A 115,343-nucleotide genomic window follows, 5' to 3' on the forward strand; every position below is an offset into this window, starting at 1 on the left:
GGCGCTGCCCCGCCGCTCGCCGTCGCGCCCGGGCGCCGGCCCCGACGCCCTCGCCGCCCCCGGGCTCGGCGACGCCCTGTCCGCCTCGCTGCGCGAGACCGCGGCCGAGGCCGGGCTGCTCGTCCCGCCGGTCATCGCGCCCGACGTCGTCGAACCGGCTGGGGAGGGTCCCGGAAAGGGGCGGGGGAAGGGCTCGGCGAAGTCCGGCCGCGGGTCGCGGCTGCCCTCGCGTCGCGGCCGCACCAAGGCCGCGCCGGCCGACGCCCCCGTCGAGACCGCTTCCGTCGAGTCGAGCCCTGCCGCTCCGGTGGCCGTGCCGACCGGGCTGGACCCCGTGCCCGGCAGCGACTCCGCCCCCGTCCTGCCCGACCTGGCGGAGCTCGCCGGTGAGGCGTTCACGCCGGTCGCGACCGGTGACGGCGGCGCCCTCATGCCGCGCCGCACCCCGTCGGTGCCGCGCAGCTCGGCTGCGGCGCAGGACATCCTGCCGCGGCAGGGCCGCAAGCCCCGCCACGTCCGGGACTCCCCGACCCCCGAGCGCACGTCGGCCGAGGCGTTCTGGACCGCGCGCCACCGCCCGACCGCCACGGAGGCGCTGCGCAACGACGGCCGCCCGGCGGAACCGTTCCTGCCGCCGGTCGACCGGACTCCGCTCCGCCCCACCGCTGATGCCCCGGCCGCCGACGTCCCCACCGCCGAGGTGCCCGTCACCGCGATCCCGGTCGAGGCCTCCTCCGCCGTCGACGGTTCCGCCGCCGAGGGTTCCGCCGTCGAGGTTCCCGCGACGGACGCGCCGAGCCTCTTCGGGCGGTTCGCGCCGGCCCCCGCCCCCGTCGAGGCTCCGGCCCCGGTCGAGGTGGAAGGCCCCGCCTCCTCCCCGTTCGCCCCGTCCCCCTTCGCCTCGGCGTTCCCGCTCGCGCCGCCGGTGGAGGTCCCCTTCGAGGTGACCGACGCGCCCGAGGAGCCGTTCCCCGCGGCCGCGACGGCCGACCCGTTCGCCCCTGCCGAGCCCGAGGCCGCCGAGACCGCCACCGACGACACCCCCGACGAGGAGCCCGCCGACCTCGCGCCCGCCGGGACGGCCCTCGTCGAGGCGGTGCCCGCGGAGGACGACGCCCCCGAACCCGCCTTCAGCCCCGAGCGGGGGAGCGGGCTCCGGCCCCTCGTCCGCCGCGAGGCGGCGACGACGCTGCCCGCCCCGGCGCCGGTCCGGCAGACCGCCGCGTCGCGCCAGCGCCGGGCTCCCGCCGACGTCCGCTCGATGCTCTCGGGGTTCCAGGCCGGGGTGTCGCGGGGCCGCACCGGCCCCGCGACGGCCGAGGAGGAGCCGGCCCAGCACGAACCGGCCCAGCACGAACCGGCTCAGCACGAGCCGGCCGGAGCCCGGCACGGCGGCACCGACGGTGCCGATGACTGACCCCGCCCGCCGCAGGAGTTCCCGGCCTGCCCCCGCCGCCACCCGCCCCAGGAGAGGACCTTCCCAGTGACCGCGCTGAGCACCGAGGCCGCCGACTTCAGCTGGCTGCTCGACAACTTCGTCCGCTCCACGGCGGGCGTCCAGCACACGGTCGTCGTCTCCGCCGACGGCCTCCTCATGGCGATGTCCGACCGCCTGGACCGCGAGTCCGGGGACCAGCTGTCGGCGATCGTGTCGGGCGTCTCCAGCCTGGCCCGCGGCGCCGCCAACCAGCTGCGCGCCGGCGACGTCCGCCAGGCCATCATCGAGATGGACGACTCGTTCTTCTTCCTCGTCAACATCTCCGACGGTTCCGTCCTCGCCGTCTCCGCCGAGGCGGGCTGCGACGTCGGCCTCATCGGCTACGAGATGGCGATGCTGGTGCAGCGCTGCGAGGCCGTCCTGACCCCGCAGCTCGTGTCGGAGATGCGGGCGGCGCTGCCCACCTCGGCGCCGGCCGGGGCGCGGTGGTGACTGCCGTGACCCTCCCCGGCACCGCCGGACCCGCCGCGGGCGGCCGGGCCGCCGACCCCGCCGACAGTCACCACGACGGTCACCGCGAGGTCGACCTCGACGGCGACCGCGTCGGTTCCTCCGTGCGCCCCTACACGCTGACGGGCGGCCGGACCCGGCCGACGTCGGCGGACCTGCCCTTCGAGGCGCTCGTCGAGGCGCTCGCGGACCCGGACGTCTCCCATACCCCGGAACGCCGCCGGATCCTCGAGCTGGCCCGCAGCCAGTACCTCTCGATCGCGGAGCTCTCGGCGCACCTGCACCTGCCCGTGGCGGTCGTGCGCGTCGTCGTCGGCGACCTCGCCGAGGCGGGCCTCGTCCGCGTCCACGGCGTGCGCCCGGCCACCGCGGCCGCCGAACCCGCGTCCACCATCAGCGTCCTGGAGAGTGTTCTGCATGGCATCTTCTCGCTCTGAGGCGAACGGTTCCGCGACGGCGGTCGGCTCCGGCCTGACCGTCACGCCGCAGGCCGTCGCCCCCACCGTCGTGAAGATCGTCGTCGCCGGCGGGTTCGCCGTCGGCAAGACGACGTTCATCGGGTCGATCTCCGACATCGAGCCGCTGCGCACCGAGGCGGCCATGACCGAGCACTCGGTCGGCGTCGACGACGCCGGGCTGAACTCCTCGCGCAAGACGTCGACGACCGTGGCCATGGACTTCGGGCGGATCGCGCTGCCCGGCAACCTGTGGCTGTACCTGTTCGGGACCCCCGGCCAGGACCGGTTCCTGTTCATGTGGGACGACCTCGTCAAGGGCGCGATCGGCGCCGTCGTGCTCGTCGACACCGACCGGCTCGACCAGTGCTTCCCCGCCGTCGACTACTTCGAGTCCCGCGGCATCCCGTTCGTCGTGGCCGTGAACTGCTTCGACGGGATCGCCCAGCACGACCTCGACGCCGTCCGCGACGCGCTCGCCGTCCCCGCGCACGTGCCGCTGATCTACACCGACGCGCGCAGCCGGGCCGCCACCAAGCACGGCCTCATCACGCTCGTGCAGACCGCGCTGGCCCGGCTCAACGCCGGCGGCTGAGCGCACCGCCCACGCCGAGGCCGGTTCCCCTCCCGGGGAGCCGGCCTCGCGGCGTTTCAGGTCCGAGGAGGCGGTGCCGATGGAGCCACTGAGCAGTCAGACCCCCTGAACGCCTGAAGAGATCCGGAGCGGCCCACATGGACGACATGGACGAGATCGTCCAGGAGTTCCTCGTCGAGAGCTACGAGAACCTGGACCAGCTCGACTCGGACCTCGTGGCGCTCGAGCAGCAGCCCGAGTCCCGCGAGCTGCTCTCCAGCGTGTTCCGGACCATCCACACGATCAAGGGCACCAGCGGGTTCCTGGCCTTCGGCCGCCTCGAGGCCGTCGCCCACGTCGGCGAGAACCTCCTGGCCCGCCTGCGCGACGGCCAGATGGTCATGACGCTCAGCACGACCGACGTCCTGCTGCGCATGGTGGACACCGTCCGCGCCCTGCTGAACCGCATCGAGGAGACCGGCGTCGAGGGCGACGTCGAGGTCGACCTCGTCGTCACCGCGATCCGCGCCGTCCTCGACGGCGAGGAGCCCGTCCTGCCGCCCGCCGACGGTGCCGGCAGCACCGCCGACGACGTCGCCCCCGCCGCCGCTGTCGCCGCGCCGGCCCCCGTGGTCGCCGAGCCCGAGCCCGTCGTCGAGGTCGTGCCCGAGCCCGTCGCCGAGGTCGTCCCCGAGCCCGTCGCCGTCGTCCCCGCCGCCCCCGCCGAGCAGGCCCCCGCGGCCCCCGAGACGGCCCGCGCGCAGGCCGGTTCCGCCGCCGAGTCCACCATCCGCGTCGACGTGGAGCTCCTGGAGTCCCTCGTCCGCCAGGCCGGCGAGCTGGTCCTGGCCCGCAACCAGATCCTGCAGCGCGCCAGCGCCCTGCGCGACGAGGACCTCACCCGCGCCTGTCACCGCCTGAACCTCGTCGCGAGCGAGATGCAGGAGGGCGTCATGCGCACCCGCATGCAGCCCATCGACCACCTGTGGTCCAAGCTCCCCCGCGTCGTGCGCGACCTCTCCAGCCAGCTCGGCCGCAAGATCAAGCTGGAGATGGAGGGCGGCGACACCGAGCTCGACCGCACGCTGCTGGAGGCGGTCAAGGACCCGCTGACCCACATCGTCCGCAACGCCGTCGACCACGGCATCGAGCCGCCGGACGTCCGCCTCGCCGCGGGCAAGCCCGAGGTCGGGACCCTGAAGATGCGGGCCGCCCACGAGGGCGGTCAGGTCCTCGTCGAGGTCCGCGACGACGGCAAGGGCATCGACCCGGCCGTCATCGGCGCGAAGGCCGTCCAGAAGGGTCTGCTCACGCAGGCCAAGCTGGACACCCTCACCACCAACGACATCCTGCAGTTCCTGTTCATGCCGGGGTTCTCGACCGCGGCGAAGGTCACCAACGTCTCCGGCCGCGGGGTCGGCATGGACGTCGTGAAGACGAACATCGAGCGCATCGGCGGTTCCGTCGACGTCGAGTCGACCCCCGGCGCGGGCACGATCTGGCGCCTGCGGATCCCGCTGACGCTGGCCATCGTCCCGGCGCTGACCGTCGAGTGCGCCGGCCAGCGCTACGCGATGCCCCAGGTGAACCTGCTGGAGCTCGTCAGCCTCGACACGGGCCGCATGGCCAACGCGATCGAGGACGTCGGCGGCGCGAAGGTCTACCGCCTGCGCGGGGTCCTGCTGCCGCTGATCCGCCTCGAGGAGGCGCTGGAGCTCAAGCGCCCCGCCGACGCGGAACTGCCCACCAACCTCGTCATCGCGGTGCTGGAGTGCGACGGCCGCCGGTTCGGCCTCGTCGTCGACCGCGTCCTGGACACCGAGGAGATCGTCGTCAAGCCGCTCTCCGGTGCGCTGAAGGCGATCGGCAGCTACGCCGGCGCCACCATCCTCGGCGACGGGCGGGTCTCCCTCATCCTCGACGTGCAGTCCCTGGCCCGGCGCACCATGCGCGCCGACGGCCTCGACCACATCGCCGGCCAGCAGGTCGCCGCGGCCTCCACGGTCGCCGACGGCCAGCGCCTGCTCGTGGTCGGGCTCGGCGACAACCGCCGGGTCGCGATCCCCCTCGACGTCGTCACCCGCCTCGAGGAGTTCAAGACCGACTCCATCGAGCGCGTCGGGCGCCGCGAGGTCGTCCGCTACCGCGGCGAGATCCTGCCGCTGGTCCGCCTGTCCCACCACCTCGGCGGGTCCTCCCGCGGCGCGAGGGGCGCGGCGGAGCTCGACGCGGTCCCCGGTGTCGTCTACTCGGCCCGCGGCCGCAGCGTCGCGATCGTCGTCGACGAGATCATCGACATCGTCTCCGGGCAGGACGCGCACAGCGACATCGACGACGCGGGCCTGATCGGTTCCGCGGTCATCCGCGACCGCGTCACGGAGCTGCTGGACGTGCGCGCCGCGATCCTGGCCGCCGACCCGAACTTCTTCACCGAGCAGGCTCAGAAGGAGCTTGCCGCAGCATCCAGTCGCCTGGGGGTCTGACGTGTCCACGCAGTACGCCACCTTCCACCTCGCCGGGCACCTGTTCGGTGTCGAGGTCCGGCGCGTGCAGGAGGTGCTCACCGAGCAGCCCCGCACCCCCGCCCCGCTCGCCCCGCCCGCCATCGGCGGTCTCATCAACCTCCGCGGCCAGGTCGTCACCGCCCTGGACCTGCGCCGCCGCCTGTGGCTGCCGGACCGCGAGGAGGGCCAGGTCGCGATGAACGTCGTCGTCCGGGCCGCCGACGAGGTCTGGAGCCTGCTCGTCGACTCGATCGGTGGCGTCATCGAGGCCGCCGACGCGAGCTTCGAGCCGCCGCCGGACACGCTGTCGGGCCCGATCCGCGAGCTCATCCGCGGCGCCTACAAGCTGGACGACGCGCTCCTGCTCGTCCTGGACGTCGACCGCGTCCTCGAGCTCGAGGCCACCCCGGCCTGACGTCGGGTCACGGAACGCGCACAGGCCCTCGGCCGTCCCCTCGGGGGGGACGGCCGGGGGCCTGCGTCGTCCGCGGGAGGCTCCCGGTCAGTGCGGGCGCTGGTAGAGGACGAGGTCGTCCTCGCGCAGCCGCGGCAGCTCCAGGCGCGGCACGTCGGGGAGCAGGGCGGGCGGCGCCGCGGTCGCACCCGGGAGGGCCTCCTCGCGGAGGGGGCGGTGCTGCACCTCGTCGCGTGCGACGGCCGGCGCCTCGATCGGCTCGGCGGGCTCGGCGGAGACCGGGGCCCCCGCCGCGGGCTCGCGCTCCGCGTCCTCCGCGGGCGTGGGTAGGGGCGGGGGCGGCCGGAGCAGGACGACGGTCGCGGCCGCCGCGAGCGCCACGGCGAGCACGGCCACCCCGAAGTGCGGCGCGAGCGTCAGGTAGTCCGACACCGAGCTGGAGGCGGTGAGGCCCGACTCGTCGTCGGGCACGTCGCGGGCCGTGTAGGCCAGGGTTCCCAGGACCAGGCCGAGCCCGACCAGCGTGGTGACGGCGCCCACCCCCACGGCCAGCCACCGGGCCGCGCGCGGGGGCACCAGGAAGCCCGGCCGACGCGCCACGACGAGCGCGGCCACGACCGCCAGGCCCAGGGCCGAGGCGAGCGTTCCCGTCTCGGGGGCCACGAAGAACTGCAGCGACTCCCACCGCTGCGTGAGCGTCACCGGCTCGATGCCCCCGTTGCCGTAGTAGTAGTCCAGCTCGCCCCCGAGGACGCGGCGGGCGACGTCGCCCGAGAGCACGACGGGCAGTGCGGTCGCCCCGACGAGGGCCCACGCCAGGCCGCCCTGGACCCGCCCGCGTCCGTCGTCCTCCGGCTGCTCGTCCACCCCCGCACGCTAGCCGCGTCGGGGGTCCGCCGGGGGGTGTCCGGCGTTCCGATCACCGCCGCCGCTCCACGTCAGCTGGTCCGTTTCACCGCGGCCGCCGGTAGCGGGCGAGCTCGTCGGCGCCGGGACGCGGGAGGGCGTCCGCGGAGAGCGGCCCGGCGGCCGGCACCCCGGGCCCGGGATCCCGCTCGGCGCGGTCCTCGGGTGCGCGGTCCTCGGGTGCGCGGTCCTCGGGGGCTGAGTCGTCCGCGGCGGGGACCGCCGCCGCGGCCGACGGGGCGTCCGGCTCCACCGGGACGGGGCGCGGGGCCGCGTCCCGGCGCAGCAGCACGACGGTCGCCAGCACGCCGACCGCCAGGACGAAGAGGGCGACGCCCGTGGTCGGGGCCGCGGCGGGCACGTCCGCCGTGCCGGGGGCGAAGGCGGTGGCGCGGTCCGTCCGCGGGTCGGCCGGCTTCGTCAGGTACACGACCGTGAGGACGAGGAACGCCGCGGCGGTGAGGGCCGTGAGCGCGGCCAGGGCCGCGGCGGCCCGGCGGGCCAGGGCGACCGGCACGAGGAACGCGGGCCGCCCCGCGACGGTGAGCGCCGCGAGCGTGCCCACGCCGACGGCCGCGCAGCCCAGGGGCGCCGACGGCGGCGCCGTGACCAGCATCGAGGCGAAGCGCCCCGCGAACGTCGTGGTCACCGGCAGCCCGAGGAAGAACTCCAGGCCGTTGAAGACCCCGTGCGTCAGGACCCGCCGCGCCGTGTCGATCCAGAGGCCCAGCGGCGCCGCCGTCGCGAGGACGAGCACCCAGGCCCCCCACGGGCCGGTGGTCCGGTCCTCCCCGGCGACCTCGCCGTGATCCACGCCGTCGCCGGTCACCCCGTCGTCGTCCCCGGGGCCGCGGGTCACGGCTGCGGCCGCCGGTACAGCGCGTAGTCGTCGCCGTCCGGCCGCGGCAGGGCCGCACCGATCGGCCGCAGCACCGCGTCCTGCGGGGCGGGCTCCGGCAGGGCGGGCTCTGGCGGGGCGGCGGAGGCCTGCGCGGGCGCGCTCGCCGGCGCCGCGACCACCGGGGCCGCCTCCGCGGCCGGCGGGACCACGTCCTGCGGGCTCGCGACCGGCCCGGGCACCGCGCGGGGCCGGCGCAGCAGCGCGACGGCGGCGGCCACCGAGAGCACCACCGTCAGCGCGACCTCCGCGAGCTGCGGGGCGAACTGCACGAAGGCGGGGTACTGGTTCACGAAGGCGACCGTGGCGGGGGTCGAGGCGGGCGGCCGGGCGACGTAGTAGACGACGGCGGCCGCGAAGCCGAGGCCGGCCACTGTGACCGCCGCCCCCACGGCCGCGGCGACGGCGCGCGGCCACCGCCCCGGCTCCCGCCCGCTCAGGTGCAGGGCCGCCACGACGAGCACGCCGACGGTGGAGGCGACCAGCGCCGAGCCGACGGGCACCTCGGAGATGAGCCACTGGAAGCGCTGCCGCAGCCCCGCCGACGGCGAGGGGTACCCGCCGTAGGTCGCGGTGTAGACGCGGTCCAGGGCCCCGGTCATCACGCGCCGCGCCGTCTCCACGGCGGCGGCGACGGGGACCGCGGCGGCCACGGCCAGCACCCACGCGACGACGGATCCCCGCTCGGGGGCCACGGCCTCGTCGCCGTCCTGATCGTCCTGCACGTCCACGTCCCGACGGTAGGCCCGTCCCGCCCGGCGCGCTGCCCGTTGCCGCACGCGGTCCCCCGGGTGCCGCGGCGCGGGGGTGACGGGGCCGTCCGGGGACGCTCCGTCACCCGGATGGAGCAACCCGTTCGCGGTCCGTCCCTGCAACCGCGTGAGTCGTGAGGCCGAACGCGTGAGACGACCTCGCCGGGCCCGACCCCCGGTGTCAGGGTGGGGCTCTCGCCGCCCGACCGGGGGGCCGGGGTCCAGGAGGCGCGTCAGCATGCACTACTCGCTCGTGAGCTCACCCGTGCTGGGCTTCGACCTGGTGCGCCTGCCGGCGGGGGAGTCCGCCGCCGACGTCCTCATCCGCGCCCTGCAGGCGGGTCCCTCCGAGCTGGACGTCCTCGCCTCCCGCCACGACGACGACGCCCGCACCGCGGCCTGGGAGGTCGTGCACGCCGCGGTCGCCGCGGTCCGCCCGATCGGCGACGTGCTCTCCGACGTCGCGAACGGCCTGCTCGAGCGCGAGCACGGCGACCCCGAGGTGGCCGACCGCCTGGAGGCCGGCGTGGTCCGCGTCCTGCAGGCCAGCACGGTCGCCGACGCCGACGCCCTCGTCCGCCTCGTGCACCACGACGTCCTGGACTGGACGTGGACCGTGCCCGTCGAGGGCGGCCCCGGCCTGCGCACCGCGGCGGCCGCACGCGCCGCCGACGTCCTCGCCGACGCGGCCGTGTCCGCCTACCTGGGCGACCGGCTGCCCGACGCGGTCCGGCGCGCGCTCGCCGGGCCCTACCTCTCCGCCTGCCGCGAGCTCGCCGGGCGGGCGGCGCCGGAGCACGAGGACCTCCCCGCGGGCGTGGCCGCCGTCCTCGACCGCCTCGCGTGCCTGGACGGCACCGACCGCGCGTGCCTGCGCGCGGTGGCCGAGGGCGACCGCGCCGTCGGCGGCGAGTGGGCCGGGGCGGTCCACGAGGCGTCCTGGGCCGTGCACCTGTCCGGGCGCACCCGCACCGCGGCCGTCGCCCAGCTCCTCGCCGTGCGCGCGTTCCGCGCCGGCGGCCTCGACGCCTCCGACGGCGCCTCGGGCCTCTGGAACCTCGTGAGCGGGGTCGTGCACGCCGAGGTCGTCGCCGACCTGCTGCCCGGCGAGGCCCGCGACGTCCTCGTCCGCCCGTGGGACGCGGCCTTCCCCCGCTGACCCTCCCGCGCTGACCCTCGGCGCGGTGCCCGGCTGACCCCACCCTGCTGACCCGCACCACCGGTCCCGCCCGGCGGCCCGCGGACCGCCTCGCCTACCGTGGCGGGGTGCAGTCGCCGGCCCGGGGTGCGGTGCGCCTCGTCCGCGCCGCGGCCGTGGCCACCGTCGTCGTCGCGCTCGCCTCCACCGCGCACGTCGCGGGCGGCGGGGTCCTGCCCGGCCCCCTGCTGCTGAGCGCCGTGCTCGTCGTCACCGCCTGCGCCGCCGTGCTGCTCACCGGCCGGCGCCTGTCGCCCGCCGCGCTGCTCGTCGCCCTCGGCGCCGGCCAGGCCGGGGTCCACGCCGCCCTCACCGCCTTCGCGGTCGAGACCGTGCCCGTCGTGGGCGCCGCCCACCACGCCGAGTGGACGCCCGTCGCGCTCCAGACCTCGCCCGGCACCGCGTCCGCGGCCCTCCCCTCAGCGATCATGCTCGCCACCCACGTGGTGGCCACCGTGCTCGCGGCCGGCGTGCTGGCCTGCGCCGAGCGCGGCGTCTGGACCTGGTGGGCGTGGCTGCAGCCGCTGCACCTGCCCGTCCCCGCCGCCCTGCACCTTTTGCTGGGTGAGCCCACCCGCGCGCCCGCCCCGGTGGCGCCCGTCCTGCGTCGCCCGCGCCCCGTCCTGCTGCGGCGCTCGCCGCGGCGCGGCCCGCCCGGGGGCCGCGCCCCCGCTCCTCCCGCCCCGCTGCCCCGGGTCCGGGCCCTCGCCGCCTAGGCGCACGGGCCGGGCCGGGGTGGGGCGGTTCCCCGAACCCCGCGGCCCCGCCGCCCCCGGAAGGAACCCCTGTGCTCAGCTCGACCCTGCCCAGCTCCACCCTGCCCTCCTCCGTCCTGCCCACCCGGTCCCCGTCCCCCCGGCGCCGCGCCGCGCGCGTCCTCGCGGCCACCGCGACCGGCGGGCTGCTCCTCGTCGGGGCCGCCCTGCCCGCCTCGGCGCACGTGCACGCCGTCCCCGACACCACGGCCGCCGGCGGCTACAGCGTCGTGACGGTGCGGGTGCCCAACGAGTCCGACACGGCTTCCACGGTGCGGCTCGTCCTCACGCTGCCGCAGGACACGCCCTTCTCCTTCGTGGCGGTCAAGCCCGTCCCGGGGTGGGCGGCCCAGGTGACCGAGGACCCGCTGCCCACCCCGGTCACGACGGACGGGGCGACCGTGACCCGGGCGCCGCACACCGTCACGTGGACCGCGGACCCGGGCGGTGGCATCGCCCCCGGGCAGTTCCAGGAGTTCGACCTGGACCTCGGCCCGCTGCCCGCCGCGGGCACCCGGGTGCTGCTGCCGACCGTGCAGACCTACTCCGACGGCGAGGTGTCCTCCTGGACGGAGCCCTCGGCCCCGGGCGAGGCCGAGCCCGAGAGCCCCGCGCCGGAGTTCGAGACCACCGCGGCCGTCGCCGACGACGACGCCTCGCCCGTCGCGGCGACGACCGGCACGACCACGGCGGGCGCCACCACGACGGGCTCCACGGAGGGCCCCGACGTCCTCGCGCGCGTCCTCGGCGGGGCCGGTCTCGCGCTCGGCGTCCTCGCCCTGGCGCTCGCGGTGCGCGGCCGCACCCGCCGCGGCTGACCCCGCGACCCCCGCGGTCACCCCTCCGGGCGGTGGCCGCGGGGGTCGTGCGCGCCCGTGCCGGGGCTGCGGCGCAGCGGCTCCCGGCGCGCCGGGTTCAGGGACGGCGCCCCGGAGCCGATGGAAGGGGAGCCACCCGCCCGGGCGGCACGCCCCGCGGCGCGGACGCCGCGGCAGGAAGGCCAGGTGGCTCGTGCGGCAGCGCATCAGAGTTCTGGTCGTCGACGACTCCGTGGTCGTCCGGCGGCTCGTCACGGACGTGTTGGCGTCCGACCCCGCACTGGAGGTCGTCGGCACCGCGCAGAACGGCAAGATCGCGCTGGGCAAGCTCGAGCAGCTGAAGCCGGACGTCGTCACCCTCGACATCGAGATGCCCGTCATGGACGGCCTCGAGACCCTCCGGGAGATCCGCCGGATCGACCGGCGCCTGCCGATCGTCATGTTCTCCACGCTCACCGAGCGCGGTGCGACCGCGACCCTCGACGCCCTGTCCTCCGGCGCGTCCGACTACGTGACCAAGCCCGCCAACGTGGGCAGCGTCGCCGAGTCGATGGAGTCCGTCCGCCAGCAGCTCATCCCCAAGATCAAGGCGCTCGTCCCCGACTTCGTCGAGCCGCTCACGGTGGCCGCCCCGGTCGCCGCGGCCCCGTCCGCGCCCATCGCGGTGCGCAGCCGCGCCGCCGCGGCCGCGACGCCCCGCGCGCTCGTCATCGGCTCCTCGACGGGTGGCCCCGAGGCCCTCTCGAGCGTGCTGTCCAAGCTCCCCGCGACCCTCGGCGTCCCGGTCCTGGTCACCCAGCACATGCCGCCGGTGTTCACCCGCCTCTACGCCCAGCGCCTCGACAAGGTCAGCGCGCTGCGCGTCGTCGAGGCCACCGACGGCGAGGCCGTCGTGGCCGGCACCGTCTACGTCGCCCCCGGCGACTACCACATGGAGGTCGTGCGCCGCGGGGCCCAGCTCGTCACGCGGCTGCACCAGGGACCGCCCGAGAACTTCTGCCGCCCCGCCGTCGACGTGATGATCCGCTCCGCGGTCGCCGCGTTCGGCGGGGAGCTGCTCGCGGTCGTCCTGACCGGCATGGGTTCCGACGGCAAGCTCGGCTGCAAGGCCGTCGCCGCCGCCGGGGGCCAGGTCCTCGTCCAGGACGAGGCCACCTCGGTCGTCTGGGGCATGCCCGGCGCGGTGGCCCGCGAGGGCGTCGCCGACGAGGTCCTCCCGCTCGGCTCCCTGCCCGACGCCATCCAGCGCCGGCTGGGGTCCGCGGGCCGGCCTCCCGCCGCGCGCCCCGCCGCCGCTACCCGCCCGGCGGCGGCGGTCCCGCCCCGCCTCCCCGCCGCCTCACCTCCCCGCCCCGCGACGGCGGCACCCGCTGGTTCGAGCCCCCGGACAGCGGCCCTGCCGCCCCGCACCACCACAGCTCCGTCCGCCCCGTCGACGCGCCCGTCGACGTTCCGACCGACCGTCCCCCCGGTCAAGACCCCCCCAGGCAGGTGGTGACATGGCCCTGACCGCCACAGCGTTCGAGTGGGTCTGCACGCTCGTCCGCCGCGAGAGCGCGATCGTCCTCGAAGCAGGCAAGGAGTACCTCGTCGAGTCGCGGCTCGTGCCGCTGGCCCGCGCGGCCGGTGCGGCCGACGTCTCGGCCTACGTCGACGGCGTGCGGATCCGCCCGGACCGCAAGGCGCAGACTGCCATCGTCGAGGCCCTCACGACGAACGAGACCTCGTGGTTCCGCGACGGCGCGCCGTTCACGGCGTTCTCCACCGCGGTCGTCCCCGCCCTCAAGCAGGCCCGCGCCTCGACGCGGTCCATCCGCGTCTGGTCCGCGGCCTGCTCGACCGGGCAGGAACCCTTCAGCCTGGGGATGCTGCTGGCCGACTCCCTCCTCTCGGAGGGCTGGCGCGCCGACATCATCGCCACGGACCTGTCGACCGAGGTCCTCGACAAGGCCAGGGCGGGGCGCTTCTCGCAGCTGGAGATGAACCGCGGGCTGCCGGCGCCCCTGCTGGTGCGCCACTTCACGCGGGTCGGGACGCAGTGGCAGGTGAACGACGCCATCCGCAAGCTCGTGCAGTTCCAGCAGCTGAACCTCACGAGCTCCTTCGCCGGGCTCGGGCAGTTCGACGTGGTGTTCCTGCGCAACGTCCTCATCTACTTCGACCTCGAGACCAAGCGCAGCATCCTGGCCAAGGTCCGCAAGGCACTACGACCCGGGGGATACCTGTTCCTCGGGGGTGCAGAAACCACGCTCGGTGTCGATGAAGGTTGGGACCGGGAACTGATCGGACGGGTCTCCGTCCACCGACCCAAGAACGGAGGTCAGGCATGAGGGCACTGGTCGTCGACGACTCCCGCGCCATGCGGAAGATCATCGCGGGCGCGCTGCGCAAGCTGGGGTACGAGACGGTGGAAGCGGCCGACGGTGCCCTGGCACTGGCCGCCCTGCAGGAAGGGCCGCTGCCCGACCTCGCGACCGTCGACTGGAACATGCCGGTGATGGACGGGCTCACGTTCGTCACCCAGGTGCGCGCCAACCGCGAGTACCGGGCCATGACCATGATGATGGTGACCACCGAGGCCGAGCACGGGCAGATCGTCCGGGCCCTGGCCGCGGGGGCGCACGAGTACCTCATCAAGCCCTTCACCCCGGAGGCGCTCGAGGAGAAGCTCGCGCTGCTGGGCCTGCTGCCGGAGGTGGCGGGCGCGTGACCCAGTCCACCGAGACAGCTCCCCTGGAACCCGACGCGGTCGAGGACGAGGCCCTGTCGCAGATCGTCGACGCGATGTGGTCCTCCTACTTCGGCCACGTCGAGCCGATGCTGCCGGCCTTCGAGCCGCACGACATCGAGGGCCCGGTGCTCTGCGCCAGCGTCGGGATCTCCGGCGCCCGCCCCGGCCTCGTCAGCGTCGTCGTCGAGAAGGCCGGCGCGGCCCCGCTCGCCGGCGCCCTCCTGCAGGAGGACGAGGGGCTCACCGACGAGGACGTCTACGACGCCCTCGGCGAGATCGCCAACATCGTCGGCGGCAACGTCAAGGCGCTCGTGCCGGACGCGGGGGCGCTGGGTCTGCCCGGCATCGTCGCGGCCCAGCCGCTGCCGTCCTCGGCGGCGCGCCAGGCGGCACGCCTGGACGCGAACTGGCAGGGTCACTGGCTGACCTTCGTCGTCTGGCTCGCCGCGCCCGCACAGGCCGTCGCAGGCCACGTCAAGCACACTTCAACGGACACCGGACAGGAGGACTGAGAGATGAAGGCCCTGGTGGTCGACGACAGCCGCGTGATGCGGCAGATCGTCATCCGCACGCTGCGGCAGGCCGGCTACGACTGGGTGGACGTGGTCCAGGCGGAGAACGGCAAGGAGGGCTTCGACGCCGTCGCGTCCGAGCAGCCCGACCTGGTCCTGTCCGACTGGAACATGCCCGAGGCGACCGGCATCGAGATGCTGCACAACCTCCGCGCCTCCGGTCAGGACGTGCCCTTCGGGTTCGTCACCTCGGAGGGTTCCGAGGAGATGCGCGAGAAGGCCGCCGCGGCCGGTGCGCTCTTCCTCATCGCCAAGCCGTTCACGCCCGAGGCGTTCGCCGAGGCGCTCAAGCCGGTGCTGGGGTGATGCGGCGATGACCACCGAGACGACCGTGATCAGCCCGCTGCCGTCGAACCTGGCGATCCGCAACCTGCTCGAGGACCTCCTCGGCCGCGACGTCGAGGTCACCCCGGGGAAGCCCTGCTCCGTGGGCGGCGCGCCGGGTGCGGCCGTGGCCCTCTACGTCGACGACCACCTGCGCTCCGCCGCGGTCGTGGTCTTCGACTTCGCGCTCGCCGCGCACGCCGGTGCCGCCATCGGCCTGCTGCCCCCCGGGGCCAGCGAGGCCGCGCTGGAGGACGGCGAGCTGCCGACGAACCTGCACGAGAACGCCGCCGAGGTGCTGAACATCCTGGCCTCGCTGTTCAACGTGCCCGGCGCTCCGCACCTGAAGCTGCACGCCGCCTACGCCCCCGGCGAGGTGCTGCGCAGCGACGTCACCGAGATGGCCACCCGCACGGGCAGCCGCCTCGACCTGTCGGTGAAGATCGCCCGCTACGGCAGCGGGGCGCTCAGCATCGTCACGTTCTGAGCCGTCCGACCGCGCTCAGCAGGGCCCCCTCCCTCCGGAGGGGGCCCTGTCGCGTGGCAGGGAGGGGATCTCCTGCGTGTCCGCCGGTGCGGCGCCCCAGCACGGTGAGGCGGCGGGCCGGCCGAGCAGGTAGCCCTGGCCGCAGGCGACGCCGAGGTCGCGCAGCACCGACAGCTCGTCGGGGCGCTCGATGCCCTCCGCGACGACGGTCGAGCCGAGCTCCGAGGCGAACCCCACGAGGGCGCGGGTGACGGCGCGCCGGGCCGGGTCGGCGTCGATGCCGCGCACGAAGGCGATGTCCAGCTTCACGATGTCGGGCGCCAGGTGCAGGACGTGCTGCAGGCTCGCGAACCCCGCCCCCGCGTCGTCGACGGCCAGGCGCACACCCTGCCGCCGCAGGGCCTCGGTGCCGGTGGCCAGGGCCGCGTAGTCCTCCACCGGGTCGTGCTCGGTGACCTCCACGACCAGGCGCCCGGGGTCCGAGGCGAGCAGCAGGCTGCTGAACCAGGGGTCCAGCAGCAGCTGCGACGACGCGTTCAGGCTGAGGTAGACGCCCGCCGGCACGGCGGGCAGCAGCCGCAGCGCCGAGACGACCGCGGCCCGCTCCATGGCCGGGCCGACGCCGGCGGAGCGCGCGTCGGTGAAGACCTGCTCGGGCCGCTGCGGCTGCCCGTCCTCGGTGGTGAACCGGCTGAGCGCCTCGGCGCCGACGACCGCCCCGCTGGCCAGGTCGACGATGGGCTGCAGCACCGTGAGGCGCCCGGCGCCCGCCACGAGCGCGTCCAGGGACGCCAGCCGCAGCTCGTGCTCGGCCCGGCGCAGCTCGCGGTGGTGCAGGACGCCCGCGACGAGCGCGGCGACCACGTTGAGGGCCTCCAGCTGGCGGGCCGACGGGCCGTCGCCGGCGGGCAGCCCCAGGAGGCGGCCGTGCGGTTCACCGTCGGGCCGAACCACCTCGGCCCCGGGCACCCGGTCGAGGTCGGCGCTCGCGAGCAGGTCCCCGGTGGCCTCGGGGGGCAGGGTGCTCGACACCTCGTCCACCACGGCCCTACCGTCGGGGGAGCCGGTGCGCACGAGCACCGCCACGGGGGTGCCGAAGACGTCGCGGGCCAGGTCCAGCAGCTGCGCGACCGCGTCGGCGTCGCCGTCCAGCAAGGTGCCTCCCGCGGGGTGGACGCGTCACCCCGGCGTGGGTGCCGGTGCGACCACGGTCCCCCGCGCGGGGCGGGGTGGCCGTGTGACCTGTCGCCCGACCATGGCAGATGCCGCAGCGGTGGGCAATCCACGCCGTGGCGCGTCCGCTCAGCGCGGGCGGCGGCCCCCGCCGGAACCGTGCCGGCGCATGCGCACGACGGCCACCATGGCCTCGGCGATGATCGCCTGCGACATCTTCGACGTGCCGTGGGTGCGCTCGGTGAAGAGGATCGGCACCTCCCGCACGACGGCCCCGCGCTCGATGGCGGCCAGGGTCGTCTGGATCTGGAAGGCGTACCCGGCGGCGGTCAGGGCGTCGAGGTCGAGCGAGGCCAGCAGCGTCGCCCGCCACGCCTTGAAGCCGCCGGTCAGGTCGGCGACGGGCGCCCGCAGGAGCATCCGCGCGTACGTGTTGGCGCCGCGCGAGAGGGCCTTGCGGTACCAGGGCCAGGCGTCGTCGAGGGCGCCGCCGGGGACGTAGCGCGCGCCCAGGACGAGGTCCGCACCGCCCTGCAGCGCAGCGAGCATGGGCTCCAGCGCCGTGACGGGGTGCGAGCCGTCGGCGTCCATCTGCACGACGACGTCGTAGTCGCCCGACGCGACCGCCGCGGCGAAGCCGGCGCGGTAGGCGGCGCCGAGGCCGTCCTTGGTGGCGCGGGTGAGCAGCCGGACCCGGCCCTCGGGGTGGCGCTGCGCGACCTCGCGCACGACGTCGCCCGTGCCGTCGGGGGAGGAGTCGTCGACGACCAGGGCGTCCGGCGCCACCGGTGAGGCGAGCACCCGCTCGAGCATGCCGGCGATGTTCTCGGCCTCGTTGTAGGTCGGCAGGACGACGACGGTGCGGAGGGCGTTGGCCACAGGAGTCACTCTTGCTGCTCGGGGGTCACCGGTGCACCGGCGGTCGGTCGCGGCACGCTACCCCAACGGGCTGTGCCGCAGCGCCCGCGGACGCCGCAGGGGCCGTCCCACGACGTGGGACGGCCCCTGCGGACGGGAGTGCCGGGCGGTGCGGAGCTCAGCGGCCGAGCTCGGCGCGCAGCGGGCACGTGAACGGGTTGCGGGCCGCCAGCCCGACCTTGTTCAGGTCGGCGATGATGTGGCGGTACGCGCCGAAGAACGTGGTCTGCGTGTACGGGATCTGGTGCTCCGCGCAGAACGCCGCGACGATCGGCTGCACCTTGCGCAGGTTCGGCCGGGGCATGCTCGGGAACAGGTGGTGCTCGATCTGGAAGTTGAGCCCGCCCATGACCAGGTCGATGCCGAACCCGCCGGAGATGTTGCGGGACATGGCGACCTGACGGTTGAGGAAGTTCGCCTTCACGCCCTTGGGCACGATCGGCATCCCCATGTGGTTGGGGGCGAACGCGCCACCCATCGAGACGCCGAACACGGCCAGGTGCACGCCCACGAAGGCGGCGGTGACGGCGGGGCTCGTGAAGGTCAGCAGGAACCCGACGTACAGCGTCCAGTGCACGGCCATCATCGCGAGGTCCACGAAGCGGCGCTTGGGGGCCTTGCGGCCGAGCAGGGTGCGGAAGCTGTCGACGTGCAGGTTGGCGCCGGCGAGCAGCAGCAGCGGCGGGAAGAACCAGCCCTGGCGGCGGGTGAGGAAGGCGTGCAGGCCGCGACGGCCCTCGGCCGCCTCGGTGTGGAAGGACACGACGTCGCTCTCGATGTCGGTGTCGATGCCCTTCTGGTTGGGCGCCTGGTGGTGCTTGTTGTGCTTGCCCATCCACCAGCCGTAGCTGAGGCCCGCGACGAGGCAGGCGAAGACGCGCCCGGTCCACTCGTTGGCGCGGTGCGACGCCCAGATCTGGCGGTGCGCGCCGTCGTGGCCCAGGAAGGCGCCCTGCGTCATGACGAGGGCCAGGGCCCCGGCGAGCAGGAGCGTCCACCAGCTGTTCCCGAGGAGCACGACGCCCGTGACGATGCCCGCCAGCGCCAGCAGCGTGGTGCTGATGCGCACGGCGTAGAAGCCGCGGCGGCGCTGCATGAGGCCCGTCTCCTGGACCAGCGCGACGAGGTCCTTGTACCCGGCGACGGCGCGGTCGCGGGGGCGCGGCGGGACCGCGTCGCGGGGGACGGCGGGGTCGGACGTCAGCGTGGTCACGGTTCGTCTCCTGGTTGAACGATCGTGGCGGGGGAGGCCACCTGGCGGGTGCCGTCATCGGCTGACCCGGGGGCCTCCCTCAGGCTCGCACGCGGACCGCAGGGGGCACATGAGACCGCGGTACGGCCCGGCCGGCGGCCGGCGTACCTCCGGGGTCCGGGTCAGGCGCTCGCGCCCAGGAGGTTCTCGGCCAGGACGAGGGCGGCCACGAGGAGGACGAGGACGGCGAAGGCGCGGCGCAGCCGGGCCTCGGGCACGCGCGCGGCCAGCCGGGCCGCGACCAGCGAGCCCGCCACGGCGGCGGCCGTGAAGGCGACCGTCACGCCCGCGTCGACCTCCGCGTCGCCCGCGTGCGCCGCGAGCCCGGCCGCGGAGTTCAGCGCCACGACGACCAGGGAGGTCGCGACCGCGGTGGGGGCCGGCAGCCCGAGCAGGAGGACCAGGACGGGGACGACGAGGAAGCCGCCGCCGACGCCGAACAGCCCCGTGAGCAGCCCGACGCCGAGGCCCGCGGGCACGGCGCGCGGCAGCGTCCGCCGCCAGTCGAGGCTGCCGTCGGCGCGCACGCACGACGCCGTCCCGGCCCGCGCCGGGGTCAGCATCCGCACGCCCGCCACGACCATGACCGCGGCGAAGCCGACGAGCACCACCGAGGGGGCGAGCACCCGGTTCAGCGCCGCGCCCGCGAACGCCGGGGCGACGCCGGCCGCGGCCAGCAGCGCCGCGAGCCGCCACTGCACGAGCCGCCGGCGGGGCAGCACCGCGGTCACCGAGGAGGTGCCGACGACGAGCAGGGAGGTCAGCACCGCCGAGGCGAGGGGGACGTCGGCGCCGTAGACCAGGGCGGGGACGGCGAGCACCGAGCCTCCGCCGCCGAGCAGGCCCAGGACCAGGCCGATGCCGAGACCGAGCACCACGACGACGGCCACGGGCCCAGTCTGCCGGGAGGCGTGCGCGCCCCGACCGCGCCGGGGTGAGCGGCACCCGGCGCGGAGGACGGGTCGCTATGGTCGTCGGGTCACCCGCGGGTGGCCGGGAGGGCTGTCTGAGCGGCCAAAAGAGGCGGTCTTGAAAACCGCTAGGGCGGTAATCATCCCGTCCTCGGGGGTTCGAATCCCTCGCCCTCCGCCTCGTCCCCCGACCGGGCTCAGGGGTTCGCGCAGGCCGTGAGGCCGAGGGCCCGCAGCGCCATGCCGAGCTCGACGTCGCGCACCGTCCCCGCGCGGGCGGCGGCGGAGTGGGCGCCCCAGCCGCCCACGGCGACGGTGTGCACCTCGAGGTCGATCGACGCGGCGCGGGCGTCCAGCGCGGCGAGGAGGTCGTCGACGGCGGGCCGGGTGTGCGGAGGCACCTCGAGCAGGCGCACCTCCGCGGCGAGCTCCCGCAGCGCGTGCGCGTAGCCGGTCCAGAAGGGCACCTGGACGATCGGGCCGACGTCGCCCTGCGGCACGACCGCGTAGGGCTGCAGCAGGGCGTCGCAGCGCGTCGCGACGCCCCGCAGGCCCTGCGCCCCGGCGGTCGCGGGCGGGTCCTGCGGGGAGGCCGTGGCGGGGGCGAGCCCCAGCGCGGCACCGGCGACGACGAGGAGCAGCGCGCCGAGAGCCAGGTGTTCGCGGGCCCGTCGTCGGCCGGGCGGAGTGCGGCGGCCGAGGACGGCGACGCCGGCGCACAGGACGCCGAGGGTCACGAGGACGACCGCCGAGACCTCCACGTGACCCCCTGGCCTCGTCGTCGGACGGGACGAGTCGGTGGCCGAGCGGTCCCGGGGCCGGTCGGCGGGTACCGCGGGCGCTCGCGGAGCGCAGCGGCGGGGCAGCGCGGGAGGCGCTGTCGGCGGGCCGGAACCAGCCCCCGGCGGGGGAGGGAACGCTACCGCCGCGTCCCGTCCCGCGCCCCCCGGAACCGAGCCTGCGGAACCGTGCTCGCGGAACCGTGCTTGCGGGAGGGCGGGTCAGAGCAGCGCGCGCACGCCGTCGAGGTAGTCGGTGAGGACGCCGGGCTGCGCGTGCAGGACGACGCGGCGGCCGCCGTCCTGCCGGACGAGCGCCGCGGTGTCGACGCCCACGCCGTAGAGCATGAGGCCCACGGCCATCGGCTCGGGGATGAGGTCACCCGGGGCGAGGTGGAGCGCGTCAGCGCGGTCGCGGTCGCTCAGGTCGAACCACCAGTGGTCGAGCGCGTCGCGCTCCACGGCGGCGGCGACGGCGGCGTGCCGGCCTCCGGTCGGCCTCGTCAGAGGTGCGGGCATGTATCGCTCCTCGGTGTCACTCTCAGTTGTGAATGATGCACCCATTGTGCCTCGATCACGCCCGCTGTGGCACATCGCGGCGCCGGCCGGGCAGCGTGTCGCCGCACGACCCGCCGGGACGGGCAGATCGCCCACCTCCCGCCGCCGTCGCTGGACGACCCAGGACGCGGTCCAGGTGGCCGCTGGCGAAGGTCCCGGCCGGGTCCACGGCCTCCCGCACGCGCTGCGCGTCGGCGAAGCGCGGGTACAGGGGAGCCAGGTCCCGCGCCGTGCGGGTGTGCAGCTTGCCCCAGTGCGGTCGGCCCTGCGCGGCGACGAGGACCTCCTCGACACCCGTCAGGTAGTCCACGAAGGGCGCGCCCGCGACCTGCTGGACCGAGAGCCAGGCCGTCGCCCGGCCGTGGCCGGGGGACAGCCACGCGTCCTCGGGCGCGGACACGCGGGCCTCCAGCGGGAACGGCAGCCGCCAGCCGCGGAGGTCGATGAGCCGCCGCACCTCGCGCAGGACCTCGGGCAGGTCGGCGCGCGGCAGCGCGTACTCCATCTCCCGGAAGCGCACCCGGCGCCGCGAGGTGAACACGCCGTGCGAGAGGTCGGTGTAGCGGCGCCGGGACACCGCCCGGGTCGAGAGCCGGTTGATGGTGGGGACGAGGCCCGGCAGCAGCGTCCCGGCCGCGCAGGTCGCCGCGAAGAGCCCGTTGGCGACGACCTCGTCGTCCAGGAGGGCGCGCCAGCGGGGCAGCGGCTCGGCGCCGGCGCTCAGCGGGCGGCGGGTGTTCTCCTTCACCATCGCCGCGCCGGTGTGCGGGAACCAGTAGAACTCGACGTGGTCGGTCGCGGTCATCCGCTGCTCGAAGCCGTCCAGCACGGCGTCCAGCGGCTCGAGGTGCTCGTCGGCGGCCAGCAGGAAGGCCGGCGGGCAGTGCAGCAGGACCTCGGTGACGACCCCGTAGGCCCCGAGCCCGACCAGCGCCGCCGCGAACAGCTCGGGGCGCTCCCGCGGCGAGCACGTCGCGACCGAGCCGTCGGCCAGCACCATCCGCAGCGCCCGCACCCCGCCGGCGAGCGACGGGTGGGCGGCGCCCGTGCCGTGGGTCCCGGTCGCGAGCGCCCCGGCCAGCGTCTGGCGGTCGATGTCCCCGAGGTTGGCCACCGCGAGGCCGTGCCGCAGCAGCGCTGCGGACAGGGCGTCCAGGCGGGTGCCGGCCCCGACGGCGACGAGACCGCGCGCGAGGTCGACCGGGCGCACGGCGTCCAGGTGCGTCAGGCGCAGGCAGACGTCGTCGCCCGCGGCCACGGGGCTGCCCGAGTGCCCGGAGCCCAGCGGCCGGACCGTGCGCCCGGTGGCCGCCGCGCGGGCGACGACCGCCGCGACCTCCGCCTCGTCGCGGGGGACCGCCACCGTCGCGGGAGCCGCCTCGACGGTCCGGCTCCAGTTCCGCCAGCGGGTTCCCGTCACCTCTCCAGTGTGAGTGACGAGGCGGCTGCAGCCGGTGACCCGGGGTCGGGCCACCCGGTCGGCCCAGGCCGGGAGCAGCCCCGTCCCGTCCTACGATGGGCCTCCCAGCAGCAGCAGATCGCAGGAGGTGCGCCGTGGCCGTCGTCGGCCCAGAACTGCCTCCCCAGCGGCGGGCGCGCGCGGTCCGGGCCTTCCGCGCCCTGCCCGCGGAGGACCGTCGCGAGGTCCTCGGCCTCGCCCGCCAGGGCCGCCGGCACCCCGACGAGCGCGTCGCGGCGGTGGCCTGGTGGTACGCGGCCGCGGTGCTGCAGCCCCGCTGGTACAACCGGGTCCCGGTGGTCGTCGCGCCGCTGCTCGCCCTCGCCCTCGTCGTCGTGGCCTTCGCCCTCGACGCCTGGCCGCTCGCGCTGCTGGGCCTCGTGGTCCTGTTCGCGGGCGCCGCCCTCGCTTGGCAGCGCGCCGCGACCGTGCCGGTGCTGCGCCTCATGCGTCCCGTCGACGCCGCTGACTGACCTGAGCGGGTCGCGGACCCTGCAGTCGGGGCCCCGACGTGCCGATCGAACGTCATGGACCCGGCGGTGACGGCTCGCCACGCGCGCCTCCCGCGCGTCCCGGCGCTGCCGGTGCGCGTTGCCGTGCTCCTCGCGGCCCTCCTCGCCACCTGGTGCGCCGCGCAGCTCGCGGCGGGCGACCCGGTCCTGGCGAGCGCGGTCGTGGGCGGCGCCGAGGCCGTCGTCCCGCTGGTCGCGGGTGTGACCATGCTGCGGGCGCGGACCCGCGCGGGCACCCCGCGGTGGATGCGGGCGGTGTGGGCGCTCATGGGCGCGGCCTGCCTCTGGTGGTCCGCCGGGCAGACCGTCTACGCGGCCGGCGACGCCTTCGGCCTGCTGCCGGAGACCGTCCCCGGGCCCTACGACGTCGGGTTCCTGCTCTACACGGCCCTCTCGCTCACCGCCGCCACCCTCTACGCGGGGCGGACCTCGCGGCGCTTCCTCAGCCTGCGCGCGCTGCTGGACGGGATGCTGCTCGCGGGCAGCCTGTTCTCCGTCGTCTGGGTCGCCTGGCTCGCCCACACCACCTCCGACCGGGGCGACTCGCTGGTCGCGCTGCTCCTGCCGCTGGCCTACCCCGTGGGCGACGTCGTCGTCGTGAGCGTCCTGGCGCTGACGATGCTGCGCACCGGGGTCCGGCGCGCGGCCCTGCTGCTGCTGCTCGCCAACGCCGTCATGGCCGTGGCGGACTCGACGTACCTCGTGGGCGTCGCCCAGGACGTCTTCGCGACCGGCGGCATCAGCGACTACCTGTGGATGCTGGCCTTCGGGCTGGGGACGCTCGCCGCGATGGAACCGGTCGGCCGCGCCTTCCCCGTGCTGGAGGCGACCCGCGCCGACGCGGCCGTCGCCCTGCCGTACCTGACCCTGCTGCCGGCCGCCGCCGCCGGCATCGTCCGCCTGTGGTCCACCCCCGACCGCGTCGCGCTCCTGACGCTCGGGGGTCTCGTCGCGCTCGCCCTGGCCCGGCAGTTCGTCGTGCTGCGCGACAACCGGACGCTGCTCGGCGTCAACGAGGCCCAGCGCGAGCAGCTGACGCGGATGGCGCACACCGACCTGCTGACGGGCCTGGCCAACCGCCGGCTGTTCACCGAGCAGCTGACCGCCGCGGCCGCCACGGCCCAGCGGCAGCGGACCTCCCTGACCGTCGCCTTCGTCGACCTCGACCGGTTCAAGGTCGTCAACGACACCCTCGGCCACGCGGCCGGCGACGAGCTCCTGCGCTCGGTCGCCGAGCGCCTCGTGGCCTGCGTGCGCGCCGGCGACTGCGCCTCGCGCTGGGGCGGGGACGAGTTCGCGTTCCTCGTCACCGACCCCGGGGTCGAGGCCGGCGCCGTCGTCGAGCGGCTGCGCGCCGCCATCGCGGCGCCGTTCTCCCTCGGCGGGACCGTGGTCAACGCCTCCGCGAGCATCGGCGCCGTCAGCGAGGTGCCCCTGCCGGGGCGCCCCGTCGAGCAGGTCGTCGACGCCCTGCTGGCCGCGGCCGACGCGGAGATGTACGTGGTCAAGCGCGCGGCGCCCGCCCCGGCGCGCGCCGCGGACGCGCTCGCGCTGGACGGCGTCGACCGCACCTGAGCCCCGGGCGCGCGGGCGGGCGGCGGCGGTGGGCTGCGAGGGTGGCCCGATGAGCGCCGATGACCTGTCGCCCGCCGTCCTGTCGCCTTCCTCCGTGCTGGCCGCCGCCGCGGCGGTCGCCGCCGAGGACGAGGAGCGCGCCGGGGTGGCGATGTTCCTCGCCGTCGGCCCGGTGCAGGCTGCCGCTGAGCAGGCGGGCGGCGCGTCGGCCGACGACGCCCGGCTCGGGGCGGAGGTCGCGGCCGTCTGGGAGGTGCTGGCGGCCGCCGACCCGGAGGTGACCGCGCAGGACGCCCTGGCCGTGCTCGCCGACCTGCGGCTGCGGCCCTCGCCCGCACCCGTCCCCGCCGTCGCCCCCGCCCGCCTCGCCGCGTGGCGCCCCGCGGGCACCGCCGTCCCCCCGCGGGCCGAGCGCGACGCCGAGGCCGTCGCGGTCGCCGACGCGCTGGCCGGCGGCCGGCTGCTGCGGGTGGTCAACTTCCACGACACCCCCGTCTCGCGGCGGGCGGAGCTCGCGGCCGAGTTCGCCTGGTACGCCGAGCGGTTCGACCCGGTGAGCGCCGCGGACGTCCACGCGTTCCTGGACACCGGCCGGTGGGGCAGCGACCGGCCTGGTCTCGTCCCCGCGTTCTACGACGGGTTCGCGAGCGCCGCGCGGGTCGCGGTGCCGCTGTGCGAGGAGTTCGGGTTCACGGGCTGGTTCTACCCGCCGACGGAGTTCCTCGACGTCCCGGCGGACGGGCAGCGCGCCTTCGCCGAGCGCCACGACTACGGCGTCCTGGACGCCGATCCCGGCGGGCGGCTGGCGATGACCTGGGACGAGCTGGCCGACCTCGCCACCCGCCACGAGGTGTGCGGGCACACGGCGACGCACGCACCCTCGGCGGCCGTCGCGTCGGCCGCCGAGGTCGAGCGGGAGGTCCTCGCACCGCTGGCCCGCCTGCGCGAGGTCACGGGCCGGACCCCGGCGAGCTGGGCCTGGCTGGGCGGCACCCCGCACGATCCGGCCCGGCCGGGGGACCGGGCCGTGGCCGGGGCGGGCGTCCGGCTCGTCACGTCGAACGCGGCGCTGCAGCGGCTCGGGTGAGGGCGCTCACTTGAGGCCGCTGCGCGCGATCCCCGCCACGAACTGCCGCTGGGCGACGGCGAAGAGGACCAGCACCGGCAGGATCGACACGAGCGCGCCGGCCATGAGGGCCGGGTAGTCCGTCGTGTACTGCCCCTGCAGGAACGACAGGCCGACGGGCAGCGTGTAGAGCGCCGGGTCGCGCAGCGCCACCAGCGGCCAGGCGAACTCGTTCCAGCGGTACATGAACGTCATGACGACGAGGACCGCGACCAGGGGCCGCGACAGCGGCAGCACGACCGACCACAGCGTCCGCAGCTGCCCGGCCCCGTCGAGCTGCGCGGCCTCGAGGAGCTCGTCGGGCATCGACAGGAAGTACTGCCGGGCCAGGAACACCCCGAAGGCCTCCGCCGAGCGCGGGATGATCACGGCCCAGTAGGAGTTCAGCCAGCCGAGCTGCGCGACCAGGTCGAACTGCGGGACGAGCAGCACCTGGATCGGGATCATCAGCGTCGCGATGATGAGGAAGAACACCACCGAGCGGCCCGGGAACCGGTGCTTGGCCAGGACGTAGCCCGCGAGGACGTCGACGACGACGGTGATGACGACGGCCACGACCGCGATGGCCGCGGAGTTCGCCGTCCACTGCAGCACGGGGAAGTCGACGAGCGCCCGGTGGAACCCGCCGCCGTCCAGCGTCGTCGGGACGAGGCCGACGTCGCCCGCGGCGAGGTCCTCGCGCGGCGACAGGGCCGTGACGACCATCCAGTACAGCGGGAACACCCAGACGAGGGCGAGGACCGCGACGAGGACGAACCGGCGGCCGCGGCTGCGGCGCCGCCGCCGCTCGGGGACCGTCGCCGCCGGGGCGGGCGCGCCCGACGTGCGGGGCCGGGTACCGGTGGTGCTCACGCGTCCTCCTCCGACTCGCGCTGCATCCGCCACCACAGGACGGTGCTGACGAGGACCACGACGAACACGACGACGCCGATCGCGGAGCCGTAGCCCTCGCGGCGGGCGCTGAACCCCTGCCCGTAGGCGTAGGTCACGAGGAGCTCGGTGCCGCCCGCGGGCCCGCCGCCCGTCATGACCCAGACGATGTCGAACACCTGGAACGTCTCGATCACCATGAGGACCGTGACGAAGAACGTCGTCGGCCGCATGAGGGGCCAGAGGACGAAGCGCAGCCGCTGCCAGGGACTGGTGCCGTCGAGCTCCGCGGCCTCGAGGACGTCGCCGTCGACGCCCTGCAGCGCACTGAGGTAGAGCACGACGACGAGCCCGGTCCGCGCCCACAGCAGGACCAGGACGACGGAGACGGCCGCGGCGGGGGCGCTGGACTGCCACGCGGGCGCCGGCAGGCCGAGGCCCGTGAGCGCCCGGTCGACGATGCCCACGTTCTCGTCGAAGATCCAGCGGCCCGTCATCGCGACGACGACGCCGGAGATGACGTACGGCGCGAGGAACAGCGCCCGGAACAGGCCGCGGCCGGGGAGGCGGTCGCGGAGCAGCAGGGCCAGCCCGAGGCCGATCCCGACGCTGACGGGGACGGACACGACGGCCAGCAGGACCGTGTTGAGCGCGGCCTTCCAGAACACGCCGTCGGAGAGCAGGGTGCGGTAGTTCCCCAGCCCGACGAACGTCGCCTGCCCGATGCCCGAGGAGTTCGTCAGCGAGATCCGGACGGCCCCGACGAGCGGGTAGAGGACGAACACCCCGAACAGCACGAGGGCGGGGGCGAGCATGACGTAGGAGGTGACCCACCGCCGCACGTCGGGGGCCCGGCGCCGCACCGGGGGCCGGGGCGCGGTCGCGACGGCGCTCACCGCGTGAGGACGGACTGCACGGCGTCGGTGATCTGCGCCAGCGCCGCGGCGTCCTCGGCGCTGCCGAGAAACACCTCGTCGAGGCGGTCGCGCAGCTGGGCGTTGACCGCGCTGAACGCGGGCACGACGACCTGGTCGACGAGCTGCTCGCGGATCGTCGTCGCCTGCTGGACGTACAGCGGCAGCAGGTCCGGGCGCACGGCGTAGGTCAGCGAGGCCGGGTCGACGTCCTTGCGCGTGGGCAGGACCGTCGCGGTGCTGCAGAACTCGCCCATCTGCTGCGCCTGGGCGCAGTAGGTGAGGAACTCCAGCGCCTGGGCCTTGCGCGGGCTGGCGTCGACGGCGACGAGGGCGTTGCCGCCCAGGTCGGCCGAGGCGTTGACGTCGCGCGGCAGGAACGTCGCGGTGTACTCGAACCCCGCCCCTTCGATCTCCTCGAGGAGGAAGTCGCCCGCGAAGCACATCGCCACGGTCTGGTTGGTGAAGAAGTCGCTCGCGGGCTGCCCGCGCGTGGAGCTGGCCTGCGGCACGAGGCCCTTGCGGAAGAAGTCGCGCGTGTAGGTGAGGGCCTTCAGCGCGCCCGCGTCGTCGGTGGCGGCGCTCGTCAGGTCCTCGCTCAGCAGCCGCCCGCCGGCCTGGTCGACGAAGTTCAGCCAGCGGTAGGCGCCGGCCTTCTGCCAGTTCACGGCGAGGGCGTAGGTGTCGGCGCGACTGGGCTGCACGCGGCCCACGGCGTCGGCGAACTGCTCCCACGACCACGCGGTGTCCAGGGTCGTCGGCAGCGGCCCGAGGCCCGCGGAGGCCACGGCGGCCGTGTTCACGAGCACCATCGAGGTGTCGGTGTGGTGGGGGACGCCGAAGGTGCCGGCGTCGTCGGTGACGGCGGACCAGAAGGCGGGCAGGAACGACGGTTCGAGGGTGGCGGCGTCGGGGAGGTCGGCGAGGACCTTCTGCGTGCGGTACGCGCCGACGTCGGTGTAGCTCACGCGGAACAGGTCCGGCGGGTTGTCGGTGCGCAGCCCGGTGTCCACGGCGGTGAGGATCTCCGAGTAGGGCACGACCTGGACCTTCACCGGCGGGCCGCCCTGGGCGGTGAAGCCGTCAGCGAGGGCCTTGAACGCCTTGGCCTCGGCGTCGCCGGCCCACGTCAGCATCGTCAGCTGCTCGGTGCCACCGCCGCCGCCGCTCTCGCCGGAGCCGGACGAGCCGGTGGAGAAGCCGCTGCAGGCGCTCAGGCCGGCTGCGGTCAGCCCCGCGCCGGCGCCGCCGAGGACGGCGCGGCGGGAGGCCGAGGGCCCGCGGGGGGAGGAGGTCCGGGGACGGGAGGTGCCGTGGTTCGACATCGGGGGCTCCTGGGGTGTGGGGGACCCGGGAGTCGGCCGCTCCGCGGAGGGCCCGTCACGGGCCGTGAACGGTGGCGTCACCGTAGGCACACGCGACGGGGACGGCACCTCGGACGGCAGAGGGGCGGGCAGGGACCGCGACCGGCCCCGCCACGCCCCTCGACGGACTACTTCTCGTAGCTGCGCAGGGCGTTGCCGACGCCGAAGAACGTGGGCGCCCAGTGGCCCACGAAGATGCCCCAGCGGTCGGCGCGGTCCGTGCCCGCGTCCTCGGCCTGGCGCGAGATCGTCCACGCGAGGAAGGACAGCCCGATGCTCGCGAAGCCCGCCGCGTAGGCCCACTCCGCCTTGATGCCGTAGTCGTGGAGAGCCTTGATCACCATGGGATGTCCTCCGGGACGTCGCGGGTCGATCCCGGCCGACGGCCGGGTGATCTCGATGGGACCGCGCCCCGGACGATCTCGCCACTCGGGGCGTGCGGGCACCCCCTGCTGGCACGATGCGCCCGTGACCACCACCCCCGCCGAGCCGCCGTCCGAGCTGGTCTCCGAGGTCCTGTCCGCCGTGCCGCTCGTCGACGGGCACAACGACCTGCCGTTCGCCCTGCGCGCCACGAGGGGGTGCGCCGTCGACGGCTTCCGCACCGGCCTGCCCGATCTGCACACCGACGCGGCGCGGCTGCGGGCCGGGCGGGTGGGCGCCCAGTTCTGGTCGGTGTGGGTGCCGTCCTCGCTGGCCGAGCCGCAGGCCGTGGTCGACACGCTGGAGCAGGTCGACGTCGTGCACCGCCTCGTCGCCGCCCACCCCGACGTCCTCGCCCTGACGTGCACCGCCGACGAGGTCGAGGCCGCCTTCGCCGCCGGCCGCACCGCGTCCCTGCTCGGGGTCGAGGGCGGTCACAGCCTGGCCGGCTCGCTCGGGGTGCTGCGCTGCCTGGCCCGCCTCGGCGTGCGCTACCTGACCCTGACCCACAACGACTCCACGGCGTGGGCGGACTCGGCCACGGGGGAGGTGGTCGTCGGCGGGCTGGACGACGCGGGCCGCGCCGTGGTCGCCGAGCTGAACCGCACCGGTGTCCTCGTGGACCTGTCCCACACGGCGGACTCCACCCAGCGCGCTGCGCTCGCCGCGAGCTCGGCCCCGGTGATCTTCAGCCACTCCTCGGCGAAGGCCGTCACCGACCACCCCCGCAACGTCGCCGACGAGGTGCTGGAGCTCGTGGCCCGCCACGACGGCGTCGTGCAGGTCACCTTCCTGCCCGCGTTCGTCTCCCAGGCCGTCGCCGACCACGGGCGGGAGCTCGCGGCCGAGCGGGCACGCCTCGGCCTGCCCCGCGACGGGTGGGCCTGGCCGCGCGGCCCGCGGCCGGGGGAGAGCGACGAGCAGGCCGCGGCCGCCGTCCCCGCCCCGGCACCCGAGCCGGAGCTCCAGCGGTGGCTGGAGGCGCACCCCGCGCCGGTCGCGACGATCGCCGACGTCGCCGACCACGTCGAGCACGTCCGGGAGGTCGCGGGCGCGGCGCACGTCGGCCTGGGCGGCGACTACGACGGCACCGACGCGCTGCCTGCGGGCCTGGAGGACGTGTCCGGCTACCCGCGGCTGCTCGGGGAGCTCGCGCGGCGCGGCTTCTCCCGCGCCGACCTCGAGGCGCTCACCGGCCGCAACGTCCTGCGGGTGCTGCGGGCGGCCGAGGACGTCGCGACCGAGCCGCTGTGGCCGGGGGCCCGGTCGCGCTGATGGGACCGTCGCGCTGATGCCGCTCGCCACGTCGCAGGGGTTCGGCGTCGCCTACGAGCGCACCGGCTCGGGCCCGCCCCTGCTGCTGCTCTCGGGGCAGTCGCTGGGGCCGGGCACGTGGGCGGGGGTGCGCGACGACCTCGCCGCGCACGCCACGGTGCTCCTCGTGCACACGCGCGGCACGGGCGACAGCCGCGGGCCCGTGACCGACGGCTGCTCGACGGAGCTGTTCGCGCGCGACGCCCTCGCCGTCCTGGACCACGCAGGCGTCGGGCGCGCGGCCGTCTACGGCTTCTCGATGGGCGGTCGCGTCGCCCAGGTGCTGGCCGCGCGGTCCCCCGACCGGGTCCGGCGGCTGGTGCTCGGGGCCACCGGCCCGGGCGGGGCCCACGAGGTGTCCCGCGCGGACGCCGTGACGCAGGTGCTGCGCCGCAGCTCCACCGACGCCGGACGACGAGCCCTCGCGGACCTCTTCTTCTCCCCGGCCTTCTCCGCCGCCCACCCCGCCCTCGCCGCGGAGTTCGCGCCGTCCGCGGAGGGCCGCTGGCAGCGGCAGCACCACGCCGCCAGCACCGCCCACGACGGGTGGGACCTGCTGCCGCTGATCACCGCACCGACCCTGGTGCTGCACGGCGCCGACGACGCGATGACCCCGCCCGGCAACGCCGACGTCCTCGCCGCCCGGCTGCCCGGCGCGCGCGTCCACCTCGTCGCCGGGGGCCGCCACGGGTACCTGCAGGAGTTCCGCGCCGAGGCCGGCGCGGTCGTCGCGGGGTTCCTGCGCGGCTGACGTCGGGCTGTGGTGACGGCAAGACCCGGTGACCTCAGGGGCCGGTGACGACGACCCGGTTGCCGTCGGGGTCGGTGAGGACCAGGGCGCGGCCCACGGTGATCGGCTGCGGCCCGTCGTGCGGCAGCCCGGCCGCGGTGAGCCGGGCGGCGAGCGCGTCGAGGTCGGACACCTCCAGCACCAGGGTGGAGCGGCCGGCGCGCGCCGGGTCGCACCAGACCTGGACGCCGAAGGACTCGCCGAGCTCCCACTCCAGCAGCCCGTCCATGGGCCGGGCCCCCGGCGGTCCGGCGAAGACCTCCGCGTACCAGGGCTCGGCGACCCGGAGGTCGCGGACGACGGCCTGGGCCAGCAGGTGTCGGAACGTCATGCCGGTGCTGACCCGGGCCGCCGCGGGAACTGAGCGGCGGCGGACGCCTCAGACGACGGTCTTCAGCGCCCGGGGCAGGCAGCGCACGACGACGTCGGTGCCGCCGTCGACCTCCATCACCTCGCCGTCCAGCTGCAGGGGCATGGGCGTGTACGTCGTGAAGGTGTAGGGCTCGCTGCGCGAGACGACCTCGTGCTTGCCGCGCAGCACGCGCGTGAAGTCGGCGACGAGCCGGAGCTTGCTGCGGTGGCGGATCAGCAGCGTCTCGTAGCGGCCGTCGTCGGGCGCGGAGTCCTCGTCGATCGTCGCGTACTTGGCCATCCGGTCGATGTTGGCGAAGACCAGGCTGTCCAGGTCGATGTCCCGGCCGTCGTGGCGGATCGTCAGCGGCCGGTAGTGCCAGAACGTCCTGGCCACCAGGACCGTCTCCTTGACCGCGTCGAGGTGGTGCTCGTTGAGGGCGGCCGCGGCGACGGGCGTGATGCCGACGCCGACGTAGGAGTGGGCGACGCGCGGTGCCACGTCCCCGGCCCGCACCTCGAGCAGGTCCAGGCGGGTGCGGGCGCCCGCGACGATCGCCTCCACCAGCGGCCGCCCCTGCACCGCGGTCGCGTGGTCGTTGGCGTTGCCGGAGGGCAGCACGGCCGCCGCACCGCTCGTGGCGCCCTCCCGGCCCGCGCGCACCACCCCGTTGACGACCTCGTGGTAGCCGCCGTCGCCGCTGGCCGAGACCACGAGGACGTCGTCGTGCGTGGTGACGGCGTCGTAGGCCAGGTCCTCCGCGTGGCCCGCGTGCTGCGTCTCGACGAGGTCCACGGTGAGGGCGGGGGCCCTCTCGGACAGCTCGTCCCGCAGCTCCCGCGCGTTGCTCGGGCCGTCGCCCGTGGAGTTCGGGTTCAGGACGACGACCACGCGGGAGAAGGGCGAGCTCACGCGTCCGAGCCTAGGGGCGGCACCGTCGCCGGCCCGATCGGACGGCGTCCCGTCACCCGTTCGAGGGCGGGCCCTGGCAAGCTCCCGCCATGTCCTCGACACCGTCGTCACCGGCAGCCTCCGACCCCGTGCCGCTCGAGGCGCTGCTGGCGGGCTTCCCGCCGCCGCGGGCGGTCGACCCCGCGGCTCTGGCCGCTGCCGTCGCGCGGGGCCGCCGCCTCGTCGTGCTCGACGACGACCCCACCGGCACGCAGAGCACCACGGACCTGCCGGTGGTCACCACGACCGCCGCGGAGGACCTGCGGTGGGGCCTGCGGCAGCCGACGCCCGGGTTCTTCGTGCTGACGAACAGCCGCTCGCTGGCCCCGGCCGACGCGGCGGAGCTGCTGCGCGGCATCGTCACGACGCTGTTCGCCGTCGCGGCCGAGGAGGGCGTCGAGGTGGTCGTCGCGAGCCGCGGGGACTCCACGCTGCGCGGCCACTTCCCCCTCGAGACCGACGTCGTCACGCAGGCGCTCGCCGCGGTGGGGCGCACCGTCGACGGGGTCGTCGTCGTCCCGGCCCTCGTGGACGCGGGGCGCGTCACGGTCGGGGCGGTGCACCTGCTGCGCACGCCGGAGGGCTACCTGCCGGTGGGGGAGAGCGAGTTCGCCCGCGACGCGACGTTCGGCTACGCCTCCTCCGACCTGCGGGACTGGGTGGTGGAGAAGACGGAGGGCCGGGTGGTGCGCGAGGACGTCGTCGCGCTCACGCTGACGGACCTGCGGTCCGGGCCCGAGCGGGTGCTCGAGGTGCTGGACGGCCTGCGGGGCGGGGCGTTCCTCGTCGCCGACGCGGCCGACGACGAGGACCTGCGCGCGCTCGTCGAGGGCCTGCTGGCCGCCGAGGCCCGGGGCCGGGAGTTCGTCTACCGCACGGGCCCGTCCTTCGTGCGGGCCCGCACGGGGCAGGTCGCCACCCCGCCCGTCACCCCGGAGCACCTGCGCGCGGCGCTGACCGACGAGCCGGACGAGCGGCCGCGCACCCCCAGCGGGCTCGTCGTCGTCGGCTCCCACGTGGGGCTGACCACCCGCCAGCTCGACGCGCTGCGCGCCGCGGGCGGCATCGTCGAGGTGGAGCTCGAGGTGCCCGTGCTCGTGCAGCCGGGCGCGCGCGACGCCCACGTGCGGGCCACGGTCGACCGCGTCGTGCAGCTGCTGGACGAGGGCGGCCCGGACGTCGTCGTCCGCACCAGCCGCACCCTGGTGCGGGGCACCGACGCCGACGACAGCCTGCGGATCGCCCGCGCGGTCAGCAGCGCCCTCGTCGAGGTCGTGCACGACGCCGTCGCCCGCACCCGGCCCGCGTTCGTGCTCGCCAAGGGCGGCATCACGTCCTCCGACACGGCGACGAAGGCGCTGGGCATCACGCGCGCCTACTCGCGCGGGACCCTGCTGCCCGGTCTGGTCTCCGTGTGGGAACCCGTGGTCGGCGCGGCCCGGGGCGTCGCCTACGTCGTGTTCGCGGGGAACGTGGGGGACGAGAACGGGGTGCTGGACGCGGTCACGACGCTGCGCGCCGCCGCGCGGCCCGCGCCCGGTGAGCGGGCCGGGTCCTAGGGTCGGGCCGTGACGCTGACCCCGCGGGACTCCGACCGCCTCACGGTCTTCATGATCGCGGAGCTGGCGCGAAAGCGGCGCGCGCGGGGCGTCAAGCTCGGCCACCCCGAGGCCGTGGCCCTGATCTGCGACGAGATGCACGAGGCCGCGCGCGACGGCCTGTCCTACGCGGAGGTCACCGCGCTGGGGGAGTCGTTCCTCACCGCGGACGACGTCATGACGGGGGTGCCCGAGATGGTGCCGATCATCCACCTCGAGGTGATGTTCGCCGACGGGACCAAGCTCGTCGCCGTCCGCAGGCCGATCCGGTGACCGGCGTCCCGCTCTCGCCCCTGGTGGGCCCGGTCGGTGAGGTCGTCGTGGGCGCGGAACCGGTGGTCGTCGCGACGGGGGACCGGCCCACCGCCCGCGTGCGGGTGGAGAACACCTCCGAGTGGCCCGTCGTCATCACGTCGCACTTCCACTTCTTCGAGGCCAACCGACGGCTGCGGTTCGACCGCGCCGCGGCCTTCGGCCTCCACCTGGACCTGCCCGCGGGGTCCTCCGCGCGCTTCGACCCGGGCGAGACGCGGGAGGTCGAGCTGGTCGGCTACGCCGGTGCGCGGGCGCTGCACGGGTTCAACGGCCTCACGAACGCCGTCCTCGGGACCGGCGAGGAGCTCGAGCGGCAGCGCGCCGCCGCCGTGGCCCGCGCCCGCGCGGCGGGTTTCCTCGACGTCCCCACCGACGACACCCCCACCGACGACACCGACCGCTGACGTCAGGAGCCCCGGCCGTGCCCGCACCGATGGACCGATCCGCGTACGCCCGCCTGTACGGCCCGACGACGGGCGACCGGATCCGGCTCGCCGACACGAACCTCGTCGCCGAGGTGGAGCGCGACGACACCGCCTACGGCGACGAACCCCTGTGGGGCTTCGGCAAGACGATCCGCGACAGCATGGGCTCGACGAGCCACCGCTCGTCGGACTCCACGATGGACCTCATCATCGCCAACGTCGTCGTGGTCGACGCGACCATCGGGATCGTCAAGACGAACATCGGCATCAAGGACGGCCGCATCGTCGGCGTCGGCCGCGCGGGGAACCCGGACACCACCGACGGCGTCGACCTCGTGGCGGGCGCGAACACCGGCTGGATCATGGGTGAGGGGATGATCGCCACTCCCGGCACCGTCGACCCGCACGTGCACCTGGCCACCACGAGCCTCATCCCCGCGGCCCTGTCGGCCGGCACCACGACGATCGTCGGCATGGGCTACGGGCACGTCTCCGACATGGGCGTGAACCCGGAGTTCCACTTCCACCGCATGATCGAGGCGTGGGAGGGGTTCCCGCTGAACGTGGCGCTGCTCGCGCGGGGCAGCGCGTCGGACCGGTTCTCCCTCGAGCGCAACATCGAGATGGGCTGCGCTGGGCTGAAGGTGCACGAGGACACCGCGAGCTTCACGTCGGTGATCGACCAGGCCCTGACCATCGCCGACGAGTACGACGTGCCCGTGTGCGTGCACACCGACTCCAACCAGGAGGGCGGGGAGCTGGGGGACACGGTCGACGCCATCGGCGGCCGGACGATCCACGCGTACCACGTCGAGGGGCTCGGCGGCGGGCACCCGAACGTCCTGGAGCTGGCGGGGAACCCGGCGATCCTGGGCTCGTCGACGACCCCGACGATCCCCTACTCGGTGAACACCTACGCCGAGTACGGCGAGATGAAGATGGCCGTGCACCGCATGCACCACGACCTCGAGGAGGACCGGGCGTCGCTGGCCTGGCGCGCCCGCGGCGGCACGGTCGCGGCCGAGTCGGTGCTGCACGACATGGGCGCCATCGCGATGATGTCGTCGGACGCCCAGGGCATGGGCCGGATCGCCGAGGTCTCGATCCGCACGTGGCAGATGGCGCACCGGATGAAGGAGGTCCTGGGTGCGGTGGGCGACAACGACAACGAGCGGATCCTGCGCTACGCCGCGAAGCTCACCATCAACCCGGCGATCGCCCAGGGCCTGCAGCACGAGGTGGGGTCGCTCACGGCCGGCAAGCTCGCCGACGTCGTGCTGTGGCGGCCGGAGTTCTTCGGCGTGAAGCCGCAGTTCGTCGTCAAGGGCGGCATGGTCGTCTGGGGCCCGGTCGGCCCCGGCAACGACTCCACGCGCCTCGGGCAGCCGCAGGTCTACCGCCCGATGTTCGGCGCGATGGGGACGGCCCCCGCCTCCCTGGGGGTCGCGTTCGTGTCGCAGGCCTCGCTGGACACGGGGCTGCGCACCCGGCTGCCGGTGAAGCGGCGGTTCTCGGCGGTCCGGGACTCCCGGCACCTCACGAAGGCGGACTTCGTCCGCAACAACGCCTCCCCCGCGGTGCGGGTGGCCCCGGACAGCCTCGACGTCACCATCGACGGCCGCCCCGTGGACCTCGCCCCCGCGGAGGTCCTGCCGATGACGAACCGCTACTTCCTCTGACCGCTCAGGACGCGGTGGGCGCCGGCACCGTGAACGCCTCCCGGAAGCGCTGCAGCGCAAGATGGCTGTCGCCCTGCGCCCACGCCTCCAGCCCGACGGTCCCCCGGTAGCCGGTGGCGGCGAGGGCCGCGGCGACCGCCGGGTAGGCGATCTCCCCGGTGCCGGGTTCGCAGCGCCCGGGGACGTCGGCGACCTGCACCTCGCCGATCAGCCCCGCGCTGCCGCGCACGAGCTCGATGAGGTTCCCCTCGCCGATCTGCGCGTGGTAGAGGTCGAGGTTCATCCGCAGGTGGGGGCTGTCCACGGCGGCGACGAGGGCCCGGGTGTCCGCCGCGGAGGCGAACGGGGTGCCCGGGTGGTCGACCGCGGTGTTGAGGTTCTCCAGCGTGAACACCACGTCGTGGCGGCGGCCGAGCTCGGCCACGCGCTCCAGGGTGCGCGCGGCGGCGATCCACATCGGGCCCGTGACGAGCTCCACGGGCCGCACGGGCAGGCCCCGCTCGTCGAGGCCCGTGCCGTGCAGGTTGAGGTTCGGCGACCCGAGCCCGGCGGCGGCCTCGATGGACCGGGCGGCGCCGGCCAGCAGCCGGTCCGCGCCGTCGGGGTCGACGAGCTCGCCGTCGACGTAGCCCGTCATCGAGGTGAACGTGGCCCCGGTGGCGGCCAGGGCTGTCAGGTCCTTGCGCGTCCAGTCCCAGACCTCGACCGCGAAACCCTGCTCGTGCAGGGTGCGCACCCGCTCGAGCAGCGGCAGGTCGAGCAGGACCATCTCGGCGCAGACGGCCAGGGTGAAGGCGTTGCCCGCCGTGCTCCCCGCCGCGTCGACCGGCGCGCTCACGGGGACTCCGCCGGGGCCACGGGTCCGCCCGTGCGAACCGACTCGATGCAGGCCATCGCGACGGCGAGGGCCCGGTGCGCGTCGCGGCCCCCGACCGCCGGTGCGCGTCCGCCGCGCACGGCGGCGGCGAACTCCGCGAGCTCGGCGGTGTAGGCGTCGCCGAACAGCTCCACGTCCGAGCGCACGGTCGCGGCGTGCGAGCCGGTGGCGTCGTGGCGCACCACGGACGTGCTCGCCGTCGTGCCGATGGTGAGCATCCCCGCCGAGCCGAACACCTCGCCCCGCACGTCGTAGCCGTAGGCCGCGGAGAAGCTGGCCTCCGCGGTCGCGATGGCGCCGTTGTCGAAGCGGATCGTCACCACGGCGGTGTCCAGCAGGCCCGCGTCGCGGAACCCCGGGGCGACGAGGGCGTCGGCGACGGCGTACACCGAGACGGGACGCGCGCCCGGGTTCATCCACAGCAGGGTGTCGAAGTCGTGGATGAGCGTCAGCCGGAACACCGCCCACGGCGGGACCCGGGTGGGGTCGGCCAGCCCGGGGTCGCGGGTGACGGAGCGCAGCAGCTGCGGGACGCCGATCGCCCCGGCCTCGACCTGGGCCCGCGCCGCGGCGAAGGAGCGGTCGAAGCGGCGGTTGAACCCGACCTGGAACACGACCCCGGCCGCGTCGGTCGCCGCGATCCCGCGCTCGACGTCGGCGAGGTCCATGCCGGCGGGCTTCTCGCAGAACACGCCCTTGCCGGCGGCGGCCGCGGCCACGACGAGGTCGGCGTGGGCCTCGGTGCTGGCGGTGATGACGACCGCCTCCACGTCGGGGTCGGCCAGCAGGTCGTCGACGCCGGCCGCCGCCCGCGCGCCCAGGGGTGCGGCGAGCGCCTCGGCGGCCCCGGGGCGCGGATCGGCCACCGCGACCAGGCGGGCCCCGGGCACCCGCGTCGCGAGCAGACCCGCGTGCGAGGCGCCGATGCGGCCGGCCCCGATGAGCCCCACCCCCACGCCCCGCCCGCTCGTGCCGGTCCCGACGTGCGCCATGGTTCTCCCCTCGGCCCTAGACCGTTCTAGGGCTAGACCGCTCTAGGGTGCAGTGCGGGCGGGAGTCCGTCAAGGTCGGGGGTGGGAGCGGGCCGGTCCCTAGGATGGCCGCCGGCCGACGAGGGGGGTGCGCGTGTCCGAGAGGTCCCGGCCGGTGACGATCGCCGACGTCGCCGCCCTGGCCGGTGTCTCGCGCGCGCTGGTCTCGATCGTCCTGCGCGGGGTGCCCGGTGCGAGCCCCGCGAACCGGGAGAAGGTGCTGCGGGCCGCCGCGGAGCTCGACTACCACCCCGACCAGCGAGCCCGGCTGCTCGGCGCCGCCCGCAGCCGGACCCTGGGGGTCGTGCACGACCTGCGCCGGGCGTACCAGGGCGAGGTCGTCGAGGCGCTGTACGCGTCGGTGCTCGACGGTGCGGCGGGCGGTGACGGCTGGAGGCTCGTGCTGGAGCCCACGGGGTCCCGGCGCCCCGAGGCCGTGGCGCTCCAGGCCCTGCTCGACCAGCGCTGCGAGGCCGTCGTCCTCGTCGGCCCGACGTCGGCCAAGGCCCAGCTGGCGAGCCTCGCGGCCCGGGTGCCGGTCGTCGTGCTCACCCGGGCGGTGCGCGGGCTGGACGTCGACGTGGTCCGCACCGACGACGAGGCCGGGGCCCGGCTGGCCACCGAGCACCTCCTGGCCCTGGGGCACACCCGCATCGCCCACCTGCACGGCGGCCGGGCGCCGGGGGCGGCCGAGCGGCGCGCGGGCTACGGCGCCGCCCTGCGCCGGGCGGGGCTGGCGCCGGAGCTCGTGGCGGGGGGCCCGACCGAGTCCGACGGCGAGTCCGCGGCTCCCCGGCTCCTGCGCCCCGGCGGGCCCACGGCCGTCCTCGCCTTCAACGACGCCTGCGCGGTCGGGCTGCTCGCCGCCGCCCGTGCCGGGGGTGCGGCGGTGCCGCGCGACCTCTCGATCGTCGGCTTCGACGACAGCGCGGCGGCCGCGCTGTCCGCCGTCGCCCTCACCACCGTCGGGCAGGACGCCGCGGCCCTGGCCGCGCACGCCGTGCGCCGGGCGGTGGCCCGCGCGGAGGACCCGCGGCTGCCCGCCTCGGAGACGGTCGTCCCCCCGCACCTGGTGGCGCGGCGGACCAGCGCCGCCCCGGGAGCCTCCGCCGGGTGAGTCCGGGTCCCTGGGAGGACACGGCATCCACTGGCGGGTGATCGAGGGCTTGACGCCCCGCGGTGGTGGTCGAGGACGGACACCGCAGCAGGTGGCCGACGCACTTCGGGCGACGCCGCGGGTGCCTTGCGCGCCCGGGCCTCCCGCCCCCACGCTGCGCTCGTGGACGAAGCGACGCAGGACGCGTGGACCGGGACCGTGCGGGCGGGGTACGCGGGGACGGGGCCGGCCATCGAGCTCGGCGCCCTGCTCACCGGCGACCCGGGGTCACCGACCGCGGTGCCGGACGCTGCCGTGCGGTTGCCGCTGTCGACCCTCAACCGGCACGGGCTGGTCGCGGGGGCCACCGGGACAGGTAAGACGAAGACGCTGCAGCTGATGGCCGAGCAGCTCTCCGCGCAGGGGGTCCCGGTGTTCCTGGCCGACGTCAAGGGCGACCTGTCCGGCATCGCGGTGGCCGGCGCGGACTCGCCCCGGGTGCGCGAGCGCGCCGCGACGGTGGGCCAGGAGTGGGCGCCCTTCGCGGCCCCCGTCGAGCTGCTGGCCCTGGGCGGCCGCGGCACGGGGGTGCCGGTCCGGGCCAGCGTGACGTCCTTCGGGCCCCTGCTGCTGGCCAAGGTGCTGGGCCTGAACGACGTCCAGACGTCCTCCCTGCAGCTGATCTTCCACTGGGCCGACACCCGGGGGCTGGCCCTGCTGGACCTGCCCGACCTGCGCGCCGTGGTCACCCACCTGACCTCCGACGAGGGCCGGGCCGAGCTGCGGGAGCTGGGCGGGCTGTCCCGGTCCACGGCCGGGGTGGTCCTGCGCGAGCTGGTGGCCTTCTCGGCCGGCGGGGCGGACGCGTTCTTCGGTGAACCCGAGCTCGACACCCACGACCTGCTGAGGGTCGCCCCCGACGGGCGCGGGGTGGTGAGCTGCCTGGAGCTGGCCGGGGTCGTGCAGCAGCCCCGGGTGTTCTCCGCGTTCCTCATGTGGCTGCTGGCCGACCTGTTCGCCGACCTGCCCGAGGTCGGGGACGTGGAGAAGCCGAAGCTGGTGTTCTTCTTCGACGAGGCCCACCTGCTGTTCGCCGACGCCTCCGACGACTTCCTCGAGCAGGTCACCCAGACCGTGCGGCTCATCCGGTCCAAGGGGGTCGGGGTGTTCTTCGTGACCCAGGTGCCCGCCGACGTCCACCCCGCGGTGCTCGCCCAGCTGGGGAACCGGGTCCAGCACGCGCTGCGCGCGTACACCCCCGGCGACGCGAAGGCGTTGCGGGCCGCGGCGTCGACGTTCCCCAGATCGCCGTACGACCTGGAGGAGCTGCTCACCGGGCTGGGCACCGGCGAGGCGGTGGTGACGGTGCTGTCCGAGCGGGGGGCGCCGACGCCGGTGGCGTGGACGCGGCTGCGCGCCCCCGGGTCCCTCATGGCCCCGGCCCCGGCCGCGACGGCCGACGCCCTCGTGACCGCCTCCCCGCTGCAGGCGCGGTACGGCACGGCGGTGGACCGGGAGTCGGCCCGGGAACTGCTGGCGGCCGAGGTCACCGGGGCCCCGACCCCCGCGACGCCCGCCCCCGCGACGCCCGCCCCCGAGCGGCCCGCCCCCGAGACCCGCCGCCGCGCACCGGACCCCGAGCGACACCGCCGCGCACCGGACCCCGAGCCCTCGGTGGTGGAGTCGGTGGTGCGGTCGTCGGCGTTCCGGTCCTTCCTGCGCTCGGCGGCCTCGGCGGTCGGCCGCGAGATCGTCCGCGGGGCGATGGGGACGTCGACGAAGCGGCGACGCTGACCTGGATGCGTACCGCAGATGCTCCAGGACGCAGCACCGCGCGACGGTGGCTACGCGCCGAGTCGGCGAGGAGGTGCTGCAGGCTCTAGACGCGGAACTTCGCGGTCGCGGTGCGCAGCGTCGCGGCCAGCTCCTCGACCTCGGCGACCACGGCGGCGCTCTCGTCGGCGCGGCTGCTGGTGTCGGCCACGGCACCAGAGAGGGTGCCGAGGTCGGCGGCCACGTCGCGGGAGGTGGAGGCGGCCGTGGCGATGCGGCGGTTCATCTCGTCGCTCGTCGCGCTCTGCTCCTCGGCGGCGGCGGCGATCGTGCCCTGGTACTCCGTCATGCGGGCGACGATCTCGCTGATGTCGGCGATGGCCGCGCCGGCGCCGTGGCTGTCGGCCTGCAGGACGGTGACCGTGCGGGTGATGTTCTCGGTGGCCGCGGCCGTCTCCTGCGCGAGCGCCTTGACCTCGGCGGCGACGACGGCGAAGCCCTTGCCCATCTCCCCGGCCCGCGCGGCCTCGATGGTCGCGTTCAGCGCCAGCAGGTTCGTCTGCGCGGCGATGGAGGCGATGACCCCGACGACGTCGCCGATCTCGCGGCTGGACGCGGACAGCTGCTGCATGGTCGCGGACGTGGCCCCGGCGACCTGCACGGCCTCGTCGGCGACGGTGGCCGACGTGGTCGCGCTGCGGGAGATCTCGGCGATGGCGGCGGCCATCTGCTCGCTGGAGGTGGCCAGCGACGCGACGGCGCCCGAGACGACGCCGGCGCCGTGCGTCGCCGAGGCCGACAGCCCGTCCGAGAGGGAGGCCGCGGAGGCGATGCCGGTCGACGACGTGCGCAGCCGCACGGTGGCGCCGCCGAGCTGGTCGGCGGCGGTGGTGATGTCGCGGACGAGGGTGCTCAGCGCGGCGCCGGCCTGGTCGAGGGCGGTGCCCATCCGGCCGACCTCGTCGGTGGTGTCGAGCCCGGCGCTGACCGTGAGGTCGCCCGCGGCGAACCCGGTCAGCGCGGCCGAGACCCGCCCCAGCGGGCGGGTGACGCTGCGCGAGACCAGGCGGGCCAGGACGAGGACCGCGAGCGCGGCGGCGAGGCCGGCGACCGCGATGAGCCGCAGGCCGTGGTCGCGGGCGCGGGTGACGGCGGTCTGCTGCTCGGTGGCCTGCGCCTGCACGGCGTCGGCGACCGGCGGCAGCAGGTCCTCGACGGTGGTGAAGCGCTGCAGGAAGGCGGGGTACTGCGCGAGCGCGGCGGCGGGGTCGGCACCGCTGAGGGCGGCGAGGCGCTGCCCGTCGCCGACGTAGTCGGCCACGGCCGGGGCGGCCTCCCGGCTCGCCGCCTCGACGGCCGGGCCGAGGTCGGCCGCGGACACCTCCGCGAGCCGCCCGGTGATGGCGTCCGCGGCGTCGGCGACCCCCGCGACGGCCTCGTCGTGCGCCGGGCCGGTGGGGAAGAGCAGGGACTGCAGGATCGCTCCGCGCAGCGCGTCGTGCGCCATGTCCGCCTCCAGCGTCGCGCGGACGGCGACGCTCGAGCGGTTGAGCTCGCGCGTGGCGGTGTCGGCCGTGCGCAGCGACGTCGCGCCCACGCCGGCGAGCACGGCGAGCCCGACGAGCGCGGTCGCCGAGGACACGGCGAGCTTGCGCCCGAGGGGGAGGTCCGCCCACCGGCGGGGTGGTGCGGTTGTTCCCATGCCTGATCATCGGCACGCCGGGCCGCCGGCTGTACGGGTGGGCGCGTCCCCGGGGGTCCGCGGCGGGGCCGGCGTCGGCTCCACCCACCCCGGGCGGCCGCCGAGGGGCCGAGAAGATCTAGAAGATTCGTGGAACCGGGGCTCAAGCTCCCGGCCCGGGAGCCGATCACCCCCTGGAAGAGGTCCGCCGTCGGGAAGGAGTGAGGTCGTGGTCACCAGCAGCACACGTGCCGTGGACCCCCACCGGGGAAGGGGGAGCAGCACGAGCCGGCGCCGCTCCCTGAGGGGCCTGGTCTCCAGCCTGGGCCTGCTCCTGGCCGCCGGCGTCCTGGTGGCCCACTTCAGCGTGGGCCTCACCGTGCGGACCGTCCTCAGCGGCAGCATGAGCCCCGCCATCGAGGCGGGCGACCGGGTCCTCACCCTGAACACCGAACCGCAGCGCATCCACCGCGGTGAGGTGGTGCTCGTCAACACCCCCGACATGACGGCCCCCCTCGCCCACCGGGTCCACGACGTGCGGATGATCGCCGACGCCGTGTCCGTGCGGACGAAGGGCGACGCCAACGCCAGCCCCGACGAGTGGACGAACCTGCTGCCGGGTGCGGAGGTGCCCGTGGTGGTGGCGGTGCTCCCGGCCGCGGTCCCCGGCATCCCGAGCACCTGGGGGAGCGGCCCCAAGGTGCTGCTCGTCCTCCTGCTGGGTCTCGGCGTGACCGCGACCATGGTCGTCCCGCAGTGGCGGCGACGGCCCTGCGACTGCGACGAGTGCACCGCTCCCGCCGCGTCCCCGTGCCCCTCGTGCGGCGACACCGCCGCGCCGCAGGGCCGGCTGGTCGGCGCGACGAGCGCCCCCGACAGCTCCCCCCACGACACCCCCACCGCGACGAAGGACGAGGTCACACGATGAGCGCCGCCGAGCACACCCGGGCCACGATCCACGCCGTCGGTCGCGGCGCCCGCCGCCACGGCGCGCTCGTCGGTCACGGCGCCGGTCACAGCGCCTGGCAGATCGCCGGCATCGCCGCGACCGTCGCGGCCGGGGTCGCCGTGACCTCCGGCGGCGTCTACGCCGCCCTGACCGCCGACGCGTACAACGCCACCGGGCAGGCCGTCACCAGCGGCACCTTGAAGCTCACCATGACCCAGAACGGCGTCGGGTTCACCTCCCCGATCGCGGACCTGGCGCCCGGCGACACCGTCTACCGCTACGTCACCCTGCAGAACGGCGGGTCCCTCGCCGGGCAGGGCTTGACGCTGTCCGTCACCGACTCCACCGCCACCCTGCTGACCACCGACACGTCCAAGGCCCTGCAGGTGGCGATCGCCGAGTGCCCCGTCGCCTGGGTGCCGGGCACCGGGGTCTGCACCGGGGGGAGCACGTCCGTCCTCAGCGCCACGTCCGTCCCGTCGCTGACCGCGGCCTCCCCCACGAGCATCGCGGCGTCCGCCTTCGCGCCGACCGCCGTGCGCTACTACCGGGTGGCCACGAGCCTGCCCACGACCATCGTCGAGACGACGCTGAACGGCGCCCCGCTCACGGGGTCCATCCAGGGCCTCGCCGCCAACCTGACGTACCGGTTCTCCATGACCCAGCGGGCCGGGACCACCACCGGCGCCTGATCAGGCTGCGAGGTCCACCGGGGAGGGGGAGAGATGGGGACGGGCCGCCGGTGCTCGACCGGCCTGCGCCTCGTCGCTGCCCTGGCCGCGATCCTGCTGTGGTCGGCCCCCTCCGCCCGCGCGGAGGTGACGGCGGCCGCCGAGTCCGTCCCCGTCGCGGTGACGTCGGCGTCGTGGGGGGTCGTGATGTCCACCGCGGCCCAGGGGCCCTACACCGCGGGAACCACCGCCGCCGTCTCCGGCGCGCTCCTCGCCACCCGCTACGTCACCGTCGCGAGCACGGGGAGCAGGTCACCGGGGACGGTCACGTACCTCTACTCCGGGGACGCCCTCGCCCTCGGCGCCTCCCTGTGCCCGACACCGTGGACGGCCCTCGCCACCTGCGCCGGTGGCCAGGACACGACCGTGCCTCTCAACCAGTCGGTGAGCGGGGCGGGCATGGTCCCGCCGGGCCGGGGTGTGCTCTACATGAAGCTGAACTTCCTCGCCGGCAGCGCCGGGACGCTGGAGGCCCTGGCGACGAAACCGGTTACTCGCGTGACGACCACCTAGTGCGCCACCGCGGACGACGAAGCCGCGCCGGGGAACTCCCCGGCGCGGCTCTGTCGTGCAGGGCTCTGGATCAGCCCAGGGTGGAGGTGTCGATCACGAAGCGGTAGCGCACGTCGGAGGCGACGACGCGCTCGTAGGCCTCGTTGATCTGGTCGGCCGAGATGACCTCGATCTCGGCGCCCAGGCCGTGCTCGGCGCAGAAGTCCAGCATCTGCTGGGTCTCGGCGATGCCGCCGATCATGGAACCCGCGAGGCTGCGGCGGTTCGGGATCAGCGAGAACGCCGCGACGGTCATCGGCTTCTCGGGCGCGCCGACCTCGACGAGGGTGCCGTTGACGGCCAGCAGGCCGAGGTAGGCGTCCAGGTCGATGTTCGCCGAGACCGTGTTGACGATCAGGTCGAAGGAGCCGGCGAGCTGCTGGAACACGTCCGGGTCGCTCGTCGCGTAGTAGTGGTCCGCGCCGAGGCGCAGGCCGTCCTCCTGCTTCTTCAGCGACTGCGACAGCACGGTGACCTCGGCCCCCATGGCGTGGGCGATCTTGACGCCCATGTGGCCGAGCCCGCCGAGGCCGACGATGGCGACGCGCTTGCCGGGGCCTGCGCCCCAGTGGTTCAGCGGGGAGAACAGCGTGACGCCCGCGCAGAGCAGCGGGGCTGCGACGTCGAGGCCCAGGGCCTCGGGGATGCGCAGGACGAAGTCCTCGGTCACGACGACGTGGGTGGAGTAGCCGCCCTGCGTGGGCTGGCCGTCCTTGCCGACGGCGTTGTAGGTGCCGATGTTGCCCTTGAGGCAGTACTGCTCCTCGCCCTGCTGGCAGTTCGCGCACTCACCGCACGAGTCGACCATGCAGCCGACGCCGACGTGGTCGCCCACGGCGTGCTTGGTGACCTCGGAACCGACCTCGGCGACGACGCCGGCGATCTCGTGGCCCGGGACGACGGGGTAGTTCGGCAGGCCCCACTCACCGCGCGCGGTGTGGATGTCGGAGTGGCAGATGCCCGCGAACTTGATGTCGATGAGGACGTCGTGCGGGCCGAGGTCACGGCGCTCGACGGTCATCGGGGCGAGCGGCTCGGTGGCGGACGTGGCGCCGTAGGCGTTCACGGTGAGCATGCGGAGGAGCTCCTCGGTGCTGGGGGATGCGGTGTCGGGACGGGGGTCCCGGGTGTTCGACGTTCGGTAGCGGCAGGGGGAGGAGGGCGCCGTCGACCGTCTCCCGCTGCCCTGACGGTAACCCGCCGGAGGGGGTGCCGCAGTACGGGGCACCGCGGTTCAGAGGGCGGGGGGCCGTCCCAGGGGCCACAGTGGGACTCATGTGCGACGACACCCCGTTCGTGGAGGTACGCCTGCCGGCGGACCTCTCGGCGGCGCGGCACGCACGGTCGTTCCTGCGTCGTTCCCTGTGCGTGCACCAGTCCCGGGTCATGGACCGCGCCCTCCTGCTGTTCTCGGAGATGGCCGTCAACGCCGTCGAGCACGGGGCTCCGCCCGTCACCGCGGCCCTGGACTGCGAGGGCGTCGGGGGCGTCCGGCTGGCCGTGCACGACGGCAGCCCGGCGCAGCCCGTCCTGCACGAGGTCGGCCCGGAGGCCGAGTCCGGCCGCGGCGTGAACCTGCTGCAGGTGCTCAGCGAGGACTGGGGCGTCGACGTGGACCCGCGCGGCAAGACCGTCTGGTGCGTGCTGCGGCCCTGACCGTCGGGCCGTGACGCTCGGCTGACGGACTAGGCGGCGGGGGTCTCGAGCACCCGCACCACGACGACCGCCACGTCGTCGTCGCTGCCGTCGGGCAGCATTCGCGCGATCAGCTCGTCGCACAGCTCGTCGAGGGGCCGGTCGGCCAGGTCGGCGACGGCGGCGTGCAGCTCGTCCAGCCGCTCGCCCATGGTCCGGTCGCGGCGTTCGACGAGGCCGTCGGTGTAGAGCAGGACGATCGAGCCCGGCAGCAGGTCCGCCTCGTGCTGGTGGCGGCGCTGGTCCGGCCCCAGGCCGACGACGATCCCGGTGCCGCTGAGCTGGGTCACCTCGCCGTCCGGGTGCACGAGGACGGCGGGCAGGTGGCCCGCGACGCACCACCGCGCCCGGCGCACGCCGCCCTCGCCCTCGGAGATCTGCAGGACGATCGCCGTGGCCAGGGTCGTCATGCCCAGGCCGTGCAGGACGGTGTCGAGGCGGCCCACGACCTCGGCGGGCTGGGCCCCGCGGTCGAAGGCGATGCCCCGCACCAGGGTCCGCAGCTGCCCCATCGCGGCGGCCGCGGACACGTCGTGGCCCATGACGTCGCCGATCACCACGGTGGTGCAGCCGTCGGGCTGGACGAAGGCGTCGTACCAGTCGCCGCCGACCTGCGCGGCCTCCGCGGCCGGGTAGTAGCGGGTCGCCACGGCCAGGCCCTCGGAGTGCTGGGGCGGGGAGAGGAGGCTGCGCTGCAGCACTTCCGACGTCTTGCGCTGCTGCGCGTACAGCCGGGCGTTCTCCAGCGCCAGACCGGCCCGGTAGCCGAGGTCGACGGCCGTGCTGAGGTCGTCCTCGTCGAAGGGAGGCCGGCCGGAGCCGCTGAACATCGTGAGGCAGCCGGTGATCGCGCCGCGGGCGCGCAGCGGGACGACGAGGACGCTGCCCAGGCCCAGCCGTTCGAGCAGCTCGGTGAACTCGCCCTCGGCGGCGCCGTCGTGCAGCTCGTCGGCCCCGACGATCCGGCGCAGCGTCGGGCCGAGCTCGCCCCGCAGGACCCGCGAGGACACCGAGGACGGCAGCAGGCCCGTCGCGAGCAGCTCCTCCAGGCGGGCGGCGTCGGCGGCGCGGGCCTCGTCGGTGTGCGTGGCGCTGACGTGCTGGATGCGCCCGGCGGCGTCCAGCACGCTCGCGAAGGCCCACAGCGCGAAGTCCGGCACGACCAGCGACGGCAGCACGTGCAGCGCCTCGTCCGGGTCGAGCAGGGTGACGAGGCCGTCGGTGACCCGGGACAGGAACTCGAGGCGGCCGCGCGCCGAGCGGGCCTCGGCCAGGGCGGCGTCGCGCTCGCTCTCGGCGTGGATGCGCGCCGTGACGTCGTACTGCACCCCGACGTGGTGGGTCACGGTGCCCGTCGCGTCGCGGACGGGGGAGATGACCACCTCGTTCCAGAAGGCGGTGCCGTCCTTGCGGTAGTTCAGGAGCAGCTCGGTGATGTTGTCGCCCTTGGCGAGCGCGGTCCGGATCCGGTCCACGGACGCGCGGTCGGTGTCCTCGCCCTGCAGGAACCGGCAGTTGCGCCCCAGGACCTCCTTGCCGTAGCCCGTGACGCGCTCGAAGGCGGGGTTCACCCAGACGAGCGGGTTGTCGGGCTGGCTCGGGTCGGAGATCGTGAACGAGAGGTCGCTGGCGACGACGGCCCGGCTGCGCAGCTGGGCGGCGGACTCCTGCGCCTCCGCGACGGCCACCTGCTCCCGCATGGGCAGGAGCACGACCAGGCTCAGGTCCGTGAGGCCCTCGGCGGCCGCGTCGGCGAGGGGGAGGCCGACGACCCACAGCGGCTCGCGGGCCCCGCTGAGGTCCGTGCCGCGCAGCGCCGTGACGCGCTCGCCCTGGATCGGCTCACCGGCGGCGACGCGGGACAGCGGGCTCGAGGCCTGCCCCTGGTCGGGGCGGTCCAGCCGCGACCCGTCCTCGGCCTGCAGGCCGGCGGCGCGCGACCACTCCTCGAGACCGCAGGGCAGCTTCTGCCCGGGGGCCAGCTGCTCGGCGACCGGGTTCGCGACCAGGACCGTGGCGTCGGCGTTGCGCACCAGCAGGACGGCGCCGGGGCGGCCGTGCATCACGCTGGGCAGGAGCTGCGGTGCAGGACCATCCACGTAGGTGGTCGCCGGGCCGTCGGTCATTCCGTGGATCCTAGTCGGGAGGGCGGACACCGCAGGGCGTGGCGAGTGTCCGGACGTGGACGCGGGGAGCGCCCTCCCAGAGGGCACTCCCCGCGTCACGCTGTGGTCAGGACGTCACTGCACCGCTGCGGTGGCCGCGTCGGCCGCGGCCTGCGGCACGGCGGTCAGGCCACCGAAGATCCAGCCGTTGCCGGGCTGGACGAGGGCGGCCTTCTTGCTCGTCAGGTACGCCGTGGTAGTGGCGCCGAGCGAGCCGTTGGCGTCGGTGAAGAGGATCGGGACCCCCTGCGAGCCGGACACCGGGGCCGCAGCGAGGGCGTCGGCGGAGGCGCCCGCCGCGCCGCCGACGAGACCCGCGGACTGCGTGTCGAAGAACTCGGTCGCGAGGGCCTGGTCGGCGATCTTCGTCGCCGTCTCCTGGCGGTTGGCGCCCGCGAGGCGTGCGGTGCCCGCGAGCGACGTGTACGTCGCGTCCGAGACGACGCTGGTGCCGCCGAGGACCCACCGCGTGGTGGTGCCGAGGCTGTCGAGGGCCGCCTTCGTCTCCGCGGGGACGCTGTCGGCCTGCGTCAGCAGGATGGGGTAGTTGCGCGACCACGCGATGGGGCCGGCCGCGAGCGCGTCCGCGGTGGACGTGCCGGAGGCGACGAACACCTTCTCGGGCGCGGAGGTCTCGTCGGCCTGGGCGACGGCCGCGGCCGTGGCGTAGCGGTTCGCCCCGGCGTAGCGGACGACGGTCTTGCCGGCGCCCTTCCACGCGGCCTCGAGGCCGGCGGAGACCTGGGCCTCGCCGCCCACGATCCACACGTTCTTCGCACCCAGGCGGGTGATCTCGTCCGCGGTGACGGCGGGGACCGAGTTCGCCTGGGTGTAGAGGATGGGCGCGCTGTAGAGGCCCGCCAGGTAGGAGGCGGTGAGGCCGTCGACGGTCGCGGTGCCGTTGACGATGACGACGTCCTCGGTGTCGCCGTCCGTGGGGGACAGCAGCTTCGAGGCGGCGACGGCGGTGGCGTAGCGGTCGTTGCCGGACACGCGGGTGTCGAAGGCGAACCCGGTGGCGGCGTTGGCCGGGGCGGCGGTGGCCGCGACGGTGCCGAGCCCGACGAGCAGCGCGGCGCCCGCGCCGATCGCCCGTGCAGTGCGGTGGTTCCTGGTCACGATGTCTCCTGAAGGTTTCAAAGGTGTTGGTGGGCGGGGCCGGAACGGGACGTCAGGTGGTGCGGAGGACGCCGTTGAGCCCGGCGGGGTAGAAGCCGCCCTGGGTGGCTCCCTTGTCCGCGGTCAGGTAGACGATGTTCAGGACCTCGTTGTAGCTGCGGCTGTAGGCGATGCTGTTCGCGTCGGTCGGCACGAGGTTGGCCCGGTCGCCGGTGCCGACGGTGATGCCCTGGTCCTTCGACACGGCCGTCCCGTCGAGGGAGTCGCGGGCCGCGGAGATCAGGTTCGTGGGCGCCGCGAGGTCGTTCGCGTACAGCAGCGTGCGGACGATGCCCGCGTGGTAGGCCTCGACGGCGAGGATGCCGGCGGCCGCCTCGAGGTAGTCCTTGTTCTCCACGAGGGGGGAGGCGCCCTTGTAGGCGGTCACGCCGACGTCCTCGAACAGGAAGGCGCCGAGCAGGAAGAACGCCTCGTTGGCGAAGGGGTCGAAGGTCTCCCCCGCCTTGATGACGCCGGCGGCCTGGGCTGCACCGGTGAAGGACTCCCGCAGGTTGATGGCGGGGCGGGCGACGGCCGCCGTGCCCAGCGCACTGCGCAGGAACTTGACGTGGGCGATCTCGTCGTTGGCGATCTCCTCGGCGTAGTACCGCGTCGCCTTGGACTTGAAGGGCACGCGGTGCCCGCCCGTGACGCCGCCCTGGGTCCCCTGCCCCGTGGCCATGGCCTCCGCGAGCCCGTGGCCGTAGGCGGCGTAGCAGTAGAACTCGGCCTCGAGGTACTCGAGGTTCAGGGCGAAGTTGAGGATGGCGACGTCGGAGACGGGGCCGTCGGCGGCGTCGGCGCGCTGGGCCGCCGCGGTGCCGACGAGGCCGGCGCCCACGACGCCGGCGGAGAGCAGGCCCATCCCCTTGAGGAAGGTGCGTCGTTCCGCCTCGCTGGTGGAGCTGCGGTTGATCATGTCGACGATGAGCGACTTCTTGAACATGGGCAGCCTTCGGTGGTGTGTGGTGCCGGGAGCTGGGCACCGTGGCTGGGCCGCCCCGCAGGGCGGCGGTGGCACGAACGTCTGACACGCGCGTTGTCGTGGAGCGTCTGCGACGAGCGGCGGTCACCTGGCCGGCGCGACATCCGTGTCACGGAGGTGGAGGGTCCCGGTCGATCGGTCCTGCCCCACCCGTTCGGCGCTGGGGACGCCGTGGATGGGTCCAGATTCGTGCGGACCGGGTACCTGATCGCACCCCTCGTCCGGAACGACCATGACACGGTCCGTCACACCATGGCTACCTCTCGTCACAAGACGGTCGGTGATCAACGCCTCACTCTGTGCTGACAAGCGTCGGCGGCGGGGCGACCGACACCGCTCTCGGTCAGTGCCACCCCCGGGCGTAGGGCACTGTGAGGCGCATGGACACCCCCGTGAACCCCATCCAGACCTGGTGGGACACCGCTACCGCGCGCACCCGCCAGCGGGCCCTCGGCCTGGACCCGGCCGAGCCGGTGCCGGGCTGGCTGGCGGAGGAGCTCACGGCGGCCGGGGTCGCGCTGAGGATGGCCCTGTTCACCGAGGGGTCGCGCATCGCGCGCCGCTACACGCAGTCGACCGAGCTCCGCACGCACCTGGCCGCCGAGCGCGCGTCGGTGCCCACCGCCTGAGCCGGTGAGCGCGTCTCCGCTTCCCGGGAGACACTGCCCTTGATGCTCTCTCCCGTTCTCTTCTCCCTGGCCGGGGCGAGCGCCCTGGTCGCCGCCCTCCTCCCGCGGGTCGTGCGGCACCTGCCGGTCAACCTGCCGATGGCCTTCCTGGCCGCCGGTGTGCTGCTCGGCCTGCTGCCCGGACTGCCGTCCGTCGACCCCCTCGAACACCGCGAAGCCACCCAGCACGTCGCCGAGATCGTCGTGATCATCTCGCTGATGGGCGCCGGGCTGGCGATCGACCGCCCCATGGGCTGGCGCCGCTGGGCCACCTCCTGGCGCCTCATCCTCGTCGCCATGCCGCTGACGATCGCCCTGGTGGCCGTCGCCGGCACCGCGCTCGCCGGGCTGCCCGTCGCCGCGGCGATCCTGCTCGGCGCGGTGCTCGCACCCACCGACCCCGTCCTCGCCACCGACGTCCAGGTCGGTGAACCCGCCGACGAGGAGGGGACCGAGGACGAGGTGCGCTTCGCCCTCACCAGCGAGGCGGGCCTGAACGACGGCGCCGCCTTCCCCGTCGTGCACCTCGCGATCGTGCTGGCCACGGCCGGTGCGACGTCCGCGGCGCTCGGGCACTTCGTCCTCGAGAACGTGCTGCTGCGCGGCGTCGTCGGGGTCGTCGGGGGGCTCGTCATCGGCAAGGTGCTGGGGGCGCTGTTCTTCCGCTCCCCGATCCCTTCCCTGCGCCTGGCCGACGAGGCCGAGGGGTTCACGGCGCTGGCCGTGACGTTCCTCGCCTACGGGGTCACGGAGATGCTGCACGGCTACGGGTTCGTCGCGGTGTTCCTCGCGGCGGGCACCATCCGCGCCGCGGAGCGCTCGCACGGTGCGCACCGGGTGGCGCACGGCTTCGTCGAGCAGATCGAGCGCATGCTCACGTCGTGGCTGCTGCTGCTGCTCGGGGCGGCGCTCGCGGACGGGCTGCTGGACGACCTGACGTGGCAGCTGGCCGCGGTCGGCGTCCTGCTCGTCGTCGTCATCCGGCCGCTGGTGGGGATGCTGAGCCTCGCGCGCACCCCGGCCGGACCGCGCGAGCGGTGGGTCATCGCGATCTTCGGTGTGCGGGGGATCGGGTCGCTGTTCTACCTGGCCTACGCGCTGGGTGAGGGGGAGTTCCCGGCGGGACCGCTCTGGTCCGTCGTGGGCTTCACGATCGCCCTGTCCGTGCTCCTGCACGGCGTCACGGCCACCCCGCTGGTGCGCCGGCTCGACGCCGCCCGCTTCCGCAAGGCCCCGTCGGAGCGCCTCGAGGACGTGGCCGGCACCCACCTGTGACGGGTCGGCTACACCGCGATCTTCGAGTGGCCGGGGTCACTCGGAGGCCCTACATTCGTCGTCGGTCGATCGTCATCGAGAGTAGGGAAACACCATGCTGGGTACCATCGTCGGTCTGATCATCATCGGCCTCATCGCCGGCTTCATCGCTCGCGCCGTCGTCCCGGGCAAGCAGCACATGGGCATCGGCGCCACCATCCTCCTGGGGATCGTCGGCTCGTTCATCGGCGGCTTCCTCGGCTACCTGATCTTCGGCAAGGACGCGGGCAGCGGCTTCGTGCAGCCCTCCAGCTGGATCGGGTCCATCATCGGCGCCATCATCGCGCTGATCATCTGGATCAACGTCAGCAAGCGCAGCTCCGTCCGCCGCTGACGTGAGCCCGCTCGGGAACGAGCACCGGGAGGCGGTCCACTGCTGAGGCAGTGGGCCGCCTCTCGCACGTCAGGACGGTCCTCCTGCTGCGAATGCACCGGCCGCGACCGCACCGGCCGCGGCCCACCGGTCGAACGCGTCGGCCGGGACCGGCCGGCAGTGCAGGTAGCCCTGCGACTCGTCGCAGCCGAGCCCGCGCAGGAGCTCCAGGGTCGGCAGGTTCTCCACCCCCTCGGCGACCACCCGCAGCCCCAGGGCGTGGCCCAGTGTCACCGTTCCGGCGATGATCGCCGCGATCCGCGGCTCCGCGACGGCCCGGTCGGTGAAGGAGCGGTCCAGCTTCAGCTCGGTGGCGGGCAGGTCGGCGAGGTAGGCCAGCGACGAGTAACCCGTCCCGTAGTCGTCGATGCTCAGCCCGATCCCCAGCGCCGCGATCTGCTCGCAGGTGCGCAGGGAGACCGCCGGGTCCTCCATGAGGGTGGTCTCGGTGACCTCGAGGACGAGGTCGCCGGGGACGATCCCGCTGCCCCGCAGCATCGCCTCGAGCGACGGCAGGAGCCCCGGATCGGTGAGGCAGCTCGTCGAGAGGTTCACCGACAACCGCACCGGGTTCCCGTCGGCGCGCCAGCGCTGGGCCTGCTGCACGGCCGTGGACAGCACGTGGCCGGTCAGCGCGCCCATGTGTCCGCGCTCCTCCAGCAGATCGAGGAACGCGTCGGGAGCCAAGAGCCCCAGCCGCGGGTGCTCCCACCGCACGAGGGCCTCGGCGCCGACCACCTCGCCGGTGTGGATCGACAGCTGCGGCTGGTAGTGGACGACGAACTGCGCAGGGCCGGCGGCGTCGTGCTCCGCCCCCAGCGCGTCCTCGAGCTCGACGGCCAGCAGGGCGCGCTGGCGGGCCCCCAGGTCGGCCTCGTCGTCGTAGACCGCGACGCCGCTGCCGAGGCCCTTGGCCAGGTACATGGCGGTGTCCGCCCGCCGCAGCAGCTCCGAGGGGGTGACCGGTTCGCCACCGGTGACGGCGATGCCGACGCTGGCCCCCACCCGGAGGCGGTGCACGCCGACCGGGACGGGGTGCTCCCCCAGGGCCGCGACGCGGTGCGCCACGGCCTGGGCCTCGGCCAGCCCGGCCCCGGGCAGCAGCACCGCGAACTCGTCGCCGCCGAGGCGGGCGGCGGTGCTGCCGGACGGTGCCGCGTCCAGGAGCAGGCGTGCGCACCAGCGCAGCAGCTCGTCGCCCACGCCGTGGCCGAAGCGGTCGTTGACCTCCTTGAAGCGGTCCAGGTCCACCACCAGCAGGGCGGTCGCGGCCCCGTCCCCGAGCGCCTCCGCGAGGGCCGCCAGCAGGGAGCGGCGGTTCGCGAGCTGGGTGAGGTCGTCCGTGCGGGCCTCCTGGCGCGTCCGGGCGAGCTGGGAGAGGTCCCCGACGAGGCGCATCGCGTTGACGCAGGCCCCTGCGACCGCGAGCAGCCCCAGGACGACGACGGGAGCCGTGCGTCCGGGGTCGAGGCGGGTGGCGAGGGCGATGGTCGAGACGCCGCCCACCAGGACCACCAGGCAGCCGACGGCGAGGTCCTGGGTCTTGGAGGCCTGCGGGAGGGCGGGGTGGGCGCGCAGCACAGCGGCCAGCGCGAGGCCACCGGCGATCAGGACCCACCCGACGGCGGCCAGGTCACCCGCGGGCACCCCCCCGTGCACCAGGACGTCGGCGCCGGTCAGGACGGCCAACCCGACGGTGGCCAGACCGGCCAGCCAGGAACGGGGGTCGAGCTGGAGGTCGCTGAGGGTCGCGACGGTGAGCACGGTCCCGACCAGGAGCAGCAGGGCACCCACCTGCAGCACCGCGACCTGCTCGAGCCACCACGGTGCGACCGTCCAGTCCGGCTGCCACCGGGCGACCGTGAGGTCGATGACCGCGGTGATCGCCAGTCCGCCACCGAGGCCGTTGAGCCAGTCGGTCGGATCCGACGTCGTCGTCCCCACGCGGTTCCACTGGATGAGTCCCCGGTAGAGCAGCGGTGCGGCGACCAGGGTGGCCAGGCCCCCACCGAGGAGCTCGGCGTCGGAGCCGGTGGCGCCGCCCGCGGCCAGACGGGCCACGCCCTTCAGCACGGCTCCCGCCGCGAGGGCGGCGAGGGCACGGCTGAGCCACCGCCACAGCTCCGCCTCGGCCATGCTCCCGGCGGCGCGCCGACGCAGGAGGACCGAGGTGCCGGCGAAGACGACGCCCTGGCCCGCGGCGCCTGCGAGGGAGGTCGTCGGAGACGCGGTGCCGCTCGCGGCGACCACGGTGAGCCACGCGGTGGAGACCACGACGAGCGCGGCCGCCGGGACGAGCACGGCGTGCGGTGGGACGGGGCGGAACACGGTGACTCCGTGGGGCTCGGACTGACGTCCCGGAGCGTCGAGACGGTGGTGCATCGGCACGTGGTGTCACCGTCGTGAGGCCGGACGGTCGCCGTCGTCGCGGCTCCTCGAGGACCCTCGGGAGTCAGACCACCTCGGCGTTGCGCATCGCGAGGGTCGCCGGCACGGAGTAGACGTGCGCGACCTGGGCCGCGAGCTCGGTGCGCGGCACGGCCGCGGAGTACAGCCAGCCCTGGGCCAGCGGGGCGCCGATGAAGCGGCAGATGTCGGCCTGCTGCTCCGTCTCGACGCCCTCGACGATGACGGTGAGGCCGAGGCGTGTCGCCAGGTCCACGACGCACGTGACCACCGACTGGCCGTTCACGTCGTCGGTCATGGCCTGGGTCAGCGACCGGTCGATCTTGAGGATGTGCACGGGCAGCCGGCCGAGGTAGCCGAAGGCGGAGTAGCCGGTGCCGAAGTCGTCGATGGCGATGCTGCAGCCGAGGCCCGCGAGCTCCTTGACGACCCGCTCGGCCAGGGAGTCCTCGTCGAGGAACACCGACTCCGTGAGCTCGAGCGTCAGCTGGGCCGGGACGATCGCGTAGGTGCTGAGGATCTCGCGGACGATGTCGGCGAACCCGGGCGACTGCAGCTGCACGACGGAGACGTTGACGGCGAGGCCGACGCCCGCCTCGAACACCCCGGCCGCGTGCGCCCAGTCGACGGCCCGGCGCAGGACGCTCTCGCCCAGCGCGACGACGAGGTTGGACTCCTCGGCGATGGCGATGAACTCCACGGGGCTGATCCGCCCGAGCACCGGGTCGTTCCAGCGGGCCAGGGCCTCGAACTTGATGACGCGGCCGCTGAGGAAGTCGACGACCGGCTGGTAGTGCACGTCGATCCCGCCGTCGCGGATGGCCTCGGCGAGGCGCTCGCGCAGGACGCTGCGGCGGTGGTGCGCCGCCGCGACGGACCCGGAGAACACGGACACCGTCCCGCCGCCGGAGGTCCGGGCGTCGCGCAGCGCGATGTCGGCCTGGACGAAGGGGAGCATCACGTCGTCGCCGTGGTCGCGCGGGGCCGCGGCCACGCCGGCGAGGGCGGTGAGCGGGAACCGCTCGACGCCGTCGACGTGGGCGGGGGCGCCGGAGACGGCGGTGATGAGGCGCTGGGCCAGGCGCAGCGCGTCGATGCCGTCCCCGTCGACGAGGACGACGAACTCGTCGCCCCCCGTGCGGAAGGCGCGGCCCCCCGTCTCGTCGAGGACGGCCGTGATCTCCTGCGACGCAGCCAGGATCACCGAGTCGCCGACGGCGACGCCCAGGACGTCGTTGACGTCGTCGAGGCCGTCGAGCTCCAGGAGGACGAGGGCCTGGTCGCGGTCGGGGCGGGTCAGCGACGACGTGAGGGCGACGCGGTTGCTGAGGCCGGTGAGCGCGTCGTGCAGCGCCTGGAACTTCAGCCGCTCCGTCGTCAGCTGCACCGCGCGGGCCGTCCCGGCGTAGCGGTAGGTGAAGGCGAGCATGACCGTGGAGTAGAAGGCGAAGAGGATCGGGTCCGAGCGGGGGGACACGACGATCAGCAGGATGTCGAGCAGCAGCACCGCGCCCGGGACGAAGGACGTGACCTCCAGGCGCCGCACGGCGCGCGCGGCGGACTCCCCGCCGTGCTGCACGAGGCCGCGGCGGGGGAGCGTGACGAAGGTCCAGACGAGCGCGCCGACGGCGAGCACCACGCCCGCGTGCGAGACGGCGGGGGAGGACTCGAAGCAGACCGCCGCCACGACCGTGCCCAGGCCCAGCCCGCAGACGCCCATCGTCGGGCGGGTCAGGTAGGGGTGCTCGACGGCGAGGGCGATGTTGGCGCAGACGAGCAGGGCCGCGAGGGTCACCAGGACGACCACGGAGGCGTTCCAGCCCCCGGGGCCGGTGTGCCCGGTGCGGGCGAGGAGGTCCCAGCCCGCGGTCGCGAGGGCGCTGGTGAGCATGAGGGCGTCGGCGACCAGGGGGGAGTCGTCGGACTCGGCGCGCGCGGAGCGCAGCTGCCGGGCCACGAGGACGAGCAGACCGGTCGTGCCGGCCGACATGACGAGCACGGGAGCGTGCAGGCCGACCACGTCCCGGCCGACGAGCGTCCCGCTGAGCGCGAGGGCGGCGCCCCACAGCCCGCCGGTGAGGGCGTAGCGCCGCACCAGGGCGAGGGGAGCGCGCAGCGGCAGGACGGGCGCGGTCACGCAGAAGGCGAGCACCGCCATCCCGCCCGCGAACACCCACCGGTCCACGGTCGCGTCCCGCTCGAGCACGCACAGCGCCGCGAGCACCGCCAGACCCACGAGGACGACGGCCACCCCCGCCACGCGGGGGCGTGGCACTGCGGAGGTGGCCGTCATGCGTTCTCCATCGGCGCGCGCCTCGGGGGACTTGACGGTCGACCGCAGCGGGCCTTCTAGAAGGAGCGGTTGCAGAGCGCGACTGATCCCGGGGCCGAGCTGTCCGGCACTGCGCCGGACCTGTCACCCACAGGCGCACCGCGGGCCATGGCCCGTGCGTGGCCGGTGACCCCATCCCGTGTGACTAGTCCGTTCGGGTGGGTGCAGGGTTCGGCCGACCGTGATCATGCCCGTTACCAAAATGTAACCATCGGCCGTGACCTGCATCACCGCAGGTCACGGGCGGTTAAGCGATCGTGACGGTGCGTGCGGACCAAGATCTGCCATTACTCACCGTGTTGCCAGTGTGACTGTCGTGTACGTTCGGAACTGTCACCGAGGGGATCCGCTGAGTAGCGGACAAGGGCGGTGGCGAGGCTCGATCAGAGCCGGCCCCCACGGGGGGACTTCACTTCACATGCCTTGGAGGCAATCGTGACCGCAGCAACCTCCCGGTTGCGCCGGCGTGGCATCGGGGCCGGCGTTTCGGCCCTCGTTGGTCTCAGCTCGGTTGTTGGACTCGCCGCCGCAGCGCACGCTGCGCCTGGCTTCACCTTCCCTGACACGAACCGCGTGGCTGGCGCTGACCGCTACGCCACCGCGATCGCGGCCTCGACCAAGGCCTTCCCGACCGGCACGCAGGCCGGCGGGGTCGTCCTCGTGAGCGGCTCTTCCACCGTTGACGGCCTCACCGCCTCCTACGTGGCCGGCTCGCACAACGCTCCGATCCTCCTGGTGAAGAACGGTGTTGTCGACGCCACCACCCTCGCGGAGATCAACCGCCTCAACGTGACCGACGTGTACATCGTCGGCGGCACGACGGTCGTCCCCGAGGGTGTCGAGACGCAGCTCGACGGCAAGACGATCACCCGCTTCGGTGGCGCAGACCGTTACGAGACCGCGAGCCGTGCGGCCACGAACAACAACAACGTCACGACGCAGCCGGGCAAGGTCTTCATCGCCTCGGGCACGGCTGACGCCTTGGCCGCAGCGCCGGTGCTCTACAACAAGAAGTACCCGCTGCTGCTGACCCGCGCCGCCTCGGTCCCCGCCACTACCGCGGATGCGCTGAGCAAGCTGACGACTGCTAATCGCACCGTCCTCGGTGGCACCACTGCCGTGGAGGCGGGCACGTACACCTCCCTCGGTGGCACCGTCCGCATCCAGGGTGCAAACCGCTTCGAGACGGCCGCGAACATCGCCGCCTCCGCGGTCGCGAACGAGAGCTTCTCGGCAGCGAACGTCGCCATCGCCAACGGCAACGACGTCGCGGCCGTGGACTCCCTCACGGGCTCGGTCGTTGCTGGCAAGAACGGCGTCCCCCTGATCTTCACCAACGGTACCGACGTCACTCCTGCAGCCACGACGGCGTACCTCACGGCTAACAACAACGCCCTCACCGGACAGCTATACGTCTTCGGTGGGACGACGGTTGTGAGCACTGCTGCCACGGCGTCTGTGGTTACAACGGTCACGACTCCTGTGACGGTTGGTCAGAGCCTCTCCATCACTCCGACCACCGCAGCGGCGCTGACGGTCCAAGACGAGAGCGGTACCACTGCGACGGCGGATGACCGTTCCTACACCGTTTCTGGTCTTACGGCCGGCACTGATTACCGCATCACTCTTGTGGACGCCGAGAGCGTTCGTACCGCGGCCAACGGTGCGGTCACCTTCCTGAGCTCGGCAGACGTGGCTTCCGCGACTGGTTTCTCGGTCAACGCTGGCGCTCAGACGGCCGCCAACATCACCGTCGTGAACAACACGACGCTTGGCTTGAGTTCGGCGCCGACCTTCGTCACCCAGCCCGTCAACGGCAGCATCACGGTCACCATCGACGGTGAGGGCGCTGGCGCGGTTGTGCCGGTCGTTTACCTCAACGGGGGCACGGGCAAGTCCGCCTCCGAGGGCGGCAACAGCACGCGCCTTGAGACGTCTGCCACTGCCGCGGCGCAGTTCGCCGCACCGGTCGAGTCCTTCGGCGTCGGTGGTCAGATCACCTACACCTCACCTTTGGCGGAGGCTGGCAGCACGCTGTCGTCCGACCCGATCGACTCGGTCGACAAGGCGACCGACTCCTTCGACGTGGCGGGTCTGCGATACGCCTACGACGCTAACGACCTCTTCCGCCTCACGACTGGCGGGACGACCACCTCGGTGGGTCTGGCAGCGTTCGAGGCGGCCCTCTCGTCTGACGACGAGATGACCATTGGCGGTGACGGCTACGCCGCTGACGCGGGCGGTGTCACGACGTTCGAGCTGAACGACGTCAACCCGACCACTCCGACGACCGTCAGCGCCGAGAAGGGCGCCCTGACGTCGACCTCGAACGACCTGTCGGTCACAGTGGCCATCAGCCCGACCGCCGTCTACGACCAGGTCGTGATCCAGCGAGCTGTCGTGTCGGGCAGCCCGCTCGACGAGTCGGCTGTCAACCCGGCCAACGTGGGTGCCTTCGTCGACGTGGCGACTGTGACTCCTACGGACGCTCAGCGTACGGCGGGCTCGATCACCTACATCGACAACGACAGGGCCAACGGTGCTTACAACTACCGCGCAGCTCTGATCAACGACGGTGACACCGGTGCTTATGTGGCCGACGGAACCGTGGAGACCGCCGTGTCTCCTTCCACGGATTCGACTGTTCCCACAGTCGTCGACGCCCGCGTGGCCGCGAACACCGGCAGCCCCTTCCAGTTGGACGCCGCTACCGATAGCTTCAAGCTGGTGGCGAGTGAGGTCCTTGCCGCTCCGAGCACGGGCGACGCGCTGCGTCTCACCGACACGGATGGCACGGTGGCGGACATCGTCAACGGCACCGGGACCACTGCCTTCACCCTCAATGCGGCGCCTGAAACGGTGGGTGGAGTTGAGTACTCCGTCGGCCGAGTTCTCACCGTCGTCGTGGGTACGGTGACCCCGGGTACTGTCGGGACCGTGACTGGCCTGGGCATCCCGAGCACCATCACGGCGACGTCTGGCAACACGGACGTGGCTGGGAATGCTCTGTCGCTCTCCGGTGACGTGATCGTCGACACCGAGTCCTGAGCTGAATAGCTGAAGGGCAGGTCCCCCGTAATGGGGGACCTGCCTTTCGGCATTTGTCCACCCATCGAAGCGCCTGCGTCTAAGGCGCTCTAGTAGTTGATCCTGCTGTAAGCGCCCTACTTGCCTGCCCTCCTCGCGTTCTGCCTCGAGCCTTTCGGGCAGTTCACGCGTCCTCACGCCGGTCGAGGACGTGTTTTGACGACCTCATCCTCCTGCGCTCCCTGGGTGAGGTAAGCGTCCCATGCGCACTCGTGACGATGACTTCGGCGGCCGGGCACGCTGTGCTTCGCCAGTGCCGTCAGCCCTGGACATCCCGTTGTTGCGTGCTGTTGCGCAGTCGATTCCCAGCAGTTCTTCAAGGATGGTTGGCCGTGCTTCATCGACCAAGACTGGTGATGTCTTCGATATGGATATGCGTACAACTTCTAGCTGTCCTCGTGACGTCACTACCTGCCTCGGCGTCAGCCGGGGAAATGGTGGTCGGCCAGGTCGTGCATGTCGCTACCGAGGTGAACGCCGAATCGGGTAGCGGTGCCGACGACCTAGTCGACACATTCGTTGCCGTAGGCGGCAGGCTGATCGAGGTCACGGATTTACGCGTCACAGCACTGCCCGCGGAGAGTGACGTGAGCCTCCGTGTTGCTGACGCTGACGCTTCACAACTGCAGGTGCTCGCTGTCCAGGAGGTTGGCATCGCTGCTGGGTCGCCGGCGCCCGCAGTGAACGCCGCCGTGCCTCACAAGGTCTCCATCGCTATGGCCGTCCCCGCGGGCGTGGCGCAAGACGCGGCGCCGGTCACGACCCCCCAGGTGCAGACCGCACTGGAGCAGGCTTCGGACTACTGGTCTGCGCAGACCGGCGGACGGATCTCCTTCACCCTGGGCGCGATCGTCCCCTGGTACACCAGCACGGCGACCTGTGCCGACTACTCCAGCCTGTGGAGCGAGGCGGCGAAGAGGACGGGCTTCACCTACGCGCCCGACGAGAACCTCATCGTGGTCGTGCCGGCTCGGGGGTACTACAGCGGCGCGTGCGACTCGTACGGCAAGGGGACGATCGGGAACACCGTCCACAGCAGCGGTGCCCTCTACGTCACCGACGTCGAGCCGTCCCTGTGGGCGCACGAGCTCGGGCACAACCTCTCCCTCGGTCACGCCAACGCGCTCTACGACACCACCCGCAGTGACGTCGTGTACTCGGGGTCCTACGGCGCCAGCCGGTGGGTCAACTACGGCGACGTCTGGGACGTCATGTCCTACTCGAGCTCCACCATCGGCCACGGTAACCTCGGGGCCGCAGGCCAGGACCGGCTCGGTGTGCTGCCCGGCGGTGTCCGGAAGGTCGTGACGTCCGGGACGTACAGGATCGACGCGCTCCCCGTCGCCGACGACGGTGCGGTCCACGGGTTGAAGGTGACCGATCCGGCGACCAACGGCTCGTACTTCGTCGAGCTGCGCGGAGACAGCCGCGCCGACGACCTGGTCGCCTCGGACTGGCGCAAGCCCACCAAGGGTGTGCTGGTCACCAAGGCCGACGGCGCGGAAGCCCACGCCTCGGTCGTCCTCGACGGCTCTCCGACCGGCAACTCGAGCAGCGACTTCGACTTCACCGTGCCGGTGGGTTCGACGATGGACAGCGCCAGCGGCAAGCTGCACGTCACGGTGATCTCTGCCGACGGTCGGTCCGCGACCGTCCGCGTCGTCCTCGGCGACGCGGACGCGCCGACCGTCACCGTGCCCGGTGCCCCCTCCTCGGTCACCGCCTCCGCGACCACCAGTGGCACCGCCTCCGTCACCTGGACCCTAGGGGCCGCCAACGGCGGCACCGTGACCGAGCAGACGGTCACTCCTGCCGTGGACGGGGTGCCGCAGCCCGGGCTGCAGACCGTGGTGCCCGGCACCGCCACGTCGGCGACCGTCAGCGGCCTGACCAACGGCACCGCCTACACCTTCACCGTGAAGGCCGAGAACGAGAAGGGGTACGGAGCCGCCTCCACGCCGTCCGCTCCCGTGACCCCGGCGGACCGTCCGGGTGCGGTGGCGACGCCCGTCGCGGTCCTGTCGGGGACGACGGCCACGATCACCTGGGCGGCGCCGCAGGACAACGGCGCGGCCATCACCTCCTACGCGGTGACCCCGTCGAGGGACGGTGCGGCGCTGGCGCCGATCACCACCAGGACCACCACGGCCACCGCGACCGTCGAGGCGGGCGCCGACTACACCTTCTCCGTCGCCGCCACGAACAGCCGCGGCACGGGGACCGCCGGGGTCTCGAACGTCGTGCGCTACCGACCGCCGGTCGCACCGCCGCCGGCGGTGTCCCCTCCCGTCGTGGAGCCTCCCGTCGTGACCCCGCCGGTGGCGCCCGCGCCGACGCCCGTGACCCCCGCTCCCGCGCCGCAGACGCCCGGGAACCCGGTGCGGAACGCGGACGGCTCCACGACCTACGTGGCGCCCTCCGGTGCCCGGGTGGTCGTGGCGGCCGACGTCCACGCCGCCTACACCGCCGCCGGTCCCGGGCTCGGTCTGCCGACCGGCGACGCCCTCGCCCTCACCCGGGGCGGGTCGGTGCAGCGCTTCGAGGGCGGGCTGATCTACACCGCACCCGCCCTGGGCGCCCACGTCGTCCGAGGTGCCGTCGAGGACCTGTTCGCCGCGAAGGGCTGGGAGAACTCCTCGCTGGGGTACCCGACCAGCGACGCGATCGCGGTCAAGGGCAGCGGGGTCGTGCAGCGCTTCCAGGGCGGGCTGGTCTACTCCGCTCCCACGGCCGGCACCCACGAGGTCCGCGGCGCGATCGGTGAGGCCTTCGCTGCCCGGGGCTGGGAGAACTCGACGCTGGGGTTCCCGACCTCCGAGGAGATCGCCACGAAGGCCGGTGGCGTGGTCCAGCGCTACCAGGGCGGGTTGATGTACTGGACGGCGGCCACGGGTGCCCACGACGTCAGGGGTTCCATCGGGGACCTCTACGCCGCGCGCGGCTGGGAGAACTCCGCGGCCGGCTACCCCACGAGCGACGAGATCCCCCTCCGCGACGGAGGGCGCGTGCAGCGCTTCCAGGGTGGGCTCACCTACTGGACTCCCGCCCTCGGCGCGCACGACGTCTCGGGTTCCTTCGGCGTCACCTACGCGGTCGAGGGCTGGGAGGGCAGTCGCTGGGGCTACCCCCGCAGCGACGAGTACGCAGTGCCCGGCGGGGTCCGCCAGGACTACGAGCACGGGTCCCTCTCCTGGGACCGTGCCACCGGGCGGGTCACGCAGTCCCCGCGCTGACGGGCGGAGGGTCACGGGAGATCACGGAAGTGACTCTGGTTGCGGCGCAGAGGTTCACGTAGGATCGAACAGTGTTCGAACCGGCCGCGCTCCCCGCACCCGACACCCTCCGGGGTGCTCCGGACGCCGCACTGGTCGACCTCCTCGCCACCCTGGACCGCGACCGCAGCCGCATGGACGCCCTCGGCCTGCACGCCGTGGAGGAGCTGCGCCGCCGCCGCGTCGCCGAGCACCCCGGTCTGGCGCCCGGGGACGGTGAGTCCGCCGACCCGGTGCAGCTCACCGGCGAGCAGGTCCTCGCGGCCGAACTCTGCGCTGCCTTGCGCATCGGCCACGGCACCGCTCACCGCCGCATCACCCAGGCCCGGTCGCTGACGGAGGACCTGCCCGCCACGCTGGACGCTTACACCACCGGAACCATCCACTACGGGCACGTCAGCGCCGTGCAGGAGATCAGCGACCTGCTCACCGCCCCCGTCGTCGCTCCCGACGGGTCCGGCGGGGATCCGTTCCTCGCCGGCGACGCACTGCGGGTCGCCCGGGCGGAACTGGAGAAGACCTGCCTCGACGGCGTCGCCCATCTGAGTCGGGCCCAGCTCAGGCGCCGGCTGACGAGGAAGCTGCAGTCCCTGACCGCCGGCTACACGCGGCGCAGCAAAGCGACGCGTGAAGACCGTCGGTTCGTGCGGATCGAGGCCTGCGACGACGGGCTCACCGCCCACCTGTCCGGGCTGCTCCCGCTGGCCGAGGCCCTGACGCTCGACGCGTTCCTCACCGGCTGCGCCGACGCCACAAACCCCGAGAACCCCCGCGGCATCGACACCCAGGGCCGCTCCCACGCGGCCCGCCGCGTCGACGCCCTGCTCGACCTCCACACCGGCCGGGGAACCTCTCCGTCGGTCCAGGTCAACGTCACCGTCGCCGCGACGACGTTGCTCGGACTCGACGACGAACCCGGCGACGTCGTGACCCCTACCCTGGCGATGTCCGTGCCCGCCGAGGTGGCCCGCGACCTCGCCGCCTGCGGCACCTGGCGGCGGATCCTCACCGACCCCACCGGCCACGTGGTCGACGTCGGAACCCGCACCTACCGACCCTCCGCGCTGACCGCCAGACGGGTCAGGGCCCGGAACACCACCTGCATCTTCCCCGGCTGCACGAGGCCGGCGCTGCACTGCGACCTCGACCACGTCGTCCCGTTCGCCCAGGACGGGCCGACCGCGGTCGACAACCTGGCTCCCGAGTGCCGGTTCCACCACCGGGTCAAGACCCACACCCGGTGGAGGCTCACACCCCTGCCCGAACGACGCGGGTGGCGGTGGACCTCACCCACCGGCCACAGCTACGACACGTCCACCGACTCACCGCCCTACTGATCGAGAACTGCCGGGAACACCGTGGACGTCAGCCGCGCACCTTCACTGCGGTGGTCCGTGACGACGTCGTCGTGCCGACGCCGTTCGAGGCCGCCACGGTGAAGCTGTAGCCGACGTTCGCGGTCAGCGTGTAGCTCGCCGTCCGGGTGGTGGGGTCGTCGATCTGCCGGGTGGAGACGGGCACTCCGTCGGCGTACTGGGTCACCGTGTAGCCCTGCAGCGGAGAGTTCCCGTCGACCGGCTGCCCCCAGGTCAGCGTGTACGTGGAGCCGGAGAGGACACCTCGGAGGCCCGTCACCACCCGGGGGGCGGTCATCGCGGGGACCTTGACGGTGACCGGCCGCGACGCCGGGGCGGCGCCGAGCTCGCTGCGCGCCGTGACCGTCACCGCGTACGTGCTCGCAGCGTCCACCTCGAGGGTCGTCGTCGTGGTGGTCACCTTCGTCTCCTGGGGTGCGCCGCCGTTCTTGCGCACGCTGACGGTGTACCCCTCGATCGGTCGGCTCCCCGGGGCCGGCGCCGCCCAGGTCAGCGTCAGGTTCTGGTAGCTGAGCGCAGCCTTCACCGTGCCGACGGCGGACGGCGCCTTCAGCGCGGGAACCTTGAGCGTGGCCCGGGCTGACGCCTTGCCCACGCCGGCGCCGTTCGTGGCCACGACGGTGTAGGTCCATGTGGTCCCGGGTTCGACGTCCACGTCGGCTGCCACGGTGATGGGCCCGGCGGCCCCGGCCCGCAAGACCTCGAGGTCGGTGGGGCTGATGCTGATCGGGGTGCCGGCCAGACCGTTCCGGGTCGGGGTGATGGTGTACCCCGTCAGGTCGCTGCCACCGTTCGCGGGAACCGTCCACGTCAGCTTCCCGCGGTCCTCGCTGACCAGCCGAGCCGTCAGGCCCGAGACCAGAGCCGGTGTCGTGATCGGCACCAGGGAGGACGTCATCGTCTCCGGGCCGAACCCGGTGCTGGTCCTCGCACGGAGGCCGAGGGTGTAGCTCGCCCCGTTGACGAGCCCGGTGACGACGGCGCGGTTCTGCGTCAGCGGGACCTGGACGGGCTTGCCGGCGACGCCGCTGCGGTAGGCGGTCACCACGTAGCCGAGGGTCCGGCTGCCGGGCGCCGGGGCTGCCGCCGTGAAGGTGGCCCAGGCGCTGCGGTCGGCGACGCCGGTCGCGGTCACCGCGATGGCGCCGGGGACGTCGACCATCGGTGTGGGGACGGGAGCCGGAACGGGAGCGGGCTCGGGGGTGGGCGTCGGTGCGGGCGGCTCCGGGGTCACGACCGGCGTCGTGTACCGGACGGTCGACGACCGGGGAGACGTGTCGCTCGTGCCCTTGCGGTTGGTGGCGCTGACCGTGAAGGCGTAGTCGGTGTCCGGCGTGATCGAGTACATGAGCGTCGTCGCCCCGGGGACGTCGATCGGCGACTGAGGCACGCCGTCCCGGTAGGGCGTCACGGTGTAGTTGATCAGGGGTGCACCGTTGGTGGCGGGGGCGTTCCAGTCGATGGTCGCCGTGGTCGCTGCGGCGTAGGCCGTGACGCCGGTCGGCATGGAGGGACGGTCCGCGATCAGCACGGCGGCACTGGCCGCGGACTCGGCACCGACACCCTTCTCGTTCTGCGCCTTGACCGTGAAGGTGCAGCTGGTGCCCAGGGTCAGGCCGGAGATCGTGGTGGTGGTCGCCGTGCCGTTCACCGCTCGGGCCAGCGCCGGCTGCGCCACGCCGTCGACGTAGGGCGTCACCGTCTGGGCGGTGATCGTGCCGTTGTTCGCGGAGGCGGCGATCCAGCTGACGGTCGCCGTGGTCCCGGTCGCGCCGGCGGTGACACCGGCGGGCGCGTCCGGGGCGGTGACGGTGACGGCGTCGGCGTCGGCGTCGCCGAGGGTGAACTGCACGATGGCCGACGCCGTGTCCGCGGAGATGACCTTGAAGTGGAGCTTCCCGGAGGCCGAGTCCACTGTCTTGCCGACCGGGACGGCGAAGTTGAAGTCCGAGTTGTAGTTCCCGCTGGGCGTCCCGTCGAGGACGATGGAGGCGTTCTTCTCCGTCATGTCCCCCTTGGTGATGACGACGCCCTTGGCTGGCTGGCGCCAGTCCGAGGCGACGATCTTGTCGCCTGCGTTGTCGCCGCGGAGCTCGACGTAGTACCTGATGTTCGTGGCCGGGTCGGTGACCCTGAGGCCGTGGAGCTGCCCGTCGGCGGCGTTCGGGAGCGCCTTGAGGGTGTACGTGCCGGAGGCGGTGAGGTTCTGGATGCCGCCGGCGACGACGCCCAGCTTGTCGGCGTTGGCGATGTTGAGGTTGCCGTGGCCGACGGTGTTGCCGGAGTACGACATGACGTCCCAGATGTTGCCGTAGCCGATCTTGGTGGAGCCGGGGTAGTCGGCGCCCGAGGTGGCGGCGTCGCTCCTCGTGGCGTTGTAGAGCGCGTTGGCGTGGCCCAGGCTGATGTTGTGGCCCAGCTCGTGGGCCCACAGCGAGCTCTCCATGTCGGTGACGTACAGGGCGCCGAAGTCGTTGACCGTGTTGCCGATCGTTCCCTTGCCGTAGGCGTCGCACGCACCGGTGCTGTACGCGCGGGCCGGGACCACGACCACGAGGTGCTCGTTGCCCTGGTAGCCGGAGCCGGTCTTGTCCGCGGCCTCGTTCCACAGGCCGCCGTAGTCGCTGCAGGCGACGGCGCTCTGGTACCACGGCACCGTCGTGGCGAGGGAGAAGGTGACCGCGCCGCCGGTCTGCGCGCCCCAGTAGGCGGAGGCCTGCTGGACGGCGTTCTGGACCTGGGCGGTGGTGAAGGGGGTGGCGTCCTGCGCGACACCCGCGGGGACGGCCATGGCCACGCGGACGGTGTGCGTCGCTGCGGGGGTCGCGGCGGCGGCCCCTTCGGCCACGCTCTGGACGGAGAGGACCTTCAGCTCCTCGGCGTCCGCGTCGCGCACGCGCAGCACCACCTCGCTGCCGGGGGCGAGGTCGGTCACGCGGGCGTCGTCGACGGGCTGCAGGTCGAAACCGTCGGTCCGGAGGAAGGTGTCGACGTCGTCGTGGTCCGTGCCGGACTCGGTGGCGACCTGGACGACGGTCCCGGAGACGAGCTCGCCCGTGGAGCCGGTGGCGGCGACGGCCGGGGGCGCCACGAGGAGTGCGGGCAGGCAGGCGACGACCATCGCCCAACGACGACGCTTGCGGACCACGGAGAACTCCTCAGGACGGACGAGTGTCACCGCCGTCCTCGACCGCCGCGTCGTTCGGCCTGATGCCCGTCCACCCGTCCGCGTCACCGCCCACCCGTTCGGCGTCCCGCAACTGCCGCCATCGAGGTGACTCCCGCCCACCCCGCCTTGCGCCTCGCCGCTGCACGCGCCCTGGCGGGACACTGGTCGCCGTGCCCCTGACCCCCCGGACGAGTGCGGTTGCCGCCGCGCTGGTGTGCGCGCTGCTCGCGCTCGGCGGCTGCGCCTCCGGGGAACCGCCGGTCGCGCGCCGGACTCCGGTGCCGGCGCCCGCCGGGGTGGTGCCGCCGCCGGTGGCCGCGGTCGTCGACTACCAGCTCGGCGGCCCCTACGCGCCGGACCCCTCGGTCGGCGTCGTCGTGCGGGACCACGGCGTCGAGCCGGTGCCCGGGCTCTACGGCATCTGCTACGTCAACGCGTTCCAGACCCAGCCGGAGGACGCGGCGTGGTGGGAGGCGGAGCACCCCGAACTGCTGCTGCGGGTGGACGGCCGGCTCGTCGAGGACGCCGACTGGCCGGGGGAGTTCCTCCTCGACACCACCACGGCCGACGACCGGCTCGCGCTGGCCGCGATCGTGGGGGCGTGGATCGACGGCTGCGCCGACGCGGGGTACCGGGCCGTGGAGGCGGACAACCTCGACAGCTGGACGAGGTCGTCCGGCGCCCTGACCCAGGACGGGAACCTCGCCTACGCAGCGCTGCTCACCGACCGCGCCCACCGGCGGGGCCTGGCGATGGGGCAGAAGAACACCGCCGAGACCACGGTCGCCCAGGCGCGCGACGTGGGCTTCGACTACGCCGTCACCGAGTCCTGCCAGGTCTACGACGAGTGCGACGCCTACACGGCCGTCTACGGGAACCACGTCATCGAGGTCGAGTACACCGACGACGGCGAGCGGTACTTCCAGCAGGCCTGCGCCGCCCGCGGCGACCAGGTCTCGGTCCTGTTGCGGGACCGGGACGTGGTGGCCCGCGGGGAGCCCGGCTACCGCTACGAGGTCTGCTGACGACCCGTCAGGGGGCGGGCGGCAGGGCGGAGCGCAGCAGGTCCCAGCGCGCGGCGCGGCCGTCGGCGTTCGGGTGCACCTCGTCCGTCAGCAGGTCCGGGTGGGCGGCGACGACGCCGGACCAGCGCAGCACGTGCAGGTTCGGCCAGCGGCGCGTGGCGGCGTTCAGCCGGTCGTTGCGGTGGGAGAAGTAGTACCGCGTCGTGGCGTCCCTGCCGCGGTACCCGAGGTCGTACCAGTAGACGGGCCGGCCGCCCGCGAGCTGCAGGAAGAAGTCGATCTTCTGGTCGAAGTAGCCGTTGTCGACCGGCACGTGCCCGCTGGGCACGGGGGAGGTGTCGCCCCGCGGCCACGTCGCGGCGGGGAAGGGCGCGCGGTCGCGGAGCGCGTCGTTCGTGCCGAGCCCGACGACGAGGTAGTGGCTGCCGGCGACGGCCTGCCGGAGGTCCACCCCGGGCATCGGCAGCAGCATCCGGGGCCACGTCGAGCGGAACTGCGGGTCCTGCACGTAGGCCTGCAGCTCGTCGCTCGTGCCGCCGGGCCAGCCGAAGCAGGCCGCGGTGGCGACCGGGACGCTCGCGGGGATCTGCTGGGCGGTGCCGCCGCACGCCCCGAAGGTGAGGGAGTCGCCGATCACCGCCATCCGCGGGCGGGCCACCGTCGTGCTCGTGCGCCCGCTGGCCGCGTCCCAGGTGACGGAACCGTGCTGGAAGTCGCTGCCCCGCCCGCCCGGGACGTCGTGCTCGTCGGAGACCGGGTACCCCAGTTCGCCGCGTTCCCAGCCCCCCGCGCCCCAGGTGGCGAGGATCGCCCCGCGCACGAGGTGGGCGCCGGTCGACGGGGTCCGGTAGATCGAACCGCCCTGGAACGGCTGGAACGAGCCCTTCGCCGTGGCCAGCGGCACCTCGTCGCCGACCGGGTACCCGAGGGGGGAGTTCTCCCACCCGGCGGCGGCCCAGGCGTCGCGAACGGGGCCGGAAACGGCGTGCGCCCCCGTCGCCGGGCTCCAGTACACGGACCCACCCTGGAAGTGCTGGCCCGAACCACCTCGCAGCAGCGGGAAGAACTCGTCCGTGACCGGGAAGCCGAGCGGGGAGTTCTCCCAGCCGCGCCCGCCGTAGTAGGCGCGCAGGGCGCCGTAGAGGGGGTGCGCCCCCGTGGCGGCGCTCCAGTAGACGGAACCACCCTGGAACACCTCGGCCACCCCACCACGGGCCACGGGGAACTCGGCGTTGGTGCACGGCCCGAGCCGTCCCGCGTCGCCGCCGAGCCGGGCGTGAGTGGTGGCGATGTCGCCGACGGGCGCACAGGCGGCGGCGGCCGCGGGCACCGACGTCGCACCCGGGACCGCGAGCACCGTCGCGGCGAGGAGGAGCGCGGTGCGGGTGCGGCGCAGGAGCATGCCCCCCGATCGTCCGCGACCGCTGCGCGGTGACCGGACGCTGGGCCGACCGGGTGGTGCGCCCCCTCCGCGTCACCCGATCGGCCCTGCCACCGCTCAAGGTGGGTGGTGGAACTGCCGCAGGCCGGTTCACCTCCGGCGATCGGGTGACGTCCGCACAGCTCGTCCCGGCCCCTGCCGACACCAGGACCATGAGCCTTCCCCGCCCGCGGTGCACCAGGCACCCCCTGCTCCGCCTGACCACGGCCTCGCTCGCCGCGGGCACCGCTCTGCTGGTCGCCGCAGGACCGGCGAACGCCGCCCCCGCGGTCCCGGGTGCGCCGAGCGCGGCGACCACGACCTCGTCCGCGTCGGCGCTGACCGCCCCCACGTTCCCGGACGCGCCGGACAACCTCGTGGCGCGGCGGGCCGGCAACACGGTCGTCGTGACGTTCCAGGCCCCCGCCGTCGACGGTGGCGCGGTCGTCCGCCGCTACCGGGTCACCCCCGTCGTCGACGGCGTGTGGCGCACTGACCTGACCCGGACCACGACGGCCCTCACCGCGTCGTTCACCGGCCTGACGGGGTGGGTCTGGTTCGTCGCGACGGCCGAGAACGCCGTCGGCAGCAGCCAGGAGTCGCTCGACTCCAACACGCTGGAGATCGGCCTGGGGACGCCGGCGGCGGTCGGGGTTCCCACCGTGTCCCTGGCCGGCAGCTCGGCCACGAACGCCAGCATGACCGTCCGCTGGTCGGCGCCGGACGACGGGGGCAGCCCGATCACGGGGTACGACCTGCAGGTCATCGAGAACGGGAACCTGGTCCAGACGGTGCCCGTGTCCGGGCGCACGACGGCGTTCGTGCTGCGCAAGCTGACGCCTGGGGCGCGCTACGAGTTCGCCGTGTCCGCGCGCAACGCCCGGGGCGCCGGGGACCCGTCCGGTCTCTCGACCCCCGCCTACCTCGCCTTCCCGGCCTCCGCCCCGTCCAGGGTCCGGGCGGAGTACTTCGGCCCGGGGACGGCCACCCTCGTCACCTGGCTGCCGCCCGCGAGCGACGGCGGAACCCCGGTCACCGGGTACCGCATCACCCCCTATCTCGCCGGCAAGGCGCTGACGGCCCTCACGCAGACCGTCGACGCCTCCCAGCTGGAGTGCGACTTCGCGGATCTCGCCGCGGGGCAGGCGTACACCTTCGGGGTGCAGGCGCTGAACTCGGCCGGAGCGGGGGCCATCGCGTTCTCGCCGGCCGTCCGGATCGTCGACGTCCCGGCTCAGGTCGCCCTGCCGAAGGTGCGGATCGACGGTTCAGCGGCGACGGGTGCGTCGGTGGCGGTCAGCTGGCCGGCGCCCACGACCGGTGGTTCCCCGATCACCGGTTACCGGGTGACGCCCACGGTCGACGGGGTCCAGGGGGCACCGGTCTTCGTGCGGTTGACGTCCTGGGTCGCCCGGAACGTCCCGGTCGGCGCGCAGTTCTCGGTCGACGTGGCCGCGGTGAACGCCATCGGCACCGGACCCGCGTCGGACGCCACCGCGGACGCCCTGGTGGCCTACCGGCCGGGCGCGCCGAAGCCGGCCGTGACCGCGTACGCCGGGTCGGGGACCACGGTGGACGTGAACTGGGTGCTGGGCGACGACGGTGGGAGCCCCCTCACCGGTCACCTGGTGACGGCGTACCTCGCGGGGCGCGCGGTGGCCACCCAGACCGCCTCGGACACCGACGAGACGGTCTCGTTCTCCGGGCTGACCGCGGGCAAGACCTACACGTTCGGGGTCCGCGCGCAGAACGCGCTCGGTGACGGTGCGGAGGCGCTCACCAGGCCCCTCGCGGTCGTCGACGTGCCTCAGACGGTGACGACCCTGTCCGCGGTGGTGGGGGGCACGGCCGCCCGACCGGTCGTGACGCTGACCTGGAAGGCTCCCGGCACCGGCGCTGCGCCCATCACCGGCTACGACGTGACCACGTACGTCAACGGTGTGCAGGACAGGACTGACAGCGTGCGCTCGACGTCCCTCGTCGTCCGTGCGCCGCAGCTCGGCGACTCCTACGAGTTCGAGGTCACGGCGAACAACAGCGCGGGGGCAGGGTTCTCCTCGCCGCTGAGCACCCCCGTCACGGTCGCGTTCGCCGCGGCTCCGGTCACCAACGCTTCCGCGGTGTCCGTCGCAGGAGTCGCGACCGTGTCCTGGCGGGACTCCACCCTCTTCACGGGTGTTCCTGACACCGCGGTCATCGTGACGCCGTACCTGGAGGGGCGGGCGCAGCCGGCCCTCGTCCAGCAGATCGCCCCCGGGGTCGAGACCGTGGACTTCTCCACGCTGGTCCGCGGGAAGTCGTACACCTTCGGCGTCCGCGCGGTGAACACCGTCGGGCAGGCCCCGGAGGTCCGCACGGCCGCCGTCGTGGTGCGCTGACCGCACGCCGGGCCCGGCCCCGCACGGGGTCGGGCCCGGCGGGTCCCCGGCCTTCAGCCCGTCACCCGGACGGCCGATGGAGCGGGCATGCCCCGACGTCCCGTCCTGCCCGCGTGGTCCCGCGACCGGAGCCGCGCCATCGTGGCCTGCCTGCTCGCGGCGGCCGTCCCGGTCGTCGGCCTGGCCGCCGTCCCCACGGCGCAGGCCGCTCCGTTCGCGCCGGTCATGCTGAACGGGATGCTCTGGGCCGGAACGGGTCAGCCGGGTGCCCCGGTCGCCGGGCCCGCCACCGCGTCGCCGCTCGAGAGCCCGAACGGCGTCGACGCCGCCGCCGACGGCACCCTCTACATCGCCGACGCGGGCAACAACCAGGTCGAGAAGGTCACGCCGTCGGGTGAGCTGACCGTCGTCGCCGGCAACGGCCGCCCCGAGGCGCCGCGAGCCGGGGTCGCCACGGCGTCGCCGATGTCCGTCGGTGACGTCGCCGTCGACACGAGCGGGAACGTCTACGTCACCGACCCCGTGAACCACCGCGTGGTCCGCGTGAGCGCCGCCGGCGCCCTGACGGTCATCGCCGGCAGCGGCGTGAACGGAGCCCCCGTCGCCGGGAGGGCCGTCGACTCCCCGCTGGGGGTCGTGTCGGCCGTGGACGTCGACCGCGCCGGCACCGTCTACGTCGCGGACAGCTTCAACGACGTGGTCGTGAAGATCACCGCCGCCGGAGTCCTCTCCGTCGTCAACGGTGCCGCGGCACCCGTGTCCGTGACGGGCGGACTGGCCGTCGACGCGTCCGGCAACCTGCTGGTCACCGGGTACGGCAACGACCCCGCGGGCGGTTCGCCCGTGCCGCAGCTGAACACCTACTCGCCGACCGGCGTCTATGCAGCCGTCAACCTCGCGGGCGACCCCGGGGACATCGCCGTCGACGCGCAGGGCGCCGTCTACTACTCCGAGCACGGCACGGACACCCTCCACGTGCTCCACCCCGACCGCACCCAGAGCACGGTCATCGCGACCAGCAGCACGAACGCTCCCGCGAGCCCCCTCGGCATCGCGGTCGACGCGCTCGGCGCCGTGTACGTCAGCGACGAGTTCCGCCCCACGGTCACGAAGCTGACCGACCCGAAGTCCCCGAGCCCCCACTTCACCTCGCCGGCCCCCACGTCCGCGGCGTACAAGCAGCCGTACAGCCACACGTTCACGGTGACGGGAACCCCCGCGCCCGCGCTGTCCGTCGTGGGCGCCCTCCCGGCGGGGCTGACCCTGGTCGGGAACGTCCTCCGGGGAACCCCCACCGCGCTGGGGAGGACGACCTTCACCGTCCGCGCCCAGAACACCTGGGGGCGGGAGGACCAGATCGTCAGCTTCGACGTCGGGGAGCTGACCCTGCCCGTGGTCACGTCGCCCATGCCGCTGCCCGCCGTGGTGGGGCGCCCGTTCCGGCACACCTTCACCGCCTCCGGGTACGGGACGGTGAAGTGGGCGATCACGGGAACCCTCCCCAAGGGCCTCACCTTCGACGCCGCGACCGCGACCATCAGCGGGGTTCCGACGCTCAAGGGCAACGCCCTGCTCACCGTCACGGCGACCAACCAGGCCGGGCCTGGCCTGCAGCCCATGACCCTCGAGGTCCAGGCGGCACCGTCGCAGCCGACGCGGACCCTCGCGGCCGCCGGTGACGCCAGTGCGACCGTCACGTGGTCGCCGCCGCTGGACCCGGGGTCCTCCCCGATCACCGGCTACCTCGTCGTGCCGTTCGCGAACGGCCAGCCGCAGGCGCCCGTGCAGGCCCCCGCGCAGGCGACGACGGTGACGCTCTCGAACCTCACCAACGGGGCGGTCTACATCTTCGCCGTGACCGCGCTGAACGCCGTCGGTCCCGGACTCCCCTCGAACCCCACGACGTCCGTGGTCCCGTCGGTAGGTGCCCCCCTGCCCGTCGCGCCGGCCCCCGGCACCTACCGGTTCGGCGGCTACGACCGGGTCGCCACGGGCGTGAACGTCTCGCGGACGCTGTTCCCCTCGCCGCGGTCGGTGAAGGCCGTCGTCCTGTCGACGTCGGGCGGGTACGCCGACGCCCTCGCCGGCGCGCGCCTCGCGTCGCAGCACTCCGCCCCGCTCCTGCTGACCGACGGCGGGACGCTGCACGCCGACGTCGCCGCCGAGATCCAGCGCGTCCTGGCCGCGGACGGCACCGTCTACGTCCTCGGCGGCGAGCGAGCCCTCTCGGCGGAGGTCGGCGCCGCCGTCGCCGCGCTGTCCCCGGGCTACCGGGTCACCCGCCTCCAGGGCGAGAACCGCTTCTCCACCACCGCCGCCATCGCGACCACCCTGTCCGACGGTGGTGCGACGGGTCCCATCTACCTGGCCAACGGCCTGAACTACCCCGACGGCCTCGCCGTGTCGGCCCTCGCCGCGCACACCGGCGGGGTCCTGCTCCTGACCGACGGGGAGACGCTGCCGCAGGCGACCCTCGACTACCTCCAGCTCCACGACCCCGCGGGCGCGCGCACCGTCGCGGTGGGTGGGGCCGCCGCCAAGGCCGCGGCCTCCTCGCCCCTGCCCCGGCTGACGGCCGCAGCGATCGCGCAGAAGGCCGTCGTCGGCAAGAACCGCTACGACACCGCCCGCCTCGTCGCGCAGGAGTTCCCGAAGACCGCAGCGGTCTCAGGGGCCAAGGTGACGACCGTCGGTCTGGCCACCGGTGAGAACTGGCCCGACGCCCTCGTCGGGTCCGCCGCCCTCGGGAACCTCGGCGGCCCGCTGCTGCTGACGCCCAAGAGCGCGCTCGGGCCCGAGGCGACCAGCGCCGTCGGTGCACTGGTCAAGGGCGGCACGGTCACGACGGGCATCGTCCTGGGGGGTCGGGACACGGTGAGCGAGGGCGCGTCCGACGCCTTCGCGAAGCTGGTGCCCGTCACGAAGTGACGGGGGACGCCCCCCTCGACCCCGGGGGCCGGCGTGTCCGCGCCGGGGGCGGAGGAGCGGACCCCTCAAGATCGGCCCCGCACCTGCCGACGTCCTTCCTCATGACCGTCCCGTCCGGCGCCGAGCGCGTGAGGCGACGTCTCGCCCTCCGCGCCACGCCGACCGCGGCGTTCGCGCTGCTCTACGTCGTCGCCGTCCTCGTCGGGCGCGCCACCCGCGTCGAGGAGACCGGGCCCGCCGTGGTGTGGCCGGCCGGGGCCGTCGGGTTCTGCTGGCTCGCCGTCGTCGGGAGCACCCGCGGCCGCCGGCTGCGTGCGGCGCTGGCGATCGCCCTCCTCGGGGTCGTGACCCTCCGCGTCGCGGGCGGGGCCGTGCCGCTGGCCGTCGCGCTCGGCCTGAGCGGGGCCGTGCACGCGCTGGTCGGGACCGGGCTCGTGAGCGCCCTGCAGCGGCGGCGCGGACGCCCGGGGTGCCGGCTCCGCGAGGTCGCCGACCTCGGCGCGCTGCTCGCCGGGTCGGCCGGCGGGGCGCTGGCCGGCGGGATCGTCGGGGCGGTCGTCCTCCACGCGACCGTCGGCGTCCCGGTCCCCGCCTTCGTCCTGTCCCACGGCCTGCGGGTCGGGGTCAGCACCTTCGTCCTCACCGCGATCGTCGTGCGGCTCGCCGACCCCGTCGAGCGGCGCCTGGTCGGCACCGCACGAGAAGCCTGGGAGGCGGTCGGCGCCACGCTCGTCGTGGCCGGGGCCTACCTCGTCGTCTTCGCCGGGACCGTCCGCCTGCCGATCGCGTACCTGCTCCTGCCGCTCAGCCTGTGCGTCGCGCTGCGCCTCGCCACGACCCTCGCCGCGCTGCACGTCGTCCTCGTCGGGGGCCTCGTCGTCCTCGCCACGGTCCACGGCACCGGTCCCTTCGCGGACGAGGGGCCCGCGACGATCCTGCTGGCGCAGTCCTACATCGCCGTCGTCGCGCTCGTGACCCTGGTCCTCGCCCTGCACCGCGACGAGCGCCACCGCCTCGTCGAGGACGCCCGCGCCGCCCACGCCCGCGCCGACGAGCAGGCCGCGATGCTCCGCACGGTCATCGACACCACGAGCGACGGCATCAGCGTCGTCGACGCCGCGGGCGGGCTCGTGTTCAGCAACCCCGCCGCCCAGGCGATCTTCACGCGGCCGCCCGCGCTGCTGTCCCCGGAGGAGACCGCCCGCTACTACCGGCTGAGCACCCCGGACGGCCGCCCGCTGGCGCCGCCGGACCGTCCGCTGGACCACGCCCTGCGCGGCGAGGACGTCCCGGCGACCGACGTCGTCGTCGACAGCCCGGGCTTCGACGCCCCCCGCATCCTCGAGATGACCGCCCGCCCCCTGCCCGCGGCGGCCGGCGCCGTCATGGGGTTCCGCGACGTCACGGCCCAGCGGGCCTCGGCCGCGGAGGTCGCCTCCAGCCGCGACCTGTTCGCGGGCGTCCTCGACGCCTCCGTCGACTTCGCGATCGTCAGCACCACGCTCGACGGCCGCATCACCCTGTTCAACTCCGGCGCCGAGCGCATGAGCGGCTGGAGCGCGCAGGAGATGCTGGGCCGCAGCCCGAGCCGGCTGCACGACCCGGCCGAGATCGCCGCCCGCGCCGCGGAGCTCGGCGTCCCCGCCGGCAACGGGGTCCTCGTGGCCGGCATCCACGACGGCGGCACCGAGACCCGGCGCTGGACGTACCGGCACCGCGACGGCAGCACCAAGCAGGTCAGCGTCACGGTGTCCGCGCTGCGCGACGGCGCGGGAGCCGTCCACGGGTACATGGGGGTCGCGCGCGACCTCACGGCGGAGCTCGCGGCCGCCGCCGAGCTCGCCGAGTTCCAGGAGGCGCTGCACCACCAGGCGCTGCACGACCCCCTGACGGCGCTGCCGAACCGGGCCCTGTTCCACGACCGGCTCGAGCACGCCATCGCCGGCGCGGCCCGCAGCGCGGGCGGGCTCGGGCTGCTCTACCTCGACCTCGACGGGTTCAAGGTCGTCAACGACACCTCGGGGCACGCGGCCGGGGACGAGGTGCTGCGGTGCGTCGCGCAACGGCTCACGGCCTGCCTGCGCCCCGGCGACACGCTCGCGCGGATGGGCGGGGACGAGTTCGCCGTCGTCTGCCCGGACATCGACGACGACGGCCTGCACGCCGTCGCCGACCGGGTGCTCGGCGCGGTGTCCGACCCTTTCCCGCTGCCGATCGGGACCTTCCGCGTCGGCGTCAGCATCGGGATGGCCATGGCCACGGCGTCCACGACGGCGGAGCAGCTCCTGCAGTCCGCCGACGAGGCCATGTACGCCGCCAAGCGCGCGGGCAAGAACCGTGCGTCCCGGCACCGCTGGCCCGCCGCCGCGCTCCTCGACGTCTAGGTGTCGCCCCCGCCCGCGCCGCGACAGACAGTGACGTGCGGGTGCGGAGAGTGCATGCTGGAGGGATGGACCTGCGCCGGAACCGCCTCTGGCGTCCGGCGCTGTACGCGGGTCACTTCTCCCTCACCCGGCGCCTCGCCGTGGTCAGCGCCGTCCTGGTCACGGGCCTCGTCGGCACGGGCGCCGGCATCGCGGTCACCGTGCGCGACCTCGACCGCGCCCACACGGCGCAGTCGAAGGCCGCCGAAGCCCGCCAGACGCTGCTCGCGCTGCAGGCCCGCTACGTCGACGCCGAGACCGGCCTGCGCGGCTACCAGCTGACGGCGGACGACCCGCAGCTCCTGCCGTTCGAGAGGGCGCAGCGGGAGGTCCCGGAGCTGACGCGGCAGCTGTCCGCGGAGGTCGCGGCGACCGGCGTGCGGACCAGCCTCGTGGTCGCGGTGGACAGCGCGTTCGAGCAGTGGCTGCGCTACGCCGGCGTGGAGCTCGCCAAGGTGCCCGAGGCCGGCCCGCTGGACCGCGCGGCCAACGTCGGGCCCACCAACGGCGGCCGGTACCTCTTCGACGCGCTGCGCGACCGCGTCGACGAGACCGACGAGAGCCTGGCCGAGGTGCAGGAGGAGCAGCGGCAGCGGACGGTGGCGATGCAGCGCCGGCTCGTCGCCGTCCTCGTAGCGGCGCTCGCGGTGCTCCTCGTCGCGGTCGTCGGCGGCTGCACCCTGCTGTGGCGCAGCGTCACCTCACCCCTGACCCGGCTGGCCCGAGCGACCCGGGCCGTGGCCTCCGGGGACCACGACGCCGAGATCCCCGAGGGCGGCGCCCCCGAGGTCCGCTCGCTCGCGGCCGACGTGCAGGCCATGCGCAACCGCCTCACCGCGGACCTGCACCGCACCGAGGAGGCGATGCGCGCGCTCGGGCAGACGGGGCCCGCCGTCGACTCGCTGCGCCGGGCGCTGCAGCCCTCGGGCCAGGACGTCGCCGGGGTCGAGGTCGTCGGGCGCCTCGACGCCGCCGAGGGCGTCCTGGCGGGCGACTGGTACGACACGGTCCGGATCAGCCCGACGCGCTTCGGCCTCGTCCTCGGCGACGTCGCCGGGCACGGTCCCGTCAGCGCCGTCTTCGCGCTGCGGCTCAAGCACTCCCTGGCCACCGCGCTGATGACCGTGCGCAGCCCCGGCGCCGCCCTGACCCAGGTCAGCCGCCAGCTCGGCGACGTCCCCGACGAGCTGTTCGCGACCGTCCTGGTCCTCACCGTCGACACGACGACCGGCGTCCTGACCTACGCGAGCGCCGGGCACCCCGAGGCGCTGCTGCTGCGCGCCACCCCCGACGACCCCGGCCCCCTGAACCCGCGGGAGCGCACGGGCCGGCTGGCGCTGGCCGACGGCACCGGGGCCAGCTACGTCGAGCTGCCGCCCACCGGCCCGCTGCTGTCCCCGATCGTCAGCGGCTGGGCGTGGACCGACGTCCACCACACGTTCCGGCCCGGCACCTCGCTGCTCGCCTACACCGACGGCGTGCTGGAGGCCCGCGACGCCGCGGGGGTCGAGTTCGGCGTCGAGAGCGTGCTGCTGACCGTGGAGGCCGCGGGGCTCGCGGACGCCCCGCGGCTGCTGGACGCGATCGTCGCCGCGGCCGTCCGCCACGGTCACCAGGAGCGGCGCGACGACCAGACCCTCGTGCACCTGCGCGCGGTGCGGCGCACGGCAGCGACCGGGGTCAGCGGCAGCGTGCGGGTGGCGGCGCCCCGCTCGCGGTGAGCGACGCCCAGCCCTCCGCGTCCGCGGGGGAACCGGTCGTCGGGACCTCGACGGGCTCCGCGACGCCCGCCCGCACGAGCTGCGCGTTGACGTCGACGCCCGCGGCGGTGCGCAGGTAGCCGGAGCCGCGCACCTGCACGGCCGTGCCCGTGGGCAGGAGCTCCAGCAGCTCCGCGGCGTAGGCGTCGTGGCAGCCGTCGGCCTCGGTGATGCCCGCGAGCTCCACGGGCGCCGGCTCGCCCGCGGCGGGCGCGACGACGGGGACGGGGCCCGCGGACCAGGCCACGACGCGGGCGTCGGCCGCCGGGTCGGGCGTCGGCTCCGCCACCGGCGCGGTGGCCGTCGACCAGGCCGTGCCCTCGCCGCCGATCGAGTCGCCCGCGGCGACGACCGCCACCGCACCCGTGGGCGGCGCCCCCGGGACGGGCGGCGGCGGGGCGGAGTGCGGCCACAGCAGCAGCAGGGTGGCGCCGGCGGCGACGCCGATCAGGACGAGCGCGGCGCGGCGGCGGGGCAGCGGCACCCCGCCGTCGGCGACGGCGCTCGCGGGCGCGTGGGGGGCGGGCGCGGCGGCCGGCCACGGCGCGTTCCAGCGGACCATCTCGCCCGGCCCGTCCAGCTCGACCCGCAGGGCGGCCCCGCGGGCGCTGTAGCGGACCTCGACCACGTCGACGGCACCGGCGGTGGTGCGGCTGAGGTGGACGGCGGCCACGACGGCCTTGCCGCCGGTGTGGGCGGGGTGACCGGTGCCGCGGACCTTGACGGCGTCACCGGGTCGCAGGTCGGCGACGTCGGGAGCGAGCACCTCCACCCATCGACAGGTCCGGCTCCGGCCTGAGGGCCGGGTCCGAGCGGGGGGCGCGGGCCGCGGCGACGACCGCGGCCATCACGACGACGCCGAGCGCCGCGGGGAGGCTGCGGTAGGTGAAGAAGGCGTGGATCTGGGAGTGGTTGCTGAGCACGGTGTACCAGGCGGGCACCACGAGCGCGGGGGCCGCGAGGACCGCCGCGACGAGCGCGCCCTGCGCCCCGTGCCGGCGCACCGCGAGCACCAGCGAGACCAGCACGACGACCGCGCCCGCCAGCACGAGCGGCACCGCGGTCGCCGTGTGCTGCACCCACCACGTCCAGTTCGCGCCGATCGCGGCCCCGAACTGCTGCGAGACGTCGCCGCCGTCGAGGCGGTACTCGCCGATCTCCTGCACCCGGCGGAACACGCCGAGGCCCTGCACGCACGCGGCGATGACCCAGCGCGAGACCCACGTGACGACGAACGCGACCGGCCAGGCGAGGCCGGCCGCGAGGACCACCCGCAGCGTCGGCAGCAGGCCCGGCCGGGCCCGGTGGGCGACGGCCCCGGCCACGGCCGCGCACAGCGCCCAGCTCATGGGCGGCACCGTCAGCAGGTCGGCGTAGCAGAACAGGGCCGCGGCCCCGCCGGCCCCGAGCGCCGCCCCGCGCCAGCCCGTGCGCGCGGTGACGGCCGTCAGGGCGACCCCCGCGGCGAGCGCCGCGAGCGAGATGCCGTGGCTGAACGCGGTCGAGGGCATGGCGATCGCGTTGCTGGCCGCGGCGAGCGGGACGAACAGGGCGAACGCGGCCGGGGTCCCGGCCCGCCGGGCCAGCGCGAGGAACGCGCCCAGGCAGGCGACGCCGAACAAGCCCGACACGACGAGCCGGACGCTCGCCATGTCGGTGACGGCCAGCAGGGGCCGGGTCAGGACGGAGTAGCCGCTCCAGTACCGGAAGTAGCCCGCGGGCGGGATCAGCGAACCGCCGCTCGCGAGGAGCTCGATCTCCCCGCGGCCCTGCTCGCACGCGTCCAGCCGCGGTGCGCCCGTCGCGCGGTACCAGACGCTGCGCGGGTCGTCCGGGGACGTGACGCCGTAGCCGACGACGACGCACTCGGTGAACTTGTCGGCCGTGCCCCCGACGCCGTCGGGGGCGTAGGGCGCGCCGTAGTCGCCCGTGCGCACGGCCGCGGCGAGGGTGTCGATGATCGGGCCGTTCGGCACGGCCTGCGCCGCGACCAGCAGCCCGAGGAACACGCCCTGCAGCAGCAGGAGCCCGACGAGGGCCTTGGCGGCGAAGCGCAGGACGGGCCTCACCGCGGGACGCCGGCGGCGACGTCGGGGCAGGAGGAGGCGGCCGGGTGCTGCAGGGAGCCCGGGTGCTGGAGGTAGGCCAGGCGCGACGCCTCGTCCGAGGCGCGGTGCACCGCGTCGAGGATCACGCCCACCGCGGTCACGAGCACCGCGACCAGCACGAGGCCCGTCGCGAGGATCGCGGTCGGGAACCGGGGGACCAGCCCCGTCTCCGCGAACTCCGCGACGACCGGGATCCCCAGCGCCAGGGCGACGAGCACGAGGAGCGCGCCGATGACCGCGTGCACCAGCAGGGGCCGCTCGTAGCGGGCCAGGCGCAGGATCCAGCTGAGGATCCGCCACCCGTCGCGGTAGGTCCGCAGCTTGCTCTCGCTGCCCTCGGCGCGGTCGCGGAACCCGACGGGGACCTCGCGCTGCGGCACGCGCAGGTTCACGGCGTGCACGGTCAGCTCGGTCTCCACCTCGAAGCCCCGGGAGATCGCGGGGAACGACTTCACGAACCGCCGCGACATCACCCGGTACCCGCTGAGCATGTCCGTCACCGGCGTGCCGAACACCCGGCTCACCACGGTGTTCAGGGCGCGGTTGCCCGCGGCGTGCCCGCGCCGGTAGGCGGTCAGCGTCCCCGCCTCGCGGACGCCCACGACGTGGTCGAGGCCCTCGTCGAGCAGCAGCCGCACCAGCTCGCCCGCGACCGAGGCGTCGTAGGTGTCGTCGCCGTCGATGAGGACGTAGGTGTCGGCCTCGACGTCCGCGAACGCCCGCCGGATCACGTTGCCCTTGCCGGGCCGCGGCTCGTGGCGCACGACCGCGCCGTGGGCCCGCGCGACCTCCGCGGTCCGGTCGGTGCTGGCGTTGTCGTAGACGTAGACGACCGCACCCGGCAGCGCCGCGCGCAGGTCGTCCACGACCTTGCCGACGGCCGCCGCCTCGTCCAGGCAGGGCACGACGACCGCGACGCGACCCCCGCCGCCGGTCGGGTCCTGCGGCCGGGGCTGAGGGTCCTCGGGCATGGTGGGGACCCTAGCCGGGCCCCCTGGGTGACCCGGTCCTCCTCACTCCCGGTTCCCCTCACTCCCGGTGCAGCACCGGTGACTGTGGGACGGTCGAGGGGTGACCGCCGTGACGACCCCCGTGCGGACCGGGCGCCTGACGAGCCTCGACGTCGTGCGCGGCCTGATGCTCGTCGTCAGCGTCGCCGTCAACAGCCTGCTCGTCACCCCCGGGTGGTTCGAGCACGCGGAGTGGACCGGGGTGCACGGCCTCGACCTCGTCTTCCCCGTCTTCGTGACCCTCACCGGGTGCGGGCTGGGGTTCGCGATGCACCGGCGCACCGACGTGGGCGGCCTCGCCCGCCGCGTCGTCGTGCTCGTCGTCGTCGGTCTGCTCTACAACGCCCTCGTCCTCGACCGCTGGGACCTCGCGACCTGGCGGCTGCCCGGGGTGCTGCAGCTCTACGCGGCCGTCGTCGCGGTCGTGGCGCTCGAGCACCTGCTGACCCGGAGCTGGCGCGGCTGGGCGCTCGCCACCGTGCTGCTCGCCGTCGCGCACACCACGCTGCTCGCGGTCTGGGCCGCGGGCTGCGCCGGCGGCGCGCTGACCCCGGACTGCAACCCGTCGGGCGCCCTCGACGTCGCCGTGTTCGGGGCCCCGCACGTCTACGCGGCGGGCGATCTGGGGCACGACCCGGAGGGGCTCGTCTCCGTCCTCGGCGCGCTCGTCAGCGCCGCGGCCGGCGCGACCGTCGGGCACCTGCTGCTGAGCGTGCGCGACGCCGGGCGCGGGCCCCGCGCGGCGGTGCTGCCGGTCGCGGGTCTCGCCGCGGGCGCGGCCGTCCTCGGGTGGCTCGCGGCCGTGGTCCCGGGGTTGCTCACCGGCACCGCCGTGCCCGCGATGAAGCGCCTGTGGTCCGCGCCGTTCTCGCTGCCGGTGGCGGCCGGGGTGGCCGTCGTCCTGCTCCTCGTGCACCTCGCGCTGGACCGCCCAGGAACCCCCGCCGCGGCCCGAGCGGCGACCTGGCCGCTCGTCGCGCTGGGCCGCAACAGCCTGCTCGTCTACTTCGGCTCCCACGTCGTCACGTCCCTGCTGCTGCAGGACGTCGACGCGGGCGGCGCCTCCGCCGCCCAGCGGCTCGCGGCCGCGGTGTCGGTGGGCGGGCACAACCAGCTGTCGCTCACCGTGCTGGCCGTGCTCGCCTGGACGGCGCTCGCCGCCGTCCTGCACCGCTCCCGCATCTACCTGCGGCCGTAGGGCTTCAGAGCTGGACGGTCTCGTTCTCCCCGCCCGAGTAGGGCTTCCCGGTCGCCTTCGCCTTGGCGAAGCTGAGGATCGTCGCGACGCGGCCGCCGGGGGAGTCCCAGTACTCCGCGGAGTCGCCGTCCACGCGCAGCAGCACCACGCCCGGGTCGTCCGCGCCGTCCGGGAACCACGCCTCGACCACCGGGTTCCACAGCTCCTGCTTCCTCGCCGCGTCGTCCACGACGGTCGCGGTGCCCGCGAGGGAGACCCAGCTGCTGCCCGAGCCGACGCTCACGTTGACCCGCGGCTGGGCGGCGATCTGGGCGACCTTGCGGGAGGTGCGCGCGGCGAAGAACCAGAGGTCGCCGTCGAACTCGACCTCCTGCACCGCCATCGGCCGGCTGGTCAGCGCACCCGTGGCGTCCGTCGTGGTGAGGAAGGCGGTGCGGTTGCTCTTCAGCAGGTCCGCGACGGTGCGCACGCCGTCGTCGGTCGATCCGGAGGAGGTCATGGTCGAAGCGTCACCCGGGCGGCGTCGGGGCGCACCCCGGGGCCGTCCGGGTGAGTCTGGGTGAATCGGGTGACGACGCCAGGACGCGGTGTCAGGATGCGCACCTGGGCGCGGCAGCGCCGCCGCGTCCCCACCACGTCACCGGAGGAAGTCCTTGCTGCGCTGCGCATCCCGCGTGCCGGCCGCCCGGCGGCTGGCCGCCCCGCTCCTGGCCGGCCCGGTCCTCGCCGGGCTGACCGCCCTGGCCCTCGCCTCCCCGGCCGCCGCGGCCGACCGCGAGGTCCTCACCCCCGTCTGCGTGCCGGCGCTGCCGGTCGTGCACCCCGGCTGCGCGGTGGGGCGCACCTACGCCGGGGCCGAGGTCCCCGACCCCGCGAACTACCTCACCGAGCTGCGCGGCACCGACCGCTGGGGCACGGCCGCCCTCATCGCGGAGGCGGGCTTCCCGCAGGCCGACGTCGCCGTCCTCGTCAGCGGCGACGACGGCCACCTCGTCGACGCCCTCTCGGCCGGCCCGCTCGCCCGCACCCTCGCCGCGCCCGTCCTGCTCGCCGGCGTCGACCGGATCCCGGCCGCGACCGCCGAGTTCCTCACCCGCCACGCCGTGAAGGCCGTCCTCGTGGTCGGCGGGCCCACCTCGCTCGACGCCGGCACCGAGGCGCGGCTGCGGGCGCTCGGCGTCACGAGCCTCGGTCGGGTCGCGGGCGAGGACCGCTACGCCACCTCCCGGGCCGTCGCCGCCCTGCTGCCGCCGACCGCCCACGCGTGGGTCGCCGCCGGCAGCGACGCCCACCGCGTCGACGCGCTGTCCGCGGGCGGGCCCGCCGCGGGCCTGCGCGAACCCGTCTACCTGGTGGCCGGGGGAGCCGTCGCCACCGCCACGGCCGCGGCCCTGAGCGCGGCCGGCACCACGAGCACCTCGGTGGTCGGGGGCCCCGGGGCCGTCGCCGACGACGTCCTCGCGCAGCTGCCCGGGGCGCAGCGGGTCGCGGGCACCGACCGCTTCGGCACCGCCGCCGCCGCGGCCCTGGACGGGGTGGGGCGCGGGCTGCCCGGCGGCGACGTCGTCATCGCCCCCGGCGGTGACGACCACCTCGTCGACGCGCTCGCCGCGGCCCCTCTCGGGCGCCCCACCCTGCTGCTCGTCGACACCCAGGCGTCCTACGACGTCATCGAGGCGTGGTGGAGCCTCAACGGCGCGACCCGCACGACCGCCGTGGGGCCGGTGCGCCTGAGCGGGTGACGCGCGCACCCGGGGCTCAAGGAACGGGGCGGGGCTGCCGATCCCCCCGGTGACCGTGGTCACCGCCGGGGCGACCACCGACCCCCGGGAGACCCGTGTCCACCCTCGACGCCACCCCGACCCCCGTCCGCGGCGCGCAGACCGTCGCCCCCGTGCAGGCCTCGGCGCTGGAGTTCGCCGCGGCCGTCCTCGGCGAGGGCGGCTACGTCCCCGAGCGGCAGCTCGGCGCGGCCCTGACCTCCACGGCCCGCGTCGCCGACGCGCCCGTCGCACAGCCCGCGGTCCGCGCTGGAGCCCCCGCCGAGGTCGTCGCCGAGGTCCCCGCCGAGGTCGTGGCCGAGGCTCCCGCGCGCCCCGGGTTCTTCGCGCGCCTCTGGCACCGGCTCACCGGCCGCTGACCGTCCGCCGCCCGCCCCCCGTCCCGACGGGCGGGCGGGCGGCGCGGCGTGTACACCCTTCCCCGTGGCAGAAGAGGCGAAGGGCACGGTCCTGGTGGCGCTGCTCGCCAACATCGGTGTCGGTGTGGCGAAGGCCGTCGGCGGGATCATCACGGGTTCCAGCGCGCTGCTGGCCGAGGCGGCGCACTCCGTCGCGGACACCCTCAACGAGATCTTCCTGCTGCTGTCGCTGAGCCGGGCGTCGAAGCCCGCCGACCGCACGCACCCGTTCGGCTACGGCAAGGAGCGGTTCTTCTGGTCGCTCATCGCGGCCGTCGGGATCTTCATCTCCGGCGCCGTGTTCTCGATCGCGGAGGGGATCCACTCCCTCACGACGACCGAGGAGGAGACGTCCACCTCCCACTTCATCGTCATCTACGCGATCCTCGCGTTCTCCCTCGTGCTGGAGGGCGGGTCGCTGCTCAAGGCGCTGCGGCAGGTCACGCGCGAGGCGTCCACCGCCGGCCGCCGGCTGCTCACCTACATCGTCCGCTCGCCCGACCCCACGACGAAGACCGTCGCCAGCGAGGACAGCATCGCGGTGCTCGGCGTCATCGTCGCGATCGTCGGGACCGCGCTGCACCAGATCACGGGTTCCCCCGCCTGGGACGCGATCAGCTCCATCGTCATCGGCGTCCTCCTCGGGCTCGTGGCGTTCCTGCTGGGGCGCGACACGAAGGAGCTCCTCATCGGCGAGGCCGCCGACCCGGCCGTCCGCATGGAGGCCGTGCAGGTGCTCTCCGCGGAGGAGGGCATCGTCGGGATCAAGGAGATCCTCACGATGCAGCTCGGCCCCTCCAACGTCCTCGTCGCCGTCCGGCTGCAGTTCGAGGAGACCCTGACCGGCCGGGAGATCGAGGAGCTGTGCACGCGGGTCGAGCTCGCGATGCGCGAGCGCGTCCCGGCCCTCACGCAGGTGTTCCTCGACCCCAGCCGCGTCACCGTCGAGGAGGCCCAGCAGGCCGAGGAGCGCTTCGAGCTGACCCGCACCGAGGCCGCGTCCCTGGTCGACCCCGACGCCGAGCCCGCCGCCAAGGTCCCCGCCGCCCGCACCCGCACCGCCCGGCGCCTGCACGGCACCTGAGCCGGCGAGCGGCTGGTTGGATGCAGCGGTGACCAGCACCTCCCCGCCCTCCGTCGTCGTCGTCGGCAGCGCCAACCTCGACGTCGTCCTCAGCGTGGCCGCCGTGCCCCGCGCGGGGGAGACCGTGCTCGCCCGCGGGACCAGCCGCAACGCCGGCGGCAAGGGGCTCAACCAGGCCGTCGCGGTCGCCCGCGCAGGCGCGGCGTGCACGTTCGTGGCGGCCGTCGGGGACGACGAGGCGGGCCGCGACCTCACGCGGACCATGGTCGGCGACGGCATCGACGTCACCCACCTGCGCACCTCCGCCGAGCCCACCGGGACCGCGCACATCGCCGTCCAGGACGACGGGGACAACGCCATCGTCGTCGCGGCCGGCGCCAACGCGACCCTGCACGAGCTGACGGCCGCCGACCGGGAGCTGCTCGCCGCCGCGAGCGTCGTCGTGGCCCAGCTGGAGGTGCCGGTGGAGGTCGTGACCGCCGCCGCGCAGGCGGCCGCCGACGCGACCGTCGTGCTCAACGCCGCGCCCGCGGCCGTCCTGCCGCCCGAGCTGCTCGCCGCCGTCGACGTGCTCGTGGTCAACGAGCACGAGGCCCTCGTCGTCGCCGGGCTCACCGCGCCCGCCGGGGCCGACGTCGCCGCGGACCCCGCCCTGCTGCGGCGCGTCCTGGACGCCCTGCTCGAGGTCGTGCCCGCTGTCGTCGTCACGCTCGGCGGGCGGGGTGCGCGCTGGGCGACCCGGGAGGCGAGCGGGGAGACGGCGGCGCCGCGCGTGCACGTCGTCGACACGACCGGGGCGGGGGACACCGCCGTCGGGTACCTGGCCGCCGCCCTCGCCGCGGGCGAACCGCTCGCCGCGGCCGTCGCGCACGCCGTCGCCGCGGGCTCCCTCGCCGTCGAGACCGCCGGCGCGGTGCCCTCGGTGCCCCGCCGCGCGCAGGTGCTCGAGCGGCTGCCCCGGTGACGGCCGCGGGCGTGCGCGCCCTCGTCCCCGGGCTGCTGCTGGTCGTCGCCGCGTCCCTGCTCGCCTACGGCGTGGCCGGCGTGGTCCCCGCCGTCACCGCCTCGACCGTCGCCGTCGTGCTCGGGGCCCTCGTGCGCAGCACCGGGCTGCACCGGCCCGTGTTCGCCCCCGCGACGAAGCTCGTGTCCAAGCGGGTGCTGCGGATCGCCGTCGTGCTGCTCGGGCTGAGCCTGCCCCTGTCGCAGGTCCGCGACCTCGGCACCGCCGGGATCGTCCTGGTCCTCGGGGTCGTCGTGATCACCTTCTTCGGCACCCAGCTGCTGGGGCGGCTGCTCGGCCTGTCCCCGGACCGGAGCCTGCTCGTCGCGACGGGCTTCTCCATCTGCGGGGCGTCCGCGATCGCCGCGGTGCGCCCGGCCACCGACGCCGACGAGGAGGACACCACCACGGCCATCGCCCTGGTGACCCTCTGCGGCAGCCTCGCGATCCTGCTGCTGCCGCTGTTGCGCACCCCGCTCGGCCTCGACGTGCACTCCTTCGGGGCCTGGGCGGGCGCGAGCGTCCACGACGTCGGGCAGGCCGTCGCCACGGGCGACCGCGTCCCCGGCGCCCTCACCACCGTGGTCGTCGTCAAGCTCAGCCGGGTCCTGCTGCTCGCCCCGCTCGTCGCCCTGGTGGCGCTGCGCCGCCGCCGTGCGGCCGGGGCCGCCGGCACCGCGCTGCCGCCCGTCCTGCCCCTGTTCGTCGCCGGGTTCGTCGCGGCCGTCCTCCTGCGCTCGACGGGCGTGCTGCCCGACGGGCTGCTCGACGTGGCGAAGCACCTGCAGGAGGTCCTGCTCGTCGGGGCCCTGTTCGGCCTCGGGACCGGGATCGACATCCCCCGCCTGCTGCAGACCGGCCGCCGCTCCATCGCCCTGGGCCTCCTGTCGTGGCTGCTCGTCGCGGCCGTCGCGCTGCTCGGGGTCAAGGCGCTGGGCATCTGACGCACGGCTGACAGTTCCGCTGCACCGGAGCTCCCGCGAGAGCCGTTCTCGGGCTCTCCCGGGCCCTGCGGACAGCGGAACTGTCAGCCTGTGGACGGCGGCGGCCGCGGGGCCGCCCCGCACGGCACGGTTCCCCCGTGGACCCCGTGCTCGCCCTGACCGTGCGCGGCGGCAGCGCCCGGTGGAGCGACCTCGGCCGCGACGTCGCCCGCGGCACCCTGCTCCGCGCGGTGCGGGACGGCCGCGTCGAGCGGCCCGGGCGCGGGGTGTTCGCGTTGCCCGGGGCGGACCCCGGCCAGCTCGCGGCGCTGCGCGTCGGCGGTGTCCTCAGCTGCCACAGCGCGGCCGCGGCCCGCGGCTGGGCGCTGCTGCGCCCACCGGCGGCCGTCCACCTCGAGGTGGCCGCGGGATCGCGGCGCACCCTGCGCGGAGCTGTCCTGCACCGCAGCGGGTCCGCCCTGTCGGCCGGCGGGGCGACCGACCTGCGCGGCACGGTCGTCGGCGCCGTCCGCTGCCTGCCCCTCGTGGAGGCGGTGGTGCTCCTCGACGGGCTGCTGCGCGACGGCGTCCTGGACCCCGACGACCTCGACCTGGTCGCAGCCGGGCTGCCGCGCCGGTTCCCGCACCGCCGGGCCTTCGCGCTCGTCGACGCGCGGGCGGAGTCGGTCCTCGAGTCGGCCGTCCGCGTCGCGTGCGTCCTCGCCGGCCTGCGGGTGGCGAGCCAGGTGCGCCTCGCCGGGGTCGGCCGCACCGACCTCCTCGTCGAGGGCTGGCTGGTCGTGGAGACCGACGGCCGCGAGCACCACGCCGCGACGTTCCAGGAGGACCGGCGCCGCGACGCCCGCACCGCCCAGCTCGGGGGGCTGACCCTGCGGTTCACCCACGCCGACGTCGTCCACCGCCTGGAGGAGACGGTGCAGCTGATCACCGAGGTGGCCCGCGCCGGGCCGCGGGGGCGCCTGCGGCCGGTGCCGCCGGGCTGAGCCGCAGCGCTTCTGGGAGGGTGTGCCCACCCGACGAGAGGAACGAACCCGATGTCCAGCAGTCCCGCCGTGCACCTCGGCCCCGACCAGCGCGAGGACCTCGCCGACGCGGTCCGCGAGGGCGGGGGACGTCTCGTGGACCTCGCCGACGCGGAGGCCGTCGTGTGGGCCGGTGGCGCGAGCACCTTCCCGGACTCGCTGCCGGAGAGCGTGCGCTGGGTGCAGCTGCCCTCGGCCGGGATCGAGAGCTGGATCGAGGCCGGCACGGTCGACACCGAGCGCACGTGGACCTCCGCCGTCGGGGCGTACTCCGACGTCGTCGCGGAGCACGCGATCGGCCTGCTGCTGGCCGGGATGCGCGGGATCGTCGGCTCGTCGCGCGCGTCGAGCTGGCTGCCCGACGAGGTCGGCCCGCCGCAGTCGACGCTGAAGGGCGCGACCGTCGCGATCGTCGGCGCCGGCGGGATCGGCCGCGCCATGATCCCGACGCTCACCGCGCTGGGGGCCGAGGTCATCGCCGTGACGCGCCGCGGGCTGCCCGTCGAGGGGGCCGCGGAGACGCTGCCCGCCGACCGCGTCTCGGAGGTCTTCGACCGCGCCGACCACGTCGTCCTGGCCGCGCCCGCCACGTCGGAGACGGCGGCCCTCGTCGGGGCCGACGAGCTCGCGGCGATCGGCGCCTCGGGCTGGCTCGTCAACATCGCGCGCGGTTCGCTCGTGGACACCGACGCCCTGGTCGAGGCGCTGAACGACGGCACGCTCGGCGGGGCCGCCCTCGACGTGACCGACCCGGAACCCCTGCCCGACGGCCACCCGCTCTGGTCGGCGCGCAACGCCCTCATCACCCCGCACGTCGCGAACCCCCAGCACCTGCAGACGGGCGCGCTCGCCGAGCGCGTCGCGGAGAACGTGCGCCGCTTCGCGACCGGTGACGAGCTCGTGGGCGTCGTCGACCTCGACCGGGGCTACTGACCCGGGGCTCTCGTGCAGACGTTCCTCCCGTACCCGAGCCTCGCGCGCTCGGCCGCCGTCCTCGACGGCCCGCGCCTGGGCAAGCAGCGCGTGGAGACCCTGCAGATCCTGCGCGCGCTGGAGCTGCCCGACTACGGCTGGGCGAACCACCCCGCGGTGATGATGTGGCGCGGGTGCACGCCCGCGCTCGTGGCCTACGGCCTGGCGTGCGTCGAGGCGTGGACGGCGCCGGGCCGGGCCGACTCCACCGGCCCGCTGATCGCGGAGTTCGCCCCCGAGGTCGTCGGGCTCAGCGAGGCAGAGCTGCTCGCCGACCGGATGATGCCGACCTGGTGGGGCGACGAGGCGGTGCACCGCAGCCACCGCTCCGCGCTGCTGCGCAAGGACCCCGCGTTCTACGGCGCGGTGTTCGCGGGCGAACCCGACGACCTGCCGTACTTCTGGCCCGACCCGCCGGAGCGCCCGGAACGTCCCCCGCACACCGGCCGGAGCCTGTGGGTGGTGCGCCCCTCGACGCCCGCGGCGCTCGCGGAGTTCCTCACCGTGGGCGTCGTCGGGCTGGGCACCGAGTCGGGGATCGACGTCGACGTGCGCGGGGCGGCGGAGGGTTCCACGCTGCGCGACCTGCTCAAGGAGGTCTCGCCCGGCAAGCGCCCCGGCAAGGCCCTGCGGGTGCTCGACGCGTTCGTGCACGAGGTCCGGCCCGGCGACGAGGTGGCCGTCCCGATCGAGGGCGAGCAGGCGCTCCTGGTCGGGGAGGTGCTGGGGGAGTACGAGTTCGCCGCGCACGGCGGCGCCGGCGCGCGGCACCGCCGCCGGGTCCGCTGGGGCGGCCGCGTCGTGCGCGCCGCCGTCCGGCCGCCCGCCGCGCTGCAGGACCCCCGCGCCCTGTTCCGCGTCCCCGTCGTCGCCTGACCCCCCTCCCCCTCCGTGATCATGCAGGTATTACCTGCAAGATCACGGAGGGGCGGGTCACCAGGTGCGGTGGCGGAGCTGGGGTTCCAGGCCCAGCAGTTCGCCGAGTCCTCGTTCCAGGGCGAGCGACGGACCGAGCACCTCGCCCGCACCGACCGCAAGCACCGTCCAGCCCAGGCGCGCCAACTTCTCCCGGCGCCGTGCGTCGTGGGCGCGGTGCTGTTCTCCCTCGTGGGACTCCCGGCCGTCGTACTCGACGGCCAGCCTCCGCCCGGGCCAGCCGAGGTCGAGGCGGTAGGGAGCCCCGCCGGGGCGGGGGACCCGGATCTGGGTCTGGACCGGCCCGAACCCCGCGTCCGCGATCCGCAACCGCAGCCACGACTCGCCGGGCGACTCCGCCCCGGCGTCGGCGAGGTCGAGCAGGCGCCGGGCGCCGGCGACACCGCGTTCGCCGGGGATCATCGCTAGGCGGGCGTGGCCGAGCGAGCGGTCGATCCCCCCGAGCCGCAGCGCGAGGTCGGCCGTCGCGAGGGCGAGTCCCGGGTTCTCGTGGCGCAGGACGTCCAGCAGGGTCCGCAGCCGGGAGGTGACCGGATGGCCGCCGAGGAGCTGCACGTCGCCGTCGAGGTCGGCAGCGCGGCAGCGGAGGCCGGGGCGGCGCAGGGGAGTCGTCCCCGCGGGGACGACGACCTCCACCGGCGGTGGCCGTTCGAGCTCGCCGGGCATCAGGAGTCGGAACCCGTGGAGCGCGGCCGCCGTGCGGCGCGCGAACGCCGCACCGGGCGGCAGGACGCTCGTCAGCGCGGACAGCCGCACCCGCTCGTCGAGCGTCTCGCCGCTGAGCACCTCGACCACTGCGCTGCGCGACCCGTCCACGGCGCCACCCTGCCGCGCCGAGCCCGTGCGCCGTCCCCGTCGTCCACAGCCCCCCTCCCCTCCGTGATCATGCAGGTATCACCTGCATGATCACGGAGGGAAGTGGGTCAGCGGTAGGTGACGGTGGTGCGGCCCGTGGCCCAGGAGAAGGTCAGAGCGCCGCCCGTGAACTCCTGGCGCAGGCCGCCGCGCACGGGCTGCTCCTCGCCGCGCGGGTAGCCGAGGCGGCCGCGCTCCCAGCCCAGCGAGCCCCACGTGTCGCGCAGCGCGCCGCGCACCACCTGCGGGCCCGTCGCGGGGCTCCAGTAGACCGAGCCGCCCTGGAACGCGGTGAACGCCCCGCCCTGGATCGGCGTCTCGCTCGTGGTCGGGTAGCCGAGGTAGCCGTTCTCCCACCCGGTGCGGGAGTAGCGGTCGAGGATCGCGCCGCGCAGCGCGCGGGCCCCCGTGACGGGGGTGCGGTAGATCAGGCCGCCCGTGAACCGCTGCACCGTCCCGCCGCCGCGCAGGCCGATCTCCTCCGAGGACGGGTACCCGAGCCAGCCGCGCTCCCAGCCCATCGACGCCCACGTGTCGCGGTCGGCGCCCGTGACCACCTGCGCGCCCGTGGCCGGGCTGAAGTAGATCGACCCGCCCTGGAAGTGCGTGACGCTGCCGCCCTGCAGGGCCGTGTCGGAGGTCGTGGGGTAGCCGAGGAACCCGTTCTCCCAGCCCGCGCGGCCGTAGCGGTCGGCGATCGCGCCGCGCACGGCGGCGGCGCCCGTGGCGGGGGAGGAGTAGGCGAGGCCGCCCGTGAAGCGCTGCACCACACCGCCGTCGCGGATCGGCAGCGCCGGCGACAGCGGCGTCCCCAGCCACGACGACGCGCCGCCGAGCGAGGAGTACAGGGTGCTGAGGGGGGCCGCGACGGGGTCCGGGTGGGCGACGGCCGAGACGGCGGCGCCGACGTCGAGCAGGCCCGTGCCGTAGCCCGCGGGCCAGCCCCGCTGCGGCTGCGCGGTCCCGCGCAGCACCTGCTCGACGGCCGCCACCGACGTCGCCGGCGCGACCGAGCGGACGAGAGCCGCTGCGGCGGAGACCATCGGGGCCGAGAACGACGTCCCGGCGGCGAGGGCGTACTGGTGGCCCTGCGAGGCCGGCAACCCGACGACGACGGCGGAACCGGGGGCGCTGAGGTCGACGTGGTCGCCGTGCTCCGCCCAGGACTGCGCGCCGCCCGCGTCGCCCGAGGACACCGCCACGACGCCCGGGTAGGCCGCGGGGTACTCCAGCGGGTTCCCGCACTCGTCGCTCTGCCCCGGCGCGCACGGGGCGCCGTAGTTGCCCGCCGAGGCGACGACGACGGAACCCTTCCCGATCGCGTAGTCCACGGCGCGCTGCACGACGAGGGAGGCGTCCGGCCCGCCGAGCGACAGGTTGATGACCGCGGCGCCCCGGTCGGCGGCGTAGGTGATGCCGTTGGCGATGGAGGAGCTCGTGCAGCCCGCCGGGGCGCACACCCGGACGGCGAGGACCGAGGTGCCGGGCGCCACGCCGGCCGCGCCCACGCCGTTGTCGCGGGCTCCCGCGACGACCGTGGAGACCATCGTGCCGTGCTCGCCGATGTCGGTGCCGTCGGCGAAGTTCCGCCCGACGGTGACGCGGCCCACGAGGTCCGGCTGGTCCGGGTCGACGCCCGAGTCGAGGACCGCGACGACCGTGCCCACGCCCGTGGTCGTGGGCCACGCGGCGCTCGCCCGGATCGCCGCGAGGTGCGTCGCGCGGCCCAGCAGCGGGTCCGCCGCGGCCGGGCGCGCCACGGCGCTGAGGTGGTAGGTCGTCTCGACGGCCGCGACCGCGACGGAGGGGTCGTCGCCGAGGCGGTCGACGAGGCGCTGGGCGCTCGCGTCGTCGGCGACCGTCACGGACCTCACGTGCGGGCGCCCGTGGTCGTAGCGCAGGACGTCGACGACCACGCCGTCGTCCGCAGGCTGAGGCGTGGAGGACCGGGGTGCCGAGGACTGCGGAGCCGCGAGCGGGAGGGGCTGGGGGGCGACGGCGGCGGCCGGGCCGGCGAGGAGCGCCACGAGCGGGGCGGCGCCGGCGAGCGCGAGGAGGCGACCGGCGGTGCGGTGGGGCGTGGTCACGGTGGTGCTCCCTGCTGCTGCGGCGGTCAGGGGGTGGTCGGCACCCCCGCGGGCCCCCTTGAGGCCGCGGCGGGCGCGACGGCGGGGGGACTCCCCAGCAGTCTGGCGGCCCGGGGTGGTTGTGCGCGGGAGGACGAGGGTCTACATTGCCGTCGATACGCATCGATGAGCGCTGCGTGCTGCTGCCCGCCACGGCGGACGGGCCCGGGGAGGCGACGTGGCCAGAGTGCCCACGAGCAAGGACGTCGCGCGCATCGCCGGAGTCTCCCAGAGCACCGTCTCCTACGTCATGAGCGGCAAGCGCCCCATCTCCGCGAGGACGCGCCGCCTCGTCGAGGACGCCATGCAGCAGCTGACCTACCAGCCGCACGCCGGGGCCCGCGCGCTCGCGAGCCAGCGCACCAACGTCATCGGGCTCGTCGTGCCGTTCCGCAGCGAGGTCAACGCGCACGGGCTCATGGCCTTCGTCGAGGAGATCGCGCTCTCCGCCCGGGCGCACGACCACGACATCCTCATGGTCACGGCCGACGAGGGGACCGCCGGGCTCCAGCGCCTCGCGGGCCGGTCGCTGTGCGACGCGCTGGTCATGATGGAGATCTCCACGCACGACGTGCGCGTCCCCGTCGTGCGCGCGCTCGGCGTCCCGGCCCTTCTCATCGGGCTGCCGGGGGACACGACGGGGCTGCACTGCGTCGACTTCGACTTCGAGACCGGCGCGACCCTCCTCGTCGACGAGGTCGCCGACCTCGGCCACGAGCGCGCCTGCGTCCTGGCCTGGCCGGCCGGGTTCGCGGGCGGCGACATGAACTACGTCCCGCGCTTCCGCGGCGCCGCCGAGGCCACGGCCCGGCGCCGCGGCGTCGAGCTGAGCTGGCGGGAGGTCCCCCGCGGGCGGGAGAACGTCGACCACGTGCTCGAGGAGGTGCTCGGCGGCGGCGGGACCCCGCCCGGCCTCGTCTGCACGTCCCAGCTGTCCGGGATCGTCTCGGGTCTGCAGCGGCGCGGCCTGCGCACCGGCGCCGACGTCGACCTGCTCGCCCTGACCACCGACGCCGAGGCCGAGGCCGAGGAGGTCCCCGTCAGCGGGGTCTCCACCCAGCCGCGCGACGTCTCCCGCCGCGCCATGCGCACCCTGTTCCAGCTGCTGGACGGCGTACCCCCGCAGGGCGCCGTCGAGCTCGTCCCCGCCGAGCTCACCCGGCGCTCCTCCAGCCGGCGGCCCCCGCAGGACGCCGCCGCCGGCTGACCCGAACCCCACCCGCCGACCGGCCCCGACCGGCCGCGGGTGCTTAGATTCCCGCAGTCGACGAGGAGGTCTCCCGCGTGTCCGCACCATCCGCACCACTGCCCGAGCTGGGCGTCGCCGTCATCGGCCACTCCTTCATGGGGGCGGTCCACTCCCACGCCTGGCGAACGGTCGACCACGTCGGCTCGCCGCGCTTCCGGACCCGCCGCGTCGCCCTCGCCGGGCGCGACGCCGGGCGGGCCGCCGCGGCGGCCACGCAGTTCGGCTGGGCCGAGGGCGTCGACGACTGGCGTCCGCTGCTGCAGCGCGACGACATCCAGGTCGTCGACATCCTGACCCCGGGCGACAGCCACGCCGAGATCGCGATCGCGGCGCTCGAGGCCGGCAAGCACGTCATCTGCGAGAAGCCGCTGGCCAAGACCGTCGAGGAGGCCGAGCGCATGACCGCGGCCGCCGAGGCGGCGTCGGCGCGCGGCGTCCGCAGCATGGTGGCGTTCAACTACCGCAAGGTCCCCGCCATCGGGCTGGCGCGCCAGCTCGTCGCGGACGGCCGCCTCGGCGAGGTCCGCCAGGTCCGCGCCGTGTACCTGCAGGACTGGATCGTCGACCCCGACTTCCCGCTCACGTGGCGCCTGCAGAAGGACCGCTCGGGCGCGGGTGCGCTGGGGGACATCGGGTCCCACATCATCGACGCGGCGCAGTTCATCACCGGCCAGCGCCTGCTCGGGGTCAGCGGCACCGTCGAGACGTTCGTGAAGAAGCGCCCGCTCGAGGCCGCCCGCACGGGGGCGAACACGGGCCTGTCCGCGGAGGCGTCCACCGAGTACGGCGACGTGACCGTCGACGACGCGGCCGTGTTCTTCGGCCGCGGCGACGGCGGCGCGCTCATGACGTTCGAGGCCAGCCGCATGGCGCTGGGCCGCAAGAACGGCATGCGCATCGAGGTCAACGGCTCGAAGGGCAGCATCGCCTTCGACTTCGAGTCGATGAACGAGCTGCACTTCTTCGACGGCACCCTGCCGGACGCGGAGAACGGCTTCCGCCGCATCCTCGCGACCGACCCGTCCCACCCCGGGGTGGGCAACTGGTGGCCCCCGGGGCACGGCCTCGGCTACGACCACCCGTTCGTGCACGAGCTGCAGGAGTTCCTCGAGGCGATCGCCGACGAGCGCGACCCGAGCCCCGGCTTCGCCGACGGCCTGCAGGTGCAGAAGGTGCTGGAAGCCGTGCAGCGCAGCGCCGAGGACCACTCCACCTACACCGAGATCTGAGGAGCGCGACGATGCCCCGCCCCGTCACCCTGTTCACCGGCCAGTGGGCCGACCTGCCCTTCGAGGAGGTCTGCCGCCTCGCCTCCGAGTGGGGCTACGACGGCCTCGAGATCGCCACCTGGGGCGACCACCTCGACTCCACGCGCGGCGCCACCGACGACGCGTACATCGCGGAGAAGAAGGCCACGCTGGAGAAGTACGGCCTGCAGGTCTGGACGATCTCCGTCCACCTCACCGGCCAGGCCGTGTGCGACCTCATCGACGCCCGCCACCAGGACATCGTCTCGACGGCGGTCTGGGGCGACGGCGACCCGGAGGGCGTGCGCCAGCGCGCTGCCGAGTACGTCAAGGACACCGCCCGCACCGCCGCGCGCCTCGGCGTGAAGACCGTCACGGGCTTCACGGGCTCCTCGATCTGGCACACCGTCGCGATGTTCCCCCCCACGCCGGACTCGATGGTCGAGGCGGGCTATAAGGACTTCGCGGACCGCTGGAACCCGATCCTCGACGTGTTCGACGAGGTCGGGGTGAAGTTCGCCCACGAGGTGCACCCCTCCGAGATCGCCTACGACTACTGGACGACGCAGCGGGCCATGGAGGCCATCGGGCACCGCCCCGCGTTCGGGCTGAACTTCGACCCGAGCCACTTCGTCTGGCAGGACCTCGACTTCGTCGGGTTCCTGCGCGACTTCTCCGACCGGATCTACCACGTGCACTGCAAGGACTCGAAGAAGCAGCTCGACGGCCGCGCCGGTCGCCTGGGCTCGCACCTGCCGTGGGCGGACTCCCGCCGCGGCTGGGACTTCGTCTCCGTCGGGCACGGCGACGTCCCGTGGGAGGCGATCTTCCGCCAGCTCAACGTCATCGGCTACGAGGGCCCGACCAGCGTGGAGTGGGAGGACGCGGGGGTGGACCGCCTGCGCGGGGCGCCCGACGCGCTCGCCTTCGTCCGCCGCCTCGGCGAGCTCATCCAGCCGCCGGCCGCGGCCTTCGACGCCGCCTTCAGCTCCAAGAGCTGACCGCAGCTCAAGGCCGGCCCCCGCTCAGCCGATCCACTCCGGGACGTCCGCCCTCCGGGCGGGCACCGGACGGCTGAGCGGGGGACACGGGCGTGACGGCGGCACCGAGCAGGCCCCTGGTGGTGGTCCCGGGGGAACCGGCGTGGCTCGCGGGGTCGCCGTGGCTGCGCAGCGCCGTCTACGCGCTCCTGTTCTCCGCCGCGACCCTCCTCGGCCGCTCGGCGCAGGTGGGCGGGGCCCACCTGGCCGTCTTCTGGCCCGCCTCCGCGCTGGGCGTCCTGTGGATCGCGGGTTCGCCGCGCCGCCGGGTGCTGGGCGCGGACCTCGTCCTCGTCGTCGGCCTCACCCTCGCGCTGCGCGTCCTCACCGGGATGCCGCCCGTCGCCGCGGCCCCGCTGGCCGTCGCGGCCGCCGTGCAGGCCCTCGCCTGCTGCTGGGCCTACCGGCGCGGGCGGCCGGAGGGCTTCCGGCTGCGGACCCCCGCCGACCTGCGGCTCCTCGCGATCACCTCGGTCACCGGAGCCCTCGTGTCCCTGCCCGTGGCCGGCGCGGGCTTCGCCCACGTCGGCGACGTCCCCCTGCCCTTCGCGCTGGCGCAGTGGAGCCTGCGGACCTCGGTGAGCACCTTCGTCGTCCTGGCGGTCGTGGTGCGCGCGCTGGTGCGCCGCTCCGACGACGTCGCGCCCGGCGGGATCGGGTCCGGGGAGCGGCTGCTGATGACCGCGACCCTCATCTCGGCCTACGCCGTCACCTTCTTCGTCGTCCGGGACGTCTCGCTGGCCTTCGCGCTCATGCCGCTCGGCGTCTGGGTCGCCCTGCGCCGCTCGACGGCCGCCGCCACCGTGCACGTGGCGCTCGCCGCGACCGTCGTGGTGATCAGCGTGTGGGCCGGGCACGGCCCCTGGTCGCGGCTGACCCCCGACCTGCAGGCCATGAGCGCCGAGGCGTTCATCGGCGCCCTCGGCGTGGTCACCCTCGTGCTGGCGCTGCACCGCGACGAGGGCCGCGAGCACGCCGACCGCGCCGCCCGCGCGGCGGCCGAGGTCGCGCGCGCCCACGACCTGCTCGCGACGGACCTCGCGGCGCGGCTGGCCGCGGAGGCGGACCTGGCCGACTCCGAGCGCCTCTTCCGGGTCGCCTTCGACCTGGCCCCGGTGGGCATGGCCATGGTCGGCCTGGAGGGCGCCGACGCCCGCCGGCTCCTGCGGGTCAACGAGGCGATGGCGCGCTTCACGGGGCGCGCGGAGGCCGAGCTGCTGGCCCGCACGCTGCACAGCCTCGCGCCCGCGGGCGACGAGCAGGACGCGCGGGCCGCCTTCGACGACCTCGTGGGGGACCGCGCGCAGCCGCGGCGCAGCGTGAGCACGTTCGAGCACGCCGACGGGCGCGTGCTGCAGGCCGAGGTGTCCGCGACCGTGCTGCACCCCCAGGGCCGCGAGCCCTACCTCTTCTGCCTCGTCGAGGACGTCACCGCCCGCCGGGCCGCCGAGCTGGACCTGCAGCACCGGGCCCTGCACGACGCGCTGACCGGGCTGGCGAACCGGCGCCTGTTCGTCGAGCGCCTCGAGGAGGCGGTCGCCGACTGCGCCGCCGGCGAGGCCGTCGGCGTCGTCTACCTCGACCTGGACGGGTTCAAGGCCGTCAACGACAGCCTGGGGCACGCCGCGGGCGACGAGCTGCTGCGCCGCGTCGCGGACCTGCTCGTCCACGCCGTACGCCCGGGGGACACCGTGGCCCGCCTCGGCGGCGACGAGTTCGCCGTCGTCTGCGGCCAGGCGGCCACCGCGGCGGACGTCGCCGGCATCGCCGCCCGGCTCCTGCAGGCCGTCGCGGTGCCGGTCGCCCTCGAGGGCGGCGAGGCGCGCGTGGGCGCGAGCATCGGCGTGGCCCTCAGCGGGACGGCTCCGGGCGGGACGGGCACGGGCGGGACGGCTGCGGGCGGGACGGGCACGGTGGCCGAGCGGCTGCTCCGGGCGGCGGACGCGGCGATGTACGAGGCCAAGCGGGGCGGCAAGGGCCGCGTGGTGGTCCGCGACGGCGTCGACGACCTCGTGACGACCCCCGGCGGCTGACCTCCGTTCACTCGCGGTGTGTGACATGTCACACGCAGTGTCCGGCCGGGGCTCTGTCCTGGTTGTGTACGCGCCATGAGGACCCCTCTCCGCCCCACGAGTCCCCTGAGCGCCGCCGTCCTGGGGGCCGTCGTGGCCGCCGGACTGCTCACCGCCGCCGCCGCCCCCGCGAGCGCCGCGCCGCAGCCCCTGGTGCCCGCGCCGCTGCCCCAGAGCGACGTCCTCGCGATGGAGGTGCTGGCCCTCACCAACGACGCCCGCGCCGCGGCCGGCTGCGGTCCGCTGCTGGTCAACGACCCGCTCGTGGCCGCCGCGATCGAGCACTCCGGTGAGATGGCCGCGACGGCCCGGATGTCCCACGGGGGCGCCGGCGGCAGCACGCCCCGCACCCGGCTGGGCGCGCTGGGCGTCGCGCCGCGGCTGACGGCGGAGAACGTCGCCGCGGGGTCGTTCACGGCCCGCAGCCTCGTCGACGCCTGGCTGGCGAGCCCCGGCCACCGCCGCAACCTCCTGGACTGCGACCTGGGCTTCGTCGGCATCGCCCGCTTCGACACCCCCGAGGGCGCCTACTGGACGCAGGTCATGGCCGGGAACTGATCCCCGGCCCCGAGGGAACCGCGCGGGCGGCCGGGACGTCGGAGCCTGACGGAGGGCGTCGTCGCGCGGGCGCCCGCAGGACCGGGAGGTCGTCGTGCCAGTCGCTCCCTGGTGGGAGGAGTTCGGCTCCGCCGCGTCCGACGACGCCGACGGTGCCGCTCCTGCGCCCGCCGGTCCTCCGCCCGCCGCAGCACCCGCCGCCGACCCGCTCGAGGTCCGCCGCACCCCGCGCCGCCGCCCGCGGGACCTGCTGGCGCTGCAGGTGAGCGCCGCCGTCCTCGCGGTCGCGCTGCTCGGCCTGCTGGGCGCCCTCGCCGTGCGCGGCGGACCCGCCGCGAGCGCCGGGGCGGTGGGCACCCCCGCCTCCTCCGTGCCCAGCTCCGCCCCCGCCTCGCCCACGGCCCCGCCCGCCACCGACGACACGGCCGCCCTGCAGGAGCTCGAGGCGCTGCGGGCGCGCGGGCTCGCGGAGCACCCGCCGGCCGGTCAGTGGGCGGCGCAGCTGGCAGCCAAGAGCATCGGCACGACCGACCCGGCGCAGGTCGCGACCAACGGCAGCCACACGTTCTACGCGGGCGACATCCTCGCCCAGAGCCGCGCGATCGCGGCGGGCCCGGCGGGGGCGGACGTGTTCGTCCTGCGCAGCGACGACTACGGCAAGGGCTCGATCGACGCCCGCGGCAACCCCTACTGGACGACCCTCGCGGCCGGCCCGTTCGCCTCGGCGGCCGACGTGCGCACGTGGTGCGACAGCGTGTTCGGCGGCGTGCCTGCCGCGACGCGCGGCAACGTGTGCCTGCCCCGCCAGCTCCTGCCGGTCGGCTGAGCAACCGCTGACTACGCTGCGTCCCACGCGGGAGCGGGGAACCGGCGCGGGGGCGCCGGTGTGCGAGGGGGAGACGTGAGCGAGCGGGTCGAGCAGTCAGCCGAGCAGGAGCGCGGGCGGGGCCCGTCGCGTCCCGGGGGTCACTACCGGGCGCGGGCCCGCCGCCGGACGCGGGCCTGGCTGATCGCGGCCGGGGTGGTCGTCGTCGGCGGTTACGCCACGGCCGCGCTGGCCCTCGGCGGCACGGCGCCCCGCGGCACGACGATCCTCGGCACCGACGTCGGGGGAGCCGACCGCGCCGGGGTGCGCGACGCCCTCGCCGCCCCGGTCTCCGCGCTCACCGCGGCCCCCGTGGCGCTGCGCGTCAGCGGGGCCGGTACTGACGTCGACGCCTCGCTCGCCCCGGCGAGCGCGGGCCTCGCCGTGGACGTGCCCGCGACGGCCGAGCAGGTCACCGCCGCGGCCTGGGACCCCCGCGTGCTCTGGGACCACGTCGCCGGGGGCGGTGAGCAGCGCCCCGTGGTCGACGTGGACCGCTCCGCGCTCTCGGCCGCGCTCGCCCCCGTGGCCGCGAGCGTGCGGACCCCGGCCGTCGAGGGCGCCGCGACCTTCCGCGTCGACGGCACGGCCGTGGCGCCCGTCGTCCAGCAGCCCGCGAAGGGCCGCGACCTCGACGTCGCCGCCGCCACCGACGCGGTGGCCCGGCAGTGGCCCGTCGCGGGTGATGGCCCCCTGACCGTCGCGGCGCAGGGGACCTCGCCCAGCGCGGACGCCGACGAGGTCGCGGCCGCGGTCGACGCCGTCGCCGTGCCCGCGGTCACCGGCGACCTCGTCGTCGCCGGGGGCGGCCGCGAGGTCGCCCTGCCGCCCGCCACGTTCGCGCCCGCCCTCGCCGTCCGGCCCGTGGACGGGCGGATGCGGCTGGTGACCGACGGGGCCGCGCTCGCGGCGGTCGTCGTCGCGGCCGAGCCCGGCTTCCAGGTCGCCGCGCAGGACGCCGTGATCCGCATCCAGGCCGGGGCGCCCGTGGTGGTGCCCGCGGTCGACGGCACCGAGGTCGACCCGGCGGCGCTCGCGAGCGCCGTGACCGCGGCCCTCGCCCCCGCCGCCTCGACCGCGACCCCCAGCGCGTCGAGCAGTCCCAGCGCGTCGAGCAGCCCCGGCCCGTCGGGCAGTCCGGGCGCGGCCGGTGTGACGCGCCGGGCCGAGATCGCGCTGACCGCGAAGCCCGCCGCGGTGACGACACAGGCGCTGCAGGACCTGGGGATCGTCGAGCGGATCTCCACGTTCTCCACGACCCTGACGCCCGACGCCGACCGCACCGACAACATCCGGATCGCCGCGGCCTCGCTGGACGGGACCGTCGTGGCACCCGGCGCGGAGTTCTCCCTCAACGACACCGTGGGCGAGCGGACCCCCGCGCGCGGCTTCCACAAGGCGCCCGTCATCAGCGGCGGCAAGCTCGTCGACGACTACGGCGGCGGCGTCTCGCAGCTGTCCACGACGCTGTTCAACAACGTGTTCTTCGCGGGGCTGGACGAGCTCGAGCACAAGCCGCACTCGTTCTACATCTCCCGCTACCCCGAGGGCCGCGAGGCCACGATCGACTGGCGCAGCATCGACAACCGGTTCCGCAACGACTCCGGGCACGGCGTCTACATCGAGGCCGGGATCGTCGGGAACCAGGTGACCGTGTCCTTCTACGGCACGCGGTTCCGGGAGGTGCGGGCCGAGAAGGGCCCGCGCACGAACGTCACGTCCCCGAAGACGGTCTACGACACCAGCGCGTCGTGCTCGACGCAGGCCCCGCACGCGGGGTTCAAGGTGCGTGTCACGCGGATCATGACGCCCGTCGGGGGCGGCGCCGAGCAGCGCGAGAACTTCGACACGACCTACAACGCGGTGAACCGGATCGTCTGCGGCCCCGACCCGGCCGCGCGCCCGGCGCCCACCCCCACGCCGACCCCGACCGCGCCGGCACCCGTGGCGCCGGTCCCGCCCGCCACCGGCTGAGCCGACCCCCGCCGCCCGCGGCCGCGTTCAGGACGGGCCCGCGGCCTCCGATGACAGGACGGGGGCGTCCGCCTCCCGGGCGGGAGGGGACCGGCGTGACGACGCGACGCGCACCCCTGCACGACCTGCACCCGGTGGCCGACGGCCTGCTCTACGCCGCCGTCGGTGCCGTCGCCGGCGGCGTGCCCGCGATCTTCCTCGACGCGCTGCGGCCCGGGCCGGCCACGCCGTGGGTCTGCGCCCTCGTGTGCGCGGGCCTGGCCTTCGTGCGCTCCACGCCCGTGCAGCTGCGCCTCGGCGGCGGGCGCCTGGACAACCGGGCGCCGCTGCGGATGCTGGTCGGCGGGGCGGGCTTCACGGCGTGGCTGTGCACCCTGGGCCTGCCCTGGCTCGCGTGCGCGGCGCTCGCCGTCACGACCGTCGTCCACGTCGGGTGGTCCGGGCACCGCGCCGGGCGCTTCGGGCTGCTGCAGGGCGTCGTGACCGTCGTCCTGCTGCAGGTGGCCGTGCACCGCGGCTGGGTCCCCTCGATCGTGGACCCGCTCACGGGCGACGTGATCGCCGCCGTCGAGCTCGTGTTCTTCGCGGTCCTCGTCGTCAACGTCGGCCTCGTGACCCGCGACCGCGAGCGGGTCGAGCAGGCGCTGGAGGACGAGCGCGGCCGGCACACGCGCGACCTGCTGCACGCCGCGACCCACGACCGCCTCACGGGGCTGCTGGACCGCGCCGAGGTCGTGCGCCGGCTCGAGGGCGCGCTGGCGCACGCCTCGCCGTCCGCGCAGATCGCCGTGTTGTTCGCCGACCTCGACGGGTTCAAGGCCGTCAACGACACCCACGGCCACGACGGCGGGGACCGCGCGATCGTGGCCGTCGCCGCACGCCTGCGCGAGCTCGTCCGCGACGACGAGCACGTGGCCCGCCTGGGCGGCGACGAGTTCCTGATCGTGCTGACCGGGCTGCCCGGCGAGGAGGCCGCCCGGGCCGCGGTCACCCGCGTCGAGGACGCCGTCACGGCCCGCTACGACGTGGGCGGCGCCTGGGCGCCGCTGGGCGTGAGCATCGGCCTGGCGCTCGCCGCCGCCCCCGTCCCCGCGGCCGCGCTGGTGGCGGCGGCCGACCTCGCGATGTACGAGGTCAAGGACCGGCGCCGGCCCGCGCGGGCCGAGGCGCGGGCGGTCGCGGCCGCGCCCGTCCCGCCGTCCTGACGGGACCCGTGACGCGGCGGGCCCCGCGAGGCAGGATGGCGGCGTGCCCACCCTCCACCTCACGCAGGACGACGCGGCCGACGAGCTGCTGAGCCGGGACCCCCTGGCGCTGCTGCTCGGGATGCTGCTGGACCAGCAGGTCCCCATGGAGTGGGCGTTCTCCGCGCCGCGGCTGCTGGCCGAGCGGATGGGCACCCCGACGCTGTCGGCCCACGACATCGCCACCGCCGACCCGGACGTCCTGAAGGCGCACTTCCAGGGCCCGCCGGCGCTGCACCGCTACCCCGGGTCGATGGCCACGCGCGCGCAGGGCCTCGCCGCGGCGCTGGTGGAGGACTACGACGGGCGCACCGAGGCGCTGTGGGACGACGCCCCCGACGGCGTCACGCTGCTGCGGCGCGTCGGGGCCCTGCCGGGCTTCGGGGCGCAGAAGTCGAAGATCTTCGTGGCCCTGCTGGGCAAGCAGTACGGCGTGCAGCCGCCCGGGTGGCGCGAGGCGGCGGGGGACTACGGCGCCGAGGGGGCGCGGCGCTCGATCGCCGACATCGTCGACGCGGCGTCGCTGCAGGAGGTCCGCGCCACCAAGCAGGAGCTCAAGCGGGCCGCGAAGGAGAAGGCCGGCTGAGCCTCGTCGGCTGGGCCTCAGGCCTCGTCGGCGGGGGCGTCGTCGCCGTCGTCCGGCACGGGCCACAGGTCGAGGTCGACCCGGACGCCCGGCAGGGCGGCGCGCAGCCGGTCGTGCAGGCGGTGACCGTCGTCGGCGTACGTCGCCTCCGAGCGCGGGGAGTCCCACGCGCACAGGTCCAGCGGGTGGTGCTCGTCGAAGTAGTGCTGCCACGCGAGGAGCTCGCGGCAGAGCGCCTCCTCGACCCCGAGCTGCTGGAGGTCGGTCAGGACGTAGCCGCCCAGCTCCGCGGGCGCCCACACCGGCGTCGGCGCCAGGTAGTCGCTCATGAGGCGCAGCCGGTCGTACTGCGGCGTGCGCTGCAGGAGGTTCCGGAACACGGGGCCGTCGGGCACCGCAGGAGGATAGGCCGACGCCGCGCGCGCCGCCACCGGCCGCCGGGACCTCGCGCGGGCCGGTCGGGCTGATCGCCTGCGCCCGCGGCCCCGCCGTCCCTAGGGTCGGGCCATGGACGCTGCAGGAGCGGTGGACCCGCTCCTGGTGGCGGTCTGGCAGGAGGTCGCCGACGGCATCGTCGTGCTCGACCACCGCGACTGGCGCATCGTCCTCGTCAACCCCGCCGGGGCCGCCCTCTTCGGGCGGGACGCGGCTGCGGTCGTCGGCCGCCCGCTGGGGGAGCTGTTCCCCGCCGCCGTCGGCTCGCCGTTCCACGAGGGCCTGCGCCGGGCCCGCCACGCCGCCGGCCTCGTGACGTGGACGGGACCCTTCCCCGGCACCGCGATGACGGTCGAGGTCCGTGCCCGCAGCTTCGACGGGCGGGTCCTGTGCGCGTTCCGCGACGTCACGGCCGCCGCCGCCCTCGAGGCGGAGCGCGACGGGCTCCTGGGGTCGCTGCAGGAGAGCCTGCAGCACGCGCAGGACCTGCTCGCGCTGTCCGAGGCCCTCTCCGCCACGAGCACGGTCGACGACATCGCCGAGGCCGTCATGCGGGTCGCGGGCACGTCCTTCGGGGCCGACCACGCGGCCCTGACGGTCGTCGACCACGACCGCCGCGTCCTGCGCACCCCCTACCTGGAGCGCGTCGGCACCGAGGCCGTGCGCGAGTGGGGCGACATGCCGCTGGACGGCCCGGGCCCCGGCACGGAGGTCGCCCGCACGGGCGTTCCGCTGTTCCTGGGCCAGGCGGAGCTGCAGCGGCGATACCCCGAGCTCGCCCCGCGCTGGGAGCGGGTGCTCGCCACGGCCGTCCTGCCGCTGGGCCCGCCCGGCCGGGTCGAGGGCCTGCTGGTCCTCGTCTGGTACGTCGAGCACGCGAGCGCCGACGCCGAGCAGGTGCTGCTGCGCGCCTTCGCCTCCTACGCGGGGCAGGCGCTGGAGCGGGCGTCGCTGCTCGCCGAGCGCACCGCCACCGCGCGCACCCTGCAGCAGTCGCTGCTCACCAGCGAGCTCCCGCAGGCGGCGCACCTGGAGCTGCGGGCCCGGTACGAGGCCGCGGGCGGGCTCGAGCAGGTCGGCGGCGACTGGTTCGACGGGGTCGTGCTGCCCGGCGGGGAGACGATGCTCGTCATCGGCGACGTCACGGGCCACGACATCGCCGCGGCCGCCGCCATGGGCCAGCTGCGGATCGCGCTGCGCTCGCTGGCCGTCGACCGCGACGACGCGCCCGCCCAGCTGCTGGTGCGGCTGGAGTCCGTCCTGAGCTCCCTGGGCGGCGAGCCGCTGATGGCGAGCTGCGTCGTGGGGCGCGTGGAGCGGGACGGCGAGCAGGGCCGGCGCTTCCGCTGGACCAACGCCGGCCACCCGCCGCCCCTGCTGGTGCTGCCCGGCGGCGAGGTGCGGTGCCTGGACAGCAGCCCGGAGCTGCTGCTGGGCGTGCGCGCCGGCACCCCGCGCACCGACCACGTCGTGGACCTGCCGCCGGGAGCCGTCGTCCTGTTCTACACCGACGGCCTCGTCGAGCGCCGCGGCTCCGACCTCGACACCGGCATCGAGCGGCTGCGCGCCGCCGCGGGGGTCCTGGCCGCGGGTGACCTGGGCGAGGGCCTCGAGGACGTGCTGACCACGACGCTCGGCGGCACCGCGGGCGGGGACGACGTCGCGGTCCTCGCGGCCCGCCTCCTGCCGCAGCGCTGAGCCGGCGGCCTCACCTACGATCGTCCGTCGTGGACCCCGAACACGTGGACGAGCAGGCAGCCGTCGAGGAGACGCAGGCCGAGGAGACACCGGCCGAGCAGGGTCCCGTCGTCTTCGAGGGCGTCGAGGGCCGCGCGCACCCCATCACGACCTACTTCACGCCGGTGCTGCACCGCCGCTGCGCGCCCGTCACCGAGTTCGGCCCCGAGCTGGTCCAGCTGGTCGCGGACATGTTCGCGAGCATGGCCGCCGCCGACGGCGTGGGCCTGGCCGCCAACCAGATCGGCGTCGACGCCCGCGTCTTCGTCGTGGACTGCCCCGACGAGGACGAGGAGCAGGTCGTCGCGCACGTCGTGAACCCCGTGCTCGTCCTGCCCACGGGCCGCAAGCGCCGCCTGGACCTCGACGGGGAGGGCTGCCTGTCGGTGCCGGGGGAGTACGCCGACCTCGCGCGGCCCGACCACGCCGAGGTGCGCGGCGTCGACGTGCACGGGCAGCCCGTGACGATCGTCGGCACCGGCCTCCTGGCGCGCTGCCTGCAGCACGAGTGCGACCACCTGGAGGGCGTCGTCTACGTGGACCGGCTGCCCCTGGAGCAGCGCACCGAGATCCTCGCCGCGGCGGGCCTGAGCGCGTGAGCGCGCCCACCCTCGGCCACCCGGTGGTGCTGGGGATCGAGACGTCCTGCGACGAGACCGGGGTGGGCCTGGTCAGCGACGGCGTCCTGCTCGGCGACGCGCTCGCGTCGAGCATGGACGAGCACGCGCGCTACGGCGGCGTCGTGCCCGAGGTCGCGGCGCGCGCCCACCTGGAGTCGATGCTGCCCGTCCTGGAGCAGGCCCTGCAGGCCGCCTCCCTCGACCTGGCCGCCGTCGACGCGGTCGCGGTGACCGCCGGCCCCGGGCTCTCGACCGCCGTGCAGGTCGGGCTCGCGAGCGCCAAGGCGCTCGCCTTCGCCCTCGGCAAGCCGCTGTACGGCGTGCACCACCTCGCGGGCCACGCGGCCGTGGACGCCCTCGTGCACGGGCCGCTGCCGCGCCGCTGCGTGGCGCTGGTCGTCTCGGGCGGGCACACGTCGCTGCTGCTGCTGGGCGACCTGGCGCGCGACCCCGTCGTGCACCTGGGCGACACGATCGACGACGCGGCGGGGGAGGCCTTCGACAAGGTCGCCCGCGTGCTCGGCCTGCCCTACCCGGGGGGCCCGGCGATCGATGCCGCCGCGCGGGCCGGGGACCCGGCCGCCGTCCGGTTCCCGCGGGCCCTGACCCGGCCGGGCGACGCGCCGTACGGGTTCTCGTTCTCCGGCGTGAAGACGGCCGTGGCCCGCTGGGTCGAGGCGCGCGCCGACGCGGGGGGCGAGGTTCCCGTGGCCGACGTCGCGGCGTCGTTCCAGGAGGCCGTCGCCGACGTCCTGACGCGCAAGGCGCTGGCCGCGTGCCGCGAGCACGACGTGGACGCGCTGCTCGTCGTGGGCGGGGTCGCGGCCAACTCCCGCGTGCGGGCGCTGGCCGAGGAGCGCTGCGCCGCAGCGGGGATCGAGCTGCGCGTGCCGCCGCCGCGGCTGTGCACCGACAACGGCGCGATGATCGCCGCGGTCGGGGACCTGCTCGTGCGCGGCGGGGCGCCCGCCTCGGGCCTCGCGCTGGCCGCCGACCCGTCCGCCCGGCTGACCGGCGCGCTGCTCAGCGGCCCCTGGAGCTGACGGGCACCCGGGGGCCACCCTGGGCGTTGACTCCGGAGACCGATCCGTCCCACCCGGCTGCCGGGGGGAGCACCACCGAGGGAAGGCGACCGCACGTGCCCATCGACTACTCCAAGCGCCCGGGGTCCAGCCCGGAGCCGACCCCCGAGCCCACGCCCCGCGCGGCCCCCTCGCCGGGCGGTGTCTCGCTGAGCAAGGTCACGCTGACGAAGTCCGCGCCCAAGGTGTCGCTGTCGAAGTCCGGTGCGGCGGGCGGCACGGTGCGCGTGCACCTGGCCTGGAACGCGCGCCCCGCGGGCGCGGCGCCCGCCGGCGGTGGCGGGTTCTTCTCCAAGCTCAAGGCGGCCGCGGCGCCGCAGGGTGGGATCGACCTCGACCTCGGGGCGCTGTACGAGTTCACCGACGGGTCCAAGGGCGTCGTGCAGGCCCTCGGCAACGCGTTCCGCGACCGCGCGCAGGGCGACCCGGTCGTCTGGCTCGACGGGGACGACCGCACGGGCGGCGGCGGCGAGAACCTGTTCGTCGACCTGCGCCAGGCCGCCAAGATCAAGCGCGTCCTGGTGTTCGCGTTCATCTACGAGGGCGTGCCGAACTGGGCCGCGGCCGACGCGGTCGTGACGCTGTTCCCCGCGAGCGGCCCCGAGATCGAGGTCCGCCTCGACGAGCACGACGACAAGTCGCCCATGTGCGCCATCGCGCAGTTCACCTCCGACGGCCGCGAGGTCGCCGTGCAGCGCGAGGTCCGCTACGTCCAGGGCGGTCAGCAGGCTCTCGACGAGGCGTTCAGCTGGGGCATGAAGTGGCGCACGGGGCGCAAGTGAGGCGGGCGTGAGCGCCGACGTCGTCAGCAAGGAGACGGCCGGGGAGCTCGTGCGGCGCGCCCGGTTCCGCACGGGCACGAGCTGGGCGCAGCTCGCGGCGGCCATCGGGCGCGACCCGGTCTGGACCGTCGCCGCGCTGCTCGGCCAGCACGCCGTGCCCGCGGCGGAGGCCGAGGTCGTCGGCGAGCTGCTGGGCCTGGAGGCCGCCGTCGTCGAGGCGCTGCAGGTGCAGCCGTACCGCGGCAGCGGCCGGCAGGAGATCCCGACCGACCCGACGCTGTACCGCCTCTACGAGGCGCTCGGCGTGTACGGCCCGGCGCTGAAGGAGCTCATCCACGAGGAGTTCGGCGACGGCATCATGAGCGCGATCAACTTCAAGGTCGACGTGCAGCGGCGCGCCGACCCGGGCGGCGACCGCGTCGTCATCACCCTCGACGGGAAGTTCCTCGACTACCAGTGGTGACGCCCGCCCCTCGGTGATCGTGCAGGGACGACCTGCACGATCACCGTGGGGGAGGGGGGCTAGCGTGGTGGCACATGAGCACTGCGCCGGCCGGGGCGACCACGGCGTCGTCCACGCTCCCCGCGGTCGGCATGGTGATCGGGGCCGCCGCGTCGGTGCAGGTCGGTGCGGCCGTCGCGAGCCGGCTCTTCGACCCGGTGGGCGCGACGGGCGCCACGGCGCTGCGGCTGGGGCTCGCCGCGGTCGTGCTGGTCCTCGTCGTCCGCCCCCGCGTGCGGACGTGGTCGCGGCGGCAGTGGCTGCTGTCGGCGGGCTTCGGCGTGAGCCTCGCCGCCATGAACTCCGCGTTCTACCTCGCCATCGACCGCATCCCCCTCGGCGTGGCCGTCACGTGCGAGTTCCTCGGCCCGCTCGTGCTGTCCGCGGTGCTGACGCGGCGCGCCCGCGACCTCGTGTGGGTGGTGCTCGCCCTCGTCGGGGTCGCGACGCTCGGGCTCGGCGGGGACGGCGCGGGCGGTGACCTCGACCTCGCCGGGGTCGCGCTGGCGCTGGTCGCGGGCGCGTTCTGGGCCGCCTACGTCCTGCTCAGCGCGCGGGTCGGCGCCGCCCTGCCCGGGCAGTCCGGCCTCGCGGTCGCGAGCGTCGTCGCCGGGGTGCTCGTCCTGCCCGCGGGTCTCGCCGGCGCCGGGACGGACCTGCTGCACCCCGCGGTCCTCGGCCTCGGGCTCGTCGTCGCGCTCGCGTCCTCCGTCGTGCCGTACTCCCTCGAGCTGGTCGCGCTGCGGCGCCTGCCCGCGCGGACCTTCGGCGTCCTGCTGAGCCTCGAACCGGGCATCGCGGCCCTCGTCGGCCTCCTCGCGCTCGGCCAGGCGCTGCCCCTGACCTCCGTCGTCGCGATCGCCGTCGTCGTGGCCGCCAGCGCGGGGTCGACGCTGTCGGCGCGCCGCGAGCGCGATCTGGCCACGCACCCGCACGTCCCGGGCGGCTAGCCTCAGCCCGAACCCGGCCGTGGCGGCCGGAGGACCCGTCGAGGAGGACGAACGTGAGCACCCAGGACAGCGCGCCCGCGCCGATCTCCGTCGCGCCCGACGCGGCGTTCGCGCAGCAGGCCGTGGCCAAGGCCGACCTGTACGAGAGGGCCGCCGCGGACCGCCTCGGGTTCTGGGCCGAGCAGGCCCGCGCCCACGTGGACTGGGACACCGACTTCACCCAGACCCTGGACTGGAGCGACGCGCCCTTCGCGAAGTGGTTCGTCGGCGGCCGCCTCAACGTCGCCGTGAACTGCGTCGACCGCCACGTCGCGGCCGGCCACGGCGACCGCGTCGCGCTGCACTTCGAGGGCGAACCCGGTGACACGCAGACCGTCACGTACGCGCAGCTGTCCGAGCAGGTGAACCGGGCCGCCAACGCGCTGACCGCGCTGGGCGTCGAGGCGGGCGACCGCGTCGCGATCTACCTGCCGATGCTCGTCGAGTCCGTCGTCGCGATGCTCGCGTGCGCGCGCCTGGGCGCCCCGCACAGCGTCGTGTTCGGCGGGTTCTCCGCCGACGCGCTGCACTCGCGCATCAACGACGCCGAGGCGAAGGTCGTCATCACGTGCGACGGCTCCTACCGCCGCGGCAAGGCGACCACGCTGAAGCCCGCCGTCGACGCCGCGATCGCCAAGGGCTGCCCGAGCGTCGCGGCCGTCCTCGTGGTGCGCCGCAACGGCGAGGACGTTGCGTGGAACGAGGGCCTGGACGTCTGGTGGCACGAGGCGCTGGAGCAGGCGAGCCCCGAGCACGAGGCGCAGGCCTTCGACGCCGAGCAGCCGCTGTTCATCCTCTACACCTCGGGCACCACCGGGAAGCCCAAGGGGATCCTGCACACCTCCGGCGGGTACCTCACCCAGATCGCGTTCACGATGCGCGCGGTGTTCGACCTGCGCCCCGAGACCGACGTCTACTGGTGCACCGCCGACGTCGGCTGGGTCACGGGCCACTCCTACGTCGTCTACGGCCCGCTGGCCAACGGCGCCACCCAGGTCATCTACGAGGGCACGCCCGACACCCCCGGCAAGGACCGCTGGTGGTCCCTGGTCGAGAAGTACGGCGTGACGATCCTCTACACCGCGCCCACGGCGATCCGGACCTGCATGAAGTGGGGCGAGGAGTTCCCGGCGGGCCACGACCTGTCCTCGCTGCGCCTGCTGGGCAGCGTGGGCGAGAACATCAACCCCGAGGCCTGGTCCTGGTACCGCCGCGTCATCGGCGCGGGCCGCACGCCCATCGTCGACACGTGGTGGCAGACCGAGACCGGCGGGCACATGATCACCCCGCTGCCGGGCGTCACGACGCTCAAGCCCGGCTCGGCGCAGGTGCCCGTGCCGGGGATCGTGGCCGAGGTCGTCGACGACGCGGGCGAGCCCGTCGGGCACGGCGAGGCCGGCTACCTCGTCCTCACCGAGCCGTGGCCCGCGATGCTGCGCGGCCTCTGGCACGACGACCAGCGCTTCAAGGACACGTACTGGGCGCGCTTCCCGGGCCGCTACTTCGCGGGCGACGGCGCCAAGCGCGACGAGGACGGCGACATCTGGCTGCTGGGTCGCGTCGACGACGTCATGAACGTCTCGGGCCACCGGCTCTCCACGGCCGAGATCGAGTCGGCGCTGGTCTCGCACCCCGACGTCGCGGAGGCCGCGGTCGTCGGCGCCACCGACGAGACGACGGGCCAGTCGGTCGTCGCCTTCGTCAT

General features: G+C 75.1%; 99 protein-coding genes, 1 tRNA gene and 2 pseudogenes (1 of these 102 running past the window's edge). 68 read left to right on the forward strand and 34 right to left on the reverse strand.

Going from position 1 to position 115,343, the window contains the following annotated elements; genetic code table 11:
• The 6 genes and pseudogenes from F1544_RS05300 to F1544_RS05325 all read left to right on the forward strand — a co-directional run.
• Nucleotides 1-1,417, forward strand: a pseudogene (locus tag F1544_RS05300) (hypothetical protein); the annotation flags it as partial.
• Nucleotides 1,418-1,483: 66 nt separating this feature from the next.
• Nucleotides 1,484-1,930, forward strand: a complete 447-nt coding sequence (locus tag F1544_RS05305) for a roadblock/LC7 domain-containing protein (RefSeq protein ID WP_167582998.1) — start codon at nt 1,484-1,486, stop codon at nt 1,928-1,930.
• Nucleotides 1,931-1,935: 5 nt separating this feature from the next.
• Nucleotides 1,936-2,385 (forward strand): DUF742 domain-containing protein, encoded by a 450-nt coding sequence (locus F1544_RS23995; RefSeq protein WP_167583001.1) that lies wholly within the window; start codon nt 1,936-1,938, stop codon nt 2,383-2,385.
• Nucleotides 2,366-2,998, forward strand: coding sequence for a GTP-binding protein (locus tag F1544_RS05315; protein ID WP_244307955.1), 633 nt, complete (start codon nt 2,366-2,368; stop codon nt 2,996-2,998). The genes F1544_RS23995 and F1544_RS05315 overlap by 20 nt, the downstream gene beginning before the upstream one ends.
• Before the next feature lie 137 nt (nt 2,999-3,135).
• Complete coding sequence (locus F1544_RS05320; RefSeq protein WP_167583004.1) at nt 3,136-5,460, forward strand: chemotaxis protein CheW; 2,325 nt, start codon at nt 3,136-3,138, stop codon at nt 5,458-5,460.
• 1 nt (nt 5,461) lies between these two features.
• Nucleotides 5,462-5,896 carry a chemotaxis protein CheW gene (locus F1544_RS05325; protein ID WP_167583007.1) on the forward strand — a complete coding sequence of 145 codons (435 nt, stop codon included), beginning with the start codon at nt 5,462-5,464 and terminating at the stop codon, nt 5,894-5,896.
• An 87-nt stretch (nt 5,897-5,983) separates the two neighbouring features.
• Here the strand turns inward: F1544_RS05325 and F1544_RS05330 are convergent, their stop codons facing one another.
• From F1544_RS05330 to F1544_RS05340, 3 genes are all read right to left on the reverse strand, one after another.
• Nucleotides 5,984-6,763 carry a hypothetical protein gene (locus F1544_RS05330; RefSeq protein WP_167583010.1) on the reverse strand — a complete coding sequence of 260 codons (780 nt, stop codon included), beginning with the start codon at nt 6,761-6,763 and terminating at the stop codon, nt 5,984-5,986.
• 85 nt (nt 6,764-6,848) lie between these two features.
• A complete protein-coding gene (locus F1544_RS05335) occupies nt 6,849-7,661 on the reverse strand; it encodes a hypothetical protein (RefSeq protein ID WP_208971339.1) in 813 nt (270 codons plus the stop codon).
• Complete coding sequence (locus F1544_RS05340) at nt 7,658-8,431, reverse strand: hypothetical protein (RefSeq protein WP_167582992.1); 774 nt, start codon at nt 8,429-8,431, stop codon at nt 7,658-7,660. The genes F1544_RS05335 and F1544_RS05340 overlap by 4 nt, the downstream gene beginning before the upstream one ends.
• A gap of 259 nt (nt 8,432-8,690) precedes the next feature.
• On the opposite strand from F1544_RS05340, the gene F1544_RS05345 reads away from it, so the two are divergent.
• The 9 genes from F1544_RS05345 to F1544_RS05385 all read left to right on the forward strand — a co-directional run bounded on the left by F1544_RS05345 (nt 8,691) and on the right by F1544_RS05385 (nt 15,337).
• Nucleotides 8,691-9,611, forward strand: coding sequence for a hypothetical protein (locus F1544_RS05345; RefSeq protein WP_167583016.1), 921 nt, complete (start codon nt 8,691-8,693; stop codon nt 9,609-9,611).
• Nucleotides 9,612-9,718: 107 nt separating this feature from the next.
• On the forward strand, nt 9,719-10,366 hold the full coding sequence (locus F1544_RS05350; protein ID WP_167583019.1) for a hypothetical protein: 648 nt from the start codon (nt 9,719-9,721) through the stop codon (nt 10,364-10,366).
• A 71-nt stretch (nt 10,367-10,437) separates the two neighbouring features.
• Complete coding sequence (locus tag F1544_RS05355) at nt 10,438-11,223, forward strand: YcnI family copper-binding membrane protein (RefSeq protein WP_208971340.1); 786 nt, start codon at nt 10,438-10,440, stop codon at nt 11,221-11,223.
• A gap of 193 nt (nt 11,224-11,416) precedes the next feature.
• A complete protein-coding gene (locus F1544_RS05360) occupies nt 11,417-12,721 on the forward strand; it encodes a protein-glutamate methylesterase/protein-glutamine glutaminase (protein WP_167583022.1) in 1,305 nt (434 codons plus the stop codon).
• 1 nt (nt 12,722) lies between these two features.
• On the forward strand, nt 12,723-13,553 hold the full coding sequence (locus F1544_RS05365) for a CheR family methyltransferase (RefSeq protein WP_167583025.1): 831 nt from the start codon (nt 12,723-12,725) through the stop codon (nt 13,551-13,553).
• Nucleotides 13,550-13,933: a response regulator gene (locus F1544_RS05370; protein ID WP_167583028.1), complete on the forward strand. Its 384-nt coding sequence runs from the start codon at nt 13,550-13,552 to the stop codon at nt 13,931-13,933. Before F1544_RS05365 ends, F1544_RS05370 begins: the two co-directional genes overlap by 4 nt.
• Nucleotides 13,930-14,466 carry a chemotaxis protein CheX gene (locus tag F1544_RS05375; RefSeq protein ID WP_208971341.1) on the forward strand — a complete coding sequence of 179 codons (537 nt, stop codon included), beginning with the start codon at nt 13,930-13,932 and terminating at the stop codon, nt 14,464-14,466. The genes F1544_RS05370 and F1544_RS05375 overlap by 4 nt, the downstream gene beginning before the upstream one ends.
• Before the next feature lie 3 nt (nt 14,467-14,469).
• Nucleotides 14,470-14,832, forward strand: coding sequence for a response regulator (locus tag F1544_RS05380; protein WP_167583031.1), 363 nt, complete (start codon nt 14,470-14,472; stop codon nt 14,830-14,832).
• 7 nt (nt 14,833-14,839) lie between these two features.
• Entirely contained in the window at nt 14,840-15,337 is a 498-nt protein-coding gene (locus F1544_RS05385; RefSeq protein WP_167583034.1) for a hypothetical protein, read from the forward strand.
• Between the two features lie 15 nt (nt 15,338-15,352).
• On the opposite strand, the gene F1544_RS05390 is transcribed toward F1544_RS05385, so the two are convergent.
• From F1544_RS05390 to F1544_RS05405, 4 genes are all read right to left on the reverse strand, one after another.
• Nucleotides 15,353-16,492 (reverse strand): EAL domain-containing protein, encoded by a 1,140-nt coding sequence (locus F1544_RS05390; protein ID WP_167583036.1) that lies wholly within the window; start codon nt 16,490-16,492, stop codon nt 15,353-15,355.
• A 147-nt stretch (nt 16,493-16,639) separates the two neighbouring features.
• On the reverse strand, nt 16,640-17,389 hold the full coding sequence (locus F1544_RS05395) for a polyprenol monophosphomannose synthase (protein ID WP_308469883.1): 750 nt from the start codon (nt 17,387-17,389) through the stop codon (nt 16,640-16,642).
• Between the two features lie 157 nt (nt 17,390-17,546).
• Nucleotides 17,547-18,641 carry a fatty acid desaturase family protein gene (locus tag F1544_RS05400; RefSeq protein ID WP_308469884.1) on the reverse strand — a complete coding sequence of 365 codons (1,095 nt, stop codon included), beginning with the start codon at nt 18,639-18,641 and terminating at the stop codon, nt 17,547-17,549.
• Between the two features lie 161 nt (nt 18,642-18,802).
• Nucleotides 18,803-19,570, reverse strand: coding sequence for a sulfite exporter TauE/SafE family protein (locus F1544_RS05405; protein ID WP_167583043.1), 768 nt, complete (start codon nt 19,568-19,570; stop codon nt 18,803-18,805).
• A gap of 106 nt (nt 19,571-19,676) precedes the next feature.
• Between F1544_RS05405 and F1544_RS05410 the strand changes: the two genes are divergently transcribed.
• A tRNA-Ser gene (locus F1544_RS05410) sits at nt 19,677-19,769 on the forward strand.
• 19 nt (nt 19,770-19,788) lie between these two features.
• Here F1544_RS05410 and F1544_RS05415 read toward each other — a convergent pair.
• The 3 genes from F1544_RS05415 to F1544_RS05425 form a co-directional block, all read right to left on the reverse strand.
• Nucleotides 19,789-20,352: a hypothetical protein gene (locus F1544_RS05415; protein WP_167583046.1), complete on the reverse strand. Its 564-nt coding sequence runs from the start codon at nt 20,350-20,352 to the stop codon at nt 19,789-19,791.
• A 240-nt stretch (nt 20,353-20,592) separates the two neighbouring features.
• Nucleotides 20,593-20,889: a hypothetical protein gene (locus tag F1544_RS05420; protein ID WP_167583049.1), complete on the reverse strand. Its 297-nt coding sequence runs from the start codon at nt 20,887-20,889 to the stop codon at nt 20,593-20,595.
• Nucleotides 20,890-20,944: 55 nt separating this feature from the next.
• Nucleotides 20,945-22,348, reverse strand: coding sequence for a D-arabinono-1,4-lactone oxidase (locus F1544_RS05425; protein WP_167583052.1), 1,404 nt, complete (start codon nt 22,346-22,348; stop codon nt 20,945-20,947).
• Nucleotides 22,349-22,482: 134 nt separating this feature from the next.
• Between F1544_RS05425 and F1544_RS05430 the strand changes: the two genes are divergently transcribed.
• From F1544_RS05430 to F1544_RS05440, 3 genes are all read left to right on the forward strand, one after another.
• Complete coding sequence (locus F1544_RS05430; RefSeq protein ID WP_167583055.1) at nt 22,483-22,860, forward strand: hypothetical protein; 378 nt, start codon at nt 22,483-22,485, stop codon at nt 22,858-22,860.
• Nucleotides 22,861-22,926: 66 nt separating this feature from the next.
• On the forward strand, nt 22,927-24,474 hold the full coding sequence (locus tag F1544_RS26155; protein ID WP_167583058.1) for a GGDEF domain-containing protein: 1,548 nt from the start codon (nt 22,927-22,929) through the stop codon (nt 24,472-24,474).
• A gap of 49 nt (nt 24,475-24,523) precedes the next feature.
• Nucleotides 24,524-25,561: a polysaccharide deacetylase family protein gene (locus F1544_RS05440; RefSeq protein ID WP_167583061.1), complete on the forward strand. Its 1,038-nt coding sequence runs from the start codon at nt 24,524-24,526 to the stop codon at nt 25,559-25,561.
• A gap of 6 nt (nt 25,562-25,567) precedes the next feature.
• Here F1544_RS05440 and F1544_RS05445 read toward each other — a convergent pair whose 3' ends face one another.
• The 4 genes from F1544_RS05445 to F1544_RS05460 form a co-directional block, all read right to left on the reverse strand.
• The gene (locus F1544_RS05445) at nt 25,568-26,452 is read right to left on the reverse strand and encodes a carbohydrate ABC transporter permease (protein WP_208971342.1); all 885 of its coding nucleotides are present in this window, start codon (nt 26,450-26,452) and stop codon (nt 25,568-25,570) included.
• Nucleotides 26,449-27,366 carry a carbohydrate ABC transporter permease gene (locus F1544_RS05450; protein WP_208971343.1) on the reverse strand — a complete coding sequence of 306 codons (918 nt, stop codon included), beginning with the start codon at nt 27,364-27,366 and terminating at the stop codon, nt 26,449-26,451. The genes F1544_RS05445 and F1544_RS05450 overlap by 4 nt, the downstream gene beginning before the upstream one ends.
• The gene (locus F1544_RS05455; RefSeq protein ID WP_167583064.1) at nt 27,363-28,709 is read right to left on the reverse strand and encodes an ABC transporter substrate-binding protein; all 1,347 of its coding nucleotides are present in this window, start codon (nt 28,707-28,709) and stop codon (nt 27,363-27,365) included. Before F1544_RS05455 ends, F1544_RS05450 begins: the two co-directional genes overlap by 4 nt.
• Before the next feature lie 167 nt (nt 28,710-28,876).
• Nucleotides 28,877-29,092 carry a hypothetical protein gene (locus F1544_RS05460; protein WP_208971344.1) on the reverse strand — a complete coding sequence of 72 codons (216 nt, stop codon included), beginning with the start codon at nt 29,090-29,092 and terminating at the stop codon, nt 28,877-28,879.
• A gap of 124 nt (nt 29,093-29,216) precedes the next feature.
• On the opposite strand from F1544_RS05460, the gene F1544_RS05465 reads away from it, so the two are divergent.
• Both F1544_RS05465 and F1544_RS05470 read left to right on the forward strand, forming a co-directional pair.
• On the forward strand, nt 29,217-30,446 hold the full coding sequence (locus tag F1544_RS05465) for a dipeptidase (protein WP_308469885.1): 1,230 nt from the start codon (nt 29,217-29,219) through the stop codon (nt 30,444-30,446).
• A gap of 16 nt (nt 30,447-30,462) precedes the next feature.
• A complete protein-coding gene (locus F1544_RS05470; RefSeq protein WP_167583070.1) occupies nt 30,463-31,236 on the forward strand; it encodes an alpha/beta fold hydrolase in 774 nt (257 codons plus the stop codon).
• A 34-nt stretch (nt 31,237-31,270) separates the two neighbouring features.
• On the opposite strand, the gene F1544_RS05475 is transcribed toward F1544_RS05470, so the two are convergent.
• Together F1544_RS05475 and F1544_RS05480 are read right to left on the reverse strand one after the other, a co-directional pair.
• Entirely contained in the window at nt 31,271-31,606 is a 336-nt protein-coding gene (locus F1544_RS05475) for a VOC family protein (RefSeq protein WP_167583073.1), read from the reverse strand.
• A 48-nt stretch (nt 31,607-31,654) separates the two neighbouring features.
• On the reverse strand, nt 31,655-32,539 hold the full coding sequence (locus F1544_RS05480) for a diacylglycerol/lipid kinase family protein (protein WP_167583076.1): 885 nt from the start codon (nt 32,537-32,539) through the stop codon (nt 31,655-31,657).
• 128 nt (nt 32,540-32,667) lie between these two features.
• On the opposite strand from F1544_RS05480, the gene F1544_RS05485 reads away from it, so the two are divergent.
• From F1544_RS05485 to F1544_RS05500, 4 genes are read left to right on the forward strand one after another with little or no spacing between them, the layout of a single operon-like run.
• Nucleotides 32,668-34,137: a four-carbon acid sugar kinase family protein gene (locus F1544_RS05485; protein WP_208971345.1), complete on the forward strand. Its 1,470-nt coding sequence runs from the start codon at nt 32,668-32,670 to the stop codon at nt 34,135-34,137.
• A 9-nt stretch (nt 34,138-34,146) separates the two neighbouring features.
• Entirely contained in the window at nt 34,147-34,449 is a 303-nt protein-coding gene (locus F1544_RS05490) for an urease subunit gamma (protein WP_167583081.1), read from the forward strand.
• Entirely contained in the window at nt 34,446-34,895 is a 450-nt protein-coding gene (gene ureB, locus F1544_RS05495) for an urease subunit beta (RefSeq protein ID WP_308469886.1), read from the forward strand. Before F1544_RS05490 ends, ureB begins: the two co-directional genes overlap by 4 nt.
• Before the next feature lie 17 nt (nt 34,896-34,912).
• A complete protein-coding gene (locus F1544_RS05500) occupies nt 34,913-36,595 on the forward strand; it encodes an urease subunit alpha (RefSeq protein ID WP_308469887.1) in 1,683 nt (560 codons plus the stop codon).
• 4 nt (nt 36,596-36,599) lie between these two features.
• Here F1544_RS05500 and F1544_RS05505 read toward each other — a convergent pair whose 3' ends face one another.
• Both F1544_RS05505 and F1544_RS05510 read right to left on the reverse strand, forming a co-directional pair.
• The gene (locus F1544_RS05505; RefSeq protein ID WP_167583256.1) at nt 36,600-37,364 is read right to left on the reverse strand and encodes a TIM barrel protein; all 765 of its coding nucleotides are present in this window, start codon (nt 37,362-37,364) and stop codon (nt 36,600-36,602) included.
• A 65-nt stretch (nt 37,365-37,429) separates the two neighbouring features.
• Complete coding sequence (locus F1544_RS05510; RefSeq protein ID WP_167583083.1) at nt 37,430-38,464, reverse strand: Gfo/Idh/MocA family oxidoreductase; 1,035 nt, start codon at nt 38,462-38,464, stop codon at nt 37,430-37,432.
• 133 nt (nt 38,465-38,597) lie between these two features.
• On the opposite strand from F1544_RS05510, the gene F1544_RS05515 reads away from it, so the two are divergent.
• Nucleotides 38,598-39,620 carry a LacI family DNA-binding transcriptional regulator gene (locus F1544_RS05515; protein WP_167583085.1) on the forward strand — a complete coding sequence of 341 codons (1,023 nt, stop codon included), beginning with the start codon at nt 38,598-38,600 and terminating at the stop codon, nt 39,618-39,620.
• 162 nt (nt 39,621-39,782) lie between these two features.
• Complete coding sequence (locus tag F1544_RS05520; protein ID WP_308469889.1) at nt 39,783-41,393, forward strand: helicase HerA-like domain-containing protein; 1,611 nt, start codon at nt 39,783-39,785, stop codon at nt 41,391-41,393.
• 85 nt (nt 41,394-41,478) lie between these two features.
• On the opposite strand, the gene F1544_RS05525 is transcribed toward F1544_RS05520, so the two are convergent.
• Nucleotides 41,479-43,074, reverse strand: coding sequence for a methyl-accepting chemotaxis protein (locus F1544_RS05525; protein ID WP_167583087.1), 1,596 nt, complete (start codon nt 43,072-43,074; stop codon nt 41,479-41,481).
• Nucleotides 43,075-43,282: 208 nt separating this feature from the next.
• Between F1544_RS05525 and F1544_RS05530 the strand changes: the two genes are divergently transcribed.
• The 3 genes from F1544_RS05530 to F1544_RS05540 are packed head-to-tail and all read left to right on the forward strand — an operon-like array spanning nt 43,283 to nt 45,246.
• Nucleotides 43,283-43,981 carry a signal peptidase I gene (locus F1544_RS05530; RefSeq protein WP_167583089.1) on the forward strand — a complete coding sequence of 233 codons (699 nt, stop codon included), beginning with the start codon at nt 43,283-43,285 and terminating at the stop codon, nt 43,979-43,981.
• Nucleotides 43,978-44,694: a TasA family protein gene (locus tag F1544_RS05535; RefSeq protein ID WP_167583090.1), complete on the forward strand. Its 717-nt coding sequence runs from the start codon at nt 43,978-43,980 to the stop codon at nt 44,692-44,694. Before F1544_RS05530 ends, F1544_RS05535 begins: the two co-directional genes overlap by 4 nt.
• A gap of 33 nt (nt 44,695-44,727) precedes the next feature.
• Nucleotides 44,728-45,246: a hypothetical protein gene (locus F1544_RS05540; protein WP_167583092.1), complete on the forward strand. Its 519-nt coding sequence runs from the start codon at nt 44,728-44,730 to the stop codon at nt 45,244-45,246.
• Nucleotides 45,247-45,316: 70 nt separating this feature from the next.
• Here F1544_RS05540 and F1544_RS05545 read toward each other — a convergent pair whose 3' ends face one another.
• Nucleotides 45,317-46,360 (reverse strand): NAD(P)-dependent alcohol dehydrogenase, encoded by a 1,044-nt coding sequence (locus tag F1544_RS05545; RefSeq protein WP_167583094.1) that lies wholly within the window; start codon nt 46,358-46,360, stop codon nt 45,317-45,319.
• A gap of 200 nt (nt 46,361-46,560) precedes the next feature.
• Here F1544_RS05545 and F1544_RS05550 point away from each other — a divergent pair, with 200 nt between their 5' ends.
• Nucleotides 46,561-46,941 carry an ATP-binding protein gene (locus F1544_RS05550; RefSeq protein ID WP_167583095.1) on the forward strand — a complete coding sequence of 127 codons (381 nt, stop codon included), beginning with the start codon at nt 46,561-46,563 and terminating at the stop codon, nt 46,939-46,941.
• A 29-nt stretch (nt 46,942-46,970) separates the two neighbouring features.
• On the opposite strand, the gene F1544_RS05555 is transcribed toward F1544_RS05550, so the two are convergent.
• From F1544_RS05555 to F1544_RS05565, 3 genes are all read right to left on the reverse strand, one after another.
• Nucleotides 46,971-49,106 carry a SpoIIE family protein phosphatase gene (locus F1544_RS05555; protein ID WP_167583097.1) on the reverse strand — a complete coding sequence of 712 codons (2,136 nt, stop codon included), beginning with the start codon at nt 49,104-49,106 and terminating at the stop codon, nt 46,971-46,973.
• Between the two features lie 114 nt (nt 49,107-49,220).
• The gene (locus F1544_RS05560) at nt 49,221-50,264 is read right to left on the reverse strand and encodes a cell wall-binding repeat-containing protein (RefSeq protein ID WP_167583099.1); all 1,044 of its coding nucleotides are present in this window, start codon (nt 50,262-50,264) and stop codon (nt 49,221-49,223) included.
• Between the two features lie 52 nt (nt 50,265-50,316).
• The gene (locus tag F1544_RS05565) at nt 50,317-51,249 is read right to left on the reverse strand and encodes a ferritin-like domain-containing protein (RefSeq protein ID WP_167583101.1); all 933 of its coding nucleotides are present in this window, start codon (nt 51,247-51,249) and stop codon (nt 50,317-50,319) included.
• A 419-nt stretch (nt 51,250-51,668) separates the two neighbouring features.
• On the opposite strand from F1544_RS05565, the gene F1544_RS05570 reads away from it, so the two are divergent.
• The 3 genes from F1544_RS05570 to F1544_RS05580 all read left to right on the forward strand — a co-directional run bounded on the left by F1544_RS05570 (nt 51,669) and on the right by F1544_RS05580 (nt 53,604).
• On the forward strand, nt 51,669-51,917 hold the full coding sequence (locus F1544_RS05570; RefSeq protein WP_167583103.1) for a hypothetical protein: 249 nt from the start codon (nt 51,669-51,671) through the stop codon (nt 51,915-51,917).
• Between the two features lie 42 nt (nt 51,918-51,959).
• The gene (locus F1544_RS05575) at nt 51,960-53,231 is read left to right on the forward strand and encodes a cation:proton antiporter (protein WP_167583105.1); all 1,272 of its coding nucleotides are present in this window, start codon (nt 51,960-51,962) and stop codon (nt 53,229-53,231) included.
• Nucleotides 53,232-53,325: 94 nt separating this feature from the next.
• Entirely contained in the window at nt 53,326-53,604 is a 279-nt protein-coding gene (locus F1544_RS05580) for a GlsB/YeaQ/YmgE family stress response membrane protein (RefSeq protein WP_167583107.1), read from the forward strand.
• 69 nt (nt 53,605-53,673) lie between these two features.
• On the opposite strand, the gene F1544_RS25750 is transcribed toward F1544_RS05580, so the two are convergent.
• Entirely contained in the window at nt 53,674-55,971 is a 2,298-nt protein-coding gene (locus F1544_RS25750; protein ID WP_167583108.1) for a putative bifunctional diguanylate cyclase/phosphodiesterase, read from the reverse strand.
• Between the two features lie 124 nt (nt 55,972-56,095).
• Nucleotides 56,096-58,342, reverse strand: coding sequence for a putative bifunctional diguanylate cyclase/phosphodiesterase (locus F1544_RS05590; RefSeq protein WP_167583110.1), 2,247 nt, complete (start codon nt 58,340-58,342; stop codon nt 56,096-56,098).
• 474 nt (nt 58,343-58,816) lie between these two features.
• Between F1544_RS05590 and F1544_RS05595 the strand changes: the two genes are divergently transcribed.
• The 3 genes from F1544_RS05595 (at nt 58,817) to F1544_RS05605 (ending at nt 66,077) form a co-directional block, all read left to right on the forward strand.
• Nucleotides 58,817-61,429: a cell wall-binding repeat-containing protein gene (locus F1544_RS05595; RefSeq protein ID WP_167583112.1), complete on the forward strand. Its 2,613-nt coding sequence runs from the start codon at nt 58,817-58,819 to the stop codon at nt 61,427-61,429.
• An 809-nt stretch (nt 61,430-62,238) separates the two neighbouring features.
• Nucleotides 62,239-64,701: a fibronectin type III domain-containing protein gene (locus F1544_RS05600; protein WP_167583114.1), complete on the forward strand. Its 2,463-nt coding sequence runs from the start codon at nt 62,239-62,241 to the stop codon at nt 64,699-64,701.
• 71 nt (nt 64,702-64,772) lie between these two features.
• Nucleotides 64,773-66,077, forward strand: coding sequence for an HNH endonuclease signature motif containing protein (locus F1544_RS05605; protein WP_167583116.1), 1,305 nt, complete (start codon nt 64,773-64,775; stop codon nt 66,075-66,077).
• A gap of 28 nt (nt 66,078-66,105) precedes the next feature.
• Here the strand turns inward: F1544_RS05605 and F1544_RS25755 are convergent, their stop codons facing one another.
• The gene (locus tag F1544_RS25755; RefSeq protein ID WP_167583117.1) at nt 66,106-69,294 is read right to left on the reverse strand and encodes a fibronectin type III domain-containing protein; all 3,189 of its coding nucleotides are present in this window, start codon (nt 69,292-69,294) and stop codon (nt 66,106-66,108) included.
• A gap of 161 nt (nt 69,295-69,455) precedes the next feature.
• Between F1544_RS25755 and F1544_RS05615 the strand changes: the two genes are divergently transcribed.
• Nucleotides 69,456-70,310: an endo alpha-1,4 polygalactosaminidase gene (locus F1544_RS05615; protein ID WP_308469890.1), complete on the forward strand. Its 855-nt coding sequence runs from the start codon at nt 69,456-69,458 to the stop codon at nt 70,308-70,310.
• Nucleotides 70,311-70,317: 7 nt separating this feature from the next.
• On the opposite strand, the gene F1544_RS05620 is transcribed toward F1544_RS05615, so the two are convergent.
• Nucleotides 70,318-71,712 carry a GDSL-type esterase/lipase family protein gene (locus F1544_RS05620; protein ID WP_167583119.1) on the reverse strand — a complete coding sequence of 465 codons (1,395 nt, stop codon included), beginning with the start codon at nt 71,710-71,712 and terminating at the stop codon, nt 70,318-70,320.
• A 191-nt stretch (nt 71,713-71,903) separates the two neighbouring features.
• On the opposite strand from F1544_RS05620, the gene F1544_RS05625 reads away from it, so the two are divergent.
• The 4 genes from F1544_RS05625 (at nt 71,904) to F1544_RS05640 (ending at nt 81,180) form a co-directional block, all read left to right on the forward strand.
• Nucleotides 71,904-74,108 carry a fibronectin type III domain-containing protein gene (locus F1544_RS05625; RefSeq protein ID WP_167583121.1) on the forward strand — a complete coding sequence of 735 codons (2,205 nt, stop codon included), beginning with the start codon at nt 71,904-71,906 and terminating at the stop codon, nt 74,106-74,108.
• Nucleotides 74,109-74,195: 87 nt separating this feature from the next.
• Entirely contained in the window at nt 74,196-77,036 is a 2,841-nt protein-coding gene (locus tag F1544_RS05630) for a cell wall-binding repeat-containing protein (protein WP_167583123.1), read from the forward strand.
• A gap of 101 nt (nt 77,037-77,137) precedes the next feature.
• Nucleotides 77,138-79,420 carry a diguanylate cyclase domain-containing protein gene (locus tag F1544_RS05635; protein WP_167583126.1) on the forward strand — a complete coding sequence of 761 codons (2,283 nt, stop codon included), beginning with the start codon at nt 77,138-77,140 and terminating at the stop codon, nt 79,418-79,420.
• A gap of 65 nt (nt 79,421-79,485) precedes the next feature.
• Nucleotides 79,486-81,180, forward strand: a complete 1,695-nt coding sequence (locus F1544_RS05640) for a PP2C family protein-serine/threonine phosphatase (protein ID WP_167583128.1) — start codon at nt 79,486-79,488, stop codon at nt 81,178-81,180.
• Here F1544_RS05640 and F1544_RS05645 read toward each other — a convergent pair.
• The 3 genes from F1544_RS05645 to F1544_RS05655 are packed head-to-tail and all read right to left on the reverse strand — an operon-like array spanning nt 81,140 to nt 84,298.
• Entirely contained in the window at nt 81,140-81,985 is an 846-nt protein-coding gene (locus tag F1544_RS05645) for a hypothetical protein (RefSeq protein ID WP_167583130.1), read from the reverse strand. The two genes, F1544_RS05640 and F1544_RS05645, sit on opposite strands and share 41 nt — an antisense overlap.
• A complete protein-coding gene (locus F1544_RS05650; RefSeq protein WP_167583132.1) occupies nt 81,948-83,288 on the reverse strand; it encodes a hypothetical protein in 1,341 nt (446 codons plus the stop codon). The genes F1544_RS05645 and F1544_RS05650 overlap by 38 nt, the downstream gene beginning before the upstream one ends.
• Nucleotides 83,285-84,298 (reverse strand): glycosyltransferase, encoded by a 1,014-nt coding sequence (locus F1544_RS05655; RefSeq protein ID WP_167583134.1) that lies wholly within the window; start codon nt 84,296-84,298, stop codon nt 83,285-83,287. Before F1544_RS05655 ends, F1544_RS05650 begins: the two co-directional genes overlap by 4 nt.
• Before the next feature lie 100 nt (nt 84,299-84,398).
• Between F1544_RS05655 and F1544_RS05660 the strand changes: the two genes are divergently transcribed.
• Nucleotides 84,399-85,535: a heparan-alpha-glucosaminide N-acetyltransferase gene (locus F1544_RS05660; RefSeq protein WP_167583136.1), complete on the forward strand. Its 1,137-nt coding sequence runs from the start codon at nt 84,399-84,401 to the stop codon at nt 85,533-85,535.
• Nucleotides 85,536-85,539: 4 nt separating this feature from the next.
• Here F1544_RS05660 and F1544_RS05665 read toward each other — a convergent pair whose 3' ends face one another.
• Complete coding sequence (locus F1544_RS05665; protein ID WP_167583137.1) at nt 85,540-86,034, reverse strand: pyridoxamine 5'-phosphate oxidase family protein; 495 nt, start codon at nt 86,032-86,034, stop codon at nt 85,540-85,542.
• Nucleotides 86,035-86,209: 175 nt separating this feature from the next.
• Here F1544_RS05665 and F1544_RS05670 point away from each other — a divergent pair, with 175 nt between their 5' ends.
• From F1544_RS05670 to F1544_RS26900, 9 genes and pseudogenes are all read left to right on the forward strand, one after another.
• Nucleotides 86,210-87,277 carry a cell wall-binding repeat-containing protein gene (locus F1544_RS05670; protein WP_167583139.1) on the forward strand — a complete coding sequence of 356 codons (1,068 nt, stop codon included), beginning with the start codon at nt 86,210-86,212 and terminating at the stop codon, nt 87,275-87,277.
• A gap of 95 nt (nt 87,278-87,372) precedes the next feature.
• Nucleotides 87,373-87,675: a hypothetical protein gene (locus tag F1544_RS05675; protein WP_167583141.1), complete on the forward strand. Its 303-nt coding sequence runs from the start codon at nt 87,373-87,375 to the stop codon at nt 87,673-87,675.
• A gap of 64 nt (nt 87,676-87,739) precedes the next feature.
• On the forward strand, nt 87,740-88,798 hold the full coding sequence (locus F1544_RS05680) for a cation diffusion facilitator family transporter (protein WP_167583143.1): 1,059 nt from the start codon (nt 87,740-87,742) through the stop codon (nt 88,796-88,798).
• Between the two features lie 28 nt (nt 88,799-88,826).
• Nucleotides 88,827-89,762 (forward strand): ribokinase, encoded by a 936-nt coding sequence (locus F1544_RS05685; protein WP_167583145.1) that lies wholly within the window; start codon nt 88,827-88,829, stop codon nt 89,760-89,762.
• Entirely contained in the window at nt 89,759-90,745 is a 987-nt protein-coding gene (locus tag F1544_RS05690) for a YeiH family protein (RefSeq protein ID WP_167583147.1), read from the forward strand. Before F1544_RS05685 ends, F1544_RS05690 begins: the two co-directional genes overlap by 4 nt.
• Nucleotides 90,746-90,882: 137 nt before the next feature.
• On the forward strand, nt 90,883-91,728 hold the full coding sequence (locus F1544_RS05695; protein WP_167583149.1) for a DUF559 domain-containing protein: 846 nt from the start codon (nt 90,883-90,885) through the stop codon (nt 91,726-91,728).
• 51 nt (nt 91,729-91,779) lie between these two features.
• Nucleotides 91,780-92,700, forward strand: a complete 921-nt coding sequence (locus F1544_RS05700; protein ID WP_167583151.1) for a D-isomer specific 2-hydroxyacid dehydrogenase family protein — start codon at nt 91,780-91,782, stop codon at nt 92,698-92,700.
• Between the two features lie 12 nt (nt 92,701-92,712).
• Nucleotides 92,713-93,135, forward strand: a pseudogene (locus tag F1544_RS26890) (MSMEG_6728 family protein); the annotation flags it as partial.
• Between the two features lie 189 nt (nt 93,136-93,324).
• Complete coding sequence (locus F1544_RS26900) at nt 93,325-93,615, forward strand: DUF8426 domain-containing protein (RefSeq protein ID WP_506318475.1); 291 nt, start codon at nt 93,325-93,327, stop codon at nt 93,613-93,615.
• Between the two features lie 57 nt (nt 93,616-93,672).
• On the opposite strand, the gene F1544_RS05710 is transcribed toward F1544_RS26900, so the two are convergent.
• Nucleotides 93,673-94,491: an endonuclease domain-containing protein gene (locus F1544_RS05710; RefSeq protein ID WP_167583155.1), complete on the reverse strand. Its 819-nt coding sequence runs from the start codon at nt 94,489-94,491 to the stop codon at nt 93,673-93,675.
• Nucleotides 94,492-94,598: 107 nt separating this feature from the next.
• Nucleotides 94,599-96,617 (reverse strand): S8 family serine peptidase, encoded by a 2,019-nt coding sequence (locus F1544_RS05715; protein WP_167583156.1) that lies wholly within the window; start codon nt 96,615-96,617, stop codon nt 94,599-94,601.
• 217 nt (nt 96,618-96,834) lie between these two features.
• Here F1544_RS05715 and F1544_RS05720 point away from each other — a divergent pair, with 217 nt between their 5' ends.
• From F1544_RS05720 to F1544_RS05760, 9 genes are all read left to right on the forward strand, one after another.
• Nucleotides 96,835-97,863 carry a LacI family DNA-binding transcriptional regulator gene (locus F1544_RS05720; RefSeq protein ID WP_167583158.1) on the forward strand — a complete coding sequence of 343 codons (1,029 nt, stop codon included), beginning with the start codon at nt 96,835-96,837 and terminating at the stop codon, nt 97,861-97,863.
• 77 nt (nt 97,864-97,940) lie between these two features.
• Nucleotides 97,941-99,134: a Gfo/Idh/MocA family protein gene (locus tag F1544_RS05725; protein ID WP_308469891.1), complete on the forward strand. Its 1,194-nt coding sequence runs from the start codon at nt 97,941-97,943 to the stop codon at nt 99,132-99,134.
• Between the two features lie 11 nt (nt 99,135-99,145).
• Nucleotides 99,146-100,153, forward strand: coding sequence for a sugar phosphate isomerase/epimerase family protein (locus tag F1544_RS05730; RefSeq protein WP_167583159.1), 1,008 nt, complete (start codon nt 99,146-99,148; stop codon nt 100,151-100,153).
• Nucleotides 100,154-100,245: 92 nt separating this feature from the next.
• Nucleotides 100,246-102,225: a diguanylate cyclase domain-containing protein gene (locus F1544_RS26160; protein ID WP_167583161.1), complete on the forward strand. Its 1,980-nt coding sequence runs from the start codon at nt 100,246-100,248 to the stop codon at nt 102,223-102,225.
• A 75-nt stretch (nt 102,226-102,300) separates the two neighbouring features.
• Nucleotides 102,301-102,822 carry a CAP domain-containing protein gene (locus F1544_RS05740; RefSeq protein ID WP_167583163.1) on the forward strand — a complete coding sequence of 174 codons (522 nt, stop codon included), beginning with the start codon at nt 102,301-102,303 and terminating at the stop codon, nt 102,820-102,822.
• Between the two features lie 94 nt (nt 102,823-102,916).
• On the forward strand, nt 102,917-103,648 hold the full coding sequence (locus F1544_RS05745; protein WP_167583164.1) for a hypothetical protein: 732 nt from the start codon (nt 102,917-102,919) through the stop codon (nt 103,646-103,648).
• A 75-nt stretch (nt 103,649-103,723) separates the two neighbouring features.
• On the forward strand, nt 103,724-105,661 hold the full coding sequence (locus F1544_RS26165) for a VanW family protein (protein WP_167583166.1): 1,938 nt from the start codon (nt 103,724-103,726) through the stop codon (nt 105,659-105,661).
• Between the two features lie 95 nt (nt 105,662-105,756).
• On the forward strand, nt 105,757-106,866 hold the full coding sequence (locus F1544_RS05755) for a GGDEF domain-containing protein (protein ID WP_167583168.1): 1,110 nt from the start codon (nt 105,757-105,759) through the stop codon (nt 106,864-106,866).
• A 43-nt stretch (nt 106,867-106,909) separates the two neighbouring features.
• Nucleotides 106,910-107,491 (forward strand): HhH-GPD-type base excision DNA repair protein, encoded by a 582-nt coding sequence (locus F1544_RS05760; protein WP_167583170.1) that lies wholly within the window; start codon nt 106,910-106,912, stop codon nt 107,489-107,491.
• Nucleotides 107,492-107,508: 17 nt separating this feature from the next.
• On the opposite strand, the gene F1544_RS05765 is transcribed toward F1544_RS05760, so the two are convergent.
• Complete coding sequence (locus F1544_RS05765; RefSeq protein ID WP_167583172.1) at nt 107,509-107,886, reverse strand: immunity protein CdiI family protein; 378 nt, start codon at nt 107,884-107,886, stop codon at nt 107,509-107,511.
• 112 nt (nt 107,887-107,998) lie between these two features.
• Between F1544_RS05765 and F1544_RS05770 the strand changes: the two genes are divergently transcribed.
• From F1544_RS05770 to acs, 7 genes are all read left to right on the forward strand, one after another.
• Entirely contained in the window at nt 107,999-109,624 is a 1,626-nt protein-coding gene (locus tag F1544_RS05770; RefSeq protein ID WP_167583174.1) for a SpoIIE family protein phosphatase, read from the forward strand.
• A gap of 29 nt (nt 109,625-109,653) precedes the next feature.
• Nucleotides 109,654-110,262: a peptide deformylase gene (gene def, locus F1544_RS05775; protein ID WP_308469892.1), complete on the forward strand. Its 609-nt coding sequence runs from the start codon at nt 109,654-109,656 to the stop codon at nt 110,260-110,262.
• The gene (tsaD, locus tag F1544_RS05780; protein ID WP_308469893.1) at nt 110,259-111,326 is read left to right on the forward strand and encodes a tRNA (adenosine(37)-N6)-threonylcarbamoyltransferase complex transferase subunit TsaD; all 1,068 of its coding nucleotides are present in this window, start codon (nt 110,259-110,261) and stop codon (nt 111,324-111,326) included. The genes def and tsaD overlap by 4 nt, the downstream gene beginning before the upstream one ends.
• Before the next feature lie 95 nt (nt 111,327-111,421).
• A complete protein-coding gene (locus tag F1544_RS05785) occupies nt 111,422-112,147 on the forward strand; it encodes a tellurium resistance protein (protein WP_167583176.1) in 726 nt (241 codons plus the stop codon).
• A 7-nt stretch (nt 112,148-112,154) separates the two neighbouring features.
• A complete protein-coding gene (cynS, locus tag F1544_RS05790; protein WP_167583178.1) occupies nt 112,155-112,610 on the forward strand; it encodes a cyanase in 456 nt (151 codons plus the stop codon).
• 74 nt (nt 112,611-112,684) lie between these two features.
• Nucleotides 112,685-113,599 (forward strand): EamA family transporter, encoded by a 915-nt coding sequence (locus F1544_RS05795; protein ID WP_167583180.1) that lies wholly within the window; start codon nt 112,685-112,687, stop codon nt 113,597-113,599.
• 53 nt (nt 113,600-113,652) lie between these two features.
• A protein-coding gene (gene acs / locus F1544_RS05800) for an acetate--CoA ligase (RefSeq protein ID WP_167583182.1) crosses the window boundary here: on the forward strand, nt 113,653-115,343 show its 5' portion. Its footprint extends 256 nt past the window's final position; the window shows 1,691 of its 1,947 coding nt (coding positions 1-1,691); the start codon lies at nt 113,653-113,655; the stop codon falls past the right edge of the window.

The organism is Kineococcus rubinsiae, from assembly GCF_011839805.1.
GTDB classification, from domain to species: domain Bacteria; phylum Actinomycetota; class Actinomycetes; order Actinomycetales; family Kineococcaceae; genus Kineococcus; species Kineococcus rubinsiae.

Excerpts from the sequence above, each read along its gene's own strand:
- F1544_RS05315 (WP_244307955.1), top strand. The coding sequence starts at position 2,366 with ATGGCATCTTCTCGCTCTGAGGCGAACGGTTCCGCGACGGCGGTCGGC.
- F1544_RS05320 (WP_167583004.1), top strand. The coding sequence starts at position 3,136 with ATGGACGACATGGACGAGATCGTCCAGGAGTTCCTCGTCGAGAGCTAC.
- F1544_RS05345 (WP_167583016.1), top strand. The coding sequence starts at position 8,691 with ATGCACTACTCGCTCGTGAGCTCACCCGTGCTGGGCTTCGACCTGGTG.
- F1544_RS05365 (WP_167583025.1), top strand. The coding sequence starts at position 12,723 with ATGGCCCTGACCGCCACAGCGTTCGAGTGGGTCTGCACGCTCGTCCGC.
- F1544_RS05370 (WP_167583028.1), top strand. The coding sequence starts at position 13,550 with ATGAGGGCACTGGTCGTCGACGACTCCCGCGCCATGCGGAAGATCATC.
- F1544_RS05380 (WP_167583031.1), top strand. The coding sequence starts at position 14,470 with ATGAAGGCCCTGGTGGTCGACGACAGCCGCGTGATGCGGCAGATCGTC.
- F1544_RS05385 (WP_167583034.1), top strand. The coding sequence starts at position 14,840 with ATGACCACCGAGACGACCGTGATCAGCCCGCTGCCGTCGAACCTGGCG.
- F1544_RS05420 (WP_167583049.1), bottom strand. The coding sequence starts at position 20,889 with ATGCCCGCACCTCTGACGAGGCCGACCGGAGGCCGGCACGCCGCCGTC.
- F1544_RS05440 (WP_167583061.1), top strand. The coding sequence starts at position 24,524 with ATGAGCGCCGATGACCTGTCGCCCGCCGTCCTGTCGCCTTCCTCCGTG.
- F1544_RS05455 (WP_167583064.1), bottom strand. The coding sequence starts at position 28,709 with ATGTCGAACCACGGCACCTCCCGTCCCCGGACCTCCTCCCCCCGCGGG.
- F1544_RS05460 (WP_208971344.1), bottom strand. The coding sequence starts at position 29,092 with ATGGTGATCAAGGCTCTCCACGACTACGGCATCAAGGCGGAGTGGGCC.
- F1544_RS05470 (WP_167583070.1), top strand. The coding sequence starts at position 30,463 with ATGCCGCTCGCCACGTCGCAGGGGTTCGGCGTCGCCTACGAGCGCACC.
- F1544_RS05475 (WP_167583073.1), bottom strand. The coding sequence starts at position 31,606 with ATGACGTTCCGACACCTGCTGGCCCAGGCCGTCGTCCGCGACCTCCGG.
- F1544_RS05505 (WP_167583256.1), bottom strand. The coding sequence starts at position 37,364 with ATGGTCCTGCTCGACCTGCCGCTGCTCGAGCGGGTGCGCACCCTGCAC.
- F1544_RS05510 (WP_167583083.1), bottom strand. The coding sequence starts at position 38,464 with ATGGCGCACGTCGGGACCGGCACGAGCGGGCGGGGCGTGGGGGTGGGG.
- F1544_RS05525 (WP_167583087.1), bottom strand. The coding sequence starts at position 43,074 with ATGGGAACAACCGCACCACCCCGCCGGTGGGCGGACCTCCCCCTCGGG.
- F1544_RS05535 (WP_167583090.1), top strand. The coding sequence starts at position 43,978 with ATGAGCGCCGCCGAGCACACCCGGGCCACGATCCACGCCGTCGGTCGC.
- F1544_RS05540 (WP_167583092.1), top strand. The coding sequence starts at position 44,728 with ATGGGGACGGGCCGCCGGTGCTCGACCGGCCTGCGCCTCGTCGCTGCC.
- F1544_RS05545 (WP_167583094.1), bottom strand. The coding sequence starts at position 46,360 with ATGCTCACCGTGAACGCCTACGGCGCCACGTCCGCCACCGAGCCGCTC.
- F1544_RS05550 (WP_167583095.1), top strand. The coding sequence starts at position 46,561 with ATGTGCGACGACACCCCGTTCGTGGAGGTACGCCTGCCGGCGGACCTC.
- F1544_RS05555 (WP_167583097.1), bottom strand. The coding sequence starts at position 49,106 with ATGACCGACGGCCCGGCGACCACCTACGTGGATGGTCCTGCACCGCAG.
- F1544_RS05565 (WP_167583101.1), bottom strand. The coding sequence starts at position 51,249 with ATGTTCAAGAAGTCGCTCATCGTCGACATGATCAACCGCAGCTCCACC.
- F1544_RS05570 (WP_167583103.1), top strand. The coding sequence starts at position 51,669 with ATGGACACCCCCGTGAACCCCATCCAGACCTGGTGGGACACCGCTACC.
- F1544_RS05575 (WP_167583105.1), top strand. The coding sequence starts at position 51,960 with ATGCTCTCTCCCGTTCTCTTCTCCCTGGCCGGGGCGAGCGCCCTGGTC.
- F1544_RS05580 (WP_167583107.1), top strand. The coding sequence starts at position 53,326 with ATGCTGGGTACCATCGTCGGTCTGATCATCATCGGCCTCATCGCCGGC.
- F1544_RS05590 (WP_167583110.1), bottom strand. The coding sequence starts at position 58,342 with ATGACGGCCACCTCCGCAGTGCCACGCCCCCGCGTGGCGGGGGTGGCC.
- F1544_RS05620 (WP_167583119.1), bottom strand. The coding sequence starts at position 71,712 with ATGCTCCTGCGCCGCACCCGCACCGCGCTCCTCCTCGCCGCGACGGTG.
- F1544_RS05625 (WP_167583121.1), top strand. The coding sequence starts at position 71,904 with ATGAGCCTTCCCCGCCCGCGGTGCACCAGGCACCCCCTGCTCCGCCTG.
- F1544_RS05630 (WP_167583123.1), top strand. The coding sequence starts at position 74,196 with ATGCCCCGACGTCCCGTCCTGCCCGCGTGGTCCCGCGACCGGAGCCGC.
- F1544_RS05635 (WP_167583126.1), top strand. The coding sequence starts at position 77,138 with ATGACCGTCCCGTCCGGCGCCGAGCGCGTGAGGCGACGTCTCGCCCTC.
- F1544_RS05640 (WP_167583128.1), top strand. The coding sequence starts at position 79,486 with ATGGACCTGCGCCGGAACCGCCTCTGGCGTCCGGCGCTGTACGCGGGT.
- F1544_RS05655 (WP_167583134.1), bottom strand. The coding sequence starts at position 84,298 with ATGCCCGAGGACCCTCAGCCCCGGCCGCAGGACCCGACCGGCGGCGGG.
- F1544_RS05665 (WP_167583137.1), bottom strand. The coding sequence starts at position 86,034 with ATGACCTCCTCCGGATCGACCGACGACGGCGTGCGCACCGTCGCGGAC.
- F1544_RS05700 (WP_167583151.1), top strand. The coding sequence starts at position 91,780 with ATGTCCAGCAGTCCCGCCGTGCACCTCGGCCCCGACCAGCGCGAGGAC.
- F1544_RS05730 (WP_167583159.1), top strand. The coding sequence starts at position 99,146 with ATGCCCCGCCCCGTCACCCTGTTCACCGGCCAGTGGGCCGACCTGCCC.
- F1544_RS05740 (WP_167583163.1), top strand. The coding sequence starts at position 102,301 with ATGAGGACCCCTCTCCGCCCCACGAGTCCCCTGAGCGCCGCCGTCCTG.
- F1544_RS05770 (WP_167583174.1), top strand. The coding sequence starts at position 107,999 with ATGGACGCTGCAGGAGCGGTGGACCCGCTCCTGGTGGCGGTCTGGCAG.
- F1544_RS05795 (WP_167583180.1), top strand. The coding sequence starts at position 112,685 with ATGAGCACTGCGCCGGCCGGGGCGACCACGGCGTCGTCCACGCTCCCC.